This window comes from Pseudidiomarina halophila (genome assembly GCF_003987215.1).
GTDB lineage: Bacteria > Pseudomonadota > Gammaproteobacteria > Enterobacterales > Alteromonadaceae > Pseudidiomarina > Pseudidiomarina halophila.
Window position 1 is genome coordinate 229,534 of the sequence record NZ_PIPW01000001.1, and the last position, 115,343, is coordinate 344,876.

General features: G+C 51.1%; 96 protein-coding genes and 7 tRNA genes (2 of these 103 only partly in view). 71 read left to right on the forward strand and 32 right to left on the reverse strand.

The genetic code is table 11. From position 1 onward, the window contains the following. On the forward strand, positions 1–812 hold the 3' portion of the coding sequence (cysS, locus tag CWI69_RS01030) for a cysteine--tRNA ligase (protein ID WP_126761088.1). Its footprint begins 571 nt before the window's first position; 812 of the gene's 1,383 nt are visible here — the last part of the coding sequence; its start codon lies beyond the left edge, outside the window; its stop codon occupies positions 810–812. Positions 813–834: 22 nt separating this feature from the next. Continuing rightward, positions 835–2,364, forward strand: coding sequence for a M17 family metallopeptidase (locus tag CWI69_RS01035; RefSeq protein ID WP_126761090.1), 1,530 nt, complete (start codon positions 835–837; stop codon positions 2,362–2,364). Between the two features lie 38 nt (positions 2,365–2,402). On the opposite strand, the gene CWI69_RS01040 is transcribed toward CWI69_RS01035, so the two are convergent. The 3 genes from CWI69_RS01040 to CWI69_RS01050 form a co-directional block, all read right to left on the reverse strand. After that, on the reverse strand, positions 2,403–2,801 hold the full coding sequence (locus CWI69_RS01040) for an acyl-CoA thioesterase (protein WP_126762780.1): 399 nt from the start codon (positions 2,799–2,801) through the stop codon (positions 2,403–2,405). Between the two features lie 43 nt (positions 2,802–2,844). Beyond that, complete coding sequence (locus CWI69_RS01045; RefSeq protein ID WP_126761092.1) at positions 2,845–5,109, reverse strand: S9 family peptidase; 2,265 nt, start codon at positions 5,107–5,109, stop codon at positions 2,845–2,847. A 98-nt stretch (positions 5,110–5,207) separates the two neighbouring features. Further along, a complete protein-coding gene (locus tag CWI69_RS01050) occupies positions 5,208–7,397 on the reverse strand; it encodes a TonB-dependent receptor (protein ID WP_126761094.1) in 2,190 nt (729 codons plus the stop codon). Positions 7,398–7,571: 174 nt separating this feature from the next. Here CWI69_RS01050 and CWI69_RS01055 point away from each other — a divergent pair, with 174 nt between their 5' ends. Then, complete coding sequence (locus tag CWI69_RS01055) at positions 7,572–9,206, forward strand: M28 family metallopeptidase (RefSeq protein ID WP_126761096.1); 1,635 nt, start codon at positions 7,572–7,574, stop codon at positions 9,204–9,206. Positions 9,207–9,279: 73 nt separating this feature from the next. On the opposite strand, the gene CWI69_RS01060 is transcribed toward CWI69_RS01055, so the two are convergent. Continuing rightward, on the reverse strand, positions 9,280–11,646 hold the full coding sequence (locus CWI69_RS01060) for a zinc-dependent metalloprotease (protein ID WP_126761097.1): 2,367 nt from the start codon (positions 11,644–11,646) through the stop codon (positions 9,280–9,282). A 37-nt stretch (positions 11,647–11,683) separates the two neighbouring features. On the opposite strand from CWI69_RS01060, the gene CWI69_RS01065 reads away from it, so the two are divergent. Then, positions 11,684–12,121, forward strand: coding sequence for an HIT domain-containing protein (locus CWI69_RS01065; RefSeq protein WP_126761099.1), 438 nt, complete (start codon positions 11,684–11,686; stop codon positions 12,119–12,121). A gap of 2 nt (positions 12,122–12,123) precedes the next feature. Here CWI69_RS01065 and fldB read toward each other — a convergent pair whose 3' ends face one another. Then, entirely contained in the window at positions 12,124–12,678 is a 555-nt protein-coding gene (gene fldB / locus CWI69_RS01070) for a flavodoxin FldB (RefSeq protein WP_241971010.1), read from the reverse strand. Between the two features lie 109 nt (positions 12,679–12,787). Here fldB and CWI69_RS01075 point away from each other — a divergent pair, with 109 nt between their 5' ends. Then, the gene (locus CWI69_RS01075) at positions 12,788–13,066 is read left to right on the forward strand and encodes a YfcL family protein (protein WP_126761101.1); all 279 of its coding nucleotides are present in this window, start codon (positions 12,788–12,790) and stop codon (positions 13,064–13,066) included. Here CWI69_RS01075 and mnmC read toward each other — a convergent pair. Beyond that, positions 13,063–14,913, reverse strand: a complete 1,851-nt coding sequence (gene mnmC, locus CWI69_RS01080) for a bifunctional tRNA (5-methylaminomethyl-2-thiouridine)(34)-methyltransferase MnmC2/FAD-dependent 5-carboxymethylaminomethyl-2-thiouridine(34) oxidoreductase MnmC1 (protein WP_157984226.1) — start codon at positions 14,911–14,913, stop codon at positions 13,063–13,065. The two genes, CWI69_RS01075 and mnmC, sit on opposite strands and share 4 nt — an antisense overlap. Positions 14,914–15,047: 134 nt before the next feature. Here mnmC and fabB point away from each other — a divergent pair, with 134 nt between their 5' ends. The 10 genes from fabB to purF all read left to right on the forward strand — a co-directional run bounded on the left by fabB (position 15,048) and on the right by purF (position 26,413). Further along, on the forward strand, positions 15,048–16,259 hold the full coding sequence (gene fabB / locus CWI69_RS01085) for a beta-ketoacyl-ACP synthase I (RefSeq protein ID WP_126761105.1): 1,212 nt from the start codon (positions 15,048–15,050) through the stop codon (positions 16,257–16,259). Positions 16,260–16,366: 107 nt separating this feature from the next. Continuing rightward, positions 16,367–17,539, forward strand: a complete 1,173-nt coding sequence (locus tag CWI69_RS01090) for a 4-phosphoerythronate dehydrogenase (protein ID WP_157984227.1) — start codon at positions 16,367–16,369, stop codon at positions 17,537–17,539. Positions 17,540–17,549: 10 nt separating this feature from the next. Next, positions 17,550–18,566 (forward strand): aspartate-semialdehyde dehydrogenase, encoded by a 1,017-nt coding sequence (locus tag CWI69_RS01095; RefSeq protein WP_126761109.1) that lies wholly within the window; start codon positions 17,550–17,552, stop codon positions 18,564–18,566. A gap of 57 nt (positions 18,567–18,623) precedes the next feature. Further along, positions 18,624–20,666 carry a FimV/HubP family polar landmark protein gene (locus CWI69_RS01100; protein WP_126761111.1) on the forward strand — a complete coding sequence of 681 codons (2,043 nt, stop codon included), beginning with the start codon at positions 18,624–18,626 and terminating at the stop codon, positions 20,664–20,666. Beyond that, the gene (gene truA, locus CWI69_RS01105; protein WP_126761113.1) at positions 20,663–21,472 is read left to right on the forward strand and encodes a tRNA pseudouridine(38-40) synthase TruA; all 810 of its coding nucleotides are present in this window, start codon (positions 20,663–20,665) and stop codon (positions 21,470–21,472) included. Before CWI69_RS01100 ends, truA begins: the two co-directional genes overlap by 4 nt. 102 nt (positions 21,473–21,574) lie before the next feature. Next, positions 21,575–22,438, forward strand: a complete 864-nt coding sequence (gene accD, locus CWI69_RS01110; protein ID WP_126761115.1) for an acetyl-CoA carboxylase, carboxyltransferase subunit beta — start codon at positions 21,575–21,577, stop codon at positions 22,436–22,438. An 8-nt stretch (positions 22,439–22,446) separates the two neighbouring features. Then, positions 22,447–23,724, forward strand: coding sequence for a bifunctional tetrahydrofolate synthase/dihydrofolate synthase (folC, locus tag CWI69_RS01115; protein WP_126761117.1), 1,278 nt, complete (start codon positions 22,447–22,449; stop codon positions 23,722–23,724). Between the two features lie 2 nt (positions 23,725–23,726). Further along, positions 23,727–24,308 carry an SPOR domain-containing protein gene (locus tag CWI69_RS01120; protein WP_126761119.1) on the forward strand — a complete coding sequence of 194 codons (582 nt, stop codon included), beginning with the start codon at positions 23,727–23,729 and terminating at the stop codon, positions 24,306–24,308. Positions 24,309–24,386: 78 nt separating this feature from the next. Then, positions 24,387–24,872 carry a CvpA family protein gene (locus CWI69_RS01125; protein ID WP_126761121.1) on the forward strand — a complete coding sequence of 162 codons (486 nt, stop codon included), beginning with the start codon at positions 24,387–24,389 and terminating at the stop codon, positions 24,870–24,872. A 20-nt stretch (positions 24,873–24,892) separates the two neighbouring features. Beyond that, on the forward strand, positions 24,893–26,413 hold the full coding sequence (gene purF / locus CWI69_RS01130) for an amidophosphoribosyltransferase (RefSeq protein WP_126761123.1): 1,521 nt from the start codon (positions 24,893–24,895) through the stop codon (positions 26,411–26,413). A 69-nt stretch (positions 26,414–26,482) separates the two neighbouring features. Here purF and astB read toward each other — a convergent pair whose 3' ends face one another. Beyond that, positions 26,483–27,829, reverse strand: a complete 1,347-nt coding sequence (gene astB / locus CWI69_RS01135) for an N-succinylarginine dihydrolase (protein ID WP_241971011.1) — start codon at positions 27,827–27,829, stop codon at positions 26,483–26,485. A 235-nt stretch (positions 27,830–28,064) separates the two neighbouring features. Between astB and topA the strand changes: the two genes are divergently transcribed. From topA to CWI69_RS01190, 11 genes are all read left to right on the forward strand, one after another. Continuing rightward, complete coding sequence (topA, locus tag CWI69_RS01140) at positions 28,065–30,698, forward strand: type I DNA topoisomerase (RefSeq protein WP_126761127.1); 2,634 nt, start codon at positions 28,065–28,067, stop codon at positions 30,696–30,698. A gap of 110 nt (positions 30,699–30,808) precedes the next feature. Continuing rightward, a complete protein-coding gene (locus CWI69_RS01145) occupies positions 30,809–31,210 on the forward strand; it encodes a hypothetical protein (RefSeq protein ID WP_126761129.1) in 402 nt (133 codons plus the stop codon). After that, positions 31,207–32,721, forward strand: a complete 1,515-nt coding sequence (locus CWI69_RS01150; RefSeq protein ID WP_126761132.1) for a hypothetical protein — start codon at positions 31,207–31,209, stop codon at positions 32,719–32,721. Before CWI69_RS01145 ends, CWI69_RS01150 begins: the two co-directional genes overlap by 4 nt. Further along, positions 32,718–33,914 carry a hypothetical protein gene (locus tag CWI69_RS01155; RefSeq protein ID WP_126761135.1) on the forward strand — a complete coding sequence of 399 codons (1,197 nt, stop codon included), beginning with the start codon at positions 32,718–32,720 and terminating at the stop codon, positions 33,912–33,914. The genes CWI69_RS01150 and CWI69_RS01155 overlap by 4 nt, the downstream gene beginning before the upstream one ends. Continuing rightward, positions 33,911–34,366 (forward strand): hypothetical protein, encoded by a 456-nt coding sequence (locus CWI69_RS01160; RefSeq protein ID WP_126761137.1) that lies wholly within the window; start codon positions 33,911–33,913, stop codon positions 34,364–34,366. Before CWI69_RS01155 ends, CWI69_RS01160 begins: the two co-directional genes overlap by 4 nt. 1 nt (position 34,367) lies before the next feature. After that, positions 34,368–35,762 (forward strand): GspE/PulE family protein, encoded by a 1,395-nt coding sequence (locus tag CWI69_RS01165; RefSeq protein ID WP_126761139.1) that lies wholly within the window; start codon positions 34,368–34,370, stop codon positions 35,760–35,762. Next, entirely contained in the window at positions 35,750–36,787 is a 1,038-nt protein-coding gene (locus CWI69_RS01170) for a type II secretion system F family protein (protein WP_126761141.1), read from the forward strand. Before CWI69_RS01165 ends, CWI69_RS01170 begins: the two co-directional genes overlap by 13 nt. 36 nt (positions 36,788–36,823) lie before the next feature. Next, positions 36,824–37,264: a type II secretion system protein gene (locus CWI69_RS01175; RefSeq protein WP_126761143.1), complete on the forward strand. Its 441-nt coding sequence runs from the start codon at positions 36,824–36,826 to the stop codon at positions 37,262–37,264. A gap of 12 nt (positions 37,265–37,276) precedes the next feature. After that, entirely contained in the window at positions 37,277–37,519 is a 243-nt protein-coding gene (locus CWI69_RS01180) for a hypothetical protein (protein WP_126761145.1), read from the forward strand. Further along, positions 37,516–38,238: a hypothetical protein gene (locus CWI69_RS01185; protein ID WP_126761146.1), complete on the forward strand. Its 723-nt coding sequence runs from the start codon at positions 37,516–37,518 to the stop codon at positions 38,236–38,238. The genes CWI69_RS01180 and CWI69_RS01185 overlap by 4 nt, the downstream gene beginning before the upstream one ends. Continuing rightward, on the forward strand, positions 38,235–38,918 hold the full coding sequence (locus CWI69_RS01190; protein ID WP_126761147.1) for a TadE/TadG family type IV pilus assembly protein: 684 nt from the start codon (positions 38,235–38,237) through the stop codon (positions 38,916–38,918). The genes CWI69_RS01185 and CWI69_RS01190 overlap by 4 nt, the downstream gene beginning before the upstream one ends. Here CWI69_RS01190 and folD read toward each other — a convergent pair. Next, positions 38,915–39,775 carry a bifunctional methylenetetrahydrofolate dehydrogenase/methenyltetrahydrofolate cyclohydrolase FolD gene (gene folD, locus CWI69_RS01195; RefSeq protein ID WP_126761149.1) on the reverse strand — a complete coding sequence of 287 codons (861 nt, stop codon included), beginning with the start codon at positions 39,773–39,775 and terminating at the stop codon, positions 38,915–38,917. The genes CWI69_RS01190 and folD overlap by 4 nt on opposite strands. A gap of 254 nt (positions 39,776–40,029) precedes the next feature. On the opposite strand from folD, the gene CWI69_RS01200 reads away from it, so the two are divergent. The 12 genes from CWI69_RS01200 to ppiD all read left to right on the forward strand — a co-directional run bounded on the left by CWI69_RS01200 (position 40,030) and on the right by ppiD (position 50,286). Continuing rightward, positions 40,030–40,106 (forward strand) — tRNA-Pro (locus CWI69_RS01200). A gap of 16 nt (positions 40,107–40,122) precedes the next feature. Further along, positions 40,123–40,199: transfer RNA gene (locus CWI69_RS01205), tRNA-Arg, on the forward strand. A 29-nt stretch (positions 40,200–40,228) separates the two neighbouring features. Next, positions 40,229–40,304 (forward strand) — tRNA-His (locus CWI69_RS01210). 31 nt (positions 40,305–40,335) lie between these two features. Further along, positions 40,336–40,412, forward strand: a tRNA-Pro gene (locus CWI69_RS01215). Positions 40,413–40,581: 169 nt separating this feature from the next. Further along, the gene (locus CWI69_RS01220) at positions 40,582–41,712 is read left to right on the forward strand and encodes a sensor domain-containing diguanylate cyclase (RefSeq protein WP_126761151.1); all 1,131 of its coding nucleotides are present in this window, start codon (positions 40,582–40,584) and stop codon (positions 41,710–41,712) included. Between the two features lie 110 nt (positions 41,713–41,822). Further along, complete coding sequence (gene tig / locus CWI69_RS01225; RefSeq protein WP_126761153.1) at positions 41,823–43,124, forward strand: trigger factor; 1,302 nt, start codon at positions 41,823–41,825, stop codon at positions 43,122–43,124. A gap of 105 nt (positions 43,125–43,229) precedes the next feature. Beyond that, complete coding sequence (gene clpP, locus CWI69_RS01230) at positions 43,230–43,847, forward strand: ATP-dependent Clp endopeptidase proteolytic subunit ClpP (protein WP_126761155.1); 618 nt, start codon at positions 43,230–43,232, stop codon at positions 43,845–43,847. 1 nt (position 43,848) lies between these two features. After that, positions 43,849–45,129, forward strand: coding sequence for an ATP-dependent protease ATP-binding subunit ClpX (clpX, locus tag CWI69_RS01235; RefSeq protein ID WP_126761157.1), 1,281 nt, complete (start codon positions 43,849–43,851; stop codon positions 45,127–45,129). A gap of 144 nt (positions 45,130–45,273) precedes the next feature. Then, complete coding sequence (gene lon, locus CWI69_RS01240) at positions 45,274–47,619, forward strand: endopeptidase La (RefSeq protein WP_126761159.1); 2,346 nt, start codon at positions 45,274–45,276, stop codon at positions 47,617–47,619. A 307-nt stretch (positions 47,620–47,926) separates the two neighbouring features. Next, on the forward strand, positions 47,927–48,199 hold the full coding sequence (hupB, locus tag CWI69_RS01245; protein WP_034773817.1) for a nucleoid-associated protein HU-beta: 273 nt from the start codon (positions 47,927–47,929) through the stop codon (positions 48,197–48,199). A gap of 7 nt (positions 48,200–48,206) precedes the next feature. Beyond that, positions 48,207–48,283: transfer RNA gene (locus CWI69_RS01250), tRNA-Asp, on the forward strand. A gap of 110 nt (positions 48,284–48,393) precedes the next feature. Continuing rightward, positions 48,394–50,286, forward strand: coding sequence for a peptidylprolyl isomerase (gene ppiD / locus CWI69_RS01255; protein ID WP_126761161.1), 1,893 nt, complete (start codon positions 48,394–48,396; stop codon positions 50,284–50,286). A gap of 80 nt (positions 50,287–50,366) precedes the next feature. On the opposite strand, the gene CWI69_RS01260 is transcribed toward ppiD, so the two are convergent. The 6 genes from CWI69_RS01260 to CWI69_RS01285 are packed head-to-tail and all read right to left on the reverse strand — an operon-like array spanning position 50,367 to position 57,387. After that, on the reverse strand, positions 50,367–52,202 hold the full coding sequence (locus CWI69_RS01260; protein ID WP_126761163.1) for a BatD family protein: 1,836 nt from the start codon (positions 52,200–52,202) through the stop codon (positions 50,367–50,369). After that, entirely contained in the window at positions 52,196–54,019 is a 1,824-nt protein-coding gene (locus CWI69_RS01265) for a VWA domain-containing protein (RefSeq protein ID WP_126761165.1), read from the reverse strand. The genes CWI69_RS01260 and CWI69_RS01265 overlap by 7 nt, the downstream gene beginning before the upstream one ends. Beyond that, positions 54,019–55,005 carry a vWA domain-containing protein gene (locus CWI69_RS01270; RefSeq protein ID WP_126761167.1) on the reverse strand — a complete coding sequence of 329 codons (987 nt, stop codon included), beginning with the start codon at positions 55,003–55,005 and terminating at the stop codon, positions 54,019–54,021. The genes CWI69_RS01265 and CWI69_RS01270 overlap by 1 nt, the downstream gene beginning before the upstream one ends. Then, entirely contained in the window at positions 54,998–55,474 is a 477-nt protein-coding gene (locus tag CWI69_RS01275; protein WP_126761169.1) for a DUF4381 domain-containing protein, read from the reverse strand. Before CWI69_RS01275 ends, CWI69_RS01270 begins: the two co-directional genes overlap by 8 nt. Continuing rightward, the gene (locus CWI69_RS01280) at positions 55,471–56,427 is read right to left on the reverse strand and encodes a DUF58 domain-containing protein (protein ID WP_126761171.1); all 957 of its coding nucleotides are present in this window, start codon (positions 56,425–56,427) and stop codon (positions 55,471–55,473) included. The genes CWI69_RS01275 and CWI69_RS01280 overlap by 4 nt, the downstream gene beginning before the upstream one ends. A gap of 3 nt (positions 56,428–56,430) precedes the next feature. Then, positions 56,431–57,387 (reverse strand): AAA family ATPase, encoded by a 957-nt coding sequence (locus CWI69_RS01285; protein WP_126761173.1) that lies wholly within the window; start codon positions 57,385–57,387, stop codon positions 56,431–56,433. Between the two features lie 159 nt (positions 57,388–57,546). On the opposite strand from CWI69_RS01285, the gene fadI reads away from it, so the two are divergent. The 3 genes from fadI (at position 57,547) to CWI69_RS01300 (ending at position 61,251) form a co-directional block, all read left to right on the forward strand. Beyond that, positions 57,547–58,857: an acetyl-CoA C-acyltransferase FadI gene (gene fadI, locus CWI69_RS01290; protein ID WP_126761175.1), complete on the forward strand. Its 1,311-nt coding sequence runs from the start codon at positions 57,547–57,549 to the stop codon at positions 58,855–58,857. Then, entirely contained in the window at positions 58,857–60,989 is a 2,133-nt protein-coding gene (fadJ, locus tag CWI69_RS01295) for a fatty acid oxidation complex subunit alpha FadJ (protein WP_126761176.1), read from the forward strand. Before fadI ends, fadJ begins: the two co-directional genes overlap by 1 nt. 64 nt (positions 60,990–61,053) lie before the next feature. Then, positions 61,054–61,251: a hypothetical protein gene (locus CWI69_RS01300; protein WP_126761178.1), complete on the forward strand. Its 198-nt coding sequence runs from the start codon at positions 61,054–61,056 to the stop codon at positions 61,249–61,251. On the opposite strand, the gene CWI69_RS01305 is transcribed toward CWI69_RS01300, so the two are convergent. The 5 genes from CWI69_RS01305 to nadK all read right to left on the reverse strand — a co-directional run bounded on the left by CWI69_RS01305 (position 61,248) and on the right by nadK (position 69,892). Then, positions 61,248–63,815, reverse strand: a complete 2,568-nt coding sequence (locus tag CWI69_RS01305; protein WP_198678863.1) for an EAL domain-containing protein — start codon at positions 63,813–63,815, stop codon at positions 61,248–61,250. The genes CWI69_RS01300 and CWI69_RS01305 overlap by 4 nt on opposite strands. Positions 63,816–63,936: 121 nt before the next feature. After that, entirely contained in the window at positions 63,937–66,678 is a 2,742-nt protein-coding gene (locus CWI69_RS01310) for an insulinase family protein (protein ID WP_126761182.1), read from the reverse strand. Between the two features lie 52 nt (positions 66,679–66,730). Further along, positions 66,731–67,078, reverse strand: a complete 348-nt coding sequence (gene bamE, locus CWI69_RS01315) for an outer membrane protein assembly factor BamE (RefSeq protein ID WP_126761184.1) — start codon at positions 67,076–67,078, stop codon at positions 66,731–66,733. Between the two features lie 121 nt (positions 67,079–67,199). Then, positions 67,200–68,879 (reverse strand): DNA repair protein RecN, encoded by a 1,680-nt coding sequence (recN, locus tag CWI69_RS01320; RefSeq protein ID WP_126761186.1) that lies wholly within the window; start codon positions 68,877–68,879, stop codon positions 67,200–67,202. Between the two features lie 122 nt (positions 68,880–69,001). Beyond that, positions 69,002–69,892 (reverse strand): NAD(+) kinase, encoded by an 891-nt coding sequence (gene nadK, locus CWI69_RS01325; protein WP_126761188.1) that lies wholly within the window; start codon positions 69,890–69,892, stop codon positions 69,002–69,004. A 103-nt stretch (positions 69,893–69,995) separates the two neighbouring features. Here nadK and grpE point away from each other — a divergent pair, with 103 nt between their 5' ends. From grpE to greA, 12 genes are all read left to right on the forward strand, one after another. Further along, positions 69,996–70,676 (forward strand): nucleotide exchange factor GrpE, encoded by a 681-nt coding sequence (gene grpE / locus CWI69_RS01330; RefSeq protein ID WP_126761190.1) that lies wholly within the window; start codon positions 69,996–69,998, stop codon positions 70,674–70,676. Positions 70,677–70,851: 175 nt separating this feature from the next. Continuing rightward, positions 70,852–73,812 carry a TonB-dependent receptor domain-containing protein gene (locus tag CWI69_RS01335; RefSeq protein ID WP_126761192.1) on the forward strand — a complete coding sequence of 987 codons (2,961 nt, stop codon included), beginning with the start codon at positions 70,852–70,854 and terminating at the stop codon, positions 73,810–73,812. Between the two features lie 88 nt (positions 73,813–73,900). After that, entirely contained in the window at positions 73,901–74,701 is an 801-nt protein-coding gene (locus CWI69_RS01340; protein WP_126761193.1) for a hypothetical protein, read from the forward strand. Then, positions 74,688–76,322 carry a tryptophan halogenase family protein gene (locus tag CWI69_RS01345; protein ID WP_126761195.1) on the forward strand — a complete coding sequence of 545 codons (1,635 nt, stop codon included), beginning with the start codon at positions 74,688–74,690 and terminating at the stop codon, positions 76,320–76,322. The genes CWI69_RS01340 and CWI69_RS01345 overlap by 14 nt, the downstream gene beginning before the upstream one ends. Positions 76,323–76,476: 154 nt before the next feature. Further along, positions 76,477–78,402, forward strand: coding sequence for a molecular chaperone DnaK (gene dnaK / locus CWI69_RS01350; protein ID WP_126761197.1), 1,926 nt, complete (start codon positions 76,477–76,479; stop codon positions 78,400–78,402). Positions 78,403–78,513: 111 nt separating this feature from the next. Beyond that, a complete protein-coding gene (gene dnaJ / locus CWI69_RS01355; RefSeq protein WP_126761198.1) occupies positions 78,514–79,656 on the forward strand; it encodes a molecular chaperone DnaJ in 1,143 nt (380 codons plus the stop codon). Between the two features lie 31 nt (positions 79,657–79,687). After that, a complete protein-coding gene (locus CWI69_RS01360; RefSeq protein ID WP_126761199.1) occupies positions 79,688–80,485 on the forward strand; it encodes a M48 family metallopeptidase in 798 nt (265 codons plus the stop codon). A gap of 186 nt (positions 80,486–80,671) precedes the next feature. Next, positions 80,672–81,907: a dicarboxylate/amino acid:cation symporter gene (locus CWI69_RS01365; protein ID WP_126761200.1), complete on the forward strand. Its 1,236-nt coding sequence runs from the start codon at positions 80,672–80,674 to the stop codon at positions 81,905–81,907. Then, positions 81,904–82,713: a 4-hydroxy-tetrahydrodipicolinate reductase gene (dapB, locus tag CWI69_RS01370; protein ID WP_126761202.1), complete on the forward strand. Its 810-nt coding sequence runs from the start codon at positions 81,904–81,906 to the stop codon at positions 82,711–82,713. Before CWI69_RS01365 ends, dapB begins: the two co-directional genes overlap by 4 nt. A 151-nt stretch (positions 82,714–82,864) precedes the next feature. Continuing rightward, positions 82,865–84,025, forward strand: a complete 1,161-nt coding sequence (carA, locus tag CWI69_RS01375; RefSeq protein ID WP_241971012.1) for a glutamine-hydrolyzing carbamoyl-phosphate synthase small subunit — start codon at positions 82,865–82,867, stop codon at positions 84,023–84,025. A 29-nt stretch (positions 84,026–84,054) separates the two neighbouring features. Then, entirely contained in the window at positions 84,055–87,279 is a 3,225-nt protein-coding gene (gene carB / locus CWI69_RS01380; protein ID WP_126761206.1) for a carbamoyl-phosphate synthase large subunit, read from the forward strand. Beyond that, a complete protein-coding gene (greA, locus tag CWI69_RS01385; RefSeq protein WP_126761208.1) occupies positions 87,276–87,752 on the forward strand; it encodes a transcription elongation factor GreA in 477 nt (158 codons plus the stop codon). Before carB ends, greA begins: the two co-directional genes overlap by 4 nt. Before the next feature lie 19 nt (positions 87,753–87,771). On the opposite strand, the gene CWI69_RS01390 is transcribed toward greA, so the two are convergent. Further along, positions 87,772–88,050, reverse strand: coding sequence for a helix-turn-helix domain-containing protein (locus CWI69_RS01390; RefSeq protein ID WP_126761210.1), 279 nt, complete (start codon positions 88,048–88,050; stop codon positions 87,772–87,774). 174 nt (positions 88,051–88,224) lie between these two features. On the opposite strand from CWI69_RS01390, the gene CWI69_RS01395 reads away from it, so the two are divergent. Then, complete coding sequence (locus CWI69_RS01395; RefSeq protein WP_126761212.1) at positions 88,225–88,695, forward strand: helix-turn-helix domain-containing protein; 471 nt, start codon at positions 88,225–88,227, stop codon at positions 88,693–88,695. Here CWI69_RS01395 and yhbY read toward each other — a convergent pair. Then, the gene (yhbY, locus tag CWI69_RS01400; protein ID WP_126761214.1) at positions 88,692–89,000 is read right to left on the reverse strand and encodes a ribosome assembly RNA-binding protein YhbY; all 309 of its coding nucleotides are present in this window, start codon (positions 88,998–89,000) and stop codon (positions 88,692–88,694) included. The two genes, CWI69_RS01395 and yhbY, sit on opposite strands and share 4 nt — an antisense overlap. A gap of 80 nt (positions 89,001–89,080) precedes the next feature. On the opposite strand from yhbY, the gene rlmE reads away from it, so the two are divergent. The 17 genes from rlmE (at position 89,081) to CWI69_RS01485 (ending at position 106,106) form a co-directional block, all read left to right on the forward strand. After that, the gene (gene rlmE, locus CWI69_RS01405) at positions 89,081–89,707 is read left to right on the forward strand and encodes a 23S rRNA (uridine(2552)-2'-O)-methyltransferase RlmE (protein WP_126761216.1); all 627 of its coding nucleotides are present in this window, start codon (positions 89,081–89,083) and stop codon (positions 89,705–89,707) included. A 50-nt stretch (positions 89,708–89,757) separates the two neighbouring features. Further along, entirely contained in the window at positions 89,758–91,680 is a 1,923-nt protein-coding gene (gene ftsH / locus CWI69_RS01410) for an ATP-dependent zinc metalloprotease FtsH (RefSeq protein ID WP_126761218.1), read from the forward strand. A 44-nt stretch (positions 91,681–91,724) separates the two neighbouring features. Beyond that, entirely contained in the window at positions 91,725–92,540 is an 816-nt protein-coding gene (gene folP / locus CWI69_RS01415; protein WP_126761220.1) for a dihydropteroate synthase, read from the forward strand. Beyond that, entirely contained in the window at positions 92,537–93,877 is a 1,341-nt protein-coding gene (gene glmM, locus CWI69_RS01420) for a phosphoglucosamine mutase (protein WP_126761222.1), read from the forward strand. The genes folP and glmM overlap by 4 nt, the downstream gene beginning before the upstream one ends. 109 nt (positions 93,878–93,986) lie before the next feature. Next, on the forward strand, positions 93,987–94,763 hold the full coding sequence (gene tpiA / locus CWI69_RS01425) for a triose-phosphate isomerase (protein WP_126761224.1): 777 nt from the start codon (positions 93,987–93,989) through the stop codon (positions 94,761–94,763). Between the two features lie 2 nt (positions 94,764–94,765). Continuing rightward, positions 94,766–95,092: a preprotein translocase subunit SecG gene (gene secG, locus CWI69_RS01430; protein ID WP_126761226.1), complete on the forward strand. Its 327-nt coding sequence runs from the start codon at positions 94,766–94,768 to the stop codon at positions 95,090–95,092. 12 nt (positions 95,093–95,104) lie between these two features. Next, positions 95,105–95,189: transfer RNA gene (locus CWI69_RS01435), tRNA-Leu, on the forward strand. Positions 95,190–95,253: 64 nt separating this feature from the next. Beyond that, positions 95,254–95,330 (forward strand) — tRNA-Met (locus CWI69_RS01440). A gap of 158 nt (positions 95,331–95,488) precedes the next feature. Further along, complete coding sequence (gene rimP, locus CWI69_RS01445; protein ID WP_126761228.1) at positions 95,489–95,947, forward strand: ribosome maturation factor RimP; 459 nt, start codon at positions 95,489–95,491, stop codon at positions 95,945–95,947. 24 nt (positions 95,948–95,971) lie between these two features. Beyond that, the gene (gene nusA, locus CWI69_RS01450) at positions 95,972–97,471 is read left to right on the forward strand and encodes a transcription termination factor NusA (protein WP_126761230.1); all 1,500 of its coding nucleotides are present in this window, start codon (positions 95,972–95,974) and stop codon (positions 97,469–97,471) included. 23 nt (positions 97,472–97,494) lie between these two features. Then, positions 97,495–100,164 carry a translation initiation factor IF-2 gene (infB, locus tag CWI69_RS01455; protein ID WP_126761232.1) on the forward strand — a complete coding sequence of 890 codons (2,670 nt, stop codon included), beginning with the start codon at positions 97,495–97,497 and terminating at the stop codon, positions 100,162–100,164. A gap of 5 nt (positions 100,165–100,169) precedes the next feature. Further along, a complete protein-coding gene (gene rbfA / locus CWI69_RS01460; RefSeq protein WP_126761234.1) occupies positions 100,170–100,565 on the forward strand; it encodes a 30S ribosome-binding factor RbfA in 396 nt (131 codons plus the stop codon). After that, positions 100,565–101,506 carry a tRNA pseudouridine(55) synthase TruB gene (gene truB / locus CWI69_RS01465; RefSeq protein ID WP_126761236.1) on the forward strand — a complete coding sequence of 314 codons (942 nt, stop codon included), beginning with the start codon at positions 100,565–100,567 and terminating at the stop codon, positions 101,504–101,506. The genes rbfA and truB overlap by 1 nt, the downstream gene beginning before the upstream one ends. Positions 101,507–101,589: 83 nt before the next feature. Continuing rightward, positions 101,590–101,859: a 30S ribosomal protein S15 gene (gene rpsO, locus CWI69_RS01470; protein WP_126761238.1), complete on the forward strand. Its 270-nt coding sequence runs from the start codon at positions 101,590–101,592 to the stop codon at positions 101,857–101,859. Positions 101,860–102,071: 212 nt separating this feature from the next. Beyond that, entirely contained in the window at positions 102,072–104,219 is a 2,148-nt protein-coding gene (pnp, locus tag CWI69_RS01475; protein WP_126761240.1) for a polyribonucleotide nucleotidyltransferase, read from the forward strand. A gap of 101 nt (positions 104,220–104,320) precedes the next feature. After that, complete coding sequence (gene nlpI / locus CWI69_RS01480) at positions 104,321–105,223, forward strand: lipoprotein NlpI (RefSeq protein ID WP_126761242.1); 903 nt, start codon at positions 104,321–104,323, stop codon at positions 105,221–105,223. Next, positions 105,204–106,106, forward strand: a complete 903-nt coding sequence (locus tag CWI69_RS01485; RefSeq protein WP_126761244.1) for a hypothetical protein — start codon at positions 105,204–105,206, stop codon at positions 106,104–106,106. The genes nlpI and CWI69_RS01485 overlap by 20 nt, the downstream gene beginning before the upstream one ends. On the opposite strand, the gene CWI69_RS01490 is transcribed toward CWI69_RS01485, so the two are convergent. From CWI69_RS01490 to rlmH, 11 genes are all read right to left on the reverse strand, one after another. Next, the gene (locus CWI69_RS01490; protein WP_126761246.1) at positions 106,098–106,496 is read right to left on the reverse strand and encodes an MAPEG family protein; all 399 of its coding nucleotides are present in this window, start codon (positions 106,494–106,496) and stop codon (positions 106,098–106,100) included. The genes CWI69_RS01485 and CWI69_RS01490 overlap by 9 nt on opposite strands. Before the next feature lie 28 nt (positions 106,497–106,524). Then, on the reverse strand, positions 106,525–107,490 hold the full coding sequence (gene lipA / locus CWI69_RS01495; RefSeq protein WP_126761248.1) for a lipoyl synthase: 966 nt from the start codon (positions 107,488–107,490) through the stop codon (positions 106,525–106,527). Continuing rightward, on the reverse strand, positions 107,474–108,139 hold the full coding sequence (gene lipB, locus CWI69_RS01500; protein WP_126761250.1) for a lipoyl(octanoyl) transferase LipB: 666 nt from the start codon (positions 108,137–108,139) through the stop codon (positions 107,474–107,476). Before lipB ends, lipA begins: the two co-directional genes overlap by 17 nt. Continuing rightward, complete coding sequence (ybeD, locus tag CWI69_RS01505) at positions 108,129–108,395, reverse strand: DUF493 family protein YbeD (RefSeq protein ID WP_126761252.1); 267 nt, start codon at positions 108,393–108,395, stop codon at positions 108,129–108,131. The genes lipB and ybeD overlap by 11 nt, the downstream gene beginning before the upstream one ends. 9 nt (positions 108,396–108,404) lie before the next feature. Further along, on the reverse strand, positions 108,405–109,250 hold the full coding sequence (locus CWI69_RS01510; RefSeq protein ID WP_126761254.1) for an aminotransferase class IV: 846 nt from the start codon (positions 109,248–109,250) through the stop codon (positions 108,405–108,407). A gap of 8 nt (positions 109,251–109,258) precedes the next feature. After that, positions 109,259–110,422 (reverse strand): D-alanyl-D-alanine carboxypeptidase family protein, encoded by a 1,164-nt coding sequence (locus tag CWI69_RS01515; protein WP_126762783.1) that lies wholly within the window; start codon positions 110,420–110,422, stop codon positions 109,259–109,261. Positions 110,423–110,513: 91 nt separating this feature from the next. Beyond that, positions 110,514–111,305 (reverse strand): septal ring lytic transglycosylase RlpA family protein, encoded by a 792-nt coding sequence (locus CWI69_RS01520; protein ID WP_126761256.1) that lies wholly within the window; start codon positions 111,303–111,305, stop codon positions 110,514–110,516. Positions 111,306–111,319: 14 nt separating this feature from the next. After that, positions 111,320–112,300 carry a lytic murein transglycosylase B gene (gene mltB, locus CWI69_RS01525; RefSeq protein ID WP_126761258.1) on the reverse strand — a complete coding sequence of 327 codons (981 nt, stop codon included), beginning with the start codon at positions 112,298–112,300 and terminating at the stop codon, positions 111,320–111,322. 39 nt (positions 112,301–112,339) lie between these two features. Next, positions 112,340–113,446, reverse strand: a complete 1,107-nt coding sequence (rodA, locus tag CWI69_RS01530) for a rod shape-determining protein RodA (protein ID WP_126761260.1) — start codon at positions 113,444–113,446, stop codon at positions 112,340–112,342. Beyond that, entirely contained in the window at positions 113,436–115,316 is a 1,881-nt protein-coding gene (gene mrdA / locus CWI69_RS01535) for a penicillin-binding protein 2 (protein ID WP_126761262.1), read from the reverse strand. The genes rodA and mrdA overlap by 11 nt, the downstream gene beginning before the upstream one ends. A gap of 2 nt (positions 115,317–115,318) precedes the next feature. Beyond that, on the reverse strand, positions 115,319–115,343 hold the end of the coding sequence (gene rlmH, locus CWI69_RS01540) for a 23S rRNA (pseudouridine(1915)-N(3))-methyltransferase RlmH (RefSeq protein ID WP_126761264.1). The gene runs 446 nt beyond the window's last position; 25 of the gene's 471 nt are visible here — the last part of the coding sequence; its start codon lies beyond the right edge, outside the window — the gene reads right to left on this strand; the stop codon is at positions 115,319–115,321.

Sequence of the window (115,343 nt, forward strand, 5' to 3'; positions counted from 1 at the left end):
AACCGAGCTGGGCGTCACCCTGGGGCGAGGGCCGCCCCGGTTGGCATATCGAATGTTCGGCGATGAACAAACGTCATCTTGGCGCCCACTTTGATATTCATGGCGGCGGTTCCGATCTGATTTTTCCCCATCACGAAAATGAGGTTGCACAAAGCTGCTGCGCCAACAACACTGATTATGTGAACTTTTGGATGCACAGTGGCATGGTACAGGTGGACGCTGTAAAAATGTCCAAATCCCTTGGTAACTTTTTTACCATTCGTGATGTGTTGGCAGAGTACGATGCCGAAACTGTGCGTTACTTTTTAGTTTCAAGCCATTATCGGTCGCAACTGAATTACTCAACCGATAACCTTGATCAGGCACGTGCGGGACTAGAGCGTTTGTACACGGCGCTGCGCGATGTAACTACTACCGAGGTCGATGCCGAGCTGGCCAAGCCTTATGTGGAGCGTTTTGAGCAGGCAATGGATGATGATTTTAATGTTCCTGAAGCCTTGCCGGTGCTCTTTGACCTGGCCCGTGAAACGCATCGTGCCGAAAGTCCTGAGCGCGCCGCGCAGTTTGCTGCAATACTTAAGCAATTAGGTGGCATTCTTGGCTTATTACAACAACCGCCAGAAACATTTCTACAAAGTGGCGCCAGTGGCACAGAAGCTGATAACGCAGCGGTAGAAGTACTGATTGAGAAGCGCAATAGCGCGCGGGCAAATAAAGATTGGGCTGCCGCGGATGCAGCCCGCGACGAATTAATTGCACTAGGAATAGAACTTGAAGATACGCCCCAGGGAACACGCTGGCGCCGCATCTAATTTGACAACAACGAGGATAGCTATGGCATTTCCAACAGTTGAAGTAGTTGAAAGTTACAGTGCTGCACATCAGGAGTATGATGCAGTGATCTTAGTGGGTGATTATGCGCAGGCGGTGCCTGCGGAATTTGCTGATTTTGTCAGTCGTGCCCAACAGTTCGACCAACGCGTAGGTAAACAGCCATTACTGGTGCCCGCCGATGTGTTTGGTGGACGCCTAATTACTGCGCCGACTGGGCCGTTAATGCGCGATTATGATGATGTACGAAACATCTCGGACGCTGCTGGCGCTGGTGCCCGAATCGCGCAGCAAGCGGGCGTGCGTAAGCCTTTACTGGTGGTGTTTGGTACGCAGGATGACGGACGCTACGGGCAGGCCGAAGCGGTGGCTTACTGGGGCTTGTGTCAGGCACTTTATGAACCCCTTGAAGCGCGCGAAGCCCTCGGTGAAGAAAGTATTGAAACCATTACCAATGTAGGTGTGGTGGGAACCCTGGATAGCAGCTGGCTGGCTGCGGTTGAATCTGGTAAACGTGTCGCGCGTGACCTTTGCGGTACCGAGCCTGAGCGGATGGCACCAGCACGCTTTGCCGAATATTGTCAGCAAGCCTTTGCTCATACACCGGTAAAAGTTACGGTGATTGATGATGTTCAGCAGCTGCAACATGAATACCCGTTGTTGATGGCGGTAGGACGCGCCTCCCTTGAAGTTGAGCGTCATTGGCCGTGTGTTGTACGACTTGAGTACACCGCGCCAGCAGCGGAGCAGACATTGATGTTTGCCGGCAAGGGGATTGTTTATGATACCGGTGGTGCGGATTTAAAAACCGGTGGCCATATGGCGGGCATGAGTCGTGACAAAGGTGGTGCCGCGGGTGTTGCCGGATTCATGAAAACCGTAGCAGAAATGCGTCCCGAAACAGTGAGTGTGGTCGCTGAGCTTGGTGTAGTCCGCAATAGTATTGGTGGCGATGCCTTTGTAGCGGATGAAATTATTAAAGCCCATAGTGGGGTGCGGGTCCGTATCGGTAATACCGACGCTGAAGGCCGTTTGGTACTGGCTGATTTGCTGTCGCACCTGCGGGTACAGGCTGGGAATTATCCACGTCCACAATTATTTAGTGTGGCAACCCTGACTGGCCATGCGGCGCTGGCGAAAGGGCCTTATAGTGCGTTAGTGCCAAATGGTCCGGCACGGGCGCAAGGCCTACCTGATCGACTTTGGGAAGCGGGCGAAGTCTATGGTGATCCGACCGAGGTAAGCTGGTCGCGTCGTGAGGACTTTGCTTTTGTTGCGCCGCGCACGAAGTCAGATGATGTGTTGTCCAGTAACAATGGACCATCGGCCACGACCAAGCGCGGTCACCAGTTCCCGATGGCATTTTTAACCATCGCTGCAGGGCTTGACGTCCATGGTAACGACAGTGACCATCCGATCCCTTATGTGCATGTTGACATCGCGGGTAGTGGCGTTGAAGGCGGTGACTGGCAGCACGGCAAGCCAAGTGGCGCACCGGTAACCTGTTTTGCGGGTGCCTACCTACATAAGTAGCCGTTAAGCACACCACGCAATTGAATTAAAACGCCGGATTATTCCGGCGTTTCTATTTTTATCGACTCAAGTTCTTCTTTAGTTTTCCCATGCGGCTGGGGTTGTCGACTTGCCGGATCAATATGGACAAAGACAATGTCATCAGCAACACAGATATTTTGCTTGGTTTGTTTATTGCGAACCACGCAGGTCAGGGTGACAGAACTGCGACCTACCTGCTTCACGCCAAGGCCAAACTCGACCACATCGCCCTGATACGCCGAAGTTTCAAAACTAATGGCGCCAATATGTTTAGTGACGAGGCTTTTGGCATCGAGCTGACAGGCAGCAAAAATATAGGCTTCTTCATCGATCCATTCGAGAATACGGCCGCCAAAGAGTGAACCGGCAAAGTTGAGGTCGTTCGGCATAACTAATCGCCGTGAAAGAAAGCGCATCATAAAATCACTCCGTGAATCAAGTTGATGCGCCCAGTATATCTTATTGCAGGTGGCGCGCAAAAAAGTCTGCAATCAGCTGATAGCGGTGAATTGATGTTTCCCGTCCACGCAAACCATGTTGTTTGCCTGGATAGGCCATCAGCTCAAATGGCAGCGTCGCTTGCTGCAGTGCGTACGAGAGCTTTGCCGTATGTGTGTACAGGACATTGTCGTCGGCCATGCCATGATAGATCAGCAAAGGCTGGGTGAGCTGGTCAGCATAGGTCAACACATCGGCAGCTTCATAACCTTCCGGGTTATCCTGCGGTGTGCCCAGATAACGCTCGGTGTAATGGGTATCGTACAAGCGCCAGTCGGTCACAGGTGCTCCGGCGACGGCTGCACTAAAGACCTCAGGATGGCGCAAAACCAAATGTAACGCCATGTAGCCCCCATAACTGTGACCAAATACGCCGATACGTTCGTCATTAATGTAGGGCAGGGATTGTAAAAATTTGGCGCCCTGCAGTTGGTCAGCAACTTCGACTTGGGCCAGCTTACGATGGATCACCTGCTCAAAAGCTTTCCCCCGATTGCCGCTGCCCCGGTTATCCAGTTGAAAAACCACAAAGCCGTGTTGCGCAAGGTATTGGCTGAAATAATCGCCCCAGCTGTTGGTGACCCGTTGCGCCCGGGGGCCACCGTAGACCATTACGATAACAGGGTAGGACTGATTATCGACCATCCGCGGTGGCTTAGTCAGCTGGTAGTAGAGACGTTGGTCATCTGCCGCGCGTAATTCGCCAAACTCTGGGTAGGACCAGTTCGCCAGATAGCTTGCCAAAGGATGCTTTTCGTCGATGAGATTCTGATGTAACCAGACAATGCGCTCACCCGTTGGACCGTGCAAGCTGACTTGCGGCGGCTGGGTACTGCTGGAAAAACTATCGATATAGCTGCGCTGATCACCGGCAAAGGTGATGCTATGCATGCCAGACCGCTGACTCAGCTGAGTCGGTTGATTCGGGCTTGAGGTGGTCATGCTGGCGCGGTACAGATGACGCTCCAGCGGGGTTGTTTTACGGCCGGTAAAATAAACGAATCCGGTGGTATCATCGACTGCGCTAATACTATCGACCGGCCAGTCGCCACTGGTGAGTTGCCGTATCAGGCTGCCGTCGGTGCGATATAAATACAGATGCTTGTAACCACTGCGTTCTGAGGCCCAGATGAAATGCCGGGAATCTTCTAAAAAAACCAGGTCGTCATGGAGGTTGATCCAGCTGTTACTGATTTCGCTGAGTACTGCTGTGGCTTCATCATCAGTGTTGCGGGGCTGGAGATAGAGCGTCAGCTGTTGTTGGTTACGTGTCTGCCACTGGTAGCTAAGCTGTGAACTATCCGGTAACCATTTGACTCGCGCCAGATAGCCTTCGCGATGGCGCTCAGGTAAGTTCAGCCAGTGGATACTGTCGCTGGTACGCTGGTACAAGCCCAAATCAACAGTGGCATTGGCGGTTCCGGTAAAGGGATAACGTTGTTGCACCAGTTCTGTGCGGTCGGCATAGACGTCGGTCCGGGCATGCATGGCGACAGCGCTGTTGTCCACACGGGTGACGGCGATGGTTGCCTCATCAGGGCTCCACCAGTAACCGGTCATGCGCTTCATCTCTTCCTGCGCGACAAATTCTGCACTCGCATAACTCAGGGTCGCGCTCCCGTCCGGAGTAACCTGATGCAGTTCACCGCTGGCCAACTCGACGAAGAATAAGGCCCCATCCTCAACAAAGCTGACGAACTGACCTTGTGGCGAGAAGCGCGCGTCGCTCGCTTTGGTGGTGGCACTGACTAAAGTCTGAACTTCTGGTTGTGCGTCAGGGTTTTCTGGTAATGAAACCAGATGCAGCTGACCAGCAATGGGGATAAGCAACTGGGAACCGTCTGGAGACCACTGGTAATCGACAATGCCGCTGTTACGAATGCGCATGCGTTCACGGCGGGCGCGTTCCGTTGCAGTCATAGCCGTTGGATCCTCAACCAGCTGTGTTGCGGCAACGAGAACACGGTGCTGCTGCTGGCGCACATCGTAGATCCAAAGGTCATTAATTTCGGGATTGCTGGCGCTGGCACGCAAGTAGGCAATACGCTGACCACCCGGGGCAAACTGGAGATTAGCCGGAGCTGTGGTAGTCAGATTTGGTGCAGAAAATATCCGCTCAATGGAGAGTTGTGCGTGGCCGAAACTTTCGTTGCTGGCGGTGCCCTGGGCGGCGACGTCGGCGGTCACCAATAGACTTAATAGAATACTTACCGCGAACGCTCGCATGCCTGCTTCCCTTGTAATCGTTAAACTTCAAACGTTACTAGTGTATCAAAGCAGGCTGCGAGCTACTCTTCACTGCGGTAGATCGTACAACGAATGCGCTAGAATTCGCCGCGTAGCCCAATACTGAAATTACGACCCGCAACCGGGGCGGTTTCTTTCAGGAAGGACGTATGGACATAACCTAATTTATCGGTCAGGTTTTCGCCTTTCAGATAAATACTCAAATTATAATCGGCACCGGCCTGCGGGAACCAGTTGAACTGGGCATTCAACAAGCCATAGCTCGGTGTCGCGGATTCGTAAGCTGCAGTGCGCGACTGTTGGCTGTACCAGATATAACCCACCTGAGTTTCCCAGTTGCCTTGGTTATAGGTGACGTCAGCACCAATACGTTGTGCAGGTAAGCGCGGTAAATTATCCTGCTCATCAGTGGTGTAAGCCCGGGTATAGTCGCTAAATGCGTCCAGGCGCCACTGTTCGTCTAACTGCCAACGTCCACTGATCTCATAGCCGAACAGCAATACATCGCGCTGAGTATACTGAATAACCGGAAGTCCTTCTTCGTGGTCATGCTCAGCTTCAGGTTCATGTCCGATCTCCTCTTCAGGGCCGTGATCAGGCTCATGGTCATGATCGTCTTCAATCACCAGGTCGACGCTATTGAGCGCGGTAAAGGACTCATAGACGTAATTATCAATGCGGTTGGCAAACAGGTTGATATGTAAGTGATTATCACCTGACTCAATATGCGCACCTAAATCAAGGCTGTTCGATTTCTCTAAAAGTGGGCGTCGTTCAGAGGCTTCAATGGCATACACGTGTTCTGCTTCTTCATGCACGCTGTAACCCAGACCAATTTCGTACGTCTGTGTTGCCAGGTGAGCACCGTTAGCGAAGAGTTCATTCGCTGAGGGGGCGCGTTGGGCGTGGCTGAAGTTGGCATTCAGTCGCACCTCAGGACGCCATTGGAAGTTCAGGCCAAACGACGCTGAGAAAGGTTCAAAATCGTAACTTGGCGTACCTAGCGTGAGCGTTGGTGCGTCAATGGATACCCTCTCGTAACGAATGCCCGTTTGCCAGTTCAGACCTTCCTTTTGTGTTTCAGCAAGCCAGAAAAAACCGTGGCGATCGGTTTCACTTGGTGGCGTGTAAGCTTCTTCACCGAAGGCGCTTTGTTTCTGACTGAAACCGTGATACCCAATGGCACCGTACCAGTCACCAGTCAAATGATGGTTAGCAGTCACGCGTAACTCATGCTGCTTATTGGTAAAGGTGGTGGAAGGCGTATCACCTTCGATTTCCTGGTGTTGGTAATCGGTGTAGCCGTAACGAACTTCGAGCTTCTCGATGCCGTTAAAAGGATTGGTAAGGCCGGCATGGAGCTGCACACGATCTTGTTCAAGATCTGCGTAAGGTAAAACTTCTGCCTCGTCGCCGTGCTCGTCTTCATGGCCAGGCTCTTCTTCATGCTCATCCCCATGTTCCTCATGATGATGGCCCGGGATACCGTAACTTTGTTCTAACCGTGAGTAGGACAAGCCAGCGAATCCGTTATCAAACAGGTAGCTGGCACCAAGCGTACCGCCGGCTGCATCGACAAAAGAGTTCTCAATGCTGGAGACCTGTTCGCCGTCTTCATTGGTGAAGGTCGGCACCTGATAATCATCACTGCGGCGAGTGAAGCCGTCGAGGTGCCATACCGTAGAACCGACATCGGTACTTACCCCGGCACTGAAATCACGTAAATCGTCAACGCTTGCAAGATTTCCGCCAAAGAAGCCTCGGGTGCCGCCGACATAGTCCTGAGCGATGCGCTCATCGACCACATTCACAACGCCACCGATCGCGCCACTACCGTACAGCAAGGTCGCCGGACCACGCAGGATCTCAACCTGCTGAGCAACCGAGGTTTCGGTAGTGACTGCATGGTCCGGGCTGCCCCGTGATACGTCAGCAGTATCAAGTCCGTTTTGGGTGATCTTCACCCGTGGTCCATCGAGACCGCGAATAATCGGACTTGAAGCGACACGGGCAAAATGGGTGGCGTTAATGCCTGGTTCTTTAGCCAGCGTCTCACCGAGTGTGTGAGCTTGTTTTTCGCGCAATTCATCGCCACTTAGCACTGAAATTGGCTGAGCTGAGTTAAGCTCAGTCCGCGTTAGCGGAGCGGCATTAATGACAATGACTTCGGTATCTTCGTGCTGATGTGCCTGCTCCTGCTCATCTGCTGCGGCGGGCGCCGCAAGCACTTGCGCAAGAATTAAAGCTAATGGACTGTACTTCAACATGGGGTCTCCTGAAAGCTGGCATTACCGTATCTGATTGTAATGTTATAATATAACAGTCAGGCTTGATTTCAAGTATTTTGAAACAATCCATTACAAAGCTTTGCAACATTCCCTCGTTTCTGGCCTGTCGCTTGGTTAGAATCGAATTTTTAGACCGTAGAAACAGGAAGAATTATGCGAATTCGTACTTTAGTGGCAGCAGCACTGCTGTCGACGGGCTTGTTTGCCTGTGCCGATCAAGCTGTGCCGCCCGCTCATGCTGCGGTGAGCGCCGACGCAAAGAACTTGCAGGCTCATCTGGAATTTCTTGCCAGCGATGCGTTAGAAGGGCGTGATACGGGTAGCCGTGGCCATGAAATTGCCGCCCAGTATATTGCGGCGAAATTTAAGGCTCTGGGCCTGCAACCTGCAGGTGATGACGGTACCTATTATCAACGGATTAAATTTCGCCGTAGCAGCTTAAAAGAGGGCAGTGCCAGCTTTGTTGTTGATACTGGCAGTGAACAGGTTGAGCTGGAATTTGGGAAAGAGTTCCTGACCGGCCCAAGCGCATACGCTGAACAGAGTGAAGTCACAGCGCCGGTGGTTTTTGTTGGCTACGGACTGGTCTCGGAAGAGTTTGGTCTGAATGACTATGCAAATGTCGATGTCGATGGCAAGGTGGTCATGATGTTGAGCGGTCGTCCCGCGGAATTGCCGAGTGAAGAGGGTGCCCACCTCAATAGCAGCAAGACACGATTCGCGGCAGAACGTGGCGCGGTCGGTGTGATTACCTTACACACCCCAGCACGTGAAGAAGTTCGCCCGTTTAAAGTCAGTGCCATGTACCAGCGCGCACCGAGCGTCACCTGGTTAAGTCCTGAGGGTGAGCCAAATGTTGCTTACAAGAACATTGTCGGTGGTGCCTATATTGACTACCAGGCAGCGGAACCTTTATTTGCCAATGCTGCCATTAGCCTTGACGAAATTTTTGCGCAACTGGAAAAAGAAGAGCAGCCGAAGCCTTTTGAACTGGGTGTGTCTGTCACCATGACGCGAGCCTCTGAGCACGAAGAGATCAGCAGTCCGAATGTCGCGGCAATTCTGCCTGGTAGCGATCCGGAACTGAAAAATGAATACGTGCTCTATACGGCGCATTCTGACCACATCGGTATGACTCAGGATTTAAGTCAGGACGACCATATCAACAATGGTGCCATGGATAACGCCAGCGGTGTCAGCGTACTGCTGGAAACTGCGCGTATGTTTGTTGAAGCTGAAGAGCCACCGAAACGTTCGATTATTTTCCTGTCAGTAACTGCGGAAGAGCGTGGTTTATTGGGCGCCGACTATTTTGCGCATTTCCCAACCGTACCTCTGCAACAGATCGTGGCGAACGTTAATCTGGACATGCCGGTGTTACTGTATGACTTTGCCGACGTTATTGCCTTTGGCTCAACGCACTCAACTCTGGGTGAATCTGTTGCCGAAGCCGCGGGTCAGTATGGTATTGAACTTAGCGAAGATCCTATGCCTGAACAGGCTATTTTCACGCGCTCAGATCATTATCCTTTCGTGAAAAAAGGTGTACCGGCAGTATTTCTGATGACCGGTTTTACCGCCAAAGGGGAAGATGAAAATGGCGGCGAGATTTGGGGGCAATTCTTTGCTGAGCACTACCACCGTCCAAGTGACCAGCCGAGCTTACCCATCAATTATGAAGCCGGTGTAGTGTTTACCAACATCAACTATGAGATTGGTAAAACCATCGCGAATGATGCGGAACGTCCGCGCTGGTTGGCAGATTCGTTCTTTGCTGACTTAGATTAATCAGCAATTAAAGACACAAAAAAAACAGCGCCTTGGCGCTGTTTTTTTATGTCCGTCAAACCAGTTAAGCGGATTAAATCGGTGAGCCCGGAGGCAATGCCGGAGCACCTTGTAATGGCCATTCGCCTTCCTCTAGCAGTTGTTCGATGGCATTCAGTGCCAGACTTCTTGCTGCACTCGCCGGAGCATCCTGCCAGGCCTGCTGTTCTGCTTGCAGGAAATGTAAAACGCGACCTTTAAGCACTGGGCTTAATGGCTGTAAGTACAATTCGGCGACTGCCGTTAAAGCTTCGAATGCCACTCGTTCAGCAACAGTGGTGGCTACCCCCGTGCGCGCTGGCGCAATGGCGGTCGTAGCGATTTCATCAAGTACGGCCTGCACGTCAGGCAGATCAGTGTTGTGCTGATGCTGCTGGGCTAGACGTTCAAGCCGCTCCGGGTGCAACACCAGTTGCAGACTAAAACGGGCTGCGCTGGCCGCCATGGTGTCCGGGTCCGGAATCAAACCGGTTTTACCGGTGAAGTTTTCCCGTGTAGCCGAACTGCCGTAGGCGAAGGGCAACAGAACGTCACGCACACTGGCGGGCAGTGCTAAACGGCCGGCATCGAAAGTCTGTGCCAGTACCTGCAGTGCACGGCGTTGCTGAGTGGCATTGACGGGCCGTTGTTGTACCCCACGATCCCCCTTAACTGCATAGTTATAGTGCACGCCAGCCAGCATTTTTACTGCGGCTTCGGTCTGATAACGATGTAACAGATAGGTCGGCACCAGAATCGCACGCAAATCACTTACCGGCAGGCCGGCCTGAAGATTTGCCAGGCCAAACTGTTCCAGCGCTGTTGCGCGCACGGCAAGCACGCGCTCCAGTTCGGTCACAGGATCACTGCCGTTATCCCACAAATGCGCATCAGGGTGAGCGCCGCCCACCGGACGAGCGTCCGCATCGGAGATAAAGGTCAGCCCAAGTTCCCGATTCTCGCGCACGATTCGCTCGAGCGCTTCACCGCCTTCACCGTAACCGTATTTCACAACCTGCTTGTCCCACAGGCCAATGCCTTCAGCATACGCGTCGGCAAGAGTGAGTTTACCGGTATCCGTAGCGATACTAATCAGCGGGTGTGGGTAGTCCATGACAGACGCACGATCATAGCTGCTGGCGGCAAAGTTGTGCGCGATACCCAGCGTGTGGCCAACTTCATGAGCCGATAACTGACGAATGCGCGCCAGTGCCATGGCTTCAATGTCCGCTTCAAGCTGTTGCTGCTGTTCGGCGCTGAGATCTTCTGCATAGGGAGCCAGCAGGCTCTGAGCAATAAGCATATCCTGGCGGACACGCAATGAGCCTAAGGTTACGTGGCCTTTAAGAATTTCACCGGTGCGAGGATCAATTACCGATGAGCCATAGGACCAGCCACGGGTGGCCCGATGAACCCACTGAATCACGTTATAACGGATGTCCATAGGGTCAGCGTCAGCCGGCAGTTCTTTTACTGCGTAACCGTCAGGATGGCCTGCCGCAGCAAAGGCGTCCTGCCACCAGCGTGCGCCTTCAAGCAGTGCGCTGCGGACCGGTTCCGGCACTCCAGGATCAAGGTAATAGGTGATGGTTTCACCTTGTTCCAGACGATGACGAGGAATGTATTTTACCGCCATCGACTCGCCTAAAGGAGCAGCATAATCACGGTGCTCTTCCGCCCAGAAACCACTTTGCGGATGGAAATCGCGCGTCGCGTAATTGCTGTCCGGCAGACGAATAAAGGAATGATGTAAGTGCAGGGTCAAGTGATCGGCATCCGGCGCAACCTGGCGTACATAACGTCCTTCGCCGTTGCCGCTAAAGGTGACTTTACCTTCGAGTTCAGTATTATCCGGAAATGCTTTACTGCGCTGTGGATAGACCACGCTGCGGTCACTCGCGACTTTATAGCTGCCCTGCTTGGTTTGTGCTAAACGCTCCACCACGCCGTGCGTATCACTTAATAAGAAGGGTGTGTAGTCGACAATGACAGCGTCTGTGTCTGCGGCCACAACGGTAAAGCCGGCAATCACTGAATCGGCAAAGGCTTCGTTAATGCTGGCGCGTTCAGCGATATTCTCAGAGTTGGCCCGGAAATAGGTGTTGTGATGGGTCAGTAATGCTTTATTGCCCTCAATCGCAAAGCTGGCCAGGCTGGTACTTCCCAGTTGGCCGCGATCGAGGCCAATGTCATTGGAGCCTAATCCCCAAGGTAAACTGGTCTGGAAAATGAACTGCTGTTCGGCGCGCGGAATCTTAAGGTAGTACTGACCGCTGTCGCGATCATGATAGAAAGTAAAGAAGCCGTTGTGCGCTTCCATGTCCGCGGTATAATCGTTGATTGAAGGCATTGTTCCAGCCTGTGCGACTAACGCACAGCAGCTGATAATTGAGAACATGAGTGCCAACATGAGCTTTTTCATGAGGGTATCCTTTTACAGAAACTTAAATGAGTCATGCATGCGTTATAACAAACCTAAGGATGAAAGTAACCTGTTCGTACTCGATGAGCGGTTAGCGCACGATTGTTTGCGACTAGGTGCGTTCGGGTTGTGTGAGGTGTTGTTGTTTGACGATACCCGTTATGACTGGTTAGTGCTGGTGCCGCGCAGACCCGGGCTGGTGGAATTTCTGGATTTGTCTAATGCTGAACAGCAGCAACTTGCGCTGGAAATTCAACAGACCAGTCACAGTCTTAAGGAATGGCGGCCAACAGCAAAACTAAATGTCGGCGCATTGGGAAATGTGGTGTCACAACTGCATGTACATTTAGTTTTGCGCGAGTCAGGTGATCCTGCCTGGCCGGGTCCTGTCTGGGGCCATTCAGCTGCCCACCGGCATTCGGCGGGCGATGCGACAGAGCGGTGCGCAGTCTGGCGGCAACGCTTAGGTCTGTAAGCTTAACTAACCTCAGCGATCTCCTGCTGTAGCTGTGCCACCCATTGCTCAATGCGTTCGTCACTTAATTCGTATTGACTGTCCTCATCGAGTGCCAGCCCGACAAAAAATTCGCCATCAGCGGTGAGAGCTTTCGACGCGGCAAAATCGTAGCCCTGATTGGGCCAGAAGCCGATGCGTGTGCTCCCACAGGCGGCAAGTTCATCATGCAGCATGCCCAGCGCATCCTGGAACCAATCGGTGTAGCCCACCTGATCGCCCATGCCAAACAGCGCAACCACTTTACCCTGCAAGTTAAGCTGGCTGATTTCGTCCCAGCGGCTTTCCCAGTCTTCCTGGATCTCACCAAAATCCCAGGTCGATAAGCCAAAGATTAAGGTGTCAAATTGCTCAGCTTCGCTTAGCGGCACATCTTTGATGTTAAAGAGTTCAACCCGACCGGCGGGAAATTGCGCTTGAATTTTCTCCGCAGCAATTTCTGTGTAACAGGTAGTGGAACCGTAAAACAGGCCTATTTTGTCCGTCATGTCGCTAACTTTCACCTCGTCGCGTGGCATGGCATAAATCGTGGTTTGAGTGTACCAGAAAGCCAGGGTTTTGTGGTATTCTGCCGCGCTATTTGCAAGTCAAATTGCTACAAAACAGTGCAGCGCAGTGAGGTAGAACGTGCAACAGGATAACTTTGATCATTTCATTCAACAGTTAGAGCAAGTATTTGATCAAGCCGTGCAAGACGGTGACGACGATGAATTGTTTGCGAGTGGGTACCTTCGTGGCCATTTCGATTTGGTGGTAGCACAGCTAGAGCTGCAGGAAAAAGCTGAGCCAGCAGCAGTCTTGCCGAGTTTAAGGGCTGCTCTTGATGAAACCAAGCATGAGTTAAGTCCGGCGGACCAACAACACATTGCGGCGATGGTAAAAAAGCTCGAAGTAGCTGCCGCTTAACGGTTACACAACCGTTGCGGTTGTAAGCGTTGCCACAGCTGTGCAGGGAGTGGCAACGGCCGCTGCACTAATGCCGCAGTGAGTGCACTGGCAGCAAGCGGCGCCGCGGTAAAACCGCGCGAGCCCAGCCCGCCAAGTAGCCAAAGCCCTGGTTTCAGCTCCCCGACGACGGGCAGATGATCTTTTGTGGTATTGCGAATTGCGGCGCGATCAGCACAGGGGCGAAGCTGTTTTGGCCAGCTGACGGGGGCCAGATTATCGATTAAGTTGCCAAGATTTTCCTGTTGATCGGCAGGGCGAAGCGTTAAGTCCTCGCTATCGCGGTCATAGGTTGCCCCTACGCAATGCCGACCCTGACTTACCGGGGTAAAATATCCCTTGTAGCAGACCACTAGCGGACATTGTGCGGATACCGCACTGGCTTCAACCTGAGTGACCTGGCCGCGGACGTTCTGTAACTGCAAGCCAAAGGGGTGTAACAGCTGTTTCAGGCCAGCTCCGCAGGCAAGGATAACCGTATCGCGCTCAAGCAGCTGACCATCAGCAAATTCCAGTTGCCATGAAGAGCCGTCCTCCGGCGATCGACTGACACGGGTTAGTGTGGCCGATGGCTTCACCTTATGCCCTTGAAAAAGTTGTGTGACCACAGCTGCAGGCGCAAGCCAGCCGCCCGTCGGGTAGTGTAACGCCGGATACGCTGGCAATTCCTGCCAAAGTTGTTGGGTGGCAGCAGTACTGCGGAACTGCACCATGGCCGGATCATAACCGGGACCGCCATTGGTTCGGGCGCTGGCGATTTTTTCATAGCGCTGCTGGCGCGCCTCAGTGTACGCCAGCTGTACCACGCCGGTGGCATGCCAGTGATTGGTTGTGTAGTGCTGGTAAAAGTGGGTAGCGTAGCCAAACGCCAGACTAAAGTATTCAGCCAGAGGGCTGCGCTCGGCGTGTAGCAAGGGATAGACGGCACCCTGGGGATTGCCTGAGGCCGCATCGGCGACGCCGCAGCTGATAATTTCAGTGCTTACACCCGCGCCGCTGAGCTCATGAGCCAGGCATGCCGCGGCGATGCCGCCACCAATGATGGTGACCTGTTTTACATTGTTTGTTACAGGAGCATGTGGTGCTATCGCGCCACGAAGTTCTCCAAACAGCATTTCGCGCTTAACACCGAAACCTTTAGCTTTTTGCACGTTAACGCCGGCCTGCAGTAGTCCGCGGCGTACTTTGCCAGCGGCAGTAAAAGTAGCAAAGGTGGCGCCAGGCGCTGCACTTTGTACCATCGCCTCGTACAATTCGGGTTGCCACATATCCGGGTTTTTGTCGGGCGCAAAACCGTCAAGAAACCAGGCGTCAACCTGCTGTTCGGAATGGGGTAGCCAGGCAGCAATTTGCTCGTCGATAGCGCCAACCCAGAGGTCAAGTACAATCCGCCCCTGAGCGAGAATACGCCTATGGCAACCCGGTTCTGCCGGGGGATACACGGCAAGTAACTCTGCTGCGAGATCGCTTAACTGAGGAAATGCGGCGAGCGCGCGCCGCAGATCGTCGGGGCGCAAGGGATACTTTTCGAATGAAATAAAATGCAGTTTAAGTTCGGCTGGCGCCTGCTCGAGCAGCAACTGCCAGCACGCCAGCAGGTTCAGACCTGTGCCGAAGCCGCTCTCGGCAATGACAAAAGGTCGAACGTAATCAGTTTGCCAGCGCGCCGGGAGATCATTATGCTGAAGGAAGACGTAATTAGTTTCGGCAAGGCCGTTTTCATTGTTAAAGTAGATATCACCGAAAGCGGTAGCTACCGGCAAACCGAATTCATTAAACGTAACTTGCGCGTGAGTAGGGGCTGACACCGGACAATCTCGAGTTTGAGTGATTGTGAATAGGCAATAGTGTAACAATATTTGCTTAGAATTGCGGAAAGCAGACCACTTTTTTACTGAATTAAGCTACCATACACGTGCGCTCAGCAAGACAGGAAACTAGAATGAGAAGAGCAGTGATAACCGGTATCGGCATCGTGTCGAGTATCGGCGTGAACCAAAAGGAAGTACTTGAATCTCTGAAAGCAGGGCGTTCAGGTATTGAATATTCTCAAGAATTTGCCGATATGGGCTTGCGCTGTCAGGTCTGGGGACCGGTTCGCGCAAATCCACAGGATCACATTGATCGCAAAGCGTTGCGTTTCATGGGTGACTCTGCGGCTTACGCCTACATGGCTATGGCCCAGGCCGTCGAAGACGCCGGCTTGGAGGAATCGGAAGTTTCCAATCATCGCACCGGTCTGGTTGTCGGTTCTGGTGGCGCCTCGGGCGAGCATCAGGTTGCTGCTGCTGATACATTGCGGGAAAAAGGTGTGAAGCGAGTAGGCCCCTACATGGTTCCACGCTGTATGGCTTCTACCACCTCTGCCTGTTTGGCAACGCCATTTAAAATTAAGGGCGTGAACTACTCAATTAGTTCAGCTTGTGCGACCTCTGCCCATTGTATTGGTCACGCGGTAGAGCTCATTCAGTTGGGCAAACAAGACCGCGTGTTTGCCGGTGGCGGCGAAGAGCTGCACTGGACCCTGGGCATGGAGTTTGATGCCATGGGGGCGTTGAGCACCAAGTATAACGATGATCCAACTAAAGCATCGCGTACTTACGATACTGACCGCGACGGTTTTGTACCTGCTGGCGGCGGCGGTATTGTCGTGATCGAAGAACTTGAAACTGCATTGGCTCGCGGCGCAAAAATTTACGCTGAGATTGTTGGCTACGGTGCAACTTCCGACGGTTACGACATGGTCGCACCATCGGGTGAAGGTGCGGTGCGTTGCATGCAAATGGCAATGTCAACGGTCGACACACCAGTGGATTATCTTAATACCCATGGCACCAGCACACCTGTTGGCGACACCAAGGAGCTGGAGGCCATTCGTGAAGTGTTTCCTGAGCAAACACCAATGATCAGCGCCACTAAAGCAATGACCGGCCATTCCTTAGGTGCGGCTGGGGTACATGAAGCAATTTACTCCTTGCTGATGCTTGAGCATGGCTTCGTTGCGCCGTCGATCAATGTCGAAAACCTTGATCCTGGTGCGGAAGGAATGAACATCATTACTGAAATGAAGCCGATGGAATTGACCACGGTGATGTCGAACAGTTTCGGTTTTGGTGGTACCAATGCCACTCTGGTTATGCGTAAGTACAAGTAAATTAACGGCTTGACGCAACCTGTTCGGGTTATTTATTAAGCTTAAAAAGGTGCGCTGCGGCGCACCTTTTTGTATGCTTAACCTTTCTCTATGACACTATGGAGCCTATGCACCTACTTGCCGATGTGAATTTGCCAGAACTCGACACTTTAGTGGCCGCGGTTAACGATCAGTGTCCGGGAACGATAAGCCTGGAGCGTTTTACCGGACGTCAGCCCGATGCTGAACAGTTAAGTCGCGCAGAAGTTATGTTCATTCGTTCGGTGACGCAGGTTAACCAGGAGCTCCTGGCTCAGGCGCCCGAACTGCAGTGGCTGGGTAGTGCCACCATAGGTACAGATCATGTTGATCAGGCGGCGCTCGCTAAAGCGGGAGTGACCTTTCACAGTACCCCGGGCGTGAATGCCAACGCGGTCGGAGACTATGTTGCCAGTGCGGTCGCAGCGCTTGCTCTGGCGAACAATGGCTTGCCTGCCGGCGACGTTGCGATCATCGGTGCTGGCAACACCGGGCGTGCCGCTGGGCAGCGCTTAAGTGGCCTCGGCTTAAGCGTACATTATTACGATCCGCCCTTGTGCGCAGCCGGGCAGCCGTTGGTTGAGGTTCATGATGATTGGCAGCGGGTATTGAATTCCAGCGTCATCAGCTGCCATGTGCCGCTACAACGGCAAGGTGCCTATGCGACATATCATTTGCTTGCTGAAAATGAACTTGCGCAGCTGCAGCCGGGCACCTTACTGATAAATGCCAGCCGTGGTGCGGTCGTTGCAGAACAGGCGCTGCTTGCGCGACTTAGCGCAGGTGCTGACCTGCAAGTTGTGCTGGATGTCTGGGAGCATGAGCCGCAGATTTCTGCACAACTGTTACCTCTGGTCAAGCTGGCGACGCCACATATCGCCGGGCATAGTCTGGCGGGTAAACTTGCCGGCAGTTGGCAATTAATGAAGAAATGGTTGACGGATCAGCAGCTCGGCTTACAATTGCCGACATTAACAGAATTGTTGCAGCGCTATCCGCAAGGCCAACCGCAGAGGTTACAGGCGGAGGATCCGCCGCGCTGGCAGGATCTGGCACAGTGGATTTTGCGCTGCTACGATATTCGTAATGACGATCGGGTGTTGCGCGCCGCACCCTGTAACGCTAAAACCTTCGATGCCCTGCGCGCGAATTACGCCGTACGTAGCGAGTTAAATCAGCTACACTTGGACACAGGTCAATGGGCGAATACGGCGGCCTGGCGACAACAACTCGCCCAACTCACATTTCAAACGACAAACTGAAGGGGTAAGCATGTCTCGAGCATTTAACGTTGCGGTTCTCGGTGCTACAGGTCTGGTCGGACAGCACATGATCGAATTATTGGAAGCGCGCAAGTTTCCAGTGGCAAACTTATTTCCGTTGGCAAGCAGTCGTTCTGCGGGCTCGATGATTAAGTTCCGCGGCGAAGAGATTGAAGTGCTTGATGCTGACACCTTTGACTGGACTCAGGTCGAACTCGGCTTTTTTTCCGCCGGCGGCAGCATTTCACGAATTTTTGCACCGCGCGCAGCAGAGGCGGGCTGTATCGTTATCGACAATACTTCGGAATTTCGTTACGAGGAAGATGTTCCGCTGGTGGTGCCAGAAGTAAACGCACACGCTCTGGCTGATTTCCGTAACCGCAATATTATTGCCAATCCGAATTGTTCAACAATTCAAATGTTGGTCGCGCTGAAACCTATCTATGACGCGGTGGGTATTGAGCGAATAAATGTTGCCACCTACCAGTCTGTGTCGGGCGCTGGTAAAGAAGCTATGGATGCGTTGGCTCAGCAAACCGCGCAGTTAATGAATGGACGGCCATTAGAAAGTGATTACTTTGCCCGCCAGATGGCCTTTAACTGCATACCCCAAATTGACGTGTTCATGGATAACGACTACACCAAAGAAGAGATGAAAATGGTGTGGGAGACCCAGAAAATCTTCGCTGACCCCTCGATTCGCGTGAATGCTACAGCGGTTCGGGTGCCAGTGTTCTTCGGTCATGCTGAAGCAGTGCATATCGAAACACAACAACCACTTGACGCTGAACAAGCAAAAGAATTACTTCGTCAGGCGCCGGGCGTGGTGTTGTTTGAAGCGAATGACGACTACCCAACGCAGGTAAGTCATGCAACGGGGAATGATGAAGTCTTTGTTGGCCGCGTGCGGAATGATATTTCCCATCCGCAGGGACTAAATTTATGGGTGGTTGCAGATAATGTGCGAAAAGGCGCAGCAACCAACAGTATTCAAATTGCCGAACATTTGATAAAAGACTATATTTGAATAAGCTTTTGATTTCATTCGCATCCGATACTAACAGCTAGAAGGGACGAAAACGTGATGGCACGGATTATTTTAGCTGCAATAGTGGCAGCATTTGTTGCATTTTCAGCTGCTACCATGGCGCAACAGAGTTCGCGCGCCTCGCGCTGGCAGCCGGATCAATTCGGGCCTATCGTGCAAACTGACACGATGTGGAGCATCGCCACCTATTATGGTCGCCAACGCGGTGTTAGTGTCTATGAAATGATGGATGTCATCGTTGCGGAGAATCCGCGCGCGTTCAGAGATAACCGGCCAGACTTTATGTTAACCGGGTTTTATCTCGACATTCCTCCGGTAGGTAACGTAGCTCAGGCAAACGACACCCCAAAAGCTGCTGTAGCAGAAGCGAATGATACTGCTGAAGCAACGACAACGGATAGCGCGGAAGAAACGCCGCTCGCAGACACTGCAAGCAGTGAAAATGCAGCGGTCAATACCACTGAAGTCGAAAATGAAATTGCCATTTCAGTATCAGAGATGCAGGCACTGCGTGGCCAGCTATCTGAATCAATAGATCTAATTGAAAGTCTGCAGACCGAGAACTCGGATTTACAGCAACGTTTGGAGCTTGTCACCCGCGAACTCGAGTTGCTGCGTCAGGCCGCTGCTGAAGAGCAACGGGCTTCTGCGGAAATGGAGTCCATCGCGCAACAAATTAACGAGCAAGGTACTGAAGAACTTACCCAAGCTACGGTAGGTGAACAGCCGCGCGAGAGTAACCCTGCACTTGATGACACCACCGATGCAGACGCCGGCGCAGCTGTGGATACCGGGAGCGAGGCTGCTACTGATGAGGTTACTACGGACGCACAGGATACCGCAGTAGCTGAGCGTCAGGAAACAGTGACTCCGGCAGCTGAATCGCAGCCAGAACAGGCAAAACCAGCGGTGACGCGGTCATCAGGCAAGCAATCAAGCTGGCTGGATTGGCTGTTAAAGCCTTTGCATCTTGGCTTACTGGCCTTGGTGTTGATTATCGTTTTCGGTAGCTTGTGGTACTTCGCTTATGTCCGCCGACTGGAGCGCGAAATGGCTGAATCACAGGCGGAGCGCGCGGCAGAGAAAGATATTGGCACCGAAACTGAAGATCCTGAGCAGGCAGCGGTGGCAGCTGCGGCACAGGAAGAACAAAATGAAGTAGTGGAACATCGCGATGCGGCAGCTACGGATGCGACCGATGAGCTGGTCAGGGCGACTCGTGAAGAGATCACTGATGATCAGGTCGATCCCACCAGCGAGGAATTTGCGGAACAAACATCTGCGCCGATGGAAGCGGATGACTGGCAGGAACAAGCCACGGATCCTATGACCACTCAGGATCGGGATGTTGAGGTTACTGATGTCGATCTTGATGCCTATCTACGCGAACAGTCTGATGGTGCGACGGGTGCAGAGGAAACGGATGATGACGATCCGATCTCGAAAGAGGTCGATGCGCTACTGGCATTCGAGCCCAGTGTTGAGGAAGACGAGAAACCCGCCGAAACGCGCGATCCCGAGGAAGTCAGTGAATATCGTGTAGTTGACGAACCCGACAGCGAGGATGCCGATTCCTTTGGTGGGCTGCGACTAGATGATGATATGACAACTACGCCAGTACCGGCAAAGGATGACATTGCTGAAACTGAGCGTACTGAAACTGAAAGTACTGAAACCGAAAGCCCCGAAACTGACCTTAACGAAGATCAGGAAACGTCCAGCGACAGCAGCAAAACAACAGCTGAGGACGACGATTATTTATCCATTGAAAGCCTGATGGATGAAGCGGATACCGAGGCCAGTGAAGAGCATGAGGATCCGTACGACAAAGACAAGATCAACGAAGCTCTAGCGGGAGAAGATACTCAGGATCTTGATTATGACCTATCCACAGAAGCCATGCTTGATGAAAGCAAATCGCCTGCGGCCCGGTTAGATCTGGCGCAAGTGTATATCGACATGGGCGAAGTGGACGATGCCCGCAATTTGCTTGAAAGCATCCAGGGTTGTGGTGACGAAGAGGCAGAGCAAGAAGCTGCTGCATTATTAAAGAAGTTAAGTGAACAGGGCGGTCGATGAGTAGTACGCGCTTTGCGCTCGGTATTGAGTATGATGGTAGTAACTATTATGGCTGGCAACGGCAACGGGAAGTGACCTGTGTACAAGAGGTTCTGGAACGGGCGCTGAGTAAAGTTGCGAACCATAGTGTGGAAGTGGTTTGCGCGGGTCGCACCGACGCCGGTGTGCATGCGACAGGGCAGGTGGTGCATTTCGACAGCAACGAGCCACGCACGGTTCCAGCCTGGACCATGGGTGTGAACAGCAACTTACCGGCGGATGTTGCGGTGCGTTGGGTACGTGAGGTGCCGGCTGATTTCAGCGCCAGATTCAGCGCGACCGGTCGCCGTTACCGTTATGTCATTTGCAATACCAGATTGCGCCCGGCGATATTGGGACGCGGCGTAAGCCATTATCACTTCGATTTGAATGTCGAGCACATGCACCAGGCTGCACAAGCGTTGCTCGGAGAACATGATTTCAGCGCTTTTCGCGCTGCCCAGTGCCAGTCCCATTCAGCCAACCGCTGCGTGACCCATATTCAGGTCAGTCGTCACGGTAATTTTGTGGTGATTGATATTGCCGCTAACGCATTTTTACATCACATGGTACGCAATATTGTCGGTACTCTGTTGGAAGTCGGAAAAGGCGAGCAGCCATTAGAATGGCCGGCGCAGCTGTTGGCACAACGGGATCGAACGCTTGCAGCGGCGACGGCAAAGGCTGAAGGGCTCTATTTAGTCCAGGTCGACTATCCGGCCGAGTTTGCTTTGCCAAAGCTTGCTGCGGGCCCCCTCTGGCTGCCTGAAAGCACCCCCGTGAGCTGACTAATAAGACCACTTTTTACTGCAAGGTCAGTGCAGAATGTGCTTTAATACGGGGAGTTTAGGCAATTTGCCACTATCACCAATTGAGATGAATGAAACGATATGAGCTGGATTGAGCGAATTCTTGCAAAGCCAAAAAGCGGTAAACGTCGCAATATTCCCGAGGGAGTTTGGGCGAAATGCAGTAGTTGCGATGCCATCATCTACAGTGCTGATCTTGAGCGCAACCTGCATGTATGTACTAAATGCGATCATCACATGCGGATGTCGGCACGGCGCCGGTTAGACAGTTTCTTAGATAACGGCAGCGGCAGTGAGATCGGTGCTGAGCTCGAACCAAAAGATATTCTGAAATTTCGCGATTCGAAGAAATACAAAGATCGTATTGCCGCAGCCCAAAAAGCCACCGGCGAGAAAGATGCCCTGGTAGCGCAAAAAGGTAAACTGAAAGGAATGCCTGTTGTCGCTGTGGCGTTCGAGTTCGAGTTTATGGGCGGATCTATGGCTTCTGTAGTCGGGGCGCGCTTTGTGAAAGCCGCTGAAGTCTGCTTGCGTGAGCGAATTCCGCTCGTTTGCTTTGCAGCATCGGGCGGTGCGCGTATGCAGGAGGCACTGATGTCATTGATGCAAATGGCTAAGACCTCAGCAGCATTGGCTCGCATGAGTGAAGAGGGACTGCCATTTATTTCAGTGCTGACCGACCCGACCATGGGTGGTGTGTCAGCAAGTTTAGCCATGCTGGGAGACGTCAACATTGCTGAACCTAAAGCTTTGATTGGCTTTGCCGGACCACGGGTTATCCAGCAAACGGTTCGGGAAACTTTACCAGAAGGTTTCCAGCGAGCTGAGTTTCTGCTCGACCACGGCGCAGTTGACATGATTGTTGATCGTCGCCAAATGCGTAATCGGGTTGCGTCTTTATTGGCGAAATTCCAGCACCATGCACCGGTGGCTGACGAATATTAAGCTGACGTATGAACAAGCCGTTAACCGCACCCTTATCCACAGCCGGGCTAGATGCCTGGCTGTCCTATTTAGAAGCCCTTCATCCCAGCACTATCGACCTTGGTCTGGAGCGCGTAGCGCAGGTCGCGCAACGGCTGGAGATCAATCCCGGTAAAGCTCAGGTGATTACCGTTGCCGGCACCAACGGTAAAGGCTCTACGGTACGTTACCTGGAAACTATTCTGCAGGCGTCAGGTTACCGTACCGGGGTCTATATCTCTCCTCATCTGCGGGTGTATGAAGAGCGCGTTCGTATCGACGGCAAACAGCAACCTGCTGCGCTGCACGTACAAGCCTTTGCTGCGGTCGAAGCCGCCCGGGGCGATACCTCATTAACCTACTTTGAATTTGGTAGCCTGGCAGCGTTTTGGCTGATGCAGCAGTTGCCGCTGGATGTCTGGATTCTCGAGGTTGGCTTAGGTGGCCGGTTAGATGCGGTAAATTGTATCGATGCCGATGTCGGTATTCTTACCTCGGTGGGGATTGATCATGTTGATTTTCTTGGACCGGATCGGACTGGGATCGCGCGCGAGAAAGCCGGAATATTTCGTGCCGGCAAAGGCGCAGTTATTGGCGAGCCGGATTTCCCCGCAGAAGTAGTCGCTGAGCTTAAGGCGAAAAATATTTCTCCTGCCCGGGTCGGGAAAGAATTTAACTATCGTGTCACCGATGAACAGCACTGGCATTTTACTGGCCGGGAAAGTGAATTGCGTGATTTGCCAATGCCACAGTTGCCGTTGCCGAATGCCGCGACAGCTTTAATGGCGTTGGAGTTACTTGCATTACCGGTGACTGAGCAAGCGATTCGCCAAGGTCTCAGCAAAGCGCGTGAAAGTGGGCGCTTACAATTGATGGCCGGCAATCCGGATTATTTATTGGATGTTGCACATAACCCGCACGCCGCGGCGTTTCTTCGTGACTATGTACAACGGCGTTTCCCCAAGCGGTCGGTGTATGCTGTGGTGGGAATGCTTAAAGATAAGGATATTGCGGGCACCTTAGCCGCGCTTGAGCCTGTGGTGGACGCTTGGTATCTTGCTGATCTGGAAGGCATACGGGGAGCTTCTGCCGCGGAACTTGCTGATGCACTGAGTACGACAGCAAAACAACGGCCGCTGACACAGTTCAGCGATGTAACTCAGGCATTTACCGCCGCCTGCAGTGACGCGCGCGATTGTGGTGAGCAACCACTAGTATTGGTGTGCGGCTCGTTCTACACTGTGGCTAAAATCCCTGAAGCGGAGTAAGCATGGCATCGCAATTACAAAATCGAATCGTTGGCAGTATTATTTTGATCGCGTTAGCGGTCATTATTTTACCGGAGCTACTGGATGGCAAGCAGATGCGCCAGGAGCAGGATTTCGAAGCTATGCCATTGCAGCCGGAAGCAGATGTAGTTGAACAACAAGTGACGCTGCCAGCGAACGAGCTTGAGGGAACAGCAATTAACGTTGAGCAAGCTAGCGATGACGAAATTACGCTAACTGCCGAAGCAGCGCCAGATCTTGACGAAACGGCCGCCGCTGCGGGTAATGAAAGCCAGTCGGAGCCTGCGCCCACCGTTCCTGATCCTGCCCCAGCAACACTCCAGGAACCAGGCTGGGTGATTCAGCTGGGCGCCTTCAGTAACGCGGATTCAGTGGATAAACTGATGCAACAACTGCAGCAGCAAGGTTTTGCTGCTTACCGGGAAGCAACACAGGTTAACGGAAAAACGCTGATTCGGTTATTCGTTGGGCCGGCTCTTACGCAGGCAGAATTAGAACAACAACTTCCAGAGCTTAAAGAACTCACAGGGCTGAATGGTCGGGTGGTGCGCTTCGAACCGTAAAGCTGAATAAAAAGTGACGTTTTTCTTACTGATTTCTGGTAAACTTCGCGCGTCTTCAACAGCCTTGGGATAACCCTTATGGTCTGGATTGATTATGCCATTTTAATTGTAATTTCGCTGTCGACACTGGTCAGCCTGGTGCGCGGCTTCGTCAAAGAAGCCATGTCGCTTGCTGTCTGGGTGGCTGCGTTTTTTATCGCCAGCTGGTATTACCAAGATCTTGCCAGTTGGTTCACCCGTCTTGATGATCCTATGGTGCGTAACGCCGTTGCCGCGTTAGCACTCTTTGTTAGTACTCTTATTGTTGGCGCGGTAGTGAACTACGTCCTCGGTCAACTTGTCCATAGAACCGGATTGACAGGCACCGACCGTTTGCTCGGTGGAATTTTTGGTGCCTTGCGCGGAGTATTAATCGTTAGCGCTTTATTGTTCTTTATGGATAGTTTTACTGCACTGGCAGACGCTGAGTGGTGGCAACAATCCAGATTGATACCGCATTTCGGTATCTTCATCCAATGGTTTTTTGAGTATTTTGAGCAAACTTCAAGTTTTCTCCCCAACTAAGCAAATGAGGTTGTCGTAGCATGTGTGGCATTGTGGGTATAGTGGGTAAAGATCCGGTCAATCAGGCGTTGTATGATAGTCTGACGATGCTACAGCATCGCGGCCAAGACGCTGCCGGAGTAATGACCGTGCATAATAATACATTGCGTTTGCGTAAGGCCAACGGCTTAGTGCGCGATGTATTCCGTACACGGCACATGCACCGTTTGGCAGGCCGTATTGGTATCGGTCATGTGCGTTATCCAACTGCTGGTAGTTCCAGCTCAGCTGAGGCACAGCCGTTCTACGTGAATTCTCCCTTTGGCATTGCTATAGCGCACAATGGCAATCTGACCAATGCTGAGGAGTTGCAGGAGCAATTGTTTGCCAAGGCGCGTCGGCACATCAACACCACCTCAGATTCCGAGATATTACTGAACATCCTGGCCCATGAAGTTTATCAGCAACAGAGCTTAAAGCTTACCCCTGACGACGTGTTCGCCACAGTAAGTCGCGTGCATCGCCAGATCAAAGGTGCTTATGCTGTGGTGGCCATGATTATTGGGCACGGTATCGTCGCATTCCGCGACCCATGGGGCATTCGGCCGTTGGTGTTGGGGCAGCGTGAAACAGCAAATGGTAACGAGTACATCGTTGCTTCAGAAAGCGTTGCGATTGATGGTACCGGCTTTAAATATATGCGTGATGTTGAGCCAGGTGAAGCTATTTATATCACCGAAGAAGGTGAACTCTTCTCACGTCAGTGCGCGGATAATCCACAACACTGTCCGTGTATTTTTGAGTATGTTTATTTTGCCCGGCCAGACTCTTTTATCGACAAAATTTCAGTTTATGCGTCACGTGTAAATATGGGCCGTAAACTGGGTGAAAAGATCAAACGCGATTACGCCGATCTGGATATCGATGTGGTGATTCCGATCCCGGAAACCAGTTGTGATATCGCATTAGAGATGGCCAATGTGCTGGAGCTTCCTTACCGCCAGGGTTTTGTCAAAAATCGCTACATCGGGCGTACGTTTATCATGCCGGGACAAACGTTACGGCGCAAATCGGTACGTCGTAAGCTGAACGCCATTGGCGCAGAATTCCGCGGTAAGAATGTATTGCTGGTGGATGATTCCATCGTCCGTGGCACCACCTCAGAGCAAATTATTGAGATGGCCCGTGAAGCCGGTGCGAAAAAAGTTTACTTTGCTTCTGCCGCGCCAGAGATTCGCTTTCCCAACGTTTATGGTATCGATATGCCAAGTGCCAATGAGTTGATTGGTCATGGTCGCGAGGCGTCAGAAATCAACGCGTTAATTAAAGCGGATGGGCTTATCTATCAGGACTTATCCGATTTGATTGCTGCGGTACAGGAAGAAAACCCGTCAATTACCCAGTTTGAAACCTCAGTATTTAACGGTGAGTACATTACTGGCGATATCAATCAGGGTTATCTGGATCGCCTGGATGCAGCGCGAAATGATGTGGCACGAAGCAGTGAGAGCGACACCGAAGACGCGAATCTTGAAGTTCATAACGAAGATGATGAAGATTAAACAATTAGAGCGTTAGTCGTTATCAGATAGTGGATAGTAAAAAAAAGCCCGCGGTTGCGGGCTTTTTTTTTAGTCGATTTGAAAGGGATAGACGGAGCCGAGTTTGAGGATTTGGGTGAGCTCGTCAAGTGCTGAGCGTGACTCCTTCAGTAACTGTGGGTCGCGCAGGTCGTCAACACTGAGGGTTTCACGATAATGCTTATCAACCCATTGATTGAGTCGGGCGAATAAACGGTCGTTCATAATGACCGCAGGATTCACCGCGGCCAACTCGTCCTCATTCAATGCGACCCGCAGACGCAGACACGCTGGGCCGCCACCGTTGCGCATACTTTGTTTTACGTCAAAGTAGTGAACACGTTTAATTGGCGTGTCGCGTTGTACTAAGTCTTCCAGGTAGGCTGCTACACGCGGGTTTTCCTGACACTCGGTCGGTGCAATAATGGCCATAGTGCCGTCAGGCATGGTCAACAGCTGTGTGTTAAATAAGTAGGTCTGAACCGCATCGGCAACTGACACTTCACTGGTTTTCACAGCGATAAAGTGTATCTTTTCATCACCAAACTTTTGTTGAATTTCCGCCAGCTTGGCGTCGGTATCGAGAAATGCCTGCTCGTGATAAAACAGCACATTCTGGTTGCCCACTGCAATGACATCATTGTGAAACACACCCTGATCAATGACAGCGGGATTCTGCTGGATATAAACAGTGTTTTCATCACTTAACCCATGCAAGCGAGCGATCGCCTGAGAAGCCTCAAAGGTTTGCCGCGCTGGAAATTTTGTCGGTGCGGGCTTGCTGCTGTCAAAGGCATAGCGACCAAAAGTGAAAATCTCAACGCCGGCATGACCATAGTTGTTACACAAGCGAGTGTGGTTTGCTGCGCCTTCATCACCAAAATGTTCATTGTCCGGTAAGTGCGGGTGATGCTCAAAATAGCGGGAGTTAGCGAACATCGCCTGAAGAATCCGACTGCTGGTCATAGGTTCCAGCGAGCGATGAAATTTGTTGGTCAGGTTGGCTGAAGTGAAATGGACTTTGCCATCAGCTGTATCTGCGCCGGGCGAGACTGTTGCGGCATTGGCGGTCCACATACTTGAAGCGGAGCAGACTGCCTGATAAATCTGTGGTGCCTGCGTCGCTGCCTGCTGCAGTACTTCGCCATCAGTACCGTTAAACCCCAGTCGCCGTAAGGTAGCAATATCTGGCCGCTCATGGGGCGCAAAGACCCCCTGAACCATGCCCATATCGTGCAGGGCTTTCATTTTGGCCAGGCCTTGTTTGGCAGCCGAACGTGGACTCGAAGATGCTTTTGCATTGGAGAGTGACGCCACATTACCAAAAGATAATCCCGCGTAATTATGAGTGGGGCCGACTAAACCATCGAAGTTGACTTCAAAATGCTGAGCGCTCACGAATTCCTCCATTGCAGTTGCAAGCAAATTAACAACAGCTATTATACGCACATGTCGGCAGTTGTGTAAGCACTGATCTTGGCCAACGCCGCGCCATTCGAGGTGATCCGAGATACACTTGCATGGCTATAAGCATTTGACGAATTTTTATGAATTTTGCTCAGCATGGTTGTTTCGGCTGTGCATAAACGATATATCTAAAAAAGAACCCCATCATTAGGTTGCAAAAAGACGAATGGCAAAATCGCTAGTTATTGTCGAGTCGCCAGCCAAGGCGAAGACCATAAATAAATATTTAGGTAACGATTTCGTGGTGAAATCGAGTGTCGGTCATGTACGCGATCTTCCGACACGAGCGACAACTGAGGTTGCAAAAAAATCTCCGGCAGAAGTACGCAAAATGTCGCCGGAGAAGAAAGAGGCCTATCGGCAGCAACGTGAATTTCGCAAACTCGTGGCACGCATGGGTGTTGATCCTGAACACGGCTGGGACGCACAGTACGAAGTGTTACCAGGCAAAGAAAAAGTAGTGAATGAGCTACAAAAATTGGCCAGTAAGGCGGATGCCATCTATCTCGCAACGGATTTGGACCGCGAAGGGGAAGCTATTGCCTGGCATTTACGCGAACTTATCGGCGGTGACAGTGACAGATTCCGTCGGGTGGTGTTTAACGAAATCACCAAGAATGCAATTCAGGAAGCGTTTTCACAGCCAGCTCATTTGAATATCGATCGGGTAAATGCCCAACAGACCCGCCGCTTTCTCGATCGCGTGGTCGGCTTTATGGTATCACCACTGCTCTGGAAGAAGATTGCCCGCGGGCTGTCGGCAGGACGGGTACAATCCGTTGCAGTTCGCCTGGTAGTTGAACGCGAACGTGAAATTAAAGCCTTTGTACCAGAAGAGTACTGGGATATTTATGCCGACTTAAACACGGAACAAAAGCAGGACCTGCGCGTTCAGCTGGCAAAATATCTGGGTAAAACCTTTAAAGCAACAGACCAAGAGCAAGCGCAAAAAGCAGTTGATGCGCTGCAACGGGCAGATTTCAAAGTCCTGGACCGGGAAGACAAGCCGACCAGCAGCCGACCTTCTGCACCATTTATCACGTCGACGTTGCAGCAGGCAGCCAGTACACGCCTTGGTTTTGGCGTGAAGAAGACTATGATGCTTGCGCAACGCTTGTATGAAGCCGGTCACATTACCTACATGCGTACGGACTCGACTAACTTGAGCGGTGAAGCTGTGGCAAGTTGCCGCGATTATGTGACGAAGCAGTTTGGTAAGGAGTACTTGCCGGAAAAACCTAACGTCTACGGGGCAAAACAAAATGCTCAGGAAGCACACGAGGCTATCCGTCCGTCGAGTGTGAAGGTGAAGTCGGAACAGCTCAAAGATATGGAGCGCGACGCACAACGTTTATATGAGTTGATTTGGCGCCAGTTTGTGGCGTGTCAGATGACGCCTGCACGTTACGATGCCACAACCATTACTGTGGGTGCCGGCGACTATGAATTGAAGGCGCGCGGTCGGGTTATGCGTTTTGCGGGTTGGACTAAGGTGCAACCACCAGCGGGTTCGAAAAGTGCTGAAGATGCGACGCTGCCAGACGTTAAAAAAGGTGAGTCCCTGGCCTTGCAAAGCCTGGATCCACAACAGCACTTCACTAAGCCGCCAGCACGTTTCAGCGAAGCTTCGCTGGTAAAAGAGCTGGAAAAGCGCGGCATCGGCCGACCTTCAACTTATGCCTCGATCATTTCGACCATTCAGGATCGTGGGTATGTACGCGTCGACAATCGCCGGTTCTACGCAGAAAAAATGGGCGAAATCGTCAATGATCGCCTGGTGCAAAACTTTTCTCGTCTGCTTAATTACAATTTTACTGCGGAGATGGAACAGGCACTGGATGATATCGCTGAGGGCAAGCGCGACTGGAAAGAAACGCTTGATGCCTTTTACGCCGAGTTTTCGAAGAAGCTGGAACAAGCTGAAATGCCACCAGAAGAGGGAGGAATGCGCGGCAATGAGATGGTGCTGACGGATATTGACTGCCCGAAATGTGGACGGAAAATGGGCATTCGCACCGCGTCAACGGGCGTGTTCCTCGGCTGCTCAGGCTACGAACTTCCGGCGAAAGAACGCTGCACCCAGACCATTAATTTGCTGCCCGGCGAAGAAGCTGTCAAAGTCAGCGACGACGATGAAGCTGAAACAGAAGCTTTGCGGGCGAAAAAGCGTTGTCCGGAATGCGGTACAGCCATGGACAGTTACCTGATTGATAAAGAGCGTAAGCTACACGTCTGCGGTAACAATCCGGCCTGTCCGGGACAGCTGGTTGAATTTGGTGAGTTCAGAATTAAAGGTTATGACGGCCCGGTACTTGAATGTGACCGCTGTGGCAGTGATATGCAGCTGAAAACCGGACGCTTTGGTAAGTATTTCGATTGCACCAATGACGACTGTAAGAATACCCGTAAATTGTTGAAAAACGGGCAGCCGGCGCCACCAAAAGAAGATCCGGTACCTTTCCCTGAGCTCCCTTGCGAAGACTCCAATGCTTATTTCGTGCTACGCGATGGCGCTTCGGGTGTGTTCTTATCTGCCAACACCTTCCCCAAGTCGCGTGAGACGCGTGCGGTTAAGGTGGCTGAGCTTAAACGCTTTAAAGATCGGATCCCGAAAAAATTCCATTATCTCGCGGAAGCGCCGACCCAGGATAGTGCCGGCAATGATGCTATTGTTCGGTATAGCAGAAAACAGAAAGAACAGTACGTGATCACCGAAGAAAACGGTAAACCTACGGGCTGGCAGGCCTATTACCGTGATGGTGAGTGGGTCGAGAAGGAAACTAAAAAACGTAAGAAATAATTCGTTCAAAGTTGCGCTTTTGAACGCTTGTAGCACTTCACTCCAGCGACTAAAGTTGCTAGACATCGTCAAGGACGGCGATGCTTTTATGACACGGAGGTCGTATGCTTATGCAATCAACCTGGACACCTGTCCAATGGCGTTTCGTCGCAAGCAGCATCGTTTTAAGCTGCTTGTTGACGGCGCCAGTCGAGGCGCAACAAAGCTGTCAGCCGTTTGCGTTTGAAGCCAGTACACCCACATCAGAAACTCCACCTGCGGAGCGCGTTGAACTCAGTCTTACCGCTGGTTTATTGCGCCCGCAAATCGAAGATCTGTTACAACAACATTTTGCAATTCGCCAACTGGATTGGCGAGCCTCACCCCATTATCGCTGGTCGACCGACTATACCTTCACCGCAGCTAACTGGGAGACGGCGCTGGAACAGGTGTTGCGACCTTATCAACTGCAACTGACTCTCTATGCTAATCACTCAGCAGTGGTGAGCTCGGCCGCAGGAGCAACGCAATGAAGCTGCTTGCCATCGCTGGTCTGCTACTCAGTGTCGGGGTAACTGCGGGTTGCAGTAGCGCGCCGGGGAAAAGTCCGCTGCAGCAGCACAAAGCGCGGGCATTAGCAGAACTGGCAGCACTTGAATCTACGCCATTGCGTTCTTCTGCCGATGCGACCATTACCCGTTCAGCAGAGCTTTACGTGCCATTACCTGCTGCTGATCTTGCCAGCTTGCCGGATTGGTACACTAAGCCGATCAGGGTGGATGCTTCGGGAATTTCTTTTGCCGAACTACTTACCGATGTGTTCGCTGATCAGCCGGTAAGCCTGTGGTTTAGTCAGGCAGAATTGAAACAATTTCCGGTGAATCTGCGCTTTACCGGGAATCTGGGTGAGTTATTGCAGCGGCTGGCGGATCACACCGGTTGGCATTATGAAGTGGAAGCAAACAGGGTTAGCTGGAATCGCTGGCGCACAGCGGAATTCGATGTCGCTTTTATTGCTGGCGCAACGGAATTCTTTATGGGGAATAAGGAGCTGAAACAAAGTGGCCAACAGCAAAACATGGCGCCGGGCTCTACCCTTTCGGCTGCGGTGGCTGGTAGCGATCAATTCAGTAACTTCAGTGACTCTGCCACAAGCGTATGGCAGGACCTGGAACGGGCGTTGACAATGTTGTTGTCTGAGCAGGGGGAGCTCAGCATCAATCAAAGCTCAACCTCTGTGTTAGTCAAAGACCGCCCCCAGCATGTAACGCAGATAGAAAACTATTTGCGTCAGCAGAACGAGCGACTTACCCGGCAAGTCGCTATCGAAGTACAAATTATCGAAGTAAGTTTCAGTGATGATGACCAACTTGCTGTCGATTGGCAGGCATTGGCACAAACGGCTGGCGGCAATGCGGTGCTGGGACTTGGTAGTGGAGCACTCGGTGAGCTCAGTGGTGAATTGGGCGGACAGTTGTTCTGGCAGCGTCAAAGTGGACGCACTGCGGGCTCAGAACTCTTTATTGAGGCGTTGCAGCAACAAGGTTTGGTGCGCATAAATAATCAGCCGCGGTTGCTGAGCTTAAATAATCAGGTGGCGAAAATCGCACTGCAGGATAACGCCACCTACCTGGCTGCCGCTAGCACCACCAGCACGGTGAATGTCGGGGCGACGACAAATCTACAGCCAGGATTGGTGACGACAGGGTTTGAGCTCTATGTTTTGCCCAGTATTCGTGACAACGAAGTCATTTTGCAGCTCTCCACCGAATTGTCTGACTTGCTGCGGATTGATGAGGTTCGCTCAGGCGAGCAGCTTATTCAGACACCCCACACCAACCGTAAACAGTTCTTTATGCAGGCTGTGGTGGGCGATGGGCAAACACTTCTGCTCTCCGGTTTACGTAACGATCGTCAGCAACTTACTGAGCAAAAAAGCTGGCTAAGTTTCCTACTGGGCGGAAAGCAACTGCAGCAACAACAGCAAAGTGAAACCTTAGTATTGTTAACGCCCACCATTGTTAGTCGTGGAGTAAAACCATGAGTGACTTCTGGCTGGTAAATGGATGGCGTCAACAAAGTCGTGCCACACGAGACATCGATCTTTATCTGCGGCAGGCGCGCGAGCGGGGTTTCCAGAATTATGCCCTGACACGGCAAGGCAAGTGGTACTGGTTGGTATGTAGTGCTGACACAACTCTGAGCCAGCAGTTCGATTTGGCTCTTACCGTCCGCCGTACCTTTGCCAAATTGTATCAGGGTATTTACCTGGCGCTCTGGCAGGGACAAATCGTTTGCGTGGCGTGGCAGGGGCAACGTTTACAGCATTGTGTTGCCTGTCAGCACGATGCTGACGGGCTGCATCATCTTGAATTACTGCTGCAACGCGTCTCTGATAATGGTAATGGTCGGCCCTCGGCACTGCTGGCAAAGTCATTACCAGAAGAGGTGGTACGCTTATGTGAACAGCATCTTTGTCAGTGGCGCTTGTTATTTGAACAATGCACCATGAAAGAGCTGCAACCGACGAAAGCTGCAAAATTAAAATCAATACAGCAGGCGCCGCCATGGCAGCAACGACAGCGTGTTTTTGCATTGAGCCTGGTGTTGATGTTAGCTGCGGCAGCAATAGGTTGGTATGCGTGGCCGGGGAGTGCGACGCATGTGACAACGGGGGCGCCGGTCGCGCGGAAGTTGAACCCGCCGGCAGGGGTTGCTGTTGATCTGCTGCACGAGCTGCCACAGTTACTGGCCGGTTTTCAGCATCTCGCCGGGTGGCAATGGCGATCGACGCAGTTACAGGGCAATCAGTTGCAAGCGATCCTGGTGCCAGGTTACGGGCGAACTGAGGAGCTACCGGTGCAGCTGCCGGCAGGCTGGGAAATGCACGTTCAGGGGCAGCAAGTGCGCTTAACCCATGCGCGAGAGAGTCAGCTGTTAGCTGCAGACCTGCCCGTTGAGAAGTTAAGCTGGCTTGACGACAGTCACCGTTATTTCCCCTCGTTAAACATTCAAGCCGGCGCACCGGGTCAGGACGTTAACTATCAATGGCAGCAGTGGCAGCTGCGCTTGCCGGCCACTGATCTGACCGAGTTAACCCGTCTGGCAGCATTACTGCAGCAACGCAATCTACGCATTACCGGTCTGCGGCTACAAAATGGCAGTCGCTTGCAGGCGGAACTGACGGTTCGTTTGTATCAACTTTTACCTATTTCGCAGGGAGAGAGTACCTCATGATTGGATTCAGCATCTGGTTACTGGTGTTTAGCGAAACAGTGGTGACTCCAGCGGTTGTAGCACCGCCACCATTACATGAACAGCTACGCCATGTGAGCGAACTACGCAACGAGGAGCTCGCGGAGTTAAGGGCAGCGGCACAAGTCAGGAAATTGCAACATGAGTTAAAAGTGGCGCAGTTACGTAGACAAATATCAGCTTTGGATGAGCCCAACCGGGCTCCGGAGTCCGCTTTACCCGTCCCGGAGCATCCGCTAGCGGCGCTGGAGTTACTCAGTGTGGTACGTAGTGGGGAGCAGGTACGCATTTGGCTGCAGCGGGCGCAGCAGCGCTTTAGTGTGCAGCCAAATGACGCCAATGCTTACGATTTAGAGGTAAAGCTACAACACAACCGTCTGACTCTGGCTCAGGGCCAGCATCAGCGCACTTTTTACTTAGAGGGGGAGTGGTAATATGCGCTACATCACCCCGGCAGAGTGGCAGGATGCGGAAGCTGATCAGCAGTACTTACGTGAATGCCTCAGTTTAACCGAGCGTCAACAGGCAACCGATACTGCAGTTGTCGTCACCACGGATGGTTGTCTGATTGCGACCCCAAACGCCTGGCAGGTGGCATCCCTTGAATTGCTCAATTTTCGCTTAGAACTACAGGCGCGGCAGCAATTTCGCACCAGTTTGCTTGCCGAAGCGCGGGACGTGCGAAGCTTTCTTCATGATGCTGAAGCGTTACAGGAACAACAACGGCAACAACCCGGCGATACCAGATTTGACCGTACCCGGGCGCAGCTGGCGCTGGAAGATTTGGTTACCCAGGCATTAATACTTGGTGCCTCGGATATCCACTTAGTGTTTGACCCGCAACGCGCAACTTTGGCCTTTCGGGTTCATGGTCGCATGGTAGGGCATATCGAGCGGCCCCGGGAAACCCTCGCCGCAGCGATTGCCGCGGCGTTGAACACAAGTTCAGATGATTTCCGCGAGCTATTTGATGAGCAGCGTTTATCGAGTGCCAGTATCAATGTGGTGGTGGTACATGAGGGGACGCCGCAACGTTTAAGGTTGCGGGTGCAAAAGTCGCCTACCCGTAATGGCTTTGCGGTCACCATGCGGGTGCAACTGGAACGCCAGGCAATTCAACGCTTTGAGCAATTAGGTGTGCCTTCAGACCTGATCGCCAAACTACGCCTGGCGCTTGAACAGCCGACCGGGCTGCTTATCGTTGCCGGACCTACCGGGCAGGGAAAAACCACCAGTCTGGCGGCACTTAACCTGATGATCCCGCCAGACCATAAAATAATTTCGCTGGAGGACCCCATCGAAATTATCCAGCCCCATATTGAGCAAAAACCAGTGGCGGCGGATCATCCGGAACTGAACTTTGCCAACATGGTGAAAGTCGCTTTGCGAGAAGATCCAGACGTTATCTCTATCAGCGAAATTCGCGACATCAAGACCGCTCAAGCGGCGTATACGGCAGCGCTGACCGGCCATCTGGTCACCGCCACTTTACATGCCCATGATTGTTTTGGGGTACTGCAGCGGCTCAATGACCTGGGCTTAAGCAATGCTGTATTGGCGCAACCTGGGGTGCTGTGCGGCATTTTGGCGCAACGCTTAATGAAACAGGACTGTTCGGTATGCCATGGCGAAGTGCCGGTGCATGGCTGTTCTCATTGCCAGAGCACTGGCGTTGGCGCGCGCCGTTTTGTCGCTGAATATCTGCCGCCTTCAGCAGACTTACTCCGCGCATTGCGTAACGGGCAGCTGGAGGCGTATCGGGAACAACTTGTTGCGGCGGGCTGGCAACCACTTGCGGCGCAGCAGCAGGAGGCCTTATGCAGCGTCTGAAAGCGTCATTAAGCCGGTCGAGTCAGTTGGCATTATTAGAAGACATCGCCTTAGCAGTTGGCGACGGTCTCTCGGCGGCGCAAGCTTGTCAGGAATTGCAGCAACATGCCCAACAGCAGGGATTGAAGCGTGAAGGCGAGGCGGTTGGTGCCATGCAGGGCGCGGTGTTTCGCGGCGTGCCTATGGCGACCGCCATGCGTGACTGGTTCGCCAACGATTTGTGTATGTTGGTCAGTATCGGTGAACGCAGTGGCTTGCTCGATCAGCTGATCGCTGCCCAGCGACAATTTGAATTGCAGCGTGCTGCAGCCATTCAAGGCTTCTGGCGGCCCCTTATTTATCCTCTGATTATGGTCGTAATTACAATGTTCGCGTGCTACGCCGTGGGCCAGAAGGTGATGCCAAAGCTAGCCGATGGTCTGGCTGAACTGCATTGGCCATTATTGAGTCAATACTTGCTGACGCTTAGCGGTGGGCCCTGGTTAGCTATAATCGGTGCGCTGTTGCTGGCCGTCATCTTTAGTTGCTGGGGGCCTTACCCGGCAATTGATTTCCGCTTTCGCTGTTGGCGCTGGTGCGCGAAGCGCGGGGCCTTTGTGATTCGCCGGTATTTCGATGGCGTATTGTTATTGCAATCACTTACGGTATTACTCAGAGCTGGGACACGGCTCGATCGAGCGTTACAGGCGATGCAGGAATTTGGTGCCGGCTCCCTGGCTTATGCTCTGCCCGAATTACGACAACGCCTCGCACGGGGTGAACGTCAACTGGTGGCGATTCTCGATTGCGGATTATTGTCACCGCGCATGTTGTTCCGGCTCAGTAATGGCAGCCGAAATGCGACCGAGCATGGCACCTTGCAACGGGTTGCGAGTTACGCTGCTGCAGATGCAGTGGCGGCATTGCAACGCTTGCGAGTGGCCATTCAAATCAGTTGCTACGCACTGATATTAGCGTTGCTGGTACTCACCGTTGGCGGTATGGGCGCAATGCTCATGGCGGTGACCCAGCAGCATGTAGGTTAACACGTGAAAATTTTACTAAAACATGGAGTGTTTAAAATGAAAAATCAGCAGGGTTTTACTTTTATTGAGGTTCTGACGGTACTGGGAATTATTGCTCTGGCCACCATAGGTACCTTGGCAGTGCGCGACTGGGCAGTTGGCAACTCCCGGGTAAGTGAAGCGAAGAATCAGATCATTACAGTGCAGGCTGGAGCCCAACTTTGGCGTCCGCGGAGCGGCGATTTCACTGGCATTACTATGGCATCGATGTCTGGCATCGCAGCGGTACCTGAAGTCTGGGGTGATGGCACAGGTGTCAACCCATGGGGCGGGGCCATTAATGTCGAGGCCGATTTGAGTGATACCAGTCGCTACGTGGTGACCTTGTCGGGAATTGCCCAGGACGGCGAGGGTGCGCGTCTGGCTCGTGACTTCACCGATTACACCGTCGACAGTACCTACAGCGCCGGCACCCTGACCCTGCGCTTTCAGGGCTAGGGAGAACTATAGATGCGAAGCAACCCCGGAGCCAGTAAAGCAGGCGGCTACCTGATTCTGGAGTGGGTCATTGCCATCAGTTGTCTGGCGGGGTTTGCTTTGCTGGTATTAAGTCTGTTGCAACTGCGTGAACCATTAATTGCCCGGCAACATCAGCAGCGCGAGCAGTTGCAGCAGAATTATCAGCAGCAACAACAGTTGTTGCAGACAGCGGACCAACGTTGGCTACTGGAAATGCAACGAGGACAGTTATGAACCACCGTTACGGTTATATTTTATTTGAGCTGGTTGTCGCTCTCAGTTTACTGGCGGGCCTGATGTTGATGAGTCAGCAATGGTTTGCACGGCAGCAGGCCGTAGCTGAACGAAGCAGCTGGGAGGTCGAGGCACAATCATTTATCACTGCAATTGAACGCTTTTGGCTGAGCGAACGCCGCGTGCCGAGCCCGTTAAGCGAATTAGTAACTAAGGGTTATATCGCCGATATATGGCGTCCATGGGGTGCACCCTGGCAGCTGGAAGCTCAGAATAATCTGCTCCGTTTACAAACTCAGGCACCGACGGTTGGTGACGCGAATTGGCTGGCGCGGCAAGTAGCGGGTGCCAGCACCACCGCCGATAACCAAGTGCAACTCCACATCTGGCAGCCCATCGGCCTGGCGCTGCGCGAACGCTATTTACACCGGGTTGCCGATCCGCTGGCACCAGAGTACAGCGCTATGGCGTCAGATCTTGACATGAACGGTTTCAATATCAGGAACGTCGCAACCCTGCATACCCGCTATCTGCTCGGAACTCAGGCCACCATAGAGCAGGCGGAACTGGCCAATCTGCGGAGCACAGAGGTAGACACAACCCGTTTCAGTGCCGACGAGGCGATCATTGCCGGCTACGATGTCGGCGCGGTTATTCAGCGGTTACAGCTGCTGGAGCAAAAGTGGCAGGCCTGTCGGGCTCAGGGTGGCTGTCAATGAAACAGAACGGGCAGGCAGTGGTGGAGACATTAATTGTCTTGCCGGTGGTTCTGCTTACACTGTTGCTGGTGGTCCAACTGCTGTGGCTGGTGTTCGCAAGCGCGACCTTTCGTGTCGCAGTAAGTTACAGTTTGCGGGCGGGAAGTATCAATCATGGTTCACTGGCGGCGATGGAACGCACACTTGTTGCCGGTATGGCGAGTTTGCAACCGGCGGTGCCGGCGACAGAGTCTGGTGATGAACCCAGTAAATCAGAGCTACAAGGTGTGCAGCTGAAAGTCACGGCACAGCAATGGCTGCATTACCAACTGAGCGGTAAAATCCAGGTGCATCAGCCTAGTTCGGAGATACTGAACTCAGAAGCGGAACGGCGCTACGACCTGGTTAGCGGTACCTGGATAAATGAACTGGCTGTTGATCATGCTCTGGTGCGGATGCAAACAGAAGATCCCGAACGCTGGCAACAACAACGCCAGCTGGAGATTGAAGTTTGGTGGTGTTTGCCGCTCGAAGTACCGCTCGCTGCGCAACTACTGACAGAACTGCGGCAGTGGTGGACGTCCGCTGCGCAAGCGCATTGTCGCTTGCGAGAAGAAGTGGTGGGGCGCCCCTTATGGGCTTTGCAGCAACGCTTGAGTACACCGCTGCAAAGTGGCTACCGTGAGGGGCTTAATGATTAAGCCGGCGCGTGCCAGGTATCACAGGCCTGCAAGGTATTTTCCATTAGGGTTGCTACGGTCATTGGGCCTACACCACCGGGCACCGGGGTAATATAACTCGCACGCTCTGCGGCCGCACCGAACTCGACGTCACCGACGAGTTTGCCGTCGGCACTGCGGTTAATACCCACATCAATCACCACTGCGCCGGGTTTGACCCAGGCGCCGGGAATAAAGTTAGCCTTACCTACCGCCACGACCAACACGTCGGCACGACCGATGTGTTCTTTTAAGTCACGGGTAAAACGATGACAGACAGTGGTCGTTGCACCGCCGAGCAGCAGTTCCAGACTCATAGGCCGACCAACGATATTTGAGGCGCCAACCACTACGGCATTGAGGCCATGTAAGTCGAGTCCGATCGAGTCAAACAGGGTCATTACACCGCGCGGTGTGCAAGGTCGCAAAGCAGGATTACGTTGCGCCAGGCGGCCCATATTGAAGGGATGGAAGCCGTCGACATCTTTAAAGGGATCGATGCGTTCCAGTAAAGCCTGTGCATCGAGATTCGCGGGCAGCGGCAGTTGTACCAAAATACCATCAACGCTGGCATCGGCATTGAGATCATCGATCAACGCCAGCAATTCTGCTTGCGTGGTACTGGCCGGCAAGTCATAAGATTTTGAGGTGAAGCCGACTTCTTCGCAAGCGCGACGTTTACTGCCGACATAAACTTCGGATGCCGGATCGTCGCCGACCAGGATGACCGCTAATCCAGGCGCGCGTAAGCCTAGTTGTATGCGTTGCTGCACACGTTCTCGAACCTGATTACGAACCTGTTGAGCGACTTTTTTTCCGTCAATAAATTGCGCGGTCATGCTATTCCTCAAAAGCTAACTAAAATGAAGGTCTGCGTGGCTGTATATTTTTGCATGTTTCGGTGGCTGAGTGTAGTTAAGTTTACGCCACACTGTTGCTAAGCCGATGGAGTGATGACGAATTAACCGGCGAATTGTTGTAAAATCCAGCAGTCAGCTGATTTGGCCAAAAAAATGTTTGACGCTGCCATAACCAGCAGGTAATATTCGCCCCCGTTGTCAGGCCGCGTCCTGCACGGGTTTTAAAAAAATGTCGGCGAGTAGCGCAGCTTGGTAGCGCACTTGTTTTGGGTACAAGGGGTCGCTGGTTCGAATCCAGTCTCGCCGACCATTTTTACTAGTAGCATGCGCCCGTAGCTCAGTTGGATAGAGCAACGGCCTTCTAAGCCGTGGGTCGCAGGTTCGAATCCTGCCGGGTGCGCCAATTAGCCCTGGCATGACACAAAATTAGTGGTGGCTGTAGCTCAGTTGGTAGAGCCCCGGATTGTGATTCCGGTGGTCGTGGGTTCGAATCCCATCAGCCACCCCATTTTCTGAAATTCCCCAAAAGTATATACGTTCGGCGAGTAGCGCAGCTTGGTAGCGCACTTGTTTTGGGTACAAGGGGTCGCTGGTTCGAATCCAGTCTCGCCGACCATCTGTATACACCGATTAAATCTGCCTTCACCCAGGTTGAAAGTTCATGCAACTTAGCGCATATTGTTTAACGTTTTGTTAAATAATTCGTCTGCGCTACGGAATTGCCTGATAGCCAGTCTAATTTCTCTGTTTGGTCATTTAGCTCACTAAAACAATAAGTAACCGCTATGGCTCAAAATTCTGAAAACTCGTCTGCCCCTGCGCATCCGCCATCGTCGGAAGCGTTCGCTTACCTCATTTCTGAGTTGAGTACCCACCTGATTAATGCCGCGCCTGATGAAGCTGAAGTCCATATTGAACGAGCGCTTGCCGCCCTGGGTAGCAATGACCGTAAAGATCGTTGTTATGTTTTTCTGTTTGATGATGATTACAAGCATATGAGTAATACCCATGAATGGGTGAATCGCGGTATCAGTGCTCACAAAGACGAGCTGCAAAATGTCCCGGTAGAAGCTATGCCATGGTTTTTTACCAGTATGCGCGCGGATGGGCATGTCGTGGTTCCGTCTGCCGATCAGTTGCCTGAGGTTGCCGGTGGCTTTAAGGATGAACTCTTACGCGAGCACATTCAGTCGATGATGGCCGTTGGTATGTATCTGGAAGGCAGACTTATCGGCTTTGTCGGTTGTGATCTGGTCAAGCGTTCGTGCAACTGGACCGAACAAGACGTGCGGCAAATGCAACTGGTAGCCGATATGATCACCAACACACTGGCGCGGCATCGCGCCGAATCAAAACTGCATCAGGTGCAGTGTGAACTGCGGGCGGCGAATGAGCGATTGGCTCAGCTGGCCAACGAAGACGGCTTGACCGGCCTGCTTAATCGCCGTGGGCTCGATGTCGCGCTTGATTATGAATTACGCCGCATGCAGCGCAAGCAACAACAATTAAGTGTCCTGATGGTTGATATCGATCACTTTAAAGCGCTGAATGACAGTCGCGGTCATCTGGCTGGAGATGCAGCTTTGCAACGCGTGGCAGACGAACTGAAAAACGCCTTCAAACGCAGCGGTGAAGTGGTGACGCGATTTGGCGGTGATGAATTTCTAATTATTTGCCCGACTATGAATGAAGAAGAGGCCGAACAACGCGCTGCGGCATTAGTGGAGACTATCGGCAACGGCAAAGGACATGCGCAAATTACCATAAGCGTGGGTGTTGTGAGTTTTATCCCATCGCCTGACACAACCCAGGATGAAGTGATGCGACGGGTGGACAGGGCTGTCTATGAAGCCAAACATCGCGGACGGAACTGCTACGTTCTGCTACCCTACAACGAACTTCAGGCAAAAAGATAAGCCGCACTACTCGACTCTGCGAGCCGCCTTCGCTATAATGCTGCGTCATTTTCAAGAGCCCCAACAGTTGGTGGGCTCAAGGCCAATAGTGAAGCCGAGGTAAGAAAGCAATGCAGGTTTCTGTAGAGACAACCCAAGGATTAGAACGCCGCGCCACCATTACTGTGCCAGCGGCAACCATCGACGAGAAAGTCAAAGAGCTTTTGAAGAGCGAGTACCGTAACCGCCGTATCAACGGTTTCCGTCAAGGAAAGGTACCACCGAATGTATTGCAAAAGCTGTTCGGCAACGAAGCTCGCGCCCGCGCTGCCCAGGAACTGATGCAGAGCAAATATTTTGAAGCGATTATGCAGGAAAAAATTAACCCTGCAGGTCCTCCTTCGATCGAACCCAAAGTAAATGAACCAGGTAAAGACCTTGAGTTTGTTGCTACCTTTGAAGTTTATCCGGAAGTTGCGGTGCAAGGCTTAGATAAAATCGAAGTCGAAAAACCAGACGTTACTGTGACGGATAAAGATGTCGATAACATGCTGGATACCTTGCGCAAGCAACACGCCTCATGGAAAGAAGTAAAGCGTAAGTCGAAGAAAGGTGACCGCATCACTATCGACTTTACCGGTCGTATCGACGGTGAAGAATTCGATGGTGGTAAAGCACAGGACTTCGCTTTAGAACTTGGCCAGGGTCGTATGATTCCAGGTTTCGAAGACGACATCATCGGCATGAAAACCGGTGAAGAGAAGACCATCGAAGTAACTTTCCCGGAAGATTATCACGCAGAAAATCTGAAAGGTAAGAAAGCTGAGTTTGATATCGTCGCGAAAAAAGTTGAAGAGCAAGTGTTACCAGAGCTTAACGATGAGTTTGTGGCGACGTTCGGTGTTACCGAAGGCGGCGTTGACGCACTGAAAGCTGAAGTTCGCAAGAATATGGAACGCGAACTGAAAAACACCGTGCAAAGCAAGGTGAAAGAGCAAGTGCTGAAAGGTTTGGTCGAGAACAACGACGTTGACTTACCAAGCGCAATGGTAAAACAGGAAATCGATGGTTTGCGTCGTCAGGCGATGCAGCGTTTTGGCGATAACCAGGCGCAAATGCCTGAGTTACCAGCTAACTTGTTCGAAGAACAGGCGAAAGAACGCGTTAAAGTCGGCTTATTGTTGGGTGAAGTTATCCGCACCAATGATATTAAAGTTGACGATGCCAAAGTTGACGAGATCATTGCCAATAACGCTTCTGCTTATGAAGATCCGGAAGAAGTTGTTGCCTACTACAAAGGTAACGAAGAGCTGTTGCAACAAGTACGCAATGTTGCGCTCGAAGAGCAGGCAGTTGACTTCATTATCGACAAAGCAAAAGTTTCGGCGAAGAAAACCAGCTTTGATGAGCTGATGAACCCGAAACAGAAGTAAGTTTGCTGATTCCTGACGCTAAGCGTTGACGGAGTCACTCGCAACTTGGTTTAATGGCTCGTATAGTCTTATACGAGCCATTTTTATTTGCAGGAGTAGTTTTATATGTCGGAACTTGGGCACGACCCGATGGCGCAGCTAGTCCCTATGGTGGTTGAACAAACCGCGAAAGGTGAGCGTTCATACGATATTTTTTCGCGCTTATTAAAAGAGCGCGTGATTTTCTTATGTGGTCAGGTAGAAGATCACATGGCAAACCTGATCGTAGCGCAGCTACTGTTTTTAGAGTCAGAAAGCCCTGAAAAAGATATCTTTTTGTATATTAATTCACCGGGCGGTGCGGTCACCGCCGGGATGGCGATTTATGACACCATGCGCTTTATCAAGCCTGATGTCAGTACCGTTTGCATGGGCCAGGCGGCCAGCATGGGCGCGTTCTTATTAGCTGGTGGCGCGCAAGGCAAACGCTATTGTTTACCTAATTCGCGAGTGATGATCCATCAGCCACTCGGCGGTTTTCAGGGTCAGGCTTCTGACTTTGAGATCCATGCGCGGCAAATTTTGGATATTAAAGAGCGGATGAACCGCATGTTAGCGGAGAATACCGGCCGCGATTACGAGCAAATCGCTAAAGATACTGATCGTGATTACTTCATGTCGGCGGAAGAAGCCGTAAAATACGGCGTTGTCGATAAAGTACTCACCCAACGAGCTGGAGAGTAGCATGACTGATAAAACCGAAGGTAATGGTGAACAGCCATTGTTTTGTACCTTTTGCGGGAAAAGTCAGCACGAGGTTCGCAAACTTATTGCTGGACCCTCAGTTTTTATTTGTGACGAGTGTGTAGAGCTGTGCAATGACATCCTGGAAGAAGAGATCCAGAATATTGCGCCGCAGGAAAACTCTGATCGTTTACCGACGCCAAAGGAAATTCGTGACCACCTGGACGCTTACGTCATTGGTCAGGAGTTCGCAAAACGCGTGTTAGCCGTTGCGGTATACAATCACTACAAACGCTTACAAAGTTCGGGTAAAGGTAATAAAGACGAGATTGAATTAGGCAAGAGTAATATCCTGCTGATCGGCCCCACCGGCTCAGGTAAGACCTATTTGGCGGAAACTCTGGCACGATTCCTTGATGTACCTTTTACTATGGCTGACGCGACGACCTTAACTGAAGCGGGTTATGTTGGCGAAGACGTCGAGAACATTATTCAGAAGTTGCTGCAGAAGTGTGACTACGACGCTGAAAAAGCGCAACGCGGGATCGTCTATATCGATGAGATTGACAAGATCTCCCGTAAGTCGGACAACCCGTCAATTACCCGTGATGTCTCTGGTGAAGGGGTGCAACAGGCGCTGCTGAAACTGATTGAGGGCACAGTGGCGGCGGTACCACCACAAGGTGGCCGTAAGCATCCGCAGCAGGAATTTGTGCAGGTCGATACCTCGAAAATTTTGTTTATCTGTGGTGGTGCTTTTGCCGGTCTCGATAAAGTTATCGAACAACGGGTAAGTGTTGGCACCGGGATTGGCTTCGGTGCTCAGGTGAAATCAAAAGCAGCTGAGATGATGGCCAATCTGATCAAGCAGGTAGAGCCGGAAGATCTGGTTAAATACGGCTTGATACCTGAATTTATTGGTCGTTTGCCAGTGCTGGCAACACTGGAAGAGCTGGACGAAGACGCATTGGTGCAGATTTTACAGGAACCGAAGAATGCGTTAACCAAGCAATACGCAGCATTATTCGACATGGAAGGCGTCGAACTGGAATTTCGTGATGATGCGTTACGTGCGATAGCGCGCAAGGCAATGACGCGGAAAACCGGTGCCCGGGGCTTGCGTTCCATCGTTGAAGGTGTGTTGCTGGATACCATGTATGAGCTGCCATCGATTGATAACGTAGCTAAGGTAGTGATTGATGAGTCGGTGATTACCGGTGAGTCCAAGCCTATTATGATCTACGAAAATCAGGAACAGGAACGCCAGGCCTCTGGTGAATAACCTGCCGCGTTAGCTCGGTATTTGTGCAAAAAGGGCCATTTTGGCCCTTTTTTTGTGCAAATCATTGAACTTTATCTGTATGGCCTCATATTAGAGAGTAAGATAACTAAATCTGACATGATGTCATAGAATCTGGAGACATATATGAGCGAAGAACGGGTCGAACACCTGAGTATTCCTGTTTTACCACTGCGTGATGTGGTGGTGTACCCGCATATGGTCATCCCACTCTTCGTGGGACGTGAAAAATCGATCCGTTGCCTGGAAGCGGCAATGGATAATAACAAACAGATTTTTCTGTCGGCGCAAAAAAATGCCGCTATTGATGAACCGGAAGAAAAAGATATTCACACCATTGGCACAGTAGCCAATATTCTGCAGTTGCTTAAGCTACCAGACGGTACGGTGAAAGTACTGGTCGAAGGGGCCCAGCGGGCCGAGATTGACGCCTTTGAAGCAGATGAAGACTTTTTCCGGGCGAAAGTCCATTACCTTGATTCTGAGGCAATGCCGGAAAAAGAAGAAGAGGTGATGATCCGTTCAGCGGTGAACCAGTTTGAAGGCTATGTAAAGCTGAATAAAAAGATTCCGCCGGAGGTGCTGACCTCGCTGTCGGGAATTGAAGAGGCTGATCGGCTGGCGGATACCATGGCAGCTCACATGCCTCTGAAGCTGAATGATAAGCAGAAAGTATTGGAAATTACCGAAGTGCGTGAGCGGCTCGAGTTTCTGATGGCACTGATGGAAGGCGAGATTGATCTATTGCAGGTCGAAAAACGCATCCGTACCCGCGTGAAAAAGCAAATGGAAAAGAGCCAGCGCGAGTACTATCTGAATGAACAGATGAAGGCTATTCAAAAAGAACTGGGTGAAATGGAAGATGGCCCGGACGAATTCGAAGCGCTGGAGAAAAAAATCCAGGAAGCGAAGATGCCAGAAGAAGCTGAGATCAAAACCCGTGCTGAACTGCAGAAACTGAAAATGATGTCACCGATGTCGGCAGAAGCGACGGTCGTGCGTGGCTACATTGACTGGATGGTCTCGGTACCCTGGAAGAAACGTTCACGGATCAAGAAAGATTTAGCCAATGCCGAAAAAATTCTCGATGCCGACCATTATGGTTTAGAGAAAGTGAAAGAGCGTATTCTGGAATATTTAGCGGTGCAACAACGTACCAGCAAAGTTCGCGGCGCGATTCTGTGTCTGGTTGGACCGCCTGGGGTGGGTAAAACTTCATTAGGCCAGTCAATCGCTAGAGCAACCGGTCGTAAGTACATCCGAATGGCACTGGGCGGGATCCGTGATGAAGCGGAAATTCGTGGTCACCGACGCACCTATATTGGCTCGATGCCAGGTAAGCTGATTCAGAAAATGGCCAAAGTAGGGGTGCGCAACCCGCTGTTCCTGCTCGATGAAATCGACAAGATGGCGGCTGATATGCGCGGCGACCCGGCGTCTGCATTGCTTGAGGTGTTGGATCCAGAACAGAACGTCAACTTCAATGACCATTATCTGGAAGTTGATTATGATTTGTCGGATGTCATGTTCGTGGCCACCTCGAATAGTATGAATATTCCCGCGCCATTGTTGGATCGGATGGAAGTGATTCGCCTGTCTGGCTATACCGAGGACGAGAAACTCAATATTGCCAAGAGTCATTTGCTGAACAAGCAGTTAGATCGCAACGGCCTGAAAGAAAATGAGTTAACGATTAAGGATGACGCGATCATCGGCATCATTCGTTATTATACTCGCGAAGCTGGGGTGCGTAATCTCGAGCGCGAAATTTCACGTCTTTGCCGCAAAGCCGTGAAGAAGATCGTGCTTGATAAACGTATCAAGAAAGTCGAAATCAACGCCGACAATCTGAAAGACTATCTGGGTGTGCAAAAGTACGATTACGGTAAAGCTGAAGAGAAAAACCAGATCGGTCAGGTTACCGGATTGGCGTGGACCGAAGTCGGTGGCGATCTCCTCACCATCGAAGCTACTAATGTACCTGGTAAGGGCAAGATCACCTCAACAGGTTCGCTGGGTGATGTCATGCAGGAATCGATTCAGACTGCGTTAACAGTGGTCCGAAGCCGTGCTGACATGCTCGGTTTAGCTGATGATTTCCACGAGAAACGTGATATTCACGTGCACGTACCTGAAGGTGCAACGCCAAAAGATGGGCCGAGTGCAGGTACGGCAATGGCGGTTGCGCTGGTGTCCTCACTGACAAAGATACCAGTACGCGCCGAAGTTGCGATGACAGGCGAAATTACCCTGCGCGGTGAAGTACTGCCAATCGGTGGGCTGAAAGAAAAGTTACTGGCAGCACATCGCGGTGGTATCAAACATGTGTTGATTCCCAAAGATAACGAACGTGATCTGGAAGAAATCAGCGACAACGTTAAAGGTGACCTGATCATCCAGCCAGTTCAGTGGATTGACGAAGTGTTACAAGTTGCGCTTGAACGGCAACCAGAGGGCAAAAAAGCCAGCTAAAACGAAGAAATGCGGCCTTGAAGCCCCTAACATGGCTGCAGGCCGCATTCTTTCGTCAAAAAATTTGTGAAAAAGGGTTCTCAATCGAAATTCTTGTGGTAGCCTAGAGTCAAAGTGATTGGTCAGACATAACCTAAACAAAGCTCTGACATACCACTTGAACGACAGGGATACGTAATATGTAGTCGGGGACCTGTTGAACTGCTTGAACGAAATGTTCAAGCTTGTTATAACCTTCGCTGGCCCATTCGAATTGCAAATGGAACCATGCAAAAATCTGATAATAACAATCTAAGGGGATGATACTGTGAACAAGTCTCAGTTAGTTGACAAAATTGCAGAGGGAGCAGAAATTTCTAAAGCTGCTGCTGGACGTGCTCTGGACTCTTTCATTGAAGCAGTAACTGATGCTTTGAAAAAGGGTGAGCAAGTTGCATTAGTAGGCTTTGGTACTTTCAGTGTGCGTGAGCGTTCAGCTCGCACTGGTCGTAACCCACAAACTGGCCAAACTATTCAAATCGCTGCAGCGAAAGTACCTTCTTTCAAAGCCGGTAAAGCGCTGAAAGATTCAGTAAACTAATCACTGCGGAGCGGTAGTTCAGCTGGTTAGAATACCGGCCTGTCACGCCGGGGGTCGCGGGTTCGAATCCCGTCCGTTCCGCCAGCGAATAGAGAAAGTAACCCGAAGCATGTCTTCGGGTTATTTTTTTTCTGCGTTATGGGATAGAATAAAGCGCGGTAAAAAATAGAACACTTTTTGAGGTTAATAGAATTATGTTGGACAGGATTCGTGAAGGGTCACAGAGCCTTTGGGTAAAGATTTTTCTTGTTCTCATCGCATTAACGTTCGCGTTAGCAGGGATTGGTGGTTATATCGCTAATCAGCCTGAACCAACGGTTGCGTTAGTGAATGGCGAGGAAATCACCCAGGCAGAGTTTGATCGCGCTGTGGAAAATGAACGCAGTCGTCAGCAACAACAATTGGGCGACTTCTACGAGCAACTGGCTCGTGACCCGCGTTACACGCAAAACTTGCGTGCACGTGTGGTAAACGACCTGGTAAATCAGAAATTATTAGAGCAGGCAGCTAAAGCCCAGGGATTGCGCGCATCCGCAGCACAGGTGAAAGCTGCAATTCGCGATATCTCCAGCTTTAAAGTAGCTGGTCAGTTCGACAATGACCTCTATCAAACAACGTTACGCAGCCTCGGCTACACACCTGACGGCTTTGCCGCGCTGATCCGTCGTGATCTAGTCACGCAGCAACTGGTTCAGGGTCTGGTCGATAGTGAGTTTGTCTTACCAAGTGAAGTGGATGCAACGCAGCGCCTGCTTGGTCAGCTTCGTAGTGGTCGTTTTGCCCAAATCAACACCGCAGATTACCTTGACCAGGTTGAGGTGACTGACGCTGCAGTGGAGAGCTGGTACAACGAGAACATCGAACGTTTTGCTGTTCCTGAACAAGTGAAAGTAGCTTACGTGTTGGTGGATGCGGGTACTGTTGCTGAACAAGTTGTAGTGACGGACGAAGAAGTACAAGCCTACTATGAAGGTAATGAAAGCCGCTATTCACAAGCGCCACAATATCGCTTCTCACATATTCTGATTGAGCCGGGCGATGACCCTGCGGCAGCAGAAGCTGAAGCGCAGGCGCTGTTAGAAGAATTGGAAAGCGGTGCTGATTTCGCCACTTTGGCGGAAGAGCATTCTGATGATATTTTCTCCGGTGAGCAGGGCGGTGATTTAGACTGGATCGAACCCGGCACCATGGACGCTGATTTCGAGGAGGCTGCATTTGCCCTGGACGAAGTTGGTAATGTCACAGGTGTGGTAGAGAGTAGTTTTGGTTATCACATTATTAAGCTTACTGATAAGCGACCAGGTTCAGTAACGCCACTGGCCGAAGTACGTGACGAGATTGTAGCCAATTTACGTGAAGAGCGTGTTAAACAGCGTTATTACGAGTTGCAACAAGATGTCACCGAACTGACATTTGAAATTCCGGACACCTTTGCGCCGGTGACTGAAGAGTTGGGAATTGCAGTAGGGGAAACCGACTGGTTCAGCCGCGAAACTGCGCCAGCAGTGATGGATTCACCAGCAGTGCTGGCCGAGGTGTTCAGTAATGAACTGATTGACGAGCGGCTAAATAGTGAATTGATCGAAATCAGCGATACCGAGTCTGTCGTGGTTCGTGTGGTCGATCATAAGAGCGCGACAACCCGACAGTTGAGCGAAGTTCGTGATCAGGTCGTTGAAAATGTACGACGCGAACAAGCCCAGGAGCTGGCATTACAGGCTGCTGATGAAATCATGGCTCAGATTCATGCCGGTGAAGAGGTGAGTTCAGTCGAATTTACTGAGTTGGACGAAGTGTCACGGCAAGCGACGGATTATCCTCGTGCAGTAGTGCAAACTTTGTTTGATATGGCGGCACCAGCGGAAGGTACGGTGAATGTCGATAGCGTGACGACCGGAAATGGTAACGTTGCTGTTGTAGTACTCACCGGAGTAGCCGAAGGAACCGTTGATCCTGCGCGCACTACGCAATTGCAGGAACAGTTGCAAAACAGCTATATGCAACAGGTGTATCAAGCGGTTATTGAGGCTTTACGTGCAGACGCAGAAATAGAAATCATGCTTGGCTCAAACGACGAAACGAGTTAAGCCGGGAGGCTCTTAACGAGCGTCACGCAATCTAAAAACGCACCCTCATACAGAGCGTGCGTTTTTTTATACCTGTCCGACTAGTTGCTGTTGGGATAGAGCGGTGGTAAATCAGAGCTCTGCTGATTAGCTTTAGCGTTTTGCTCGGCAGATTTCAACGCGCTCTGTAAGGCTCGCCACAGAGCTTTGCCTTCATGCCAGTTATAATCCCCGGCAGCAAAGCGACAACGCTGCAGATGCTCTAGCTGGCTGCGGAGCGGGGCATGACCATAGTAATCGGCAATACTGGTGAGTTGCGACGTCGCAACCCCAAGATGCCGCCTGGACCAGCGTTTAAGCAGCAGCTCTACGGCACTTGCATCATCACGCATACAGGCATGTTTGATGGCGCGTAATTCCTGCTGGGGCGCTTCATTATCCTGCGGCATTTGCTCAGGCTGTGCGACGACCTGTTGGCGTCGCCACAGGGCCCAGAGCAGGGTCATTAACCACAATGCAGCAAATACCACAGTGAGAATTTGCCAGAACTTCAATTGCGAGATGAACGGGAGCGTGGAATCCTGTTGTTCATTAAGCGTATCGCGTTGCTCTGCTGAAGTATCTGTTATGGCGGTACTGCTCGCATCTTGCCCGGCTGCGCCTGTGGCCTGAGTTTCTTCGGGCAAGGTTGCCTGATTGCCGGCTGAGGCAACGATGCTAAAGCGCTGTGCTGGGGCTGTCGCGGTGTCACGTTCGCGCAACTGAGTATTAAACCAGACTACGGGTAACGCGGGGATCATCAGCTCGCCGGCCTGATGAGGGATAACTGCCACACGCACGGTTTGTTGCGACACCATTCTGCCATTACGCTGATTGACCGCAGATTCGGGCGCTTCCGGATAAACGCTGGCGCCGACAATCTTCAGTGCTGAAACCAGCTCATCCAAGCGTGGAAATTGGTCCGGCAAGGGACCGACCGCGGTAAGCCGGTAAGTCAGGCTTATCGGCTCGCCCTGGCTGTATTGTTCGGCGGAGCCTTGTTCCTGATCACCACCTTCGCTGCCAACGCTTACCGACAAAGTTACGATTTCCGCGGGCAACCATTCACTTTGTTCGGGCCAGTCTGCGGGAATGGGTAAAACATTCAAGGTCAGGTTTTCAGCTGCGGTAGTAATGGATTCGGTGGAGGAAAACGACGGAAATAAGGTACGGTTGCTATTGACGTTGATTTGCCCCTGAAACAGCGGCCCACGAATGACTTGTTCGCCTGAGCGCTGAGGAATCACAACAAAATCGCGTGAAAATACCTGAAACTTCCGGCCATTAATTATTTCAGTGGTTTCGCTATCCCGTCCGACCTGGCGAATATCAGCGTCTTCAAGTTTTGGGGGGATAATATTACCACTATGCAAATTCGCCGCCAGGTAAAGTTTGGCCGTAAGTTGAACTTGCTCCTGCACATAAGCTTGTGATCGGTTAAGTTCGACGCGCATAAAAGCTTTGCGCTGATCAAGAAGTTGTTCGCTGTCTGCTGCAGCTAAAACCTCCAGCACGATGCTATTACTGGTGGCGCCGAGCAACTCAACGGGGCCAATAGTATAATCACCGGCTGTATCCGGCGCGCGGATGATGGTATTGAAAGTTGTTTGCTCGGAGGTTTCACCATTAATAATCTGGGTACTGCGACTACTTGAGCTGCCTAATACTTGCAGATCATCCAGCACATCCTGCGGGCGCCAGGCGGAATCGTTGACCAGCTGGTTAACGGTGAGGGTCAGAATGAAAGTGTCATTTGCGGCAATAGGGTTCTTATCCACACTGATGGCGACCTCGGCCGTTGCCTGCGACTGTGTCCAGCCGGCGGGTTGCCAGGCGATGAGGGCAAGCACGAGCGCAGCTTTAAGCGCTGATAAAAAATCCGGACGATGAACTACCACTGTTTTTGAACTCCTTGCGGCGGACGTTGTTGGGTGCGACGTTTCTTCGCTTCTTCGAGCATTTTACGTTTTAATAAAAAAGCCGGGTCGTCTTCGATACGATTCAACCACTGCTCCATTTGCTGACGCTGTTCCTCACTCAGCTGCTGCGCTGCAGTTTGCTGTTGTTGCTGTGGTGTTTCACCTTCTTCCTGTTCTGCTTCTGCCGCTGCGTTATCGGACTCTGGTTCAGAGGGTGGCTGGCTTTCGCTTTCGCTTTGCTGTTGTTGCTCTGAGTCTTGCGGACTTTGCTCTGACCCTGACGATGAGCTGTCCTCCTGTTGGCCTTCACCGCTTTGCTGCTGTTGCTCAGATTCCTGCTGCTGTCCCTCACTTTCGCCTTGCTGCTGCTGTTGCTGCTGTTGTTGCTCTGCCGCCTGTTCAGCGAGCGCAAGATTATCACGTGCCTGGGTTAAATCAGGATCCCGTTCAAGGGCCTCGCGGTAGGCATTGGCAGCTTCATCAAAGCGTTCGAGCTGCATCAGGCTGTTCCCCTGATTATAGTAGCCGGCAGCATTATCAACTTGCGAAAAATCTACCAGCGCCTGCTCGTAATTACCACGGCGGTAATTGGCGGTGCCCCGTTGCCAGCGATTTTCAGCGATTTTCGCTGCGCGTTCATAGTTTTCATTACGTAAAGCCTGATCCGTTTGTTGATAGGGGGTCTGCCAGAGCTGCTGATGCCAGGCAAGGCCGTTGTCATCATCGCTCTGCTGAGCCGCCACTGGGGCTATCATCAGCAACTGACTACCGCCGACGACGCTGATCAGGGTCACCAGAAGCACCCCGCGCCGTGCCAGCGGCAACAATGCAAGCACAGCCAGAACCAGCAGCCATGGGCCAAGGTCATACCAGGCATCGCCTTGTTGGTCGTCACGTTCTTTCCCGTCGCGGGTTAGCGGTTCCATGTCACTTAGGTAAAGTATGTCCTGTTGATCCTGGCGTAACTGGGCGAAACGACCACCACTGAGTTGGGCCAGCTGTTCCAGTCGGGCTGGTGTAAGTCGCGGCACTACCACATCACCGCCGGGGGTGCGCAGTAATTTGCCATCCTGCAGTTGTATCGGCGCCCCTTGTTCGGTGCCTACCGCAAGTATTGCAAGGCGATGGGGATGATTACGCACAAAGGTGGTGAGCTCTTGTTGGTCACGGGTATCAATGCCATCGGTGAACCAATAGATGTCACCCTGGGGATAGCCAGCCTCGCGCAGCAAGCGATCTGCCAATTGCAGCGCACTGAGCGGATCACTGCCTTGTTCGGGCATGATTTCCGGACTTAAGGCGCGGATTAAATTACCCAGGCTTCCGGCATCCGCTGTCAGGGGGCTAATGACGAAGGCATCGCCGGCATAGGCAATAAGGCCGGTGTCGCCGTCAAGGTGTTCAGCAGCCAGTTGCATCGCTTTATAGCGCATTTGCGTGAGCCGATCCGGAGTCACGTCGGTAGCCCGCATCGACATCGACATATCAAGCACCAGCACCTGGCCCGCATCAAGCTGATAAACAGGTTGTGGAATACGCTCAAAGGTCGGGCCGGCACTGGCAAAAACTAATGCCAATAGTGCAACCGGCAGACTCCAGCGTAAACTGTTGCGTTGTCGCCGCGCTTTGGAGGTGATCAGCAGTTCCGCCAGATGTGGTGCGATAACGCTGTGCCAACCATTTGTAGCCCGGGAATTACGCCACAGTAGCCATGTGATCACAACTACGGGCAGCAGTCCGAGCAGCCACCACGGCCGGAGGAAGTGGAATTGTGCCAGTATTTGCTCAATTGGCATCAGAACCCCCTCCGTTGTTGCCACAATAACTTACTCAGGCACAAGCCAAACAATAGCAGTAGGGCAAGCCCGGCAGGCCAATAAAAAAGTTCGGTTTGTGGCCGGCGTAGTTGCTCGTCGCCGGCGACCGGCTCGTATTGGTCAAGGGTTTGATAGATGGCTTCCAGCTCTTCAGTACTGCGGGCGCGAAAATATTCACCCCCCGTTGCTTCTGCGAGACCACGCAACATACCTTCGTCGAGGTCGCGGCTGGGGTTCACTTTACGTTGCCCAAAGAAACTATCGACGATAACTTCGTCAGCGCCGACACCAATGGAATAGATTTTGACGCCATAATAAGCGGCGAGTTGCTGTGCCTGCTCCGGTGAGACATTACCTGCGGTATTCTGGCCATCGGTTAACAGAATAAGAATTTTATTAGTCTGCTCGTTATCGCGAAACCGCTTGACGGCTAACGCCACCGCGTCTCCAATGGCAGTGCGTTCGCCAATTAAGCGTAGTTGCGCTTCCTCTAGTAATTGCTCGACGCTACGCAGATCATAGGTTATGGGCGATTGCACATAGGCGGTGTCGGCAAACAGAATAAGCCCCAGTTTATCGCCTTGCCGGCGGGCAATGAAATCACTGACAACATGTTTGACCATGGCTAAACGATTCACTTCATTGTCATTAATGCGCATATCGGCAATTTCCATACTGCCGGACAAATCAACTGCCAGTACCATTTCTCTGGCTTCGCTACGGATCTGCACGGGTTCCCCAAGCCATTGCGGACGGCATAGTGCGACAATAACAAGAGTCCAGATAAGCAAAGCGAACAAGCCCTGCCAAATGCGTCGCGACGAGGGACCTGGCTGGATGCTGTTTTCTGCCAGTTGCGGCACACGCAAGGTGGAGAATTGGCGCTGCTGCGGTCGCCGCAGCCACCAGAGCAGGGGTGCCAGTATCCATGCCAGGGCAAACCATGGCCAGCCGAATTCAATCATTTGACCTCCGGGGTAAGGCGTGACGAAGCCACAGTCTGGCGAAATCATGGTAGCGCTGGCGTAACTGTTGAGGTTCACTTGTCGATTTTTGGTACGCCGCGTGCTCGACTTCAGTCAGCAGGTCAACGTAGCGTGCTGCGCGCGCTGCAGGCAAACGTTGCAGTAAAAAATCACGCCAGGCAGCACCGGTGAGCGAAGCAATTTGCTGCTGCGGAAAGTAACCGTAGCATGCCCGTTTAACTATCAGCGTTGTGGCATTCAAAGGCAGCGTTGGGTGCAACTCGGCAAGTGCCGCGCGGCGCACCCGGCGCTGCCGGTAACTGCGCACCAGCAGCCAGGCTAATAAGGCGATACTGACGATAACCAGGGCGGCCAGTGCATACCAGCCGGGCGCCAGGGGCCACCAATGTGCTGCCGGCGGAGCCAGAATATCGTGCATTTTTTCAACAGCGGGGGCGGCATCTATCATCGCATGACCTCCGGCCACTGATTCTCAATAGCATCGGCCGCGCTAAACTGGTAAAGCTCAAGGCCAAGCTGCTGAATTTGCTGCATCAGCTGTTGCTGCTGAGTCATGGCATTCGTTCGATAGTGGGCCCGGGAAGCTGCGTCGCCAGCGGCAAAATGCCATGCGTTCCGGCCGTCAGTCAGTGCAATATCCTGTTGTTCGAGTTGTGCAGGAAGGTTAGCTTCGAGCGGGTCAGAACACTGGATCATTTGCAGCGAACAATGCCTTTGTAGTGACCGCAACATCATCGTTGTATGTTCGGTGAAGTGCGCGAAATCGCTGATAATATGAATCACAGTACCTGGCTTAGCGACTTGCTGGGCGCGGCGTAATAAATCATCCAGCACGTTAAGGTTGGTGGTTTTCTTTTGCTGCCAGTCGTTAAAGCCTTCGTTTTGTAGTTCTACTAAGCTATGCAGGATCCGCAGCACGCCGTGTTGTCGCCCCTGCGGACGAACTTCGACGTGCCGGCTGGGGTGACCAATGATGGCACCCACACGATCACCGCGTTGCGCTGCTAACCATGCCATAGCCGCGGTGATGTGGCAGACCTGAACACTTTTTAACAGCAACTGACTGCCTAAATGCATGCTGGCAGCTAAGTCGACAATGAACATGATCGGCCGTTCGCGCTCTTCCCGGAACAATTTGGTATGTGGGGTACCGGTGCGGGCTGTAACACGCCAGTCAATGGCCCGCACATCATCACCCGCCTGGTAGTGACGGACTTCATCAAATTCCATGCCCCGCCCACGGGTTTTACTGAGTAAGGCACCGGCCTGAGATTTCGGCGGATGCAAGCGGCGGTGGCGGGCGAAGGCACCAATTTTGCTGCGATAATACATCAACTCCGCGGTACCGACGCGAATGCCGTCGCTGTGCCACTGTTGGAGCCATTCATGCGCTTGTGTCATAGGCTAGGGTGTCGCCACTTCTTGTAAGATGACCTGTAGCGCCTGATCGGCAGTGACGCCATCGGCTTCGGCCTGATAACTTAAAATAATACGATGGCGCATTACATGCGGGAATACGGCCTGGATATCATCTGGAGTGACAAAGTCGCGGCCGGCTAACCAGGCTTTTGCGCGGGCACAGCGATCCAAAGATATGGTGGCACGAGGGCTGGCACCATAACTGATCCAGCGGGCAAGGTCTTCGTTGTAATGAGCCGGTTGGCGCGAGGCAATGACTAGTTGCACCAGGTAATTTTCCACCGCCTCGTCCATAAATATTTCCAGCACTTCTTTACGCGCGTTAAAAATGTCGCTCTGCTGTAGTGGGGTTGGCATAGCTATTTCACCGTGCAATTCCTCACCGCGGGTCAAGCGCAGAATCTCCAGCTCGGTATCTGCGGCCGGGTAATCCAGATTAAGCTGCATAAGAAACCGATCCAGTTGTGCTTCCGGCAACGGGTAGGTGCCTTCTTGTTCAAGTGGGTTCTGCGTGGCTAACACCATGAACAAGCCCTGCAACGGATAGGTCGTTTGGCCGACGGTAATCTGCCGTTCTGCCATGGCCTCAAGCAGTGCGGACTGCACTTTAGCAGGCGCGCGATTGATTTCGTCTGCGAGAATGACATTATGAAACAACGGACCTTGCTGGAACACAAATTCGCCGGTCTCCGTGCGGTAGATATCGGTGCCGGTAAGATCGGCTGGAAGTAGATCCGGAGTGAACTGAATACGGTGGAAATCGCCCTCAATTCCTTTCGCCAAAGCGTTTACCGCACGGGTTTTAGCAAGTCCTGGGGGGCCTTCGACCAGCAAATGGCCGTCAGCCAGGATCGCAATCAGCAAACTTTCGGTGAATTCTGGTTGCCCTAAAACCTGGCTATCCAGGTAATTGCGCAGGCTTTGAAACTGTTCTGCAGCCATGTCGACCTCTAAAGTGGTAGCGTGTGTCTATACTCTAATATGCACTGTACCGAAAACAAGAGTTTAATTCTTGGGATGAACCCGCTAAAATTTGTAATAAACTATGAGGTCAGACCAGATTAAACGATGGCCCAATTCACTGAACAGAGGTAGTTGAACATGACGTCACGTCAGCAATTGACAACCGCAAAGGGTGACCGTATCGCAATAGTTGCTGGATTGCGGACACCGTTTGCGAAACAGGCAAGTTATTTTCACGGCATTCCGGCACTCGATCTTGGCAAGATGGTGGTCCAGGAAATGCTTAATCGCTACGGCCTGGATGGCAAGGAAGTCGAGCAGTTAGTGTTTGGTCAGGTGGTACAAATGCCTTCAGCTCCAAATATTGCCCGCGAAATCGTGTTAGGTACCAGCCTGCCAGTAAGTACCGACGCTTACAGTGTTTCACGTGCTTGTGCCACCAGTTTTCAGACGACAGCAAATATTGTCGAGGCTATGGTTGCCGGCAATATCAGTGTTGGTATCGCCGGCGGTGCGGATTCGTCTTCGGTATTACCCATTGGCGTGACAAGGAATCTTGCGCTGCGGTTGGTTGAATTAAATAAAGCTCGGAGTATGGGACAGCGGCTTAACATACTGAAACGTCTGAGTTTTAGCGATTTAAAACCCGTACCACCGGAAATTGCGGAATACAGTACCGGTTTAACGATGGGTGAGACTGCTGAGCAAATGGCGAAGACCCATAGTATTAGTCGGGCGGATCAGGATGCGCTTGCGCACCGTTCACATTCCCTGGCACATGAAGCCTGGGAAGACGAGAAACTAAACGATGAGGTAATGACCGCCTACGCCGAGCCCTATAAAGATTTCTTACGCCGCGACAACACCATCCGCAGCGACAGTAAGTTGGACGGCTATGCCAAATTAAAACCGGTATTTGATCGCAAGCACGGCTCGGTTACCGCAGCAAACAGTACGCCATTGACCGACGGCGCTGCGGCAGTGTTGCTAATGACCGAAAGTAAAGCGAAAGCGCTTGGTTACGAGGTGTTAGGCTATATTAAAAGTTACGCGTTCAGTGCCATAGGCGTGGAAAAAGACATGCTGATGGGACCGTCGTTCGCGACTCCGATTGCGCTTGACCGTGCGGGTATGAAATTAGCGGATTTGGATCTCATCGATATGCATGAGGCCTTCGCAGCACAAACTCTGGCGAATATAAAGATGTTTGCCAGTAAGAGCTTTGCCAAAGAAAAACTAGGTCGCAGTGAAGCAATCGGCGAAATCGATATGGATAAATTTAATGTACTTGGTGGTTCCATAGCTTATGGCCATCCCTTTGCAGCAACCGGTGCACGCATGATCACGCAAACCTTGCGCGAATTAAAGCGCCGTGGTGGCGGAACCGCGCTGACTACGGCTTGTGCCGCTGGTGGCTTGGGTGCAGCAATGATTTTGGAGAGTAACTGATGAGTGATACGCAACGCGCATTTAGCTTAGAGTCCCGTGACGATGGCGTCGCGGTCATTCATATTGACGTGCCTGGCGAGTCAATGAATACCCTGAAGGCGAGCTTTGCCGAGGAAGTAAGCGAGGTTTTGGGCAAGCTTGAAGACTTAAGTACCTTGAAGGGTGTCGTTGTTATTAGTGATAAGCCGGGATCATTTGTTGCCGGCGCAGACATCAGCATGATCGACGATTGTGAAAATGCTGCTGATGCGGAGAGTCTCGCGCGCCAGGGGCAAGCCATGTTCGATCGGATCGAACAGCTGAAGGTACCGGTCGTCGCCGCGATCGATGGTGCCTGTCTTGGCGGTGGATTGGAGCTTGCATTGGCTTGTCACTATCGGATCTGTACTGATAGCGATAAAACTAAGATTGGCTTGCCTGAAGTGAAGCTGGGCTTGTTACCTGGCTCCGGCGGTACCCAGCGGCTGCCGCGTCTGATTGGCATTCAGGAAGCCTTACCAATGATTCTTACCGGGAAAGAATTGCGCCCGAAGCAAGCGAAGAAAAAAGGTATCGTAGATGAAGTCGTGCCGGCCAGTATTTTGCTTGATGCTGCGGTTGAGAAAGCGCTAAACAGCAAGCCCAAAGTGCAGAAAGTGAAGCACAATCTCTTTAACAAAGCTTTGGAAGGCACCAGTTTTGGCCGCGGCGTGATTTTCAAAAAAGCACGTGAACAGGCGCAAGACAAAGGTAAAGGCAACTATCCAGCGCTGGATAAAATTGTCGATACCATCGCCTACGGCGCTGATCATGGCTTTGAAGAAGGACTGGCTTACGAAGCGCGGCAGTTCGGTGAATTAGCGATGACACCGGAATCGAAGCAACTTCGTGGCATTTTCTTTGCGACTACAGCGATGAAGAAAGAAACGGGTGCGGGTGATACTCAGCCAGGCAAACTCGAACGTATCGGCGTGTTAGGTGGCGGACTTATGGGGGGCGGCATTTCTTATGTCACAGCCATAAAAGCGGGTTTGCCGGCGCGCATTAAGGATATTGCCGAAGAGGGGATTACCCATGCGCTTAAATACAGCTACGACCTGTTGAAGAAAAAACTGAAGCGCAACCATATCCGCCGCGCGGAACTTGAGAAGTCGATGCTGCGTCTGAGTGGAACACTTGATTACAGTGGTTTTGAACGTGTCGATTTGGTGATTGAAGCGGTCTTCGAAGATCTGGACTTAAAACAGAAGATGGTTGCGGATATCGAGTCTGTTGGTCCTGAGCACGTTATTTTTGCTACCAATACCTCCAGTCTACCGATCACAAAAATCGCCGCTAAAGCAAAACGCCCGGAAAACGTCATTGGTTTGCATTACTTTTCGCCGGTTGACAAAATGCCGCTGGCGGAAATTATTACCCATGAGAAAACCTCTGACAAAACCGTTGCGACCACAGTTTCGCTGGCGAAAAAACAGGGGAAAACACCTATTGTGGTCAGGGATGGCGCCGGTTTTTATGTTAACCGTATCCTGGCTCCTTATATGAATGAAGCTGCACGACTGGTGCTAGCTGGCGAGCCCATCGATGCTGTTGATAAAGCCTTAGTTAAATTCGGATTCCCGGTGGGACCGATAAAATTAATGGATGAAGTCGGTATTGATATCGCGGCTAAAGTAGCGCCCATTATGGCGGATGAGCTGGGCGACCGGTTCCGTGCGCCTGATGCGTTTTCGAAACTGCTGGATGATGATCGTAAGGGCAAAAAGAACAAAAAAGGCTTTTATGAGTATAATGGCAAAAACTCTGGCAAGGATGTCGATACCAGCGTTTATTCGCTGCTTGATATCGAGCCGGACGGCGAACTTTCAGCGTCTGAGATTGCGCAAAGAACCGTGTACCTGATGCTAAATGAAGCGGTGTATTGCTTAGCTGACGATATCATCAGAAGTCCTCGTGACGGCGATATTGGTGCGATCTATGGTATAGGTTTCCCGCCCTTCCGCGGCGGTCCGTTCCGTTACATCGACAGCCTTGGTTGTGCTGAGGTAGTGGGGCAGTTACGTGCTTACGCGAAGCAGCATGGCGAACGTTATGAGCCAGCGCCGCTATTGGTCGAAATGGCGGATAAGGGACGTACGTTTTACCAGAATTAAGTTGTTGTAACCGCTGATGATGTGGCATCTCCCATGTCGTTAGCGGTTAACTTAGGAGGTTAGTGTGTTAATTGCGCTGTGTTGTTTGTTGTCTGCGCTGGTACTTTATATTCAAGCACTTAAGAATGCTATGGCAGCGAAACGCTGGGCCTGTGCCGGCTTGCTGCTTGGTCCTGTGGTGGTTCCGCTTTTCTTTTCGCAAAAACGTCTTAGGCTAATGCGGGCAATGGGCCGCGGAAACGTGTTCTGGCAACCACATTAATCACTGCTGGGTAAGCTGGCCAGAGTCGTTGCGATGTGTGCGAGGAAATGTTCGCGCCGCAGTGGTTCGGCGAACAAGAATCCCTGGGCGAATTCACAGTTCAGATTACTCAAGGTGCTGGCTTGCGCATGATCAACCACGCCTTCAGCGACGACGTCTAGCCCCAGGTTATGCGCCATCGCTACGATGGAGGCGACCATATTACGATCACGTTCGGCACCATTGATATCATCAATAAACGCCTTATCGATTTTCAGGGTCTGGATCGGGAAGCGCTTGAGGTAGGCTAGCGAGGAGTAACCGGTGCCGAAGTCATCAAGTGCTAAGTGGATACCGCAATTATTTAATTCGGTCATGATTTCAATGGCGCGCTCGGGATCGTCCATTACCACGCCTTCGGTTATCTCTAATTCCAGATGCTCCGCGGCCAGACCTTCTTCATTTAAGATCGCCATAATGCGTTTGGTAAGGTCCGGCTGCAGGAACTGCTTGGCTGACAGGTTAACTGCAACACGGCCCTGAACGGCTCCTGCGGCGACCCATTCGCGCATATCCCGACAGGTTTGTCGCAGCACCCGCTCACCGACATCAATGATAAGACCCGTTTCCTCAGCCAGTGGGATAAACTCAGCCGGGCTGACAATACCTGTGCCCGGTATTTCCAGCCGAACCAATGCCTCGAGTCCGACAAAGGTATTGGTGCGCAATGAAACCTTGGGTTGATAATGCACTTGCAGATAATTGTTACGTAATGATTGCCGTAGTTGGTTCTCAACCTGTAAGCGGCGGACAGCGTTCTTGTTCATCGATTCGTTGAAGAACTGATAGGTGTTACCGCCACGATTTTTAGCATGATACATGGCCGTATCGGCATTCTGCAGGAGCTCTTGCGAGGACTGGCCGTCATTTGGATAGACGACGATGCCGATTGAGCTGCTGACGACGATATCATGACCACTAATATGAAACGGCTCCGACAAACATTCGAGTATACGCTTCGCCGCAGTGGTGATAATGCGGACATCTGCTGTATCTTCCAGAATAAGATTAAACTCGTCGCCACCGAGACGGTAAAAGGTGTCCTGCGGCCGGCCAACTTCGGCGACGCGCTCGGCGACATGCATGAGCAAATGGTCACCAATTTCATGTCCGAGCGAATCATTAATTTTTTTAAAGTTATCCAGATCAAAAAGCAATAGGGCGTGCATGATGCGTTTACGCACCAGATTTGAGTGACTCACCTGGAAATAAGAACGGTTCGGTAAGCCGGTCAGGGTATCGGTGTTGGATAAACGACGTAACTCGCGTTCCGCATTTTTACGATCGGTGATATCGGAAAAGGTTGCCACGTAGTAGGAAATTTCGTTGCTGTCGTCGACAATCGCATCAAAAGTTAGCTCCATTTGATAGACGGTGCCATCTTTACGTAAATCCTCGATTTCCCCGTGCCAGCTGCCATGTTGCTGCACCATTTGTTTAATTTGATTCAGATAATCGGGACTATAAAGGGTCAGTTGCAAGGTACGGCCCACCATGTCATCACGACTGTAGCCGGTAATTTTGCTAAATGACTGATTGGTTTCAACAACCTTAAACTGATGGTCGTAGATACAGACGCCATCAGAGATATTGGTGATCGATGCCGCCAGCATCTTTAATCGTTCTTCAGCGGTCACCAGCGGCGTAATATCTTTCAGGGTGCCGGTCATACGGGCGGGTTGTTGCTGATCATCGTAAGTAACGATTTTGCCGCGGTCGAGAACCCATATCCAGCCTTTGTCGGTAGCTATACGATAGGTCTGTTCGTAATGATTGGTGCGGCCATCCAGATAATCGCGCAACGCGCGCTGAACTTTACGGAGATCCGATTCATGGATGTTTGAGGTGTCTTTGCCAACACCTTCCCGAATGCCGTCCTGTGGAAACCCTTTAAGGTTGCGCCAGGTGTTATGACGATGCAGCTCGTTACGGTTAATGTGCCAATCCCATAACTGGTCGCCACTGCCCCATAAACTTAGTTTTAAGCGTTCCTCGCTATCGCGCAATAAATGAATCGCCTGCCGGCGAGCGCCTAAAATGGAGCCAAACGCGAGCAGCAAACCAAGCAATAGCGCAAAATAAATGGCAATTGCCCAGGGGGATAACCAGACTGGCACCGCGACGGTAACGTTAAGCTGACGCTCGCCCAGCCAGGTATCGCCATTAGGTGAGGCCTGTACCATAAAGGTATAATCGCCAAATTCGAGGTTAGTATAGGTGGCGCGCCGATAGTCGGCATCGGTGTAGATCCAGTCTTTATCGAACCCGTCAAGTTTATAACGGTAGTAAAGTCGTTGCGCCGCTGGCGCATAAGGGGCACCGAACTCGATAGTTAAGGGTTGGTCAAGGGTAGGCAAGTACAGGTTTTCTGCGCTATAGAGCTGGGCACGGTTGCGTTCATCAAGCTCAGTAGCGCTGATAGGCTTATTCGCGACACGAAGGGTGATCAACTCAACGCGCCACTCATCCGCATTTGACTGTGCGGTTGCTGGAGCGATAAATGACAAGGCCAAGAGCCCGGTCAACCACCACCTTCTCACTTGTCTGTTGAAGAAGCGCACCTGTCATCCTAATGTTAGGCTGTGTTCTTACACAACTCTTATTTTTGTTATATGGGCATCAAATTAAACAATTTAACGCCTGCTGTCAAAGCTCTTTAGGTGTTGCTGTAATATAGCCGTGGTTCTCTGTAGCACTGAGTTGTTCACGTATTTTTTCAATGAAAAACGAAGTCGTATGACTTTCAAGTAGTTGTGCGATTGCTTCTAAACGGTCGAAATTGACGTTGTATTGGGAAACGCAGGTCCAGAGTCGTTGACTTCTTAACCGTAAATTAGTGTCAGGCTCACGTAATTTGCGCACGAGAAACTTGCGGATATTACCAAGATCGCTCGCACCCAGCTCTTCCAGGTCCTCAATAAAGTGCGTAATAAAGGTATTAATACGTTCGCACAGCGTTGTTGCAGGATAGCGACTACTCTGCACATACAGCAACAGGTGAGGGCGTTGTTCTATCGGCATATAGGTGCTACCAACAACATAACCTAGTTGCTGATGAGTACGTAGTTCATTGAAAAAGTGAGGCTGAATAAACTGGTTGAGTAACAACAAAGTGGCCTGCTGAGTGATATCCAGTGACTTTCCCTGAATCACTAACAATGCTGCATGATCACTGTGCTGGGTTTGCAACTGTCCACGCTGTTCAAGTTTGCCAGACTGCTTCAACTCGGCAACTGAATAGGTGGGCGGTACTTGGGCCTGAAGATTTTCACTGAGTGAGAACTGTTGCTGAACTCCTTCCAGCAAAGGCCCCAGGCGCTCAAGATTGACATCGCCGTGGGCAAATAGCTTAACTTCGGCTGACTGAAAAAGATCGGCCTGCCACTGCTTAAAATCATCCAGACTGACCTCGGCAAGAGCACCCGCCAGATCGCTCAATGCGTACATGTGGGGTTGCAATAGCACATTGAGACGTGCAAACAGTAGGTTCAGCGGCTTATTCGCTAAAGCGGATTGCCAGTTGGCCTGCAGCTTCTGATGAATATCACGCCAACGTGAATCTGCGAAACTCGGTTGTCGGAACTGCGCCAGCAGATGCGCGCTAAGTTCGGCACTACCGACGGAGTAACCACTTACATGCAAGGTGATCCCGTAGTGTTGCGGGTAAATATTAAAGTGCAATCCTGCGATTTCAGCGTCGTAGCAATCTTCATTCAGCCGATCGATCATTAACTCGCTCCAAAGTCTTGCACAGGCGTAATGCCGTGCTGAACGAGTGGCCTCAGGCAAAACGAACTGACAGTAGATATGCGCTTTCGGTGCGCGAAAATCGGGGTCCTGTAGATGCCACAAGGTAATACCGGGGGCGATGGTATGAAGTTGCGGTGTATCAGATCCTGCTTCCGGTAACGGCAGCGGTGCCTTAAGATCATGCAGGTAAGGATTCGGCGGAGGTAATCTTGCCCATGCTGACGCTGGCGCAGACCATCGTTCCAGTTGCTCGTTTGGCAGCGCGGCTAACTGGTAGTCAGTGCCATAAATGGGCTCGTGTTCAGTAACTTCAACTTCTTTATGGATAAAGGTTGCGCGCATATTACCGGGCGTCATGGCTGCCAGTAGCTGCCTGGTCTTCTCGATATTCAGACCAGCCATCCGGTAATCGCCAAAAATAAGGTCCTGGTCGCTATAATGGTGCATGTTGATCGCCAACTGGGCTGCCAGATCTGCTGTGCGGGCAGGCTCCTGGAAGCGGAACGCATTGGCAATTGCGGTTTGACGTTCAACGTACCGCCACTCTTCAAGCCCTTGTTGCTCAATTAATCGTATGGTGGCAAAAACCTGCTCGATGATGATGTCGGTTGCGGCCAACCCCTCGTCGGTGAGTTGCATATTGATGTTAAAGTCTTTGAAGTTACTGCCGCTAATACCACCGCCGGCAGATAAGCTGTTAATCAGATTGCGCTGATGCAGCTCAGCAAACAAACTGCCGGGACCTTCGTAGCCTAACAAGTGTGCGATAAAGCTGGTCGACTTATGGGCGTAGTCATCATCTATGCCCGGCAGTGCAAAAGCAAGGATCAGCCGTCTGGCATCCTTAATCGGACGCACATTCAGCTGCACTCCCAGCTGATCCGGTAAATACAATGGCGCTGTTTCGGCCTTAACCGGGGGGCCGTTCCCACTGACGGGCGCAAAATAAGCTTCTGCCATGGCCGCAAGTTCATCCAGGGATTGCGGTCCGGCCAGCACTAAGGTCATGCGGTTGGCGCGGTACCAGTTGGTGAAAAACTCATGTAATTCTGTCTCCAACCTAGTGGTATCGCCATTGTCAGTTAATGTCGCAAGATTACCAACCGAAAATTTATGGAACGGGTGTGCGGGATTCGCCGTTGTTTTGTGGACCTGATACAGCCTGCGTAATTCATCACTTTTCTTGAGCTTGAACTCTGCTTCAATCGACAGAACTTCTTTGGTTATCCAGTCGGTATTGAAGGTGGGCTGATAGAAAAATCGTGAGAAGCGATCAAGGGCACCGGCAAATGCTGCGCTGTCACAACTGAAGTAGTAACTGCTGAATTCGGTACCGGTCCAGGCGTTATGCTGGCCGCCATGCTGATGAATATAGTCTTGATACTCGGTGGCTTCCGGATAGCCCTGCGTGCCAAGAAAAAGCATATGCTCAAGAAAGTGCGCCAGACCCTGAGTGTGCGAAGGATCATGGAAGTGTCCTGCGGCAACAGCTAAAGCAGCGGTACTTTGTTGCGACTTGAGGTCGTGAACGAGCGCGCAGCGAAGGCCATTAGCCAGAGTGACCATGGCGTAATCACGATGGTCGGTGGGGCTTTGGATAATGTCCGTAAAACGGTCGAGGCGGTTGCTCGGCTTCATACACTCCCCGGAAATGTTCTCTGGTTGCGGAGGTGCGCTGGCAACTGCCTAATTACTGGTCCAGCGGCGTGTCAAAATTCTCTGGGCGATCAAAGTCACCTTCATAAGTGGCGAGTTTGCCATCTTCAAAGGTTAGCGTAACGCGGCGGCGATAATCGTCACCCTGGCCCGCTTCCATATTGAAAACGTAGTACCAGGTATCATTACTAAAAACATTCTCCGCGACAGGAACACCAAGCACATAGGCTACTTGTTCCTTGTTCATGCCAACCCGCAGTTGGTTGACGTCGCGTTGCTCTAGATAATTTCCTTGCGGTACATCGATCCGATACACCAGTTTCTCAAATACGGAGCAACCACTTAAGGCGATCACCATGCCGATTAGCATTAGTTTTTTCATAAAATACGTTTTACTTCTTGTTTGAGGAGCTCATTAATACCGATGATAAACAAAGCTATCGTGAATAACTAGCCTTGCGCACAAGATTGACCCTAATCTTATCGGAATGTTCCCGAAAAACTTAGGACGCTGTGGCGAGTAACTCCGTGGCATTAGCTTTAGTTGTCGCGGTAATGGTATCGCCACCCAGCAATCGAGCAAGTTCAATCACGCGATTATCATGATCGAGTGGGACCATGGATGTCTCAGTACTTTCACCGTCAGTTACCTTATCGACGCGAAGTTGCTGATGAGCAAGCGCTGCCACCTGGGGGAGGTGAGTAACACAGATAACCTGATTGTTTTTACCCAACTGTCGCAACAGTTTGCCGACGGTAGCTGCGGTTGCACCACTAACACCTACATCGACTTCATCGAACATTAATGTAGGGGTGGTAAGCTGTGCCGCGGTGATCACCTGGATCGCCAGACTTATACGCGATAGCTCACCACCTGATGCCACTTTAGCAAGGGGTTGCAACGGCTGACCTGGGTTGGTGGTTACCTGGAAAACCACAGCATCTGTTCCCAGCCGGGTAGCTGGAGCTTGCTCCTGATGTTCGACCGCGATAACGAAGCGACCGTGAGGCATGTTCAACGCCCGCATCGACGCCGAGATTTGCTCAGAGAGTTCCTGCGCAGCGCGTTGCCGTTGCTTGGAAAGTTTGGCAGCAAGTTTCCGGTACTGCTGTGCGGCGGCCTGAACCTGTTCATCGGAACTCGCAAGTTCTGCTTCAGCGGCTTCTAAATCTGCTAGCTCTTGGCTTAATCGCTGGTGTAAGGCCGGCAATTCATCCGGGTCAAGCTGATGTTTGCGCGCTAACTGCACGGCCTGGGTAACCCGGCGTTCGGTTTGATTCAGCAGCTCGTCATCTATTTCAACGTTATCGCTGTACAAACGCAGTTCGCGGGCTGCTTCCTCTATTTGCACGCTGGCTTCACTCAATAACTTCACCGCGGGCTGTAGCTGGGGATCGATACTGAGTTGTTCTTCAAGCCGGCTTAAAGCGGCTTGTACCAGGCTGTAAGCGTTATTATGCTCACCCTCATACAAAGCGTTTAGAGCAAACTGACTATCTTCCTGCAGTGCCGAGCTATTACTTAAGCGGTTATGCTGTTGCTCCAACTCAGGGTATTCGCCTTCGCGCAATGCGAATTGATCGAGTTCTTCAACCTGATAGCGCACCAGTTGCGCGCGGGACTGACGTTCTTCTTGTTGCAGCAAAGCTTGTTTTTGTTGTTTCCGCAACTGATACCAGTGTTGATAAGCTGACGCCACCTCTTTCAGAACATCTGAATGGCGGGCGTAGGCATCGAGAATATCAAGTTGATGCTCAGGTTTACTTAGCAGTTGATGTTCATGTTGTCCGTGAATGTTAACAAGTAGTGGTGCCAGCTGTTTCAGCTGAGCGACATTCACCGGGTAGCCATTAATCCAGGCTTTGGAACGCCCTTCGCGGGTAATGAGACGGCGCAGGACACAGTGATCCGGTTCTTCATCATCACGCAATTCATTTTCTGTTAACCACACTTCAGCCGGAGATTCAGGACGCAGGTGAAAGCTCGCTATCACTTCAGCTTTATCAGCATCGGTGCGGATTGAATCGGTCTCTGCGCGGTCGCCCAGACATAACCCAAGCGCATCCAAGGCAATAGACTTACCGGCACCAGTCTCGCCGGTAATGGCTGTCATGCCAGCTTGAAAATCGACAGTTAATTGACGAACCACGGCGAAGTTGCGAACTTGAAGATGCATCAACATGAGGAACCTCTCTTAATGTGGCGCATGCAGTGAAAACTGCAGGACGCGACAACGTATGAAACTAACCACTGTGTTTACATACAGTAGTTATACAGTATTCATACAGTAATGCAAGGTGGATTTTAGAACAGTCGGCTACCCCAACCCAGTTTGTTTCTTAATACTTTGAAATAACTATGATCTTTAGGGTGAATTAGACGCAAGGTGTGCGGGTATTTGTGGATTAGCACCTCATCTTTAGGGAGTACATCCATGCGGCGATGACCGTCGCAACTGATTTGCAGCGGGCCATTATCAGGTGCCGGGCGCAAATGTAAGGTACAGTCCGCATCGACCACGATCGGGCGGCTGCTTAGGGTATGCGGGAACATCGGAACTAACGATATGGCGTTAAGGTTTGGCATCATGATCGGGCCGCCCCCGGATAATGAATAGGCGGTAGAGCCTGTTGGCGTGCTGACGATTAACCCATCAGAACGTTGGCTGTTAACAAAACCGTGATCGACATAGACTTCAAACTCAATCATGTGGGCGACTTTATCGGAGTGCAGCACCACCTCATTAATGGCGCGCCCGACGTCGCATCGCTCACCGTCACGTACGACTTCAGCCTGGAGCAGGAAACGTTCTTCTGACACATACTCGCCGGCCAGCACCGGCAATAACTGTTCTATTACATGGTCGGGATCAAGGTCGGTGAGAAATCCCAGATTACCGCGATTAACGCCGATCACGGCAATGCCGGTTTCACATAGGACGCGGGCGGCACCCAGCATGTTGCCATCACCGCCGACAACAACGGCCAGATCAGCTTCCTGACCGAGATCGTCAAGACTGAAGGTCGGGCTTTTGCTGTTATTTAATTGCTTTGCCGTTCGCTCTTCAATAATGACGTCGACACCGCAGGCTCTGAGTTCATTTTCCAGAGTCATCAGAGTCGTGCGCGTTGCTTCATGGTTTACTTTGCCCAATAACGCCAGACGCTGGAACGCGTGTTGTTTGGTTTCTGCCATTAAAGTTTCCCCATTATTGTACCGACTAGCCTTGAATCGAAAAACCTGTGCCCCCATAACTGTGCACAAGCTTAGTTATATCACATTGGAAGAGTAACGAAACATGACAAAACACGATTCTGCCAAGGAAAACCAGCAAACAGAAGTTGAATACGATAACGATAAGAAGGTCGACGACGGCGTGGAAACCTCTGCCGATGAGAATGCTGGCAAGCGCGCAAGCGCTGATGCCGATCAGAATGCCGACCAAAGTGCCGACCAAGGTGCGGAGGCACAGCAAGAGCAGCGAGAAGAGAGTGATGCGGTGAATGAAAGAATCGCCGAACTTGAACTTGCTTTAGCGCAAGCCGAGCAACGTGCGGACGAGTCAAAAGACCGCGCCGTTCGCGCTGTTGCTGAAATGGAGAACGTGCGTCGGCGGGCAGCTGCGGACGTTGAGAAAGCGCACAAATTTGCGCTGGAAAAGTTTGCCAACGAACTGCTCACCACGGTTGATAACCTCGAGCGAGCCTTAGCTATTGCTGCTGAAGAAGAAACCATTAATGCCAATTTCCTGGAAGGTATCGAACTGACCCATAAAGGCTTACTCAATACCCTGCAGAAGTTCGGTGTTGAGGCAGTCGGTACAGAAGGTGAAACCTTTAATCCAGACTTACATCAGGCCATGGCAATGCAAGCCGCTGAAGGCAAAGAAAACAATACGATTTTAGCGGTGATGCAAAAAGGCTATACCCTGAGCGGTCGGTTATTGCGACCAGCCATGGTGATGGTTGTAAAAAATTAACCTTAAGAATCAGTGTTTTAATTAGCTTGTGAGTAAAAGTACAATTTAAATTTGTAAAATCTCTCGTATGCATTAGATTATTAATTAACCAAGATGTGAATAAAGGGGCTCAACCTAATCAGTTGTATTCCCTTTTTATCGGTTATTAATAATAATAAATCGAGGGAACACTCCAATGGTTAATTTTGCTGAAGATCTCAAGCTCAGCCGACTTGCCCTGGCAATCGGCTGCGTGTTTGCTGCCAGTAGCACTGCGGCTCTGGCACAAGATACAGGTGACGATGAAGCTGAGAATGCTGAAGAGCCTGTTGAAAAAATTCAGGTCCTGGGTTCACGAATTCGCTCGGACGGACTTGATCAAGCAGCACCGGTCGAAGTCATAAACGCCAGTGAAGCAATTGATCAAGGCCTTGTAACCTTAGGGGACCTGTTGCGTACATCGACCGTAGCAGCAGGTTCGAATCAGGTTACTGCTGCCACCTCAACCGCCTTTGTAACAGAAGGTGGTACAGGTACTGAAACCCTATCTCTGCGTGGTCTTGGGGCAAACCGAACTCTGGTGTTGCTCAATGGGCGTCGGATTGGTCCTGCCGGTACCCGCGGTCAAGTTTCTGCATTTGATTTAAATATTATGCCGTTAGCTGCGGTCGAGCGGATCGAAATTCTGAAAGACGGCGCTTCTTCGCTTTATGGCTCTGATGCTGTCGCTGGGGTAGTGAACATCATTACCAAAGAAGGCGACGACAGCAGCTTAAATTTTAACTTCAGCCAGCCCATGGAATCTGGTGGCGAATCGTTACGAGCCAGCGGAACCCTGGGTCGTAGTTTTGACAACGGTTCATTCCGGATTGTCGGCGATTACCAGCGCACACAGGAGTTAGCGCGTGGCGACCGGGATTTCTTTGCCTGTGCAAACCCTTACATGTTTGACCGTGAATCCGGAGAACGTGTAGATGTGATCGATCCACGTACGGGTGATTACCACTGTAACGATCTGTTATGGGGCCACGTCTGGATTTATGACTATTCCGGCACCGTGCCTCCAGGGGCCAAGGCTCAATTTGATTATGACGGGGACCTCGGGGATTATCTGGATTCTTTCAACGAGCGCGCCAGTGGCCCTGCGGATATGCGTACCCCTGAAGGTTGGTATCCAGTAGCCTATGATCGGGAGTCGTTTGGTCTGACCAACGCAGATCATCCGTTCCAGGACCTGGAAACACTGTCACCGGAACAAGAAGTTGGTACCGTATTTATGCAAGGTGAGTATTGGGCGAGTGACACCACCACCATGTATGCGGAAGTGTTATTAAACCGTCGTAAAACCACTACCAATGGCTACCGCCAGTTCTGGAGCTATATATACAACGAAAACTTCTTCGCTGGAAACAGCTTGAGTGAAGGGTGGACCGGCGCGCAATGGCTTAGTCCTACGCCGATCACTGATCACTCAGGTGGCGAAATCACGGTCGACTATCGGCGTTTTGTAGCTGGAATTGAAGGAAGTATTGGCGATTGGTTCTGGGACATCAACTACCAGGATAGTCGGAGTGACGGCGAGTACATGACTAAGATCATTTATGCCGACGCAATCTATGATCAAAACTTTCTCACCGGTTCCTGTGAAGGGAATACGCTCTCCGTCCGTGGCATTCCATGTAAGGACGTCCCGTGGCTAGACCCCTCCTTTTTAGCAGGAGATATTAGCCAGGAGATGCGTGACTTCCTGTTTGGCTCGGAAGTGGGTAACACTATTTATAATCAACGTACCCTCGAAGGTATGATCACTGGGGAAGCATTAGAGTTGCCAGCTGGAATGCTGGGTGTTGCCGTAGGCTTGTCGTTCCAACAAGACAAGATCAATGACACGCCGGGTGAAACGACGCTCAATGGTAATAGTTGGGGTATGACCTCAGCCGGCATAACCCGGGGTAAATCGATTACCCGGGCTGCTTTTGGCGAGATACAGGTTCCCGTGTTACGCGACGCGCCATTAGCACATCGGCTGGATTTGGCTTTGTCAGCGCGGTATACCGATGTTTCGACGTACGGTGGCGATACCACCTACAAAATTGGTTTAAACTGGGCTTTAACAGACAGTTTCCGCTTCCGCGCATCACGCGGAACCTCATTCCGTTCGCCAGCGCTTTATGAATTGTTCTTGAACAACCAGACAAGTTTCATCGGCCAGCGGAGTATTGACCCTTGTATTAATTGGGGTGAAAAACTTAATACCAACTCGATCGATCCGCTTGTGGCAGCAAACTGCGAAGCTGATGGTATTCCTGCGGATTACCCGGGCGGTGCAATTTCGGCAACGGTATTCACCGGTGGCGGATTTGGTACTCTGGAAGCAGAAACGTCCACTGCACATACTGCAGGTATTGTCTGGACGCCTGGCTTCACTGACTTTGCAGCGAGTATCGACTATTTCGACATCGAGATTGAAGGTGAAGTCACACTGCTGGGCGCAGCACAAATAGTTGGTGGCTGTTATGCCTCACAAGATTTTGAAACTGAACCGCTTTGTGACCAGTTCTTCCGTAATGACACCGATCTTCGGATTGATGAAGTGCAGGGTAACTATCTGAACATCGCCAGTCAGATCAACCGTGGTGTAGATATTCAGATGAATTACCCATTTGCGACTGACTTTGCAGACTTCGAGCTGAATTATGAGCACACAGTGCAACTCGAGGCGTCAAGTAAGTTATTACCTACCAGTCAACCACAAGACCGTGTAGGTCGTCTCGGTAGTCCAGAGCATGTAGGTAACTTTAACTTTGCAATGATGAAGAATGACTGGACCTTCAATTGGACCGCCCGCTATATAGGCAGTGCCTCAAACCATGAATGGTATGGTGACGGAGAATATCGTGATGACGCCAGCTATTTTGGTGAAGAAGTGCGGGTTGATCTTGCCGCGTCTTCAGTTGTCTACCACGCATTCTCAGTAACCCGTGATTTTGTGGAGGAAGGTGCGAGTCTGACTCTGGGGGTTGCTAATGCATTCGACAAAGAACCACCTAAGGTTTCGTCAAGTGCGTACACCACACGTGTTGGTAATGCAGCGTTCTACAGTCAGTACGACTGGTTAGGTCGTCGGGCATTTGTGAATTTGTCCTACAACTTCTAACGCCGTTTAAGCGACAATCAAAAATGCCGACAATCTTGTCGGCATTTTCTTTTCGCGGTAAGTCGAACCTTAAATTAGAGAGAATGTTATGGCGCGAGTTGTTACTAAGCCCGATACCTTAAATGAATTGAACGAGAAATTTGCGCAACAGGTTTTAACTGTACCGGTTTTCCTGAACTCCGTACCCAAATGCGGGACCCACTTGATTCGTAATATTTTTAGAATGTTTGTGCCGGTGAATCAGCAGTACCACGACACCTTTATTCAGATCCCTGTATTACGGCAACACGTCGGCGCATTTCATTATCTGCAGCCTAAATTGAGCTGGGGACATTTACTATTTTCCGATGATTCCGCAATGGCACTGCATAAAGCAAATCACGTGGTTGTGGTGCGTGATCCCTATGACTGGGTGTTAGCGCGGGCACGTTTTTTTCTTTCCGATAACTTCCAGGGCAATTTGGAACACCTCAAAGGCGGGCAAATTTCCCTGGAAGAAATAATGAATATGATGATCTTTGGCATTCATGAAAAAGCGCCTTCATTGCAGGAAATCTATACCCATAATGCGGTTGCCTGGCTGGGAACCGGAGTGAAAATGGTGCGCTATGAAGATCTTCTCAAGCATGTCCAGGCTCTCGACACCGATGCAGCCGAACAGTATTTCCGCGATCTGCTAAGTGTATTGCAGTTACGACAGTTTCCAGACGATTGGCGCGAGCGCGTTAAAGTTGGCTCCGATCGTGAGCAGAGCGGAACCTATCGCGATAATTTGAGTAATACAGCTTTTACGATTCCGGCGACCTTACCCGAACAACAGCGCAAGTTGGTGGAAGTCGCAGCACCAGGGCTGCGAGCATTGCTAGGATACAGCGATGCGGAAACGTAAAATTCTGATTGTCGGTGGTGGCTCCGCAGGTTGGATGACAGCGGCGTACCTTAACGGCGCACTCAATCAACGCGGCGAAGCCCCGCGCGTCGAGATTGAACTGCTGGAGTCGCCTGACACTCCGCGGATATCCGTAGGTGAGGCAACCATCCCATCCATGCGCCACCTGCTGGCAGTGGTTGGAGTGGATGAAATGGAGTTCATGCGGGTCACCGAAGCGACGTTTAAGCAATCGATAAAATATGTGAACTGGGTGCATAACGATAATTCTTTTTACCATCACCCGTTCAGCAGCATGCGCACACAGCCGATTGATTATGCAGGACAAAACTGGCTAATGAGTGATCGTAGCATACCTTTTATGGAGACCTGCTCGATACAGCCATTGGTGTGCGAGTGGGGTCGCGCGCCGCAAATGTTCGGCCAGTGGCAAATGGGGGCAAGGCTTAATTATGCGTATCAAATGAATGCGCAGAAATTTGCTGACTACCTCTGCGACTTCTCTGTAGCGCGCGGTGTGCAACATACCCTTGCCAATCTCAGTGCGGTCCAGAAACATCCGAATGGTTACATAAAGTCTGTACTCACCGACCAGGGCCAAACACTCGAGGCCGATGTCTTTGTTGATGCCACGGGCTTTCGCGCGTTGTTATTAGAAAAAGAAATGGGCGTCGACTTCGAAGATTTCGGCAAGTATTTACTGTGTGATCGCGCAGTAACAATGCATTTACCTTACGATAAGTATTATCCGGGTAGTGTTCGGCCCTATACCACCGCAACCGCTTCATCGAACGGCTGGATATGGGATATCCCGATGCAGACGCGCCGCTCGATTGGTTATGTTCATGCCAGTGCTTTTATTGATGAAGCTGCGGCCGAGCAAGAACTGCGCGCCTACCAGGGGCCCGGTTGCGAGGATGAACCCTGTCGTTTTATTCCATTTAAGGCTGGCCGCCGGCATCAGCAATGGGCTGGCAATTGTGTTGCTATAGGCCTGTCTGGTGGCTTTATAGAACCCCTGGAGTCGACCGGGCTCTACTTAAGTGATCTGGGGGCGGTACTGCTAGCGGAGCATTTCCCCTGGCGTGACGAAGATATGCCCAGGCTAGCAGCTCGCTATAATCGCCTGATGACAAATCGCTACTATGAAATTTTAGACTTCATCAATATGCATTACTGCATGACTAAACGCACCGATACGGATTTCTGGCGGACCGTGCAGGAAAATGAGCATATTACCGACCGGCTGTTGGCAAAACTGAACTTTTGGCGCACTAAACCTCCTTCTGCTCATGACTTTCAGGACCAATGGTTTGCCGGCATGGCAAGTCAAGATACCACTGCCACAGGCTCTTTTGCTGACTCAAGAACTCCGATCGACACGGGAGGTCTCTGGAACCACGAGAGCTACGAGTGCATTCTGTATGGGATGGAGTTTTTACAAGCCGAGTGTGATCGGTGGTTCGGTGAACAGCGGCCGCCAACTAAGGTCCATCCAATGATTATGCAGCGTCTGCAAATGGCACGGCAAATGCTGCCGCCTCATGAAATGTGGCTGCAGCGGGCGCTGGGTATGGCCGATTATCCCACTGCAACACGTCCCAAAGGCTGGGTCGTCTAAAATAATTTGTTCGGCACGCTTGTAATCGCTGATCTCAACCCCATTAATCAGTCATCTTAACGAGAATTCCCTGCGGAAGGTATTGAAAAGCAGTCAATGCCCCCCATATCAGGAATAACGAATTAGTTTTGAATGTTGGAGTTGGAGACAAAACATGGGCAAAATTATTGGAATAGATTTAGGTACCACAAACTCTTGTGTAGCTGTGTTAGACGGCGACAAGCCACGGGTCATTGAAAATGCTGAAGGCGATCGCACGACACCTTCGGTTGTTGCGTTCACTGATGATGGCGAAACTTTGGTTGGACAACCAGCTAAACGCCAGGCAGTAACCAACCCGAATAAAACCTTGTTTGCGATTAAGCGCTTGATTGGACGTCGTTTTAAAGACGAGGAAGTCCAGCGCGACATCGGCATTATGCCGTACAAGATCATTGAAGCTGAAAACGGTGATGCCTGGGTCGAAATTAACGACGACAAGAAAGCACCACCGCAAATTTCTGCAGAAATTCTGAAGAAAATGAAGAAAACTGCAGAGGACTTTCTTGGCGAAAAAGTAACCGAGGCGGTTATCACCGTGCCGGCTTACTTTAACGACGCTCAGCGTCAGGCAACCAAAGATGCTGGTCGTATCGCCGGGCTTGAAGTGAAGCGTATTATAAACGAGCCGACAGCGGCGGCGTTGGCTTATGGCCTTGATAAGAAGAAAGGCGATAACACCATCGCAGTTTATGACTTAGGTGGTGGTACGTTCGACATCTCGATCATCGAAATTGATGAAGTAGAAGGCGAACATACCTTTGAAGTATTGGCGACCAACGGTAATACCCACCTTGGTGGTGAAGACTTTGATAACCGCTTGATTAACTATCTGGTTGAGCAGTTCAACAAAGACCAGGGTATTGATTTACGCAAAGATCCACTGGCGATGCAGCGTCTGAAAGAAGCTGCAGAGAAAGCCAAAATCGAATTGTCGTCTGCGCAACAGACCGAAGTAAACCTGCCGTATATTACTGCAGACAATACTGGTCCGAAGCACTTAGCGATTAAAGTAACGCGGGCGAAGCTGGAATCATTGGTTGAAGATCTGATCACCAAAACACTTGAGCCAGTTAAACAGGCTCTTGCTGACGCTGACCTTTCGGTAAGCGACATCCAGGATATTATCCTGGTCGGTGGTCAAACACGTATGCCGAAGGTATTACAGGCAGTGACGGACTACTTCGGTAAAGAACCGCGTCGTGACGTTAACCCTGATGAAGCTGTGGCCGTAGGTGCAGCCGTTCAGGCAGGTGTCCTGCAGGGTGATGTAAAAGACGTATTGCTGCTTGACGTTACTCCGTTGTCACTGGGTATCGAAACCATGGGCGGCGTAATGACCAAGTTGATCGAGAAGAACACGACGATTCCGACCAAACAGTCGCAAACGTTCTCGACCGCTGACGACAACCAATCGGCTGTAACCGTGCATGTATTGCAGGGTGAGCGTAAGCGCGGTGCTGATAACAAGTCGCTGGGTCAGTTTAACCTTGAAGGTATCCGTCCGGCACCTCGTGGCGTACCGCAAATTGAAGTCACTTTTGACCTCGATGCTGACGGTATTCTGCATGTATCGGCGAAAGACAAAGACACCGGTAAAGAACAGAAGATCACCATTAAAGCATCTTCTGGTCTGAGCGATGAAGATGTCGAGAAAATGGTTCGCGATGCCGAAGCGCACGCTGAAGAAGATCGTAAGTTCGAGGAAATGGTACAAGTACGCAACCAGGCGGATGCATTGGTTCACGCGACCCGGAAGCAGATTGACGAAGTCGGTGATGCCTTAGATAGCGCTGAGAAAGAGAAAATCGAAGCAGCTATCGGCGAACTTGAAACTGCCGTGAAGAGCAACGATAAAGAACAGATCGAAGCGAAGCAGCAGGCGTTAATTGAAGCCTCCAGTAAGCTGATGGAAGCAGCGCAGCAACAGGCACAGCAACAGCAAGGTGCTGAAGGCGGTGCTGGTGGCCAGCAAGCGAAGCAAGACGATGACGTCGTGGATGCTGAGTTTGAAGAAGTCAAAGACGACGAGAAGAAATAATCATACGCCCACCGGGTGTCTGTGATAACAACGCACGGGGGTTGCCAGCAGGTGGCCTCCGTGTATTTGTTTGCGGACTTAGCTAAATAGGAAAGTGGAAGACGCAATATTATGGCGAAACCAGATTTGTATGAAGTGCTGGGCGTAAGCAGAGATGCTAGCGAACGCGACATCAAGAAAGCCTACAAACGCATGGCAATGAAATATCACCCGGATCGTACCAAGGGTGATAAAGACCTCGAACTGAAGTTCAAAGAGGTTAAAACGGCCTACGAAGTGCTTTCAGATCCGCAAAAACGGGCAGCTTATGACCAGTACGGTCATTCCGCATTTGAACAAGGTCAGGGTGGCTTTGGTGGCGGCGGTGCCGGAGCAGCGGATTTTGCCGATATTTTTGGTGATGTGTTCGGTGATATCTTTGGTGGCGGCGGTCGACGTGGTCGGGCGCAGGCAGCACGCGGCGCTGATTTGCGCTATAACCTCGAACTGTCACTGGAAGAGGCTGTACGCGGTAAAGAAGTCGATCTGAAGATCCCTAAATTAACGGAATGCGACGATTGTGATGGTTCAGGCGCTCGCGCAGGTTCAAGTGCTGAAACCTGTTCACACTGTCACGGTAGTGGCCAGATACAGATGCGGCAGGGTTTCTTTGCGGTGCAACAACCCTGTCCTCACTGTCGTGGTCGCGGTAAGGTCATTAAAGATCCGTGCCGCACCTGTCATGGTGAAGGACGCGTTGAACGCACGAAAACATTGAATGTGAAGATTCCTGCTGGAGTGGATACTGGTGATCGTATTCGCCTGAATGGCGAAGGAGAAGCCGGCGAAATGGGCGCTCCTCCGGGCGATTTATACGTTCAGGTACATGTTCGCGAGCACCCAATTTTCAAGCGGGATGGCAATAACCTGTATTGTGAAGTACCTTTAAGTTTCACCCATGCGGCATTAGGCGGTGAAATTCAGGTACCGACGCTGGAAGGCAAAGTGAACCTGAAAATCCCCGCCGAAACCCAAACCGGCAAGCTTTTCCGCTTACGCGGTAAAGGTGTTCGTTCAGTTCGTACCGGGGCGGTGGGTGATTTGATATGTAAGGTTGTCATCGAGACACCTGTGAATCTATCTGATGAGCAACGTGATTTGTTGCGGCAGCTCGATAAGTCAATGGGCACAGGCGATGAAGCAGCACGCTATCGGCCAAAAGAAAAAGGCTTTTTTGATGGGGTGAAGCGCTTCTTTGACGATCTCCGCGGATAAGCGTTTTAACAAGCTAAACTGGAGTAAAGCGATGCGCACGTTAAAGTTCGGACTCATTGCCACGGCCCTTGTGGGTCTGGTGGCATGTACGCAATCACCAACAGGTCGATCGCAGTTACAGCTGTTCAGTAGCGATGAAATCGCTCAGCTAGGTGCGCAAAGCTACAATACCCTCAAAGAGAAAGAGAAGATCTCGACCGACCCGGCCATAAACCGGTACGTACAATGTATCTCTGATGATCTCATTGCTGCGTTGCCGTCACCCTGGGCGCAACAGCAGTGGGAAGTCACCGTCTTTGATAGCGAGGCGGTTAACGCCTTCGCTTTGCCAGGTGGCAAAATTGGCGTTTACACGGGATTGATTGAAGTTGCAGAAAACGCTTCTCAGTTAGCGGCTGTCATTGGTCACGAAATTGGTCACGTGATCGCAGGTCATAGTAACGAACGGATGTCGAATCAGTTTGCCGCTGGCCTTGGTCTACAGCTCGGCGGAGCGCTGATTGGCCAGGAAATGGAAAGTGAACAGGCCGCGATGGTGATGGGCGTGCTGGGCCTTGGTGTACAACTTGGCTACATTTTGCCTTATTCGCGCATCCATGAAAGTGAATCTGATGAGCTGGGTCTGCGTTATATGGCTGCGGCAGGTTATGATCCCCGTGAGGCCGCTGAGTTGTGGCGTAACATGGCGAAGCAGGGTGGGCCGAAGCCACCGGAATTTCTCTCCACCCACCCATCACCACAAACCCGTGTTGATAAACTGGAAGAGTTAGCTGTCGACGCAATGAGCACCTATCGTCAGGCGCCAAAAGCCAGTTGCCGCAAACCCTAACAGCCCGGCGGCCGCACCCCGCGGCCGCTTTATTAGGTGTTTAAACGAACAGCGTAGCGTACGAACAGTGAGACGTAGTCGAACGTACGAATAACGAATAACGAATATCGAATAACCAATCGTTCTAATCCTATCCCACGCATCCCCCGTACAATAGATTCTTTTTGACGATCGACGAGAGGATCTATGCTCAAAACCTGGTTTGCAATTCCGTTCTGGCAACGGGTGCTGGGTGCTTTTGTTCTTGGTGTGACCGCGGGACTCCTGGTGCCGGATTTCGCCGTGGCGCTGAAGCCCTTAGGTGACCTGTTTATTCAAGCTTTAAAGATGCTGGTGGCGCCGCTGATCTTCTGTGCCATCGTTAATGCAATTTTACAGTTTGGTGAAAATGAAAGGCTGGGGAAAATCGGCGCGCAGACCGTTGGTTTGTTCTTGCTGACAGCTGTGCTTGCCAGCATTATTGGCTTAGCCGTAGGTAGTTTGCTGGATGTCTCGCCGACGCAAAATCTGACAGCTGCTGCGGATTACCAGGAGAAGGTTGTCCCGGGCCCAATCGCCGTATTCCTCAATATGATACCGAGCAATCCATTTGCGGCATTGAGTGAAGGTAAAATTCTACAAATTGTTGTTTTCGCGGCTCTAGTCGGTATTGCAATCCGACAGGTAGGCGCGCCGGCACAAGCCCTTGGTAACGTTTTACAGGCAGGCGCTCAGGTGATGTACCGCATCACCAAAATGGTACTGGAGCTGACGCCGCTGGGTGTGCTTGGGTTAATGGCCTGGGTGGTCGGTAGCTATGGTCTGAGCAGTCTTGCGCCGCTGGCTGTGTTTGTTGGCGCTATCTATCTGGCATGTCTGATTCACATCATCTTTGTCTACGGAACCATGGTGCGGCTGGCGGGCATGTCGCCGTGGTATTTCTTTAAATCTGTGTTCTCAGCACAATTGGTGGCTTATACCACCTGCAGTAGCTTTGGCACCATTCCCGCAGCGCATCAGGCAATTACCGAACGCCTTGGTGTAAAAAAATCGTACGCGAGCTTTGTCTTGCCCCTTGGCGCGACCATCAATATGGATGGTTGCGGCGGTATTTATCCTGCAATTGCTGCGATTTTCATTGCCCAGTTGTACGGCATCCCGCTGGACTGGATGGACTACCTGCTGATTACCGGCACTGCGACGCTGGCCTCAATCGGCACCGCTGGTGTGCCGGGGACAGCGCTGGTAATGCTGACGGTTACTTTAAACGTTATCGGTTTACCTCTCGAAGGTATTGCCTTCATTGCCGCTATTGATCGAATTATCGACATGGCACGCACCGCAACCAACGTTACCGGCGATATGGCGGTTGCAGTTGTGCTGGGGCGTGACGATAATAGGGCTAATGAAGATTTTGTCGGCAGGGCGCAGGAACAGTCATGAAAATAGCGGTTATTGGTGCCAGTGGGCGCATGGGGCAAGCGGTAATGACCGAGCTTGCGGAGCAACAGTTGAGCTGCAGTGCGGCAATTGTTGCCGCCGGCTCAAAGCATGTTGGTAAAACGGTTACGCAATTCGCTGAGCAGGGTTTATGTTTCAGCGATGGTAGTGACCTTAGTGCTGCTGAAGTTGATGTCTTCATCGATTTTAGTCTGCCGGAAGCTCTAGCGCATAACCTGACTCTCGCGCAGCGCTTAGGCGCTGCTATTGTGGTCTGTACTACTGGTTTAACTGATGCGCAACGGGCGCTAATAACTGAAGCGGCGCAATCTGTGCCGGTACTCTACGCAGCTAATACCAGTGTCGGTATTTGTGTCATGGAGCAGCTGGTCGCATTAGCCAGTGCTGCGCTGCCTGCTGCTGACGTAGAGATTGTGGAAGCTCATCATCAAGCAAAACGTGATGCTCCTTCGGGAACCGCGTTGGTGTTAGCGGCAGCCGCGGCTAACGGCCGCGGAGAGCAGCTTGCGAAGCTTAATGCCGGATTACGTGGTGCCGGGCAACGCCGGGCGGGAAGTATCGGTTTTGCGGTTGTGCGCGCAGCGGATATTATCGGTGAACATCAGGTGTTGCTGGCCCAGCCAGGGGAGCGTATTGAGCTAACCCATCGGGTAGGCGATCGCAAGGTATTTGCCCGTGGCGCGGTTCAGGCCGCACAGTGGCTGGCATCGCAGCCTACAGGCTATTATGGAATGCGCGACATGTTAGATATGAAGGCAACGCTACAGAGGCTAATACACGAAATTTAGCTGGACTCGGGCGGCACTTTTCTTTACTATAGACCCAATTTGCCAACCTGAAGTTGGTGAGCTGAAAACGCGCACTTTTTAGCTGGTGCAAGGTAATCAACGGGGAAGTCATTTTATGATTCACCCGTTTTTTTATGTACGGAGGTTAACCTTGAGTATCCTAGCGAGCCATTCAGCGAGTAAAGCCATTTTGGTGCTTGCGGATGGAACTGTTTTTCACGGCACTGCTATCGGTGCTGGTGGCACGGCGGTCGGCGAAGTTGTTTTTAATACCGCAATGACCGGCTACCAAGAAATTCTCACCGATCCCTCCTATGCTGAACAAATTGTAACCCTTACTTATCCCCACATTGGCAATTACGGTACCACTCACGAAGACGAAGAATCCAATCGGGTTTGGGCGAAAGGTCTGGTGATCCGTGACTTGTCATTAAAAGCCAGTAATTTCCGTCTTGAGCAGTCCTTAGGTGATTACCTGCGACAGCGCAACGTGGTCGGCATAGCCGATATCGACACGCGGAAACTGACCCGCCTGTTGCGTGAAAAGGGTGCACAGAACGGTTGTATCATGGCAGGGAATGTTGATGGTGAACTGGATATTGACCGGGCGCTGGAGCTGGCGCGAGGTTTTCCAGGTTTGCAGGGCATGGATTTAGCGAAGGACGTTACAATTCGCGCGCCTCATGAGTGGACCAGTCAGAGTTGGCAACTGGGCAAAGGGTTTAGCGAGTTGACGGACCCTAAGTTTCATGTCGTCGCTTATGATTATGGTTGCAAGCGTAATATTTTGCGGATGCTTGCAGATCGCGGTTGTAAAGTAACTTTGGTACCGGCCCAAACACCGGCCAGCGAAGTTTTAGCAATGAATCCCGACGGCGTATTTCTATCCAATGGCCCGGGTGACCCCGAGCCATGTGATTATGCAATTACTGCAATTCGCGAGCTGATGGAAAAGAAAGTTCCGCTGTTTGGTATTTGTCTCGGACACCAATTGCTGGCATTAGCCAGTGGTGCAAAAACTGAGAAGATGAAATTTGGTCACCATGGTGCCAACCATCCGGTACAGGATTTGGCCAGCGGACGGGTGATGATCACGAGTCAGAACCATGGTTTCGCGGTGGCTGAAGACAACCTCCCGGACAATCTTAAAGTGACGCACAAGTCGCTGTTTGATGGCACTTTACAAGGCATCCATCGCACTGACGTGCCAGCCTTCAGTTTCCAGGGGCACCCGGAAGCTAGCCCTGGGCCGCACGATGTGGCGCCTTTGTTTGACCACTTTATTGACTTGATGAGCCAGCGCGCGCAGTAAGCGCTGCCGAACGGAGGACGAACCGACTTATGCCAAAACGTACCGACATAAAAAGCATCCTCATTCTAGGCGCTGGCCCTATTGTTATCGGCCAGGCCTGTGAGTTTGACTATTCCGGCGCCCAAGCTTGTAAAGCCCTGCGTGAAGAGGGTTACAAGGTTATCTTGGTGAACTCAAATCCCGCCACTATCATGACCGACCCGGAAATGGCAGATGTGACCTACATCGAGCCGATTCACTGGGAAGTCGTGGCAAAAATTATTGAAGTTGAACGGCCAGACGCAGTATTGCCGACCATGGGTGGGCAAACCGCACTGAACTGTGCCCTTGAACTCGACAAGCATGGCGTACTGGAAAAATACAATGTTGAAATGATCGGCGCGAATGCTGATGCCATCGACAAAGCCGAAGATCGTGACCGCTTCGATAAAGCAATGAAAGCTATCGGCCTGGAAACGCCTAACGCCGAGGTTGCACATAACCTCGAAGAGGCGTTCGATATTCTCGGCCGACTTGGTTTTCCGTGTATTATCCGACCGTCGTTCACTATGGGTGGCAGCGGTGGCGGTATCGCTTACAACCGCGAAGAGTTTGAAGAAATTTGCCGCCGTGGTTTAGATTTATCGCCGACCAAAGAATTGCTCATCGATGAATCGTTGATCGGCTGGAAAGAATTTGAAATGGAAGTGGTTCGCGATAAAGCGGACAACTGCATTATTGTTTGTGCGATTGAAAACTTTGACGCCATGGGCATCCATACCGGTGACTCCATTACTGTCGCTCCGGCGCAGACCTTAACCGATAAAGAATACCAAATCATGCGTAATGCAGCGATGGCGGTATTGCGGGAGATTGGCGTTGAAACTGGTGGCTCGAACGTACAGTTTGGGATCGATCCCGATACCGGACGTATGGTTATTATTGAGATGAATCCACGAGTCTCGCGCTCATCAGCTCTAGCCTCCAAAGCAACGGGTTTCCCAATTGCTAAAGTGGCAGCGAAACTGGCGGTAGGTTACACCCTGGATGAACTCGAAAATGAGATCACCGGAGGCGTTACACCGGCATCGTTTGAGCCTGCGCTTGACTATGTTGTGACCAAGATCCCACGCTTTAACTTTGAAAAATTTGCAGGCTGTAACGACCGCTTAACGACGCAGATGAAATCAGTAGGCGAAGTGATGGCCATCGGTCGTAACCAGCAGGAGTCTATGCAGAAAGCGCTGCGCGGACTGGAAATTGGCGCCAGTGGATTTGATCCAATGGTTGAGCCAAATGATCCTGAAGCACGTGGCAAGGTGATTCGAGAACTGAAAGAACCTGGCGCTGAGCGTATTTTCTATATTGCTGATGCATTCCGCATTGGCATGACAGTGCGTGAAGTCTTCGAACTGACACGGATTGATGAGTGGTATCTGATTCAGATTGAAGAAATCGTGTTACTGGAAGCGGAAATTAAAAAGCTTGGCATGATTGGACTCGACGAACGGGTATTGCGTTTACTGAAGCGCAAAGGCTTTGCCGACGAGCGGATTGCTGCAATTCTTGATGTTTCTGAAACAGAAGTCCGGCGTCGCCGTCACGAACTGGGCATTCACCCGGTTTACAAACGGGTCGATACCTGCGCTGCAGAATTTGCTTCTGATACCGCCTACATGTATTCGACCTATGATGACGAGTGTGAAGCTAATCCTACGGATCGTGAAAAGATCATGGTTATCGGTGGTGGTCCAAACCGCATCGGTCAGGGGATTGAGTTTGACTACTGCTGCGTTCACGCGGCTTTAGCGCTCCGTGAAGATGGTTACGAAACCATCATGGTGAACTGTAACCCTGAGACTGTGTCCACGGACTATGACACCTCAGATCGGCTGTACTTCGAACCCATTACACTCGAAGATGTGCTGGAAATTGTCAGAATTGAGAAACCTAAAGGCGTTATCGTGCAATACGGTGGCCAGACGCCACTGAAATTAGCGCGCGAGCTGGAAGCTAATGGTGTACCTATTATCGGTACCTCGCCAGATGCGATTGACCGAGCTGAAGATCGTGAGCGTTTCCAGAGCGCAGTCACCCGTTTGGGCTTAAAACAGCCTGAAAATGCAACCGTGACGAAAGTTGATGAAGCTTTACGTGAAGCAGAGCGCATCGGCTACCCTCTAGTTGTCCGGCCAAGCTATGTGCTTGGTGGTCGCGCTATGGAAATCGTGTATGACGAAAGCGACTTGCACCGTTATCTTACCGATGCAGTGAAAGTATCAAACTCAGCACCAGTACTGCTGGATCGTTTCCTTGATAATGCTATTGAGGTTGATGTCGACGCTATTTGTGACGGCGAGCGGGTTTTCATTGGTGGTATCATGCAACACATTGAGCAGGCAGGGGTACATTCCGGTGACTCTGCGTGTTCATTGCCGCCTTACTCGTTGAGTGACAAGATTCAGGACGAGTTGCGTGATCAGATGAGCAAACTGGCGTTTGAACTTAATGTACGAGGTTTAATGAACGCGCAGTTTGCGATTAAAGATGACGAAGTTTATCTGATTGAGGTGAATCCTCGCGCTGCGCGCACCGTGCCATTCGTGTCAAAAGCAACGGGTGTCCCGCTGGCTAAGATCGCGGCACGCGTCATGGTCGGACAGACCCTGCAGCAACAAGGCTATGAGAAAGAAGTTATTCCACCGTATTATTCGGTGAAAGAAGTGGTTATTCCGTTTGCTAAATTCCAGGGAGTGGATCCGATCCGCGGTCCGGAAATGCGCTCTACGGGCGAAGTGATGGGCGTCGGCGAGAGCTTTGAAGAAGCTTATGCAAAAGCTAATTTGGGCGCTGGCGAAGCACTGGCGAAAGCCGGAAAGGCATTGCTCTCAGTGCGAGATGGCGATAAAGCCCGGATCTTTGATCTTGCCCGCGGTTTGATTGCGTTGGGCTTCTCGCTCGAAGCGACCCGCGGCACAGCAAAAATGTTAAATGAAGAGGGCATTACCTGTACCGTTGTCAATAAACTACAGGAAGGCCGACCAAATATTGTTGATGCAATTAAAAACGGCGAGTACAGTTACATAATCAACACCGTTGAAGGTCGCCAGGCAATTGAAGACTCGGTCTACATTCGCCGCGAAGCACTCTTGAATAAAGTGATTTACACCACCACGTTAAATGCAGCCTTTGCGACCGTAAAAGCAAATACTGCAGATGATCGGGCACGAGTAAACTCACTGCAGTCATTACATAAAAGGGTTGAAACAGCATGAGTCAGATTCCAATGACAACCCGTGGCGCTGAGATGCTGCGGGAGGAATTAAAGCGTTTAAAAACTGAAGATCGACCGCGCATCATCCAGGCAATCTCGGATGCGCGTGAGCATGGTGACCTTAAAGAAAATGCTGAGTATCATGCGGCGCGTGAACAGCAGGGCTTTTGTGAAGGTCGGATTCAGGAGATCGAGGCGAAGCTTTCAAACGCACAGATTATTGATGTTACTAAGGTACCTAACCAAGGCAAAATAATTTTTGGTTCGACGGTAACTCTCTACAATACGACGACTGAGAAAGAAGTGACGTACCGCATTGTTGGTGATGATGAAGCTGATATTAAGCAGAATCTAATTTCAGTGAATTCACCGATCTCGCGTGCGCTTATCGGTAAACAAATCGATGACGTTGCCCGCGTGAATACCCCAAGCGGTGAAGTCGAATATGAAGTCGTTAAGGTCGAATACGTCTAGTCCTCGTTAGCGTAATTCGTCAATCATTGTCATTTAAGAGCGCGACCAGTTCGCGCTCTTTTTGTTCCCGATCCTGTTTCGTCGCGATAGCAGGGCCATGATAACTCTCGACATCGGGGAAGACTTCATCTACCGGGCGGCCAAGCGCTTTCGCAATGGCTAACGCCACAGATTTTGAACGCGCTTTGCGTGAAGCTACCTTTGAAATCAGTGAAGGGCTCTTACCCAGAGCTTTAGCAAGCATCGAAAAATCAAATCCGCGCTGGGCTAATTCCTTTTTAATTTTATTACTATCCATCGTCGCTCTGCTGTGGTTGAATGTAGCTCATTGTGAACTTAAGTGGAGTTCACAGTGTATTCAAAAGAACTAAAAAATGGGTCAAAAGACAAAAATTAAGGAAAAATAATGTCAAATGACACAAAAATAAATACTACACATAGGGCGCCGAAAAGCAAAGTAGAAATACTCAGTATGGATGAGTGTATTGCACGATTACGGCTGTATTACGGTGATCTGCCGTTGGCGAAGATCATGCGCAAAATTGGTATTCCTAATTCCACCTATGCAAATTGGGTAAAACGCGGGACGGTCACCAGCGATCAGTTAGTCGCCGGTCTGATTAACGCAGGTATCTCATTAGACTGGTTTTTCTCGCCAGACAAACAGCTGAATTATCCGACACCATCACAATTGCATATTGCTGAAGTGATGCACTCGGAGTATCAACGTGCCTCTGAACGAACTCAGATTATCAAGGCTGTGGAAGCTGTTGAGCCATTATTTGAATTATTTAAACTGGAAAAGAATGAGGATAATCAGGAACTGCTGGTAGAGACCTATCTGGCCCGGCGATCTGACCATGTAACGGTGAACTTTGCCGTGAAACAGGTTGCGAAGGCGCTTGCCAGCGCCCAACGCAGAGCAAAAAAACCGCGCACTTAGTTGCGCGGTAACTGAATTTTCCCTTCTGGACTTGGTTTGTAGAGCGTAAGAATCTTACCCACGACCTGCACCCGATAAGCCTGCGTATGAGCGACTATGGTTGCGTAAATTTGTTCACGCAATTCACGGTCATCTTCGGGTACGCGAACCTTAATAAGCTCATGATGGTTCAAAGCCAGTTCAATCTCAGCCATTACCCCTTCGGTCAGGCCATTGCCGCCTAATAACACCACTGGTTTGAGCTTGTGTGCCAAGCTTTTTAAGTGCTGTTTCTGTTTATTGCTTAAAGTTAACCCTGCAGCCATGTAATAATATCCCACTATCTCTTGAATTTTCGCTATTCTACCGCCATCTGGGTAGTAGAAGCCAGTTTGGTATTGAGACAATGGGTAAAAAACGTTCAGCAAGTAGCACACGATGGTTGCAGGAGCACTTTAGTGACCATTACGTACAGAAGGCCCAGAAGCAGGGGTTGCGTTCGCGTGCGGTATTCAAAATTGATGAAATTCAGCAAAAAGATCGAATCCTGAAGCAAGGAATGACCGTGGTCGATTTAGGCGCGGCACCGGGCGGTTGGTCACAGTATGTGGTTGATAAACTGGACGGTAACTGCCAGGTCATTGCCTGCGATATCCTGCCGATGGATCCTATTGCCGGGGTGGATTTTCTCGAAGGAGACTTCCGCGAAGAAAGTGTTTTAGATGCGCTGCTGACCCGAATTGGTGGGAAAAACGTAGATGTAGTGCTGTCCGATATGGCGCCCAATATGAGCGGCAACGACAATGTCGATTTACCCCGGGCAATGTATCTGGTCGAATTGGCTTTGGAAATGTGCCATCAGGTTTTGAAACCGAACGGTAGTTTTGTCGTCAAAGTCTTTCACGGTCAGGGTTTTGAAGAGTATTTAAAGGCAGTTAGAGCAGCGTTTACCAGCGTTCGCACACGTAAGCCAGACTCCTCCCGAGCCCGCTCTCGAGAGGTCTATTTGGTAGCTACGGGATACAAATTGTAGTACGCTGTGGTGAGCGAGCTAAGCAATGTAAATAAATGAGGTAGTCAGCTTTGAGCGATATGGCAAAAAATTTAATTCTTTGGCTGGTGATTGCTGTCGTATTAATGACGGTGTTCAATAGTTTCAGTCCTGGCAGCGGCACCACCGAACAGGTTCCGTATAGCGAATTTGTTTCGCAGGTGAACAACGGCGGTGTCCGTAAAGCTGATATTGATGGGCGGATGATCACTGCGCAATCGCGTACGGGTGAGTCGTTTACTACGGTGATGCCGATGAGCGACCCTGAACTTATGAATGACTTACTGCAGAATAATGTTGAAGTGGTCGGAAAACCACCAGAAGAGCCGAGTATTCTTACTTCGATCTTCATCTCGTGGTTCCCAATGCTGCTGCTTATTGGTGTGTGGATTTTCTTCATGCGTCAAATGCAAGGCGGTGGCGGTGGTCGCGGGGCGATGAGCTTTGGTAAGAGTAAGGCGCGTCTGATGAGTGAAGAGCAGATCAAAACCACCTTCAGCGACGTTGCAGGCTGTGATGAAGCGAAAGAAGAGGTTTCGGAACTGGTTGAGTACTTGCGTGACCCAACCAAGTTCCAGCGCTTAGGTGGTAAAATTCCTACCGGCGTGCTTATGGTAGGACCTCCTGGTACGGGTAAGACATTGCTTGCCAAAGCGATTTCCGGCGAAGCAAAAGTCCCGTTCTTTTCTATCTCAGGTTCTGACTTCGTCGAAATGTTTGTTGGTGTCGGCGCATCGCGTGTGCGTGACATGTTCGAACAGGCGAAAAAGTCAGCACCTTGCATTATCTTCATCGATGAGATTGATGCCGTGGGTCGTCAGCGGGGCGCAGGTCTTGGTGGCGGACACGATGAACGTGAACAGACCTTGAACCAGATGTTGGTTGAGATGGATGGCTTTGAAGGTAATGAAGGAATTATCGTCATTGCTGCAACCAACCGTCCTGATGTATTGGATCCGGCATTGCTACGACCTGGCCGTTTTGACCGTCAAGTCATGGTGGGTTTACCGGACGTACGCGGACGTGAGCAGATCCTGAAAGTCCATATGCGTAAAGTGCCCTTAGGTGATGATGTTGATGCATCAGTCATTGCGCGTGGTACGCCGGGCTTTTCAGGTGCAGATCTTGCTAACCTGGTTAACGAGGCGGCGTTATTTGCGGCGCGTTCTAACAAGCGTGTAGTCGCTATGGAAGAATTCGACAAAGCGAAAGACAAGATTATGATGGGCGCTGAACGCCGCTCGATGGTTATGACGGATGAAGAGAAAGCAATGACTGCTTATCACGAAGCTGGTCACGCCATCGTCGGTCGCTTGGTTCCTGAGCATGACCCGGTTTACAAAGTTTCGATTATCCCACGCGGCCGCGCTCTTGGGGTAACGATGTACCTGCCGGAGCAGGATCGGGTGAGTCATTCCAAGCAGCATCTGGAAAGCATGATTTCGAGCTTATTTGGTGGTCGTCTGGCCGAGCAAATCATCTATGGTGATGAGAAAGTCACTACAGGTGCCTCGAATGATATTGAGCGGGCTACGCAGATTGCCAAGAAGATGGTCACTCAGTGGGGCTTGTCAGAAAAAATGGGGCCGTTGCTATATGCTGACGATGAGAACGAGGTTTTCCTTGGTCGCTCGGTAACTCAGCACAAACACATGTCCGATGAGACAGCGCGCGCCATTGACCAGGAAGTGAAGCTGTTCATTGACCGTAACTACGATCGTGCGAAGCGGATTCTGGAAGAGAACGTCGATATTCTGCATACCATGAAAGATGCGTTGATGAAGTATGAAACCATCGATGCGGACCAGATTGATGACCTGATGAATCGTCGCGATGTGCGTGAACCACGTGACTGGCAGAAGCCGGATCGCAATGATGATACGAGTGGCGGTGCGACAACGAGTTCCGATGAGGAACCGTTGACGGGTAAGCCCGGCGATGCGCCCGCAAGTTAATGGAGAAAAGCCCCGGTTCGGGGCTTTTTTTTGAGGATAGCAGTATGACAGCTGGAACCGCACAGCCCAAAGTAATGGGTATTCTCAATATCACTCCGGATTCTTTCTCTGATGGTGGTCGATACGATGGACTTGACCGTGCGCTACGGCAAGCACAGCAAATGGTTGCCGATGGTGCCGAATACCTTGATGTTGGCGGCGAGTCTACGCGACCAGGCGCTGAGGCCGTAGGAATTCAGGAAGAGCTTGATCGAGTTATGCCGGTGCTCAACCGGTTACGGGCAGAATTTGATGTTGCTCTGTCGATCGATACCTGCAAGACCGCAGTTATGGCTGAAGCCTTAGGGCAGGGTGTTGACTTAGTAAATGACATTCGCGCTTTGCAGGATGATGGCGCCCTGGCGTTACTGGCTCAACATGATGCTGATGTCTGCCTGATGCATATGCAGGGTGAGCCGCGCACGATGCAGCATGAGCCACGCTACGACGACGTAGTAATTGAGGTGAAGTCATTCCTGCAGGAGCGCCTGCGAGCCTGTGAGCAAGCTGGCATAGCTTTAGAACGGATTTATCTTGATCCAGGCTTTGGCTTTGGTAAAAGCGTCAGGCATAATTATCAGCTGCTGCAACGTATGCAAGCTTTTCACGAGCTGCAACAGCCGTTGCTGATTGGATTATCGCGAAAATCAATGTTGGGTCATGTGACCGGGCGCGAAGTGCCGGAACGCTTGCCGGCGAGTATCGCCGCCGCAACGATAGCAGCAATGAAAGGGGCGCGAATTATTCGTGTACATGATGTCAGGGAAACGGTTGATGCAATGAAAGTGGTTGCAGCAACCTTGGCTGGAGATTTCAGTTGAGTCAACGTAAGTATTTTGGCACCGATGGTGTCCGTGGTCGGGTCGGTGACTTTCCGATTACCCCCGATTTCGCCGTCAAGCTAGGCTGGGCCGCTGGGACGGTTTTGTCTAAGTCAGGTAATCAACGCGTACTAGTGGGTAAAGACACCCGTCTGTCAGGCTACATGTTGGAGTCAGCACTGGAAGCTGGACTGCTTTCGGCGGGCGTTAGTGTCGAGTTTCTCGGCCCTATGCCAACCCCAGCAGTGGCTTATTTGACACGGAATTTCCGTGCTGCTGCCGGAATCGTTATCAGTGCCTCGCATAACCCGTATTACGACAACGGAATTAAGTTTTTCTCTGACTCCGGCAGTAAGCTTGCCGATGCCGTTGAGAGCGAAATTGAGCGATTGCTGGATGAACCGCTCGTTTGCGTTCCATCGGAGCAAATGGGTCGTGCCAGCCGCATCGATGATGCGCCAGGGCGGTATATTGAATTCTGTAAAAGTGTTTTTCCTTCAGAACTGTCGCTAAGCGGTTTAACCATCGTGGTCGATTGTGCTCATGGTGCGACCTATCATATTGCACCAGACGTACTGCGGGAACTCGGTGCCACAGTGCATGAAATTGGTACTGCGCCGAACGGTGTGAATATTAATGCCAAGTGCGGAGCAACGGACTTAGCTGCACTGCAAGCCAGTGTGCGTGAACATAAAGCGGATCTTGGTTTTGCCCTCGATGGTGATGGTGATCGCTTAATGATGGTGACCGCAGAGGGACGGATCGTCGACGGCGATGATGTTATTTATATTCTTGCCCGGGCGGCCCAGCAGGATGGATTACTGCAAGGCGGGATTGTTGGCACGCTGATGTCTAACTTTGCTTTGGAAAAGTTTTTCGCCGACCGCAAAATTCCTTTTGTGCGAGCCAAAGTAGGTGATCGTTATGTCATGGAAGAATTAGTTAAACGTGACTGGAAGATTGGCGGTGAGAATTCCGGACATTTAATCAATCGCCAGTTTCATAGTACCGGTGATGGGATCATCGCCGGATTACAGGTGTTGACGGCAATGCAGCGTGAACAGTGCAGTTTGACTGAGCTGCTGCGCGGCTTTGAAAAGTACCCACAAGCGCTGATTAACGTGCGGTTCCAGGCTGGATCAGATCCACTCAATGATGCCGCGGTGCAATCAGCGGTCGCTGATGTTGAACGCCGCCTTGGCAACGAGGGGCGGGTACTGTTGCGCAAATCGGGCACTGAACCCCTGATCCGGGTGATGGTTGAAGGCCGTGATCCACAGACGGTTAAGACCCTGGCGCAGCAAATTGCCAGTGAAGTTGATGCCGCGGCGAATTAATGAGCAGTCTCACTGTTTTGTAGCATTCAGTACTTGTAAGTTGGCGGCAGGTTATGTAATATCTCGCCGCTCTTGAGGTAGCATTTAAACGCACTTAATAGAGGCATTTATGCAACGGCAACCGTTAGTCATAGCGAACTGGAAAATGAATGGCAGTCGCCTACTAACCAGTCAGTTGGCAGCGGCCTTGCGCGAGCAAGCAGCCTTGCTGAACGATGTTGCTGTGGTGGTTTGCCCACCAGCAGTGTTGTTACCTAACTGGCAACAGGAAGTGTTTTACGATGCCGTGCATCTTGGCGCACAAGACGCCAACGAGCATGCTGCAGGCGCGCACACTGGTGAGCATAGTCTGCAGTTGCTGAGTGAAGCAGGGGCTGACTATGTACTGGTAGGGCACTCTGAACGCCGTCAGTATTACGGTGATTCCAGCGCCCGCGTTCAGGCTAAAGTAGACGCTGTGCTGGCCCATGCAGGACAAAAGTTAAAGGTCGTGCTTTGTGTAGGCGAACAGGAACACGAGCGCGATAACGGCGAGACCGTTAAAGTTATTGAAGGGCAATTAGCTACAGCCTTAGCTAATGTCAGCGCGGCACAACTCGCGCATGTGGTCATCGCCTATGAGCCAGTATGGGCCATAGGTACCGGTAAAACGGCGAGTCCACAACAAGCACAAGAAGTGCATGCATTTATACGTAATTGGTTGCAGCAACAGTACGCTGCTGCAGCAGAAACAGTGCCATTATTGTATGGTGGCAGTGTCAAAGCGGACAGCGCACCTGCGTTATTCGCAGAAACAGACATTGATGGTGGCTTGATCGGCGGCGCAAGTTTAGAACCAGATGCGTTCCTTGCAATTTGCCGCGCAGCCCAAGCCCGGAGAAGCTAACTATGTACGAATTTTTATTGATTGCGTATCTTATCGTTGCCATTGTGCTGGTCGGAATTATTATGATTCAGCAAGGTAAAGGCGCCGATATGGGTGCGTCGTTCGGTGCAGGTTCATCGAACACGGTGTTCGGCTCAGGCGGTTCTGGTAATTTCCTGACGCGGACTACCGCAGTTATTGCGATTCTATTTTTCATATTAAGTTTGATTCTGGGTAATTTGTCTTCAGGTTCAGGCGACGTCGAAAGTGAATTCGAAACTATCGAAACTCCGGCGCCGGTAGCAGAAGAAATTCCAGCGTCTGGCAATGACGTGCCAGAGTCAAACTAAGAAACGATTTATGCGGATGTGGTGGAATTGGTAGACACGCTATCTTGAGGGGGTAGTGCTTTCGGGCGTGCGGGTTCAAGTCCCGCCATCCGCACCAAATTGGCAGCCTGTTTTGGTTGCGTTTCCTGCGGGAATCTTTATAATATGGACACGTTTTCGGACGCGGGGTGGAGCAGTCTGGTAGCTCGTCGGGCTCATAACCCGAAGGTCGTAGGTTCAAATCCTGCCCCCGCAACCATTTAACAAAGGGTCCAGTGTTCTAAAAGCCCCGCAGCAGTTCGGGGCTTTTTACTATGTGACCTCTGCTGCAATGCGGTACGACACAGGTTGTCGAGCGAATTAGCAGTCATAACACTGGGCGTTTACGCCCTTTTTTTGTTTCAGGAGTTCAAGAATTTGGCACGTATTGAAGAACGCTTAGTCACCATGATAGAGCCAGCCGTAGCTGCTTTGGGCTTTGAGTTGTGGGGCGTTGAATTTGTTCGCGCAGGAAAACATTCAACCTTGCGCGTTTATATTGACCATGAAAATGGTATTAGTGTTAACGATTGCGCGGATGTGAGTTACCAGGTCAGCGCGTTGTTGGATGTCGAAGACCCGATCAATAGTGAGTACTTTCTCGAAGTCTCGTCGCCGGGTATGGAACGTCCATTCTTCAGTGCTGCGCAAATGCAGGACTATGTAGGTGAAACGGTTGCGGTGGAACTGACCATGGCGCAACAGAACAAACGTAAATTTAAAGGTGTCATCAAAGCAGTTGATGGCAGCTCTGTTGATTTCGAAGTTGAGGGTGAACCAATGACGGTCAATTACTCAACAGTGAAAAAAGCTCATTTAGTTCCTCAGTTAAACTAAGGATTGCGCAGGCGAGGCAAAATAATGGCAAAAGAAATTTTATTAGTTGCAGAAGCTGTTTCGAACGAAAAAGACGTATCGAAAGAAAAAATCTTTGAGGCTCTTGAGTCTGCGTTAGCGCATGCAACGAAAAAGAAATATGACGGCGACATCGACGTGCGGGTAAGTATTGACCGTAATACCGGTGACTTCGACACCTTCCGCCGCTGGTTAGTGGTCGACGACACGGAACAGCCGCTTGAGCATCCGTATCGCGAGATCAGCCTGGCTGCCGCTCAGTACGAAGACGAATCCGTACAAGCCGGCGATTATGTTGAAGAAGAAATCGCCTCAATTGAATTTGATCGTATTACTACCCAGACAGCGAAACAGGTTATCGTACAAAAAGTACGTGAAGCTGAACGGGCAAAAGTTGTTGATGAGTATCAGGATCAAGTCGGCGAACTGGTGAGCGGTATCGTAAAACGCGCTAACCGCGAGCATGTACTGCTTGATTTAGGTAACAATGCAGAAGCGATGATTTATCGTGAAGAAATGTTACCACGCGAATCCGTTCGGGTTGGCGACCGCGTACGCGGCTTGCTTTATGAAGTGCGTCCTGAGGCGCGCGGTGCGCAGTTGTTTGTCAGCCGTACCAACCCAGATTTCCTGATTGAGCTGTTCCGGATTGAAGTGCCTGAGATCGGCGAAGAAATGATCGAAATCCGCGGCGCGGCGCGTGATCCTGGTTCACGTGCGAAAATCGCAGTGAAGAGCAACGACCGTCGTATTGACCCGGTTGGCGCTTGTGTAGGCATGCGTGGAGCTCGGGTGCAGGCAGTTTCTGGCGAGCTTGGTGGTGAGCGTGTCGACATCGTGTTATGGGACGACAACCCTGCTCAGTTCGTTATCAACGCCATGGCGCCGGCAGAAGTCGCTTCGATTGTGGTCGACGAAGATGCCCACACTATGGATATCGCCGTTGAAGAAGGCAATCTTGCGCAGGCTATTGGTAAGGCTGGACAGAACGTTCGCCTTGCGAGTCAGCTCACCGGCTGGCAGCTCAATGTAATGTCGCAGGACGAATTTACTGAGAAGAACGAAGCCGAAGCGCAACGACTACTGGACTTGTTTACCAAGCATCTTGCTATTGATGAAGATTTTGCTGCAGTTCTGGTCGACGAAGGCTTCTCCTCGTTAGAGGAAGTTGCATACGTACCTATGGATGAGTTATTGACCATCGAAGGTATGGATGAAGAGATTGTAGAAGAGTTGCGGAATCGGGCGCGCGGAGTATTAACTACTAAAGCGCTGGCCGATGAAGAATCGCTAGAGAGCGTCGAACCGGATGAGACCTTACTAAACCTTGAAGGTTTAGACCGTCACCTGGCCTATGTGCTAGCCAGCAAAGGTATCATTACCCTGGAAGATTTGGCTGAACAAGGCATTGACGATCTCGCAGAAATTGAAGAATTAACCGAGCAACGAGCTGGTGAGCTAATTATGCAGGCGCGTAATATTTGCTGGTTCGGTGACGAAGAATAAGATCAACGGGGGTACGACAGACTATGGATGAAGTAACGCTGGATAAACTAGCTAAAGATGTAGGTACGACAGTTGATCGTTTAGTGACGCAGTTTGCTGAGGCTGGCATGAAAAAGCAGCCGGGCGATTCGGTCACTGAAGACGAAAAGCAAGCGTTGTTGGCGCATTTGAATAAGTCGCATGGCGGCAAAGGCCCGCAAGAGCCGAGTAAAATGACGCTGAAACGTAAAGAGAAAAGCACCCTTAGCATTGGCGGTGGCCCGGGTAAGAATAAGTCAGTGCAAGTTGAAGTGCGGAAAAAGCGTACCTACGTGAAGCGCTCTACGCTGGAAGACGAGCAGAAGGCCGAGCAGGAAAAAGCTGAGCAAGAACGCATTGCAGCTGAAGCGAAACGTCAGGAAGAAGAGGCGAAGGCAGCGGCAGAAGCGAAAGCGAAGGCCGAGAAAAAAGCTGCTGAAGAAAAAGCGAAGCAAGAAGCAGCACGCAAAGAGAAAGAAAAAGCCAAAGCCAAGGCTGAAGCCGAGAAACGCGCGGCAATGACGCCTGAAGAGCGTAAGAAGGCTGACGAGGCGAAAGCAGAAGCTGAGCGCTTGCGGAAGAAGCAAGAAGAAGAAGCTCGTAAGAAAGCTGAAGCTGAAGCAGCGCAACAAGCTGAAGAAGCACGTAAATTGGCGGAAGAAAACTCCGCGCGTTGGCAGGAAGAAGAAGCCAAACGCAAGCAAGCCGAACAGGAAGATGTTCACTTCACTACCTCAGAGTACGCGAAAGAAGCCGAAGACGAGCAGGACGTTGATGAAGAGCGTCGTAATCGTAAAAAGCAGAAGCGTCGCCGTGGTGATGATGAACGTGATGAGAATCCGCGTCGTGAAAAACGTCGTAAGGGCTCTAAACGTTCAACCTTGCAGCAAGCATTTAATAAGCCAGCTGCGCCAGTAGAGCGCGAAGTTAAGCTCGGCGAAACCATCACCGTTGGTGAGCTTGCAAGCCGTATGGCGATTAAAGCAAGTGAAGTCATCAAAACCATGATGAAGATGGGTGAGATGGTTACCATTAACCAGGTTCTTGACCAGGAAACTGCCTCATTGGTGGTCGAAGAAATGGGTCATAAAGTGGTGCTGGTAAGCGATAATGCATTGGAACAGGAAGTTCTTGCGGATCGTAACGAAGATGACAGCAAGCCGAAGGCGCCACGCGCTCCGGTAGTTACCGTTATGGGTCACGTTGACCACGGTAAAACATCGCTACTCGATTACATTCGTAAAGCCAAAGTTGCGTCCGGCGAAGCTGGTGGTATTACTCAGCATATTGGTGCGTATCACGTGGAAACCGATCATGGCATGATCACGTTCCTGGATACCCCCGGACACGCCGCCTTTACTTCAATGCGAGCGCGCGGTGCGGGTGCCACGGATATCGTTATTCTGGTCGTTGCAGCTGATGATGGCGTTATGCCACAGACGCTGGAAGCTATCCAGCATGCGAAAGCCGCAGGCGTACCCATCGTTGTCGCCATTAATAAAATGGATAAGCCAGAAGCTGATCCTGACCGGGTGAAAAACGAATTAGCGCAGCGCGACGTTATCCCGGAAGACTGGGGCGGTGAGGTGCAGTTCGTGCCAGTGTCAGCGCACTCCGGTGAAGGTATTGATAGCTTACTCGAAGCCATCCTGTTGCAATCAGAAGTACTTGATTTGCAAGCGGTTGCCGATGGTATGGCGCACGGTATCGTGATTGAATCACGGCTTGATAAAGGTCGCGGTCCAGTTGCTTCAATCCTGGTTCAGGAAGGCACCTTACGCCAGGGCGATATCGTCTTGTGTGGTCTTGAATACGGTCGTATTCGTGCCATGCGTGATGAGCTTGGCCGTGATGTAAAAGAAGCAGGTCCGTCTATTCCCGTTGAGATTTTAGGTCTGTCGGGTGTACCGCAAGCCGGTGACGAAGCGACCGTGGTCAAAGACGAGCGGAAAGCACGTGAAGTAGCCAACTACCGTCAGGGTAAATATCGTGAGGTTAAGCTTGCGAAACAGCAGAAAGCGAAACTGGAGAACATGTTTGCGAACATGGAAGAAGGCGACGTGAAAGAGCTGAATGTGGTCTTGAAATCAGACGTTCAGGGTTCACTTGAAGCTATTGCTGACTCGTTGCAGAAACTGTCTACCGATGAAGTTAAAGTTAACATTATCGGCAGCGGTGTTGGTGGTATCACTGAAACCGACGCATCGTTGGCAGGCGCTTCAGACGCTATCATCGTAGGCTTTAACGTACGTGCAGATGCTGCGGCGAAGAAGGTTATCGAGCAGGAAGCTGTCGACTTACGCTATTACAGCGTCATCTATGACTTGATTGATGAAATTAAGTTGGCAATGGGTGGCATGTTGGCGCCTGAATTTAAGCAACAAATCATTGGTCTGGCGGAAGTCCGCGACGTGTTTAAATCACCGAAGATTGGTGCCATCGCAGGTTGTATGGTTACCGAAGGTGTGGTCAAGCGTTCAGCACCGATTCGCGTATTGCGTGACAATGTAGTTATCTACGAAGGTGAGCTTGAATCACTACGCCGCTTTAAAGATGACATCGCGGAAGTTCGTGCCGGTATGGAATGTGGTATCGGTGTGAAGAATTACAACGATGTTAAAGTCGGCGACCAGATCGAAGTTTTCGAAACCGTACAAATTGAGCGGAGTCTCTAACCCTTATGGCGAAAGACTATAGTCGTACAGAACGGGTTGGTCAGCAATATCAGCGTGAAATTGCGCTGATATTGCAACGCGAAATCAAAGATCCACGCGTGTCGATGGTGACTGTATCGGACGTAGAAGTATCCCGAGACCTTGCCTATGCCAAAGTATTCGTTACCTTTATGCAGGATGACGAAGAGCAGGTAAAGCAGGCCCTGAAGGTACTTAATAATGCCGCTGGTTTTGTCCGTTCTTTACTTGGTAAACGGGTGAAAGCCCGGATCATGCCTGAACTCCGGTTTGTGCATGACCCGTCGTTGAATGAAGGTATTCGGATGTCGAAATTGGTGGATGAAGCCGTTCGTCGCGACGAACAACGCCATACCCCGAAGGATGACAACGGAGACGATTAATGGGACGACGTAAATCGGGTCGCGATATTAGCGGCGTGATTGTCTTAGACAAGCCTCTGGAACTAACCTCAAACGCCGCACTGCAAAAGGTGCGGCGTTTTTTTAATGCCCGCAAAGGCGGACATACGGGCGCGTTAGATCCACTGGCGACAGGCATCCTGCCCTTATGCTTTGGCGAAGCGACAAAGCTGTCGCATTTTGCCCTTGAAGCCGATAAAACCTATGAAGTGACAGCACACTTAGGTGTGCGAACCACCACCAGCGACGGCGAAGGTGAGGTTGTCGAACAACGTGAAGTCAACTTAGACAACGCCACGCTAGAACGCGCATTGCAACATTTCCTGGGCCCGCAACAGCAGTCACCATCAATGTTTTCAGCGTTAAAATATGAAGGCCGACCGCTGTATTATTACGCGCGGCAGGGCATCGAGGTACCACGCAAGTCACGTGAGATAGTAATCCGGAGTATTCGTCTGCTGGAATTTTCAGGTGATTATTTAAGTCTGGAAGTAACCTGCAGCAAAGGTACCTATATTCGAACCCTGATTGACGATATGGGCCAATATTTTGGCTGTGGAGCCTATGTCAGTGCGTTACGGCGAACCTGGATTGAAGGTGTCGAAGGGCCTATGCATACGCTCGCGGAGCTCGAACATCTGGCAGCACAATGTGATCCGGAACAGGGGGATTACCGCGCGCTGGATGCACTCTTGTTACCATGTGACTCGGTGGTCCAGCAAATACCTCAAGTTTGGGTTGTAGATGCTGATGCGGTGCGCTTTGTCGCGGGTAATCCAGCCGCTCCCGTGGCTGGTCAGACGGATGTAGATCATGAGGTGTTAAGGGTTAAACGCGAAAGTGATGATGCGTTACTTGGGTTAGGCAGCTGGCGGGGTGATAAAATTACCCCAAAGCGAGTGCTAAGCATTGCTAAACCCTAGGTGAGTCCGTATAATGCTTGGCGATTCCATCGATGCTGAATTAGTGATTGGCACCGATATTTTATCTAAACTAGGAGTACTTTATGTCACTAACTGCGGCAAAAAAAGCTGAAATCGTTAAAGAATTTGGGCAAGTTGAAAATGACACTGGTTCGCCAGAAGTCCAGGTTGCTTTGCTAACTGCAAACATTAACGAGCTGCAAAGCCACTTTAAAGAACACGCGAAAGATCACCACTCACGTCGTGGTCTGTTACGCATGGTAAGCCAACGTCGTAAACTGTTGGACTACCTGAAGCGTAAAGACAATCAGCGTTATGCATCTCTGATTGAGCGACTCGGTTTACGTCGCTAAGCACTGTTCAAAAAGGGGCCGCAAGGCCCCTTTTTACTTATAGAAAATCGAAATCGAAAGCGTTATTGGTTAGTAAACATCGAAAGCGTTATTGGTTATTAGATATTGGTTAGTAGAGTGAGGTATTGGTTATTCAACTAATAACTAATAACTAATATCTAATATCCAATAACGAAATTGTATTTAAAGAGAAGAAGGTAAAGGAAAAAAACGTGAATCCGATTACAAAACAATTTAAATACGGCCGTCATACCGTAACATTAGAAACCGGCGCGATGGCGCGCCAAGCGACTGGCGCAGTACTTGCCAGTATGGATGACACAACAGTATTGGTTACTGTTGTTGCTAAGAAAGAAGCCAATGAAGGGCAAGATTTCTTCCCACTTACAGTTAATTATCAAGAACGTACTTACGCTGCGGGTAAAATCCCAGGTGGTTTCTTCAAGCGTGAAGGTCGTCCGTCAGAAGGTGAAACTCTGACCTCGCGTTTGATTGACCGTCCAATTCGTCCACTTTTCCCTGAAGGTTTCAAAAACGAAGTGCAAATCATTGCTACCGTCGTTTCTGTAAATCCTCAAATTAGCCCTGATATTGTGGCTTTGATTGGTGCTTCTGCAGCACTTTGCATTGCAGGCGTCCCTTTTGCTGGTCCGATCGGTGCGGCTCGTGTTGGTGTCATCAATGATGAATACGTATTGAACCCTACCCTAGACGAACTGACTGAGTCTAAGCTCGATCTGGTTGTCGCCGGTACCAACAATGCCGTATTGATGGTTGAGTCCGAAGCACAATTGCTGTCAGAAGATGCCATGTTGGGCGCTGTTGTTTATGGTCACGAGCAGATGCAAACCGTGATCGAAAATATTAATGAGTTCACTGCTGAAGCTGGTAAGCCGAAGTGGGAATGGGAAGCTCCGGCGACCAACGAAGAACTGCTTAACAAAATCAAAGCGTTGGCAGAAGAAGGTATCGGTGAAGCCTACCGCATCACTGAAAAGACAGAGCGTTATGAGCAAGTCAAAAAGCTTCGCGACGAAGTGATCGAAAAGCTGACTGCCGAAGACGAAACCTTAGACGCGAAACAAATCGGTAACCTGTTCCACGGTCTTGAGAGTGATGTGGTCCGTCGCCGTATTATTGCTGGTGAGAAGCGTATCGATGGGCGTGAACCGGACATGGTTCGTGCATTGGATATCGCGACTGGTATGTTGCCACGTGTGCACGGTTCTGCGGTATTTACCCGCGGTGAGACACAGGCCTTAGTCGCTGCGACTTTGGGTACAGAGCGTGATGCGCAGATGATTGATGACTTGATCGGTTCAAGCAACAACCGCTTTATGCTGCATTATAACTTTCCTCCGTACTGTGTTGGTGAAACGGGTTTTGTCGGTTCACCTAAGCGTCGTGAAATCGGTCATGGCCGTTTGGCGAAGCGCGGTGTTCAAGCTGTTATGCCAAGCCAGGAAGAATTCCCATACACCATTCGTGTGGTTTCTGAAATCACTGAATCAAATGGTTCAAGCTCAATGGCTTCAGTATGTGGTACCTCGTTAGCATTGATGGACGCTGGTGTACCTATTAAAGCTTCAGTTGCCGGTATCGCTATGGGTCTGGTTAAAGAAGGCGACAAGTTCGTCGTTCTATCTGACATCCTGGGCGATGAAGATCACCTGGGTGACATGGACTTTAAAGTAGCGGGTAGCAAAGAGGGCGTAACTGCCTTGCAGATGGATATCAAAATTGACGGTATCACTCGTGAAATCATGGAAAAGGCACTTGAGCAAGCCAAAGCTGCGCGTTTACACATCCTGAATGTGATGGACGACGCAATTTCTGGTGCGCGCCAGGAGCTGTCTGATTACGCCCCGCGTTATCACACGATGAAGATCAACCCGGACAAGATCCGTGACGTGATTGGTAAAGGCGGAGCGGTGATTCGTGAGCTTACTGAGTCAACCAACACTAACATCGAAATCAACGATGACGGTACGGTTCGCATTGCAGCGACTGATCAAGAATCAGCGCAAGCCGCAATTGACCGCATCAAAGAGTTGACTGAAGATGTCGAAGTAGGTCGTATCTATCAGGGTAAAGTTGCACGTATCGTCGATTTCGGCGCGTTCGTGACCATTCTGCCTGGTAAAGATGGCTTGGTACATATTTCACAAATCGCTGAAGAGCGCGTGAATGATGTCAATGAATACCTTAACGTTGGCGACATCGTGCCAGTTAAAGTGTTAGAAATTGATCGTCAGGGTCGTGTCCGTCTGAGCATGAAAGAAGCCGCTGAGAAGCCTGCAGAAGCAGCGCAGCCAGCAGCTGAAGCCAGCCCGGAGCAAGGTCAGGACGAAGCTGAATAAATCAGCTTACAATTGCAAGATGGAAAGGGGCTTCGGCCCCTTTTCTTTTTTCTGCCAAGGTGCGCTATGATGAACGCAAGGATAGGTATTCAGGAGTACTCATGAGTTTTAATCGCGTTGGCTGGTTAATGTTTGTTTGTTGCTTAGGCATCACTGGCTGCACAACGACCCCTGCACAGAATAACGCTACGCTTGCAAACCTCGTAGTGGTAGAGCCGCAAGCCCCCGATAGCAGGTTTCAGCTTGAATTGGCAAAATTAACCGAAATCATGGCGCAGGAACGTGAACAGCTTGATGCTGAGGCGATGGGGCAACTGCTGTATCGCCGTGGCAGTTTGTACGATGCTCTGGGCCTGACCACGCTCGCGCGGATCGACTTTAATCGTGCCCTCGATTACCAGCCACGCCTGGCTGATGCCTATAATTACCTGGGTATTCATTACACTCAGGTCGGGCAGTTTGATTATGCTTATGAGGCGTTTGAGTCGGTTCTCGAGCTGGAACCTGAGCATCCTTATGCCTATTTAAATCGTGGCGTTGCGGCCTATTACGATAATCGCTTTGATCTCGCGGCAGATGACTTTTCACGTTACTTTGAGACGGATCCCAGCGATCCTTATCGGGCGATTTGGCGCTATCTTGCCGCAGTTGAATTAACACCTGAGGCGGCGCAGCAAAATCTTGCCAAAGCGCGTCTGGAGCATAGCAATGAAGCCTGGGCCTGGCATGTTGTTGATTTGTACCTTGGCGCCACCAGCGAACAAGACTTCCTGACCGCTTATGCAACCAAGGGGCTGGCTGCTGATGAAACGCTTACTGAGCGGATGTGCGAAGCTTACTTCTATCTGGGCAAGCTTAAACAGTTAGAAGGCGAGTGGGATACCGCCGCAGTTTATTTCCGGTTGGCACTGACAACGAATGTGTATATGTTTTTAGAGCATCGTTATGCCGGAATTGAGATGGATTGGAGTCAACAGCAAGCCAATGCGGAAAAAGTTAAGTAATGCCGCGTCCGTTGCAGCGGTGCTGCTCTCCATGTGTGGGCTGATACAGACTGCGAAGAGCGCACAGATTTCGCAGAATTTACCAAGTCTGACCTTAGCCTCATGGTATTCGAGCGACAAGACGGCGAACTATCAACCGGGCTATGCGATCGCTACTGGAGCTGCGTGCGAAGCCGATGATTTACCAGTGCAATTGTGGTTGCCTGAAGGTCAGGCTGAACCCGTGCTGCAAACATTGGCGCAGTGGCCAGAGCATCCTCTGGCAGAATTTTCGAATTGTTTTTCAGTGCGCTGGTATCACGACCTCAAGGATCTGAATTGCGGCGCAACCCGTGGTCGCGGCAGTCAGCAGTGTGATTTAGCATTGTTGCCCCGCGAGCTGCACCAGCGGCAACTGGTCTTTGTCGCTGACGAGCCCCTGATTGCCAGTGCCAGCACCTGGCAGATGGTGTTGCCAATCTCTGCCGGTATTGATGTTCTCGCCCATGAAATCGGCCATTGGTTGGGTTTTGCCGACGAATATGCGATGTCGGCTAACCTGGCCAGAGACTACTGTGAAGGCGATTACCACCACCTTTCAGTTAATGTAGTGACCACCAGCAACGACCAACTTTCCAGTGACGGGCTCAAGGCGCTATGGCAGCGTCTGCCATGGCATGAAGCCGTTGACGACTGGCGCCAGTTAGGCCAACCGGATGGCAACGGAAAGTGGCGCCTGGGCTCGGATGAAACAGTAACGGTAGGTTTATTTCCCAGTAACACCTGTGCGGCCGTCACTGGTGTCTATAGCTGGAAACCGGTGGCCCGAATGACTGCCATGGAATACCACGACGTGAATGTATGGCCACCGATTTATCTCGAAATGTTGCGTCGCTTAAAGTGACAATGCGGTAGCTGTCTGCGCGATCATGATCACCGGACAGAGCAGGGCAAGAAACCAGACTAAACTGCGTAACTTGTCCCGGTTGGCAAGATAGAGAACATGATAGAGAATACGCAGGCCGACAAAAGCAACAGCCAACCACTGATTGACAATCCCGACATGTCCCGTAGCGATGACCAGCAATACTGCCGCCGCAAATAACGGAAAAGCTTCGTAAGCATTGTAATGACCAGCGACGGCGCGCGCACCTATGCCGGTCAAACGTTGCTGCTGAGCACGTGGATGTCGATTGTCATAGCCACTATCACGGTTTTGAAAATAAACCACTGGCGCTTTCGCAGCAATTGGCAATAACCCCGCAATTAGCAAACACCAAATCAGCGTACTCATGGCTAGCCTTCCTGTTTAGTTGAAGCTGTTATTTAACTTCTTTACCGGCCGCTTGTAAGTCAGCATGGTATGACGAGCGTACTAATGGACCGCTGGCGATGTGGGTAAAGCCCATTTTCACACCTTCTTTCCGGAACATCTCGAACTCGTCAGGATGCACGTAGCGTGTTACCGGTAAGTGGTGGCGACTCGGTTGCAGATATTGACCAATGGTCAGCATGTCGACGTCATGGGCACGTAGATCGCGCATAACTTCGAGAATCTCTTCATTGGTTTCGCCAAGGCCTACCATTAAACCTGATTTGGTACGAATATCCGGACGTGCTTCTTTATAGCGCTGCAGCAAATCGAGTGACCACTGGTAATTCGCTCCAGGGCGCGCTGCTTTATACATGCGCGGCACAGTTTCCAGGTTGTGGTTGAATACGTCGGGCGCTTCACCACTTAAAATATCGAGTGCGACATCCATACGGCCACGGAAATCCGGCACCAGTACTTCAACCTGAATACCCGGGCTTTCGGCACGGATCTCCCGGATACAGTCGGCAAAGTGTTGTGCGCCACCATCGCGCAGATCATCACGGTCAACAGAGGTAACCACCACGTATTTGACTTTCATGTCACGAATGGTTGCACCGAGTTTGACTGCCTCTTCTGGATCCGGGGGCAGAGGACGCCCGTGAGCGACATCGCAAAACGGACAACGACGGGTACAAATCGCGCCAAGAATCATAAAGGTCGCGGTACCATGATTGAAACACTCAGGTAAATTTGGGCAGGATGCCTCTTCACAGACCGAATGTAAGCCATGCTTGCGCATCGCTTGTTTTATTTCGTCAATGCGTTGTGTGGAGGCTGGAAGCTTAACTTTCAGCCACTCAGGTTTGCGGAGCATCTGATCCCGCTCAGTTGGGACGACTTTCACCGGAATGAGAGCCATTTTATCGGCGTCGCGAAGTTTTACTCCGGGTTCAACTCTAACTGGCTTGGACATAATTGTTGTCGAATCCTGTGTGTTCGTGAATGTTGTGGTAACCGAGCTGTTCGGCAAATAGGGCAGTAACCCGTTCGGCTGCCGCAGAGACAGTTGCCGGGCCGCCTAACTCTTTACTCTGCACCATCTGCATTCCTGCATAACCACAAGGGTTGATGCGTAAAAATGGACTGAGATCCATATTAACATTTAGTGCTAGTCCATGAAATGAACAGCCTTTGCGAATTCTTAGACCTAATGAGCATAATTTAGCGCCATCGACATAAACACCTGGTGCGTCGGGTCGCGCATTAGCTTCAATACCGGCTTCAGCCATGACCTTTACGATAGTATTTTCGATATGGTTCACCAGCTGACGGACACCAATTTTGAGGCGTCGGATATCCAGCAGAAAGTAAACCACGAGCTGACCCGGCCCATGGTAGGTCACTTGTCCGCCGCGATCGACTTTCACCACCGGGATATCACCGGGAGCGAGAATATGCTCAGCTTTACCTGCCTGCCCCTGGGTAAACACAGGGTCGTGTTCAAGTACCCAGAGCTCATCAGGGGTGTTGGCGTCACGCTCATCAGTAAATGCCTGCATGGCATGCCAAACCGGCTCATAGGCTTGCCGGCCAAGCTGTCGGACAATTAAATCAGAGCACATAACGGACATCTTCAATTGCCGCCAGTGCCCGGTAAAGGGTTTCAACATGTGACTGACTTTCGACTCGGATCTGAATCGATACAGAATGGTAATTGCCCTTACTACTTGGCTTAACTGCCGGAGTGTAATCACCCGGCGCATGTTCTTGTGCGACCGCGACGACGGCATCTGGAAGCTCTGGCTTAGCCAGGCCCATAACCTTAAAGGTAAAGTTGCAAGGGAACTCGACCAGTTCATCGAAACGGGTTTTCTGCATCTGTAACTCCTATGCTAAATGCGCGCGCTTACTTTCGTGGAACGCCTCGATTAACTTCTGCGTTAACGGACCACAGCGGCCATTGCCAATAATTATATCATCTATTTGGCCAATCGGCTGTACCTCGCGACTCGAGCTGGTAAGGAAAAGCTCATCGAGTTGCGCTAGCTCAGAAATGTGGAAGGCTTCTTCACGAACCGGTAACTTGAGCTGCTGTGCTAATTCCAGTACCCACATGCGGGTAATTCCGGGCAAAATCAAGTTATCCCTTGGAGCGGTAAAAATTACGCCGTCTTTTACCGCGAAATAATTACTGGAGGCCCCTTCGGTAACGCTACCGTCACGATGTAACATAGGTTCAATCGCCGCCTGTTGCTGGGCGTACTGTTTCAGCATGATATTACCGAGCAGGCTGATGCTTTTTATATCACAGCGCAGCCAACGGATATCTTCACATAGCACAACTTTAGCTGGCTCCGGAGTATCCCAGTGCAGTTCAAGGGGCGATATGCTGGCAAAGATAGTGGGGGTGACAGGCCCCTGTGGTAAGTGCGAACGTTTGCTTTCGGCACCACGGGTTACCTGAAAGTAGATGAGGCCATTCTGCATCTCATTACGATCAATAAGTTCGACAACCAACGATTGCCAGAACGCGTCCGGCTGATCGGGAATGGCAATTGCAGCCAGTGAGCGGTGCAGTCGATCCAGATGGTATTGAGCGAGAAACGGCCGGCCGTGATAGACAGGTATAACTTCATAAATGCCGTCCGCAAACAAAAAGCCCCGGTCAAAGACCGAGACTTTCGCTTGTTCAGGAACGAGCCATTCGCCATTAAGATAGACTAAACCGCTCATTTGCAGTGTTACTCTTCGTTAAATTTACGGACAACCCAGTCGGTCAGTTGCTTAAAGAGCCCGCCTTCAGCGACATCAGAAAGGGTAACTAACGGATAGCGGGCAATTGTTTCGCCATCCAGCTCAATGCTAACGGTACCTACTTGTACGCCTTTGCTAACTGGTGCTTCGAGTTCAGCATCAAGTTGAATGCTGGCTTTCAGGTTCTCACGTTGGCCGCGGGGTAGCGTAATTATCGCATCTTCGGCGATCCCCAATTGTACCGTGTCCTGCTCACCGCCCCACACGCGTTGATCAACAAAGCTATCGCCGGCACTGTAAGCTTGCACGGTTTCATAATAACGGAAGCCATAGTTAAGTAGCTTCTTGCTCTCGATTTTGCGCGCCTGTTCGCTGGTGGTACCCATAACTACAGCAACTAATCGCGTGTCGCCTTCGACGGCTGAGGTTACCAGACTATAGCCAGCTTCCTCGGTATGTCCGGTTTTAATGCCGTCAACATTCATACTGGCATCCCACAATAATGAATTGCGGTTGTACTGCTTAATAGAATTGAACGTAAATTCTTTCTCTGAGTAGATGGCGTACTCTTCCGGCACATCACGAATCAGAGCGGCACCCAGAATGGCCATATCGCGAGGCGAGGTATATTGCTCTGGGTCAGGCAGACCGTGGCTATTGGAGAAATGCGTGTTGGTCATGCCGAGTTCGAACGCATAATTGTTCATCAGGTCAGCAAAAGCTGACTCACTGCCGGCGATATGCTCTGCCATGGCAACACAGGCATCGTTACCCGATGAGATGATGATGCCACGATTAAGATCGGCAACGCTAATCTGCTTACCTACTTCAATAAACATCTTTGACGATTCAGGGAAATTCTTAGCCCAGGCGTTCTCGCTAATGGTAACCAAATCGGATGGATGAATACGACCCTCCTGGATCTCCCGGCCGATAATATAGCTGGTCATCATTTTGGTCAGACTCGCCGGAGCAAGCTGCTCATCCGCATTACCTTCCGCAATCACATAGCCGGTGGTGTAATCCATCAGGATATAACCTTTGGCATTCACTTTCGGAGGCGGTGGAATAATCGAAGCTTGCGCGACGAGGGCGGTTGCACCAGCGAGCAGTGCAACAGTTCGAATCAACTGTTTAAATACAGAATGCATGGTCGGATTGTCTCTAGTTGTCATCGTTAGTAAGAATACATCGCGCAAATACTAACATAGTTGCGCACTTTAGTTCGATAAAAGGCCAGTGCTAAGGGCTGACTGGTACGCGAAAAACGTCAGTATAACCGTCTGCACGAAGTTGATTAAGCAGCTTGTCCGTTTGTGGTTCAGCAAAGGGTCCCAGCATCACAGCGTGTAGACCATTTTTTGCCTGAGTAGTTGCAGGGACCTGATAGATTTGTGCCAACTTTTCAGCTTCTTGGGTTAGGCGATTTCGATCGCTGCCGGCAACGACCTGGACATAGAACTGAGCCTGGTTCACCGCCTCTAACGGCGTGGTCACCGCGAGTTGTTGATTTTCAGCTTCAGGGTGGAGGGCCTCGATACGCACCCGTGACGTTCCTGTCGCAAGCATACCAAGCTTGTAGGCGGCCACATAGGAAAGGTCGATGATACGGTTATCGTGAAATGGGCCGCGGTCATTGACCCGGACAACGACAGAACGTTGATTCGCCAAATTAGTGACCCGCACATAAGTAGGCAAGGGTAAGGTTTTATGCGCGGCACTCATGGCGTACATATCGTAAATCTCACCATTTGAGGTCAGGTGGCCATGAAACTTTTCGCCATACCATGAAGCCATTCCTTCATCGGTGAAACCGCGGGCGTCAGGCAAGATGTTATAGGTCTGCCCGAAAAGTGAATAGGTGCGGTTACCTTGTCGGCTTGGCACTTCTACCTTTGGAATTGGCTCGACTAGTTCAGCAGAGGTCGGCAGCCGCGACGGTATACTGTCATGGGTTTGACTGTAACGACTTTTCGGGGCTGTGCTACAACCGATTAGCAGTAACGTCAAAACTATGGCAAGGACGCGTTGCATGGCCGGAAATTCCTTTAACGGGCAGCAGCGAGCTGCTGACTAAACTGGTGGACTACCATCGCATAGAGCGGGCTGCGATTGTAACGGGTAATCACGTAAAAGTTATGCAAACCGAGCCAGTAATCGGCGTCATCGGGTTGTTCAAAACGAAATACTTTGGCTTTCATGTCGCCGTCGAGTTCGGTATTTTCCGGCAAGTCGAGACCTTGCTTCTGCAGTTCCGCAATAGTGGCGGTTAACTTGAGTCCATCGCTGGCCAGGTCGGCATTTGCTGCTGTCGCGGGTAGCTCTACCGCGACGCGTTGTTGCGGACGCCAGCCATTTTTCAAAAAGTAGTTGGCCACGCTACCAATGGCATCGACTGGATTGGACAGCAGGTCACGGACCCCATCGGCATCAAAATCGATCGCATAATGGCGGTATGATGACGAAATGAACTGACCATAACCCATAGCGCCGGCGTACGATCCCTTAAGCTCTGTCGGAGATAGTTTCTCCGCCCGGGTTAGTAACAGAAACTCTTTAAGTTCTGAGCGGAAAAATGTCTGCCGCGGTGGGTAATGGAACCCTAGCGTGGTGAGTGCATCAAGCACTTGATACTTGCCTAAATAACTACCGTAAAAGGTTTCAACACCAATAATGGCAACAATAACTTCTGCCGGAACGCCAAATTGTTGCTCGGCGCGGGCTAAAGTTTCAGCATGTTCCTGCCAAAACTCAAGTCCTGCGGCTAAGCGTTTTTCAGTGAGAAAAATCGGATAATACTGATGCCATGGTTTGGCTTCCCATGGGCGTTGAATGGCATCCAGAATTTCTTGATTAGGCTCGGTCTGACTTAACAGTGCGGCCAGCGCTTCGCGCTCGAAGCCGTGCTCCACGACAAGTTCGTCAATAAATGCTAATTGCTCAGCGGTCAAAGCGTCGGTGGCGGCATAACTGGTGGTACAGGTTAGTAGAGCTGCAGCTGCGATGCTTCGTGTGAGTTGTTTGAGCATACCTATCTCCCGGGTTATCGTGGTCAGCGCTTAATAAACTTAAGCATGAATTAAGCGGCGGTTGGTGGCAATAGCCATTAGTAAACCAAAGCCGGCGAGCAATGTCACCATTGATGTCCCACCATAAGAAATCAAAGGCAGTGGTACACCAACGACCGGCAGTAACCCGGATACCATACCGACATTTACCATGACATAAATGAAGAAGGTCATAGTAAGACTACCGGCGAGTAATTTCTGATACACCCGTTGCGCGCGCATGGCGATAATCATGCCGCGAAAGATGATAAAACCATAGAGCAAGAACAAGCCGATTACGCCGACCAGACCAAATTCTTCACTAAACACCGAGAAAATAAAATCGGTATGCCGCTCGGGCAGAAATTCAAGTTGCGACTGGGTGCCCTGCAACCAGCCTTTACCTTCAACTCCGCCGGAGCCTATCGCAATTTTCGACTGGATGATCTGGTAGCCTGCGCCCAATGGATCGCGCTCGGGGTTGAGGAAAGTAAGTACTCTCTGGCGCTGATAATCCCGCATCAGGAAAATCCACAGTATCGGCGTAAATGAACCGATAGCAACGGCAAAAAAGGTAATGATCTTCCAGGACATGCCGGCGAGGAATAACACAAAAATACCGGATGAGGCGATCAGCAACGAGGTGCCTAAATCGGGCTGTTTGGCGATCATCAATACCGGTATCAGCAGTAACAGAAAGGCACCGGCGAGACGTTTCAAGGTCGGCGGCAGACCCTGTTCAGCGATATACCAGGCGACCGCCATGGGCACCGCGAGCTTCATAATTTCTGATGGTTGAATAGTAATAAAGCCAAGATTCAACCAGCGTTGTGCACCCTTACTGGACTCGCCAACCAGCAGTACTGCAAGCAGCAGCACAATACCTACCGCAAACAGTGGCAATGACCAGCGTTGAACCGTGTCCAGCGGAATCTGTGCGATGACGAACATCGCGAAGAACGCAGCACCTACGCGAATAGCCTGGCGCTCTGTCATACCAAGATTTTCACCGCTGGCAGAATAAACCGTAAAAATACTCACCACCGCAGTGATAAGCAGCGCGAACAGAAGTGGAGCGTCCATGTGCACGCGCTGTAGTAATGAAGTGCGTTGCTGATCAGGGTGCATTTTCACCTACCACGGGTTCGTCTTGAAAATAGAAGTCCATAAGCTTGCGCGCCATCGGTGCGGCAACACTACCGCCACCGCCAACCACGTTTTCGGCAGTGATTATGACCACCATCTCTGGCGCCTCGACCGGAGCGTAGCCAACGTACATGGCGTTATCCCGGTATTTTTCGGCAGTGGTTTCCGCGTCATACTCTTCGTCCTGGCCAATGCTGCGAACCTGTGCCGTACCCGTTTTTCCACCGGAGGTGTAGGTGGCGCCTTTAAACGCTGTGCGGGCGGTACCTTTAACGCTGCTGACAACATCTTCCATAGCATTAAGTGCAACACTCCAATTCTCCGGGTTGTTCAGCTGTACCGGCGGCTTTTGTTCGTGCACTGCAGGTAGTTCGACGCCGCCATCGCGGATGGCGCGTAATAATCTCGGGACCGGTCGGCTGCCGCGATTGACAACCACAGCAGTGGCGACCGCAAGTTGCATCGGGGTAACGGTCCAATAACTCTGGCCGATACCAATAGATACGGTTTCACCCGCATACCAGGGTTGGTTAAAGCGAGCACGTTTCCAGCCCCGACTCGGCATAACAGCCGACGATTCTTCACCGATATCAATGCCGGTGAGTTCGCCAAAACCATAACCCACCATATGCTCAGAAATGGTATCGATGCCCAGATTTAACGCCAAATCGTAGTAAAAAGTATCGCAGCTCTCGACAATGGCACGGTCGACGTCGACCCAACCATGGCCCCAGGACAACCAGTCGCGGTAGCGGTGGTCGACACCTTTAATCTGGAACCAGCCCGGATCCCAGATTTGTGTGTCGGTGGTAATAATACCTTCTTCTAAACCAACGATAGCGAGCTGCGGCTTGATGGTTGAAGCCGGCGGATAACCACCTTGCGTAGCACGGTTGAGCAGCGGTGAGTGACGCGAATTTAGCAGTCCCCGATATTGATCAACGGAAATCCCCCGGGCGAACCAGTTGGGATCGTAGCTGGGCTGACTAATCATTGCCATTATCGCGCCATCACGCGGGTCCATGACAATGATAGAGCCACGGTTGTCACCTAATATTTCCTGTGCTTTTTGTTGCAGCGCGATGTCAATCTCCAACACCAGATCCTGACCCGGGATCGGTGGCTCAATTTCCAGCGTTCTTAATGAACGCCCGTGAATATCCACTTCAACCTGCTGGTAACCCACTGCGCCGTGCAGTTGTTCTTCGTAGTAACCTTCAACGCCAAGCTTGCCGATGGTTCGGGTTGCGGCGTAGTTGGCGTCCAGGCCTTGCTCTTTGAGCCGCTGGGCGTCGCGCTGGTTAATCTTGGCAACATAGCCCAATGCGTGAGTGAGACTCTCACCATAAGGGTAATGCCGAACCAGGCGCGCTTCGATGCTGACTCCGGGGAAATCGTGCTGGCGCGCCGCGAAAATAGCAGCCTGTTCTTCGTTAAGTTGATCGAGCAGAATAACCTGTTCAAAGCGGCGCTCACGTTTACGATTGCGTTCGAAGCGCAGCAGTTGTTCAGCGTTGATGTTCAGTAATTCAGCAAGACGGGCTACGGTACTTTCCAGATCTTTAACACGCTCAGGAATCAGTTCTAAGCTTAATACCGGACGGTTTTCGGCCAGAATACGGCCTTCACGATCATAAATAATGCCGCGATTCGGGGCCAGCGGCACGACTTTGATGCGGTTATCGTTGGAGCGGGTCTGGAAACTTTGATGTTGGATAACCTGCAACTGGTACATATTGCCGAGCAATATGCCAAAGACCGCGACCACAATAATTAAGGATACCACCACGCGCCGACCAAACAGAGCTGTCTCGGCGTGATGATCACGAATTGTGGAACGGCGTCTTCTCATGCTTAATCACGGTGATACGGGTGGTTG

What these genes read in the sequence shown, in the direction of transcription:
- CWI69_RS01035 (WP_126761090.1), top strand. Translation starts at nt 835, where the DNA reads ATGGCATTTCCAACAGTTGAAGTAGTTGAAAGTTACAGTGCTGCACAT.
- CWI69_RS01040 (WP_126762780.1), bottom strand. Translation starts at nt 2,801, where the DNA reads ATGCGCTTTCTTTCACGGCGATTAGTTATGCCGAACGACCTCAACTTT.
- CWI69_RS01045 (WP_126761092.1), bottom strand. Translation starts at nt 5,109, where the DNA reads ATGCGAGCGTTCGCGGTAAGTATTCTATTAAGTCTATTGGTGACCGCC.
- CWI69_RS01050 (WP_126761094.1), bottom strand. Translation starts at nt 7,397, where the DNA reads ATGTTGAAGTACAGTCCATTAGCTTTAATTCTTGCGCAAGTGCTTGCG.
- CWI69_RS01055 (WP_126761096.1), top strand. Translation starts at nt 7,572, where the DNA reads ATGCGAATTCGTACTTTAGTGGCAGCAGCACTGCTGTCGACGGGCTTG.
- CWI69_RS01060 (WP_126761097.1), bottom strand. Translation starts at nt 11,646, where the DNA reads ATGAAAAAGCTCATGTTGGCACTCATGTTCTCAATTATCAGCTGCTGT.
- CWI69_RS01065 (WP_126761099.1), top strand. Translation starts at nt 11,684, where the DNA reads ATGCGTTATAACAAACCTAAGGATGAAAGTAACCTGTTCGTACTCGAT.
- fldB (WP_241971010.1), bottom strand. Translation starts at nt 12,678, where the DNA reads ATGCCACGCGACGAGGTGAAAGTTAGCGACATGACGGACAAAATAGGC.
- fabB (WP_126761105.1), top strand. Translation starts at nt 15,048, where the DNA reads ATGAGAAGAGCAGTGATAACCGGTATCGGCATCGTGTCGAGTATCGGC.
- CWI69_RS01090 (WP_157984227.1), top strand. Translation starts at nt 16,367, where the DNA reads ATGCACCTACTTGCCGATGTGAATTTGCCAGAACTCGACACTTTAGTG.
- CWI69_RS01095 (WP_126761109.1), top strand. Translation starts at nt 17,550, where the DNA reads ATGTCTCGAGCATTTAACGTTGCGGTTCTCGGTGCTACAGGTCTGGTC.
- CWI69_RS01100 (WP_126761111.1), top strand. Translation starts at nt 18,624, where the DNA reads ATGGCACGGATTATTTTAGCTGCAATAGTGGCAGCATTTGTTGCATTT.
- truA (WP_126761113.1), top strand. Translation starts at nt 20,663, where the DNA reads ATGAGTAGTACGCGCTTTGCGCTCGGTATTGAGTATGATGGTAGTAAC.
- accD (WP_126761115.1), top strand. Translation starts at nt 21,575, where the DNA reads ATGAGCTGGATTGAGCGAATTCTTGCAAAGCCAAAAAGCGGTAAACGT.
- folC (WP_126761117.1), top strand. Translation starts at nt 22,447, where the DNA reads ATGAACAAGCCGTTAACCGCACCCTTATCCACAGCCGGGCTAGATGCC.
- CWI69_RS01120 (WP_126761119.1), top strand. Translation starts at nt 23,727, where the DNA reads ATGGCATCGCAATTACAAAATCGAATCGTTGGCAGTATTATTTTGATC.
- CWI69_RS01125 (WP_126761121.1), top strand. Translation starts at nt 24,387, where the DNA reads ATGGTCTGGATTGATTATGCCATTTTAATTGTAATTTCGCTGTCGACA.
- purF (WP_126761123.1), top strand. Translation starts at nt 24,893, where the DNA reads ATGTGTGGCATTGTGGGTATAGTGGGTAAAGATCCGGTCAATCAGGCG.
- topA (WP_126761127.1), top strand. Translation starts at nt 28,065, where the DNA reads ATGGCAAAATCGCTAGTTATTGTCGAGTCGCCAGCCAAGGCGAAGACC.
- CWI69_RS01145 (WP_126761129.1), top strand. Translation starts at nt 30,809, where the DNA reads ATGCAATCAACCTGGACACCTGTCCAATGGCGTTTCGTCGCAAGCAGC.
- CWI69_RS01150 (WP_126761132.1), top strand. Translation starts at nt 31,207, where the DNA reads ATGAAGCTGCTTGCCATCGCTGGTCTGCTACTCAGTGTCGGGGTAACT.
- CWI69_RS01155 (WP_126761135.1), top strand. Translation starts at nt 32,718, where the DNA reads ATGAGTGACTTCTGGCTGGTAAATGGATGGCGTCAACAAAGTCGTGCC.
- CWI69_RS01160 (WP_126761137.1), top strand. Translation starts at nt 33,911, where the DNA reads ATGATTGGATTCAGCATCTGGTTACTGGTGTTTAGCGAAACAGTGGTG.
- CWI69_RS01165 (WP_126761139.1), top strand. Translation starts at nt 34,368, where the DNA reads ATGCGCTACATCACCCCGGCAGAGTGGCAGGATGCGGAAGCTGATCAG.
- CWI69_RS01170 (WP_126761141.1), top strand. Translation starts at nt 35,750, where the DNA reads ATGCAGCGTCTGAAAGCGTCATTAAGCCGGTCGAGTCAGTTGGCATTA.
- CWI69_RS01175 (WP_126761143.1), top strand. Translation starts at nt 36,824, where the DNA reads ATGAAAAATCAGCAGGGTTTTACTTTTATTGAGGTTCTGACGGTACTG.
- CWI69_RS01180 (WP_126761145.1), top strand. Translation starts at nt 37,277, where the DNA reads ATGCGAAGCAACCCCGGAGCCAGTAAAGCAGGCGGCTACCTGATTCTG.
- CWI69_RS01185 (WP_126761146.1), top strand. Translation starts at nt 37,516, where the DNA reads ATGAACCACCGTTACGGTTATATTTTATTTGAGCTGGTTGTCGCTCTC.
- CWI69_RS01190 (WP_126761147.1), top strand. Translation starts at nt 38,235, where the DNA reads ATGAAACAGAACGGGCAGGCAGTGGTGGAGACATTAATTGTCTTGCCG.
- folD (WP_126761149.1), bottom strand. Translation starts at nt 39,775, where the DNA reads ATGACCGCGCAATTTATTGACGGAAAAAAAGTCGCTCAACAGGTTCGT.
- CWI69_RS01220 (WP_126761151.1), top strand. Translation starts at nt 40,582, where the DNA reads ATGGCTCAAAATTCTGAAAACTCGTCTGCCCCTGCGCATCCGCCATCG.
- tig (WP_126761153.1), top strand. Translation starts at nt 41,823, where the DNA reads ATGCAGGTTTCTGTAGAGACAACCCAAGGATTAGAACGCCGCGCCACC.
- clpP (WP_126761155.1), top strand. Translation starts at nt 43,230, where the DNA reads ATGTCGGAACTTGGGCACGACCCGATGGCGCAGCTAGTCCCTATGGTG.
- clpX (WP_126761157.1), top strand. Translation starts at nt 43,849, where the DNA reads ATGACTGATAAAACCGAAGGTAATGGTGAACAGCCATTGTTTTGTACC.
- lon (WP_126761159.1), top strand. Translation starts at nt 45,274, where the DNA reads ATGAGCGAAGAACGGGTCGAACACCTGAGTATTCCTGTTTTACCACTG.
- ppiD (WP_126761161.1), top strand. Translation starts at nt 48,394, where the DNA reads ATGTTGGACAGGATTCGTGAAGGGTCACAGAGCCTTTGGGTAAAGATT.
- CWI69_RS01265 (WP_126761165.1), bottom strand. Translation starts at nt 54,019, where the DNA reads ATGCCAATTGAGCAAATACTGGCACAATTCCACTTCCTCCGGCCGTGG.
- CWI69_RS01270 (WP_126761167.1), bottom strand. Translation starts at nt 55,005, where the DNA reads ATGATTGAATTCGGCTGGCCATGGTTTGCCCTGGCATGGATACTGGCA.
- CWI69_RS01275 (WP_126761169.1), bottom strand. Translation starts at nt 55,474, where the DNA reads ATGATAGATGCCGCCCCCGCTGTTGAAAAAATGCACGATATTCTGGCT.
- CWI69_RS01280 (WP_126761171.1), bottom strand. Translation starts at nt 56,427, where the DNA reads ATGACACAAGCGCATGAATGGCTCCAACAGTGGCACAGCGACGGCATT.
- CWI69_RS01285 (WP_126761173.1), bottom strand. Translation starts at nt 57,387, where the DNA reads ATGGCTGCAGAACAGTTTCAAAGCCTGCGCAATTACCTGGATAGCCAG.
- fadI (WP_126761175.1), top strand. Translation starts at nt 57,547, where the DNA reads ATGACGTCACGTCAGCAATTGACAACCGCAAAGGGTGACCGTATCGCA.
- fadJ (WP_126761176.1), top strand. Translation starts at nt 58,857, where the DNA reads ATGAGTGATACGCAACGCGCATTTAGCTTAGAGTCCCGTGACGATGGC.
- CWI69_RS01310 (WP_126761182.1), bottom strand. Translation starts at nt 66,678, where the DNA reads ATGAAGCCGAGCAACCGCCTCGACCGTTTTACGGACATTATCCAAAGC.
- bamE (WP_126761184.1), bottom strand. Translation starts at nt 67,078, where the DNA reads ATGAAAAAACTAATGCTAATCGGCATGGTGATCGCCTTAAGTGGTTGC.
- recN (WP_126761186.1), bottom strand. Translation starts at nt 68,879, where the DNA reads ATGTTGATGCATCTTCAAGTTCGCAACTTCGCCGTGGTTCGTCAATTA.
- nadK (WP_126761188.1), bottom strand. Translation starts at nt 69,892, where the DNA reads ATGGCAGAAACCAAACAACACGCGTTCCAGCGTCTGGCGTTATTGGGC.
- grpE (WP_126761190.1), top strand. Translation starts at nt 69,996, where the DNA reads ATGACAAAACACGATTCTGCCAAGGAAAACCAGCAAACAGAAGTTGAA.
- CWI69_RS01335 (WP_126761192.1), top strand. Translation starts at nt 70,852, where the DNA reads ATGGTTAATTTTGCTGAAGATCTCAAGCTCAGCCGACTTGCCCTGGCA.
- CWI69_RS01340 (WP_126761193.1), top strand. Translation starts at nt 73,901, where the DNA reads ATGGCGCGAGTTGTTACTAAGCCCGATACCTTAAATGAATTGAACGAG.
- CWI69_RS01345 (WP_126761195.1), top strand. Translation starts at nt 74,688, where the DNA reads ATGCGGAAACGTAAAATTCTGATTGTCGGTGGTGGCTCCGCAGGTTGG.
- dnaK (WP_126761197.1), top strand. Translation starts at nt 76,477, where the DNA reads ATGGGCAAAATTATTGGAATAGATTTAGGTACCACAAACTCTTGTGTA.
- dnaJ (WP_126761198.1), top strand. Translation starts at nt 78,514, where the DNA reads ATGGCGAAACCAGATTTGTATGAAGTGCTGGGCGTAAGCAGAGATGCT.
- CWI69_RS01360 (WP_126761199.1), top strand. Translation starts at nt 79,688, where the DNA reads ATGCGCACGTTAAAGTTCGGACTCATTGCCACGGCCCTTGTGGGTCTG.
- CWI69_RS01365 (WP_126761200.1), top strand. Translation starts at nt 80,672, where the DNA reads ATGCTCAAAACCTGGTTTGCAATTCCGTTCTGGCAACGGGTGCTGGGT.
- dapB (WP_126761202.1), top strand. Translation starts at nt 81,904, where the DNA reads ATGAAAATAGCGGTTATTGGTGCCAGTGGGCGCATGGGGCAAGCGGTA.
- carB (WP_126761206.1), top strand. Translation starts at nt 84,055, where the DNA reads ATGCCAAAACGTACCGACATAAAAAGCATCCTCATTCTAGGCGCTGGC.
- greA (WP_126761208.1), top strand. Translation starts at nt 87,276, where the DNA reads ATGAGTCAGATTCCAATGACAACCCGTGGCGCTGAGATGCTGCGGGAG.
- CWI69_RS01390 (WP_126761210.1), bottom strand. Translation starts at nt 88,050, where the DNA reads ATGGATAGTAATAAAATTAAAAAGGAATTAGCCCAGCGCGGATTTGAT.
- CWI69_RS01395 (WP_126761212.1), top strand. Translation starts at nt 88,225, where the DNA reads ATGGATGAGTGTATTGCACGATTACGGCTGTATTACGGTGATCTGCCG.
- yhbY (WP_126761214.1), bottom strand. Translation starts at nt 89,000, where the DNA reads ATGGCTGCAGGGTTAACTTTAAGCAATAAACAGAAACAGCACTTAAAA.
- rlmE (WP_126761216.1), top strand. Translation starts at nt 89,081, where the DNA reads ATGGGTAAAAAACGTTCAGCAAGTAGCACACGATGGTTGCAGGAGCAC.
- folP (WP_126761220.1), top strand. Translation starts at nt 91,725, where the DNA reads ATGACAGCTGGAACCGCACAGCCCAAAGTAATGGGTATTCTCAATATC.
- tpiA (WP_126761224.1), top strand. Translation starts at nt 93,987, where the DNA reads ATGCAACGGCAACCGTTAGTCATAGCGAACTGGAAAATGAATGGCAGT.
- secG (WP_126761226.1), top strand. Translation starts at nt 94,766, where the DNA reads ATGTACGAATTTTTATTGATTGCGTATCTTATCGTTGCCATTGTGCTG.
- nusA (WP_126761230.1), top strand. Translation starts at nt 95,972, where the DNA reads ATGGCAAAAGAAATTTTATTAGTTGCAGAAGCTGTTTCGAACGAAAAA.
- infB (WP_126761232.1), top strand. Translation starts at nt 97,495, where the DNA reads ATGGATGAAGTAACGCTGGATAAACTAGCTAAAGATGTAGGTACGACA.
- rbfA (WP_126761234.1), top strand. Translation starts at nt 100,170, where the DNA reads ATGGCGAAAGACTATAGTCGTACAGAACGGGTTGGTCAGCAATATCAG.
- truB (WP_126761236.1), top strand. Translation starts at nt 100,565, where the DNA reads ATGGGACGACGTAAATCGGGTCGCGATATTAGCGGCGTGATTGTCTTA.
- rpsO (WP_126761238.1), top strand. Translation starts at nt 101,590, where the DNA reads ATGTCACTAACTGCGGCAAAAAAAGCTGAAATCGTTAAAGAATTTGGG.
- nlpI (WP_126761242.1), top strand. Translation starts at nt 104,321, where the DNA reads ATGAGTTTTAATCGCGTTGGCTGGTTAATGTTTGTTTGTTGCTTAGGC.
- CWI69_RS01485 (WP_126761244.1), top strand. Translation starts at nt 105,204, where the DNA reads ATGCGGAAAAAGTTAAGTAATGCCGCGTCCGTTGCAGCGGTGCTGCTC.
- CWI69_RS01490 (WP_126761246.1), bottom strand. Translation starts at nt 106,496, where the DNA reads ATGAGTACGCTGATTTGGTGTTTGCTAATTGCGGGGTTATTGCCAATT.
- lipA (WP_126761248.1), bottom strand. Translation starts at nt 107,490, where the DNA reads ATGTCCAAGCCAGTTAGAGTTGAACCCGGAGTAAAACTTCGCGACGCC.
- lipB (WP_126761250.1), bottom strand. Translation starts at nt 108,139, where the DNA reads ATGTGCTCTGATTTAATTGTCCGACAGCTTGGCCGGCAAGCCTATGAG.
- ybeD (WP_126761252.1), bottom strand. Translation starts at nt 108,395, where the DNA reads ATGCAGAAAACCCGTTTCGATGAACTGGTCGAGTTCCCTTGCAACTTT.
- CWI69_RS01510 (WP_126761254.1), bottom strand. Translation starts at nt 109,250, where the DNA reads ATGAGCGGTTTAGTCTATCTTAATGGCGAATGGCTCGTTCCTGAACAA.
- CWI69_RS01515 (WP_126762783.1), bottom strand. Translation starts at nt 110,422, where the DNA reads ATGCATTCTGTATTTAAACAGTTGATTCGAACTGTTGCACTGCTCGCT.
- CWI69_RS01520 (WP_126761256.1), bottom strand. Translation starts at nt 111,305, where the DNA reads ATGCAACGCGTCCTTGCCATAGTTTTGACGTTACTGCTAATCGGTTGT.
- mltB (WP_126761258.1), bottom strand. Translation starts at nt 112,300, where the DNA reads ATGCTCAAACAACTCACACGAAGCATCGCAGCTGCAGCTCTACTAACC.
- rodA (WP_126761260.1), bottom strand. Translation starts at nt 113,446, where the DNA reads ATGCACCCTGATCAGCAACGCACTTCATTACTACAGCGCGTGCACATG.
- mrdA (WP_126761262.1), bottom strand. Translation starts at nt 115,316, where the DNA reads ATGAGAAGACGCCGTTCCACAATTCGTGATCATCACGCCGAGACAGCT.